The 115343-nt window shown below is 67.6% G+C and carries 87 protein-coding genes, 3 tRNA genes and 10 pseudogenes (2 of these 100 cut by a window edge); 44 read left to right on the top strand and 56 right to left on the bottom strand.

Going from position 1 to position 115343, the window contains the following annotated elements; translation table 11 throughout:
• From nuoF to OG225_RS15680, 7 genes are all read right to left on the bottom strand, one after another.
• Nucleotides 1–503: the 5' portion of an NADH-quinone oxidoreductase subunit NuoF gene (gene nuoF / locus OG225_RS15710; protein ID WP_405182322.1), read on the bottom strand. It extends 847 nt beyond the left edge of the window; 503 of the gene's 1350 nt are visible here — the first part of the coding sequence; it begins with the start codon at nucleotides 501–503; its stop codon lies beyond the left edge, outside the window.
• Entirely contained in the window at nucleotides 500–1219 is a 720-nt protein-coding gene (nuoE, locus tag OG225_RS15705) for an NADH-quinone oxidoreductase subunit NuoE (protein ID WP_405182321.1), read from the bottom strand. The genes nuoF and nuoE overlap by 4 nt, the downstream gene beginning before the upstream one ends.
• A complete protein-coding gene (locus OG225_RS15700) occupies nucleotides 1216–2547 on the bottom strand; it encodes an NADH-quinone oxidoreductase subunit D (protein WP_405182320.1) in 1332 nt (443 codons plus the stop codon). Before OG225_RS15700 ends, nuoE begins: the two co-directional genes overlap by 4 nt.
• A complete protein-coding gene (locus tag OG225_RS15695) occupies nucleotides 2547–3323 on the bottom strand; it encodes an NADH-quinone oxidoreductase subunit C (RefSeq protein ID WP_405182319.1) in 777 nt (258 codons plus the stop codon). The genes OG225_RS15700 and OG225_RS15695 overlap by 1 nt, the downstream gene beginning before the upstream one ends.
• A complete protein-coding gene (locus OG225_RS15690) occupies nucleotides 3320–3874 on the bottom strand; it encodes an NADH-quinone oxidoreductase subunit B family protein (RefSeq protein ID WP_109530183.1) in 555 nt (184 codons plus the stop codon). Before OG225_RS15690 ends, OG225_RS15695 begins: the two co-directional genes overlap by 4 nt.
• Before the next feature lie 57 nt (nucleotides 3875–3931).
• Nucleotides 3932–4306: an NADH-quinone oxidoreductase subunit A gene (locus OG225_RS15685; RefSeq protein ID WP_405183280.1), complete on the bottom strand. Its 375-nt coding sequence runs from the start codon at nucleotides 4304–4306 to the stop codon at nucleotides 3932–3934.
• Nucleotides 4307–4826: 520 nt separating this feature from the next.
• Nucleotides 4827–5276, bottom strand: coding sequence for a hypothetical protein (locus OG225_RS15680; protein WP_405183279.1), 450 nt, complete (start codon nucleotides 5274–5276; stop codon nucleotides 4827–4829).
• Between the two features lie 89 nt (nucleotides 5277–5365).
• Here OG225_RS15680 and OG225_RS15675 point away from each other — a divergent pair, with 89 nt between their 5' ends.
• The 3 genes from OG225_RS15675 to OG225_RS15665 are packed head-to-tail and all read left to right on the top strand — an operon-like array spanning nucleotide 5366 to nucleotide 8650.
• Nucleotides 5366–6907 (top strand): hypothetical protein, encoded by a 1542-nt coding sequence (locus OG225_RS15675; protein WP_405182318.1) that lies wholly within the window; start codon nucleotides 5366–5368, stop codon nucleotides 6905–6907.
• 3 nt (nucleotides 6908–6910) lie between these two features.
• Entirely contained in the window at nucleotides 6911–7354 is a 444-nt protein-coding gene (locus OG225_RS15670) for a hypothetical protein (protein ID WP_405182317.1), read from the top strand.
• 54 nt (nucleotides 7355–7408) lie between these two features.
• Complete coding sequence (locus OG225_RS15665; protein WP_405182316.1) at nucleotides 7409–8650, top strand: FHA domain-containing protein; 1242 nt, start codon at nucleotides 7409–7411, stop codon at nucleotides 8648–8650.
• 72 nt (nucleotides 8651–8722) lie between these two features.
• On the opposite strand, the gene OG225_RS15660 is transcribed toward OG225_RS15665, so the two are convergent.
• Nucleotides 8723–9598, bottom strand: a complete 876-nt coding sequence (locus tag OG225_RS15660) for a LysR family transcriptional regulator (protein WP_405182315.1) — start codon at nucleotides 9596–9598, stop codon at nucleotides 8723–8725.
• Nucleotides 9599–9732: 134 nt separating this feature from the next.
• On the opposite strand from OG225_RS15660, the gene OG225_RS15655 reads away from it, so the two are divergent.
• The 5 genes from OG225_RS15655 to OG225_RS15635 are packed head-to-tail and all read left to right on the top strand — an operon-like array spanning nucleotide 9733 to nucleotide 14632.
• The gene (locus tag OG225_RS15655; RefSeq protein WP_109530174.1) at nucleotides 9733–11175 is read left to right on the top strand and encodes a form I ribulose bisphosphate carboxylase large subunit; all 1443 of its coding nucleotides are present in this window, start codon (nucleotides 9733–9735) and stop codon (nucleotides 11173–11175) included.
• An 11-nt stretch (nucleotides 11176–11186) separates the two neighbouring features.
• Entirely contained in the window at nucleotides 11187–11609 is a 423-nt protein-coding gene (locus tag OG225_RS15650; RefSeq protein WP_405182314.1) for a ribulose bisphosphate carboxylase small subunit, read from the top strand.
• A complete protein-coding gene (locus OG225_RS15645) occupies nucleotides 11599–12621 on the top strand; it encodes an AAA family ATPase (protein ID WP_405182313.1) in 1023 nt (340 codons plus the stop codon). Before OG225_RS15650 ends, OG225_RS15645 begins: the two co-directional genes overlap by 11 nt.
• A gap of 15 nt (nucleotides 12622–12636) precedes the next feature.
• On the top strand, nucleotides 12637–13713 hold the full coding sequence (locus OG225_RS15640; protein ID WP_405182312.1) for a class 1 fructose-bisphosphatase: 1077 nt from the start codon (nucleotides 12637–12639) through the stop codon (nucleotides 13711–13713).
• Between the two features lie 40 nt (nucleotides 13714–13753).
• Nucleotides 13754–14632, top strand: coding sequence for a phosphoribulokinase (locus OG225_RS15635; RefSeq protein ID WP_405182311.1), 879 nt, complete (start codon nucleotides 13754–13756; stop codon nucleotides 14630–14632).
• 84 nt (nucleotides 14633–14716) lie between these two features.
• On the opposite strand, the gene OG225_RS15630 is transcribed toward OG225_RS15635, so the two are convergent.
• Nucleotides 14717–15931, bottom strand: coding sequence for an IS110 family transposase (locus tag OG225_RS15630; RefSeq protein WP_405179552.1), 1215 nt, complete (start codon nucleotides 15929–15931; stop codon nucleotides 14717–14719).
• 228 nt (nucleotides 15932–16159) lie between these two features.
• Between OG225_RS15630 and OG225_RS15625 the strand changes: the two genes are divergently transcribed.
• Nucleotides 16160–17326, top strand: coding sequence for a thiolase family protein (locus OG225_RS15625; RefSeq protein ID WP_405182310.1), 1167 nt, complete (start codon nucleotides 16160–16162; stop codon nucleotides 17324–17326).
• Between the two features lie 8 nt (nucleotides 17327–17334).
• Here the strand turns inward: OG225_RS15625 and dinB are convergent, their stop codons facing one another.
• Nucleotides 17335–18636: a DNA polymerase IV gene (gene dinB / locus OG225_RS15620; protein ID WP_405182309.1), complete on the bottom strand. Its 1302-nt coding sequence runs from the start codon at nucleotides 18634–18636 to the stop codon at nucleotides 17335–17337.
• 128 nt (nucleotides 18637–18764) lie between these two features.
• Between dinB and OG225_RS15615 the strand changes: the two genes are divergently transcribed.
• The 4 genes from OG225_RS15615 to OG225_RS15600 all read left to right on the top strand — a co-directional run bounded on the left by OG225_RS15615 (nucleotide 18765) and on the right by OG225_RS15600 (nucleotide 22696).
• Nucleotides 18765–19145: a BlaI/MecI/CopY family transcriptional regulator gene (locus OG225_RS15615; protein WP_109530167.1), complete on the top strand. Its 381-nt coding sequence runs from the start codon at nucleotides 18765–18767 to the stop codon at nucleotides 19143–19145.
• Nucleotides 19142–20092, top strand: coding sequence for a M48 family metalloprotease (locus OG225_RS15610; RefSeq protein ID WP_405182308.1), 951 nt, complete (start codon nucleotides 19142–19144; stop codon nucleotides 20090–20092). The genes OG225_RS15615 and OG225_RS15610 overlap by 4 nt, the downstream gene beginning before the upstream one ends.
• A 16-nt stretch (nucleotides 20093–20108) precedes the next feature.
• Nucleotides 20109–21218, top strand: coding sequence for a winged helix DNA-binding domain-containing protein (locus tag OG225_RS15605; RefSeq protein WP_405182307.1), 1110 nt, complete (start codon nucleotides 20109–20111; stop codon nucleotides 21216–21218).
• Nucleotides 21219–21343: 125 nt separating this feature from the next.
• The gene (locus tag OG225_RS15600; protein ID WP_405182306.1) at nucleotides 21344–22696 is read left to right on the top strand and encodes an MATE family efflux transporter; all 1353 of its coding nucleotides are present in this window, start codon (nucleotides 21344–21346) and stop codon (nucleotides 22694–22696) included.
• A gap of 64 nt (nucleotides 22697–22760) precedes the next feature.
• On the opposite strand, the gene OG225_RS15595 is transcribed toward OG225_RS15600, so the two are convergent.
• Both OG225_RS15595 and OG225_RS15590 read right to left on the bottom strand, forming a co-directional pair.
• Nucleotides 22761–24179: an MFS transporter gene (locus tag OG225_RS15595; protein WP_405182305.1), complete on the bottom strand. Its 1419-nt coding sequence runs from the start codon at nucleotides 24177–24179 to the stop codon at nucleotides 22761–22763.
• A gap of 8 nt (nucleotides 24180–24187) precedes the next feature.
• The gene (locus OG225_RS15590) at nucleotides 24188–24991 is read right to left on the bottom strand and encodes an acyl-CoA thioesterase (RefSeq protein WP_405182304.1); all 804 of its coding nucleotides are present in this window, start codon (nucleotides 24989–24991) and stop codon (nucleotides 24188–24190) included.
• 54 nt (nucleotides 24992–25045) lie between these two features.
• Here OG225_RS15590 and OG225_RS15585 point away from each other — a divergent pair, with 54 nt between their 5' ends.
• The 3 genes from OG225_RS15585 to OG225_RS15575 are packed head-to-tail and all read left to right on the top strand — an operon-like array spanning nucleotide 25046 to nucleotide 26519.
• Nucleotides 25046–25540: a winged helix-turn-helix transcriptional regulator gene (locus OG225_RS15585; RefSeq protein WP_405182303.1), complete on the top strand. Its 495-nt coding sequence runs from the start codon at nucleotides 25046–25048 to the stop codon at nucleotides 25538–25540.
• Nucleotides 25541–25549: 9 nt separating this feature from the next.
• Entirely contained in the window at nucleotides 25550–25975 is a 426-nt protein-coding gene (locus OG225_RS15580) for an NUDIX domain-containing protein (RefSeq protein WP_405182302.1), read from the top strand.
• A 46-nt stretch (nucleotides 25976–26021) separates the two neighbouring features.
• Nucleotides 26022–26519, top strand: coding sequence for a hypothetical protein (locus OG225_RS15575; RefSeq protein WP_405182301.1), 498 nt, complete (start codon nucleotides 26022–26024; stop codon nucleotides 26517–26519).
• Nucleotides 26520–26604: 85 nt separating this feature from the next.
• Here OG225_RS15575 and OG225_RS15570 read toward each other — a convergent pair whose 3' ends face one another.
• The 10 genes and pseudogenes from OG225_RS15570 to OG225_RS15525 all read right to left on the bottom strand — a co-directional run bounded on the left by OG225_RS15570 (nucleotide 26605) and on the right by OG225_RS15525 (nucleotide 36429).
• Complete coding sequence (locus OG225_RS15570) at nucleotides 26605–27219, bottom strand: ATP/GTP-binding protein (protein ID WP_109530158.1); 615 nt, start codon at nucleotides 27217–27219, stop codon at nucleotides 26605–26607.
• The gene (locus tag OG225_RS15565) at nucleotides 27200–27574 is read right to left on the bottom strand and encodes a DUF742 domain-containing protein (protein ID WP_109530157.1); all 375 of its coding nucleotides are present in this window, start codon (nucleotides 27572–27574) and stop codon (nucleotides 27200–27202) included. Before OG225_RS15565 ends, OG225_RS15570 begins: the two co-directional genes overlap by 20 nt.
• Nucleotides 27571–27966: a roadblock/LC7 domain-containing protein gene (locus tag OG225_RS15560; protein WP_109530156.1), complete on the bottom strand. Its 396-nt coding sequence runs from the start codon at nucleotides 27964–27966 to the stop codon at nucleotides 27571–27573. Before OG225_RS15560 ends, OG225_RS15565 begins: the two co-directional genes overlap by 4 nt.
• On the bottom strand, nucleotides 27944–30487 hold the full coding sequence (locus OG225_RS15555) for a nitrate- and nitrite sensing domain-containing protein (RefSeq protein WP_405182300.1): 2544 nt from the start codon (nucleotides 30485–30487) through the stop codon (nucleotides 27944–27946). The genes OG225_RS15560 and OG225_RS15555 overlap by 23 nt, the downstream gene beginning before the upstream one ends.
• A 476-nt stretch (nucleotides 30488–30963) precedes the next feature.
• Entirely contained in the window at nucleotides 30964–31263 is a 300-nt protein-coding gene (locus OG225_RS15550) for a DUF779 domain-containing protein (protein WP_405182299.1), read from the bottom strand.
• Nucleotides 31263–32694: pseudogene (locus tag OG225_RS15545) on the bottom strand (aldehyde dehydrogenase family protein); the annotation flags it as partial. The gene OG225_RS15550 and the pseudogene OG225_RS15545, both read right to left, overlap by 1 nt.
• Nucleotides 32695–33761: 1067 nt before the next feature.
• Nucleotides 33762–34076, bottom strand: coding sequence for a hypothetical protein (locus OG225_RS15540; RefSeq protein WP_109530152.1), 315 nt, complete (start codon nucleotides 34074–34076; stop codon nucleotides 33762–33764).
• Between the two features lie 126 nt (nucleotides 34077–34202).
• Nucleotides 34203–35345, bottom strand: coding sequence for an alkaline phosphatase family protein (locus tag OG225_RS15535; RefSeq protein ID WP_405182298.1), 1143 nt, complete (start codon nucleotides 35343–35345; stop codon nucleotides 34203–34205).
• Nucleotides 35346–35397: 52 nt separating this feature from the next.
• Entirely contained in the window at nucleotides 35398–35709 is a 312-nt protein-coding gene (locus OG225_RS15530; RefSeq protein WP_109530359.1) for a nuclear transport factor 2 family protein, read from the bottom strand.
• Nucleotides 35710–35808: 99 nt separating this feature from the next.
• Nucleotides 35809–36429 carry a TetR/AcrR family transcriptional regulator gene (locus OG225_RS15525; RefSeq protein WP_405182297.1) on the bottom strand — a complete coding sequence of 207 codons (621 nt, stop codon included), beginning with the start codon at nucleotides 36427–36429 and terminating at the stop codon, nucleotides 35809–35811.
• Between the two features lie 129 nt (nucleotides 36430–36558).
• Between OG225_RS15525 and OG225_RS15520 the strand changes: the two genes are divergently transcribed.
• The 3 genes from OG225_RS15520 (at nucleotide 36559) to OG225_RS15510 (ending at nucleotide 38858) form a co-directional block, all read left to right on the top strand.
• Nucleotides 36559–37632 (top strand): SDR family oxidoreductase, encoded by a 1074-nt coding sequence (locus OG225_RS15520; protein WP_405182296.1) that lies wholly within the window; start codon nucleotides 36559–36561, stop codon nucleotides 37630–37632.
• A gap of 8 nt (nucleotides 37633–37640) precedes the next feature.
• A complete protein-coding gene (locus OG225_RS15515; protein ID WP_405182295.1) occupies nucleotides 37641–37889 on the top strand; it encodes a hypothetical protein in 249 nt (82 codons plus the stop codon).
• Between the two features lie 78 nt (nucleotides 37890–37967).
• Nucleotides 37968–38858, top strand: coding sequence for a TIGR03621 family F420-dependent LLM class oxidoreductase (locus OG225_RS15510; protein ID WP_405182294.1), 891 nt, complete (start codon nucleotides 37968–37970; stop codon nucleotides 38856–38858).
• A gap of 9 nt (nucleotides 38859–38867) precedes the next feature.
• Here OG225_RS15510 and OG225_RS15505 read toward each other — a convergent pair whose 3' ends face one another.
• Nucleotides 38868–39452: a class I SAM-dependent methyltransferase gene (locus OG225_RS15505; protein WP_405182293.1), complete on the bottom strand. Its 585-nt coding sequence runs from the start codon at nucleotides 39450–39452 to the stop codon at nucleotides 38868–38870.
• A 157-nt stretch (nucleotides 39453–39609) separates the two neighbouring features.
• Between OG225_RS15505 and OG225_RS15500 the strand changes: the two genes are divergently transcribed.
• Nucleotides 39610–41919 carry an ATP-binding cassette domain-containing protein gene (locus OG225_RS15500; protein ID WP_405182292.1) on the top strand — a complete coding sequence of 770 codons (2310 nt, stop codon included), beginning with the start codon at nucleotides 39610–39612 and terminating at the stop codon, nucleotides 41917–41919.
• 60 nt (nucleotides 41920–41979) lie between these two features.
• Here the strand turns inward: OG225_RS15500 and fabG are convergent.
• From fabG to OG225_RS15485, 3 genes and pseudogenes are all read right to left on the bottom strand, one after another.
• Nucleotides 41980–42733 (bottom strand): annotated as a pseudogene (gene fabG / locus OG225_RS15495) (3-oxoacyl-ACP reductase FabG).
• 38 nt (nucleotides 42734–42771) lie between these two features.
• Nucleotides 42772–43476 carry an acyl-CoA dehydrogenase family protein gene (locus OG225_RS15490; RefSeq protein ID WP_405182291.1) on the bottom strand — a complete coding sequence of 235 codons (705 nt, stop codon included), beginning with the start codon at nucleotides 43474–43476 and terminating at the stop codon, nucleotides 42772–42774.
• A 154-nt stretch (nucleotides 43477–43630) separates the two neighbouring features.
• A pseudogene (locus OG225_RS15485) lies at nucleotides 43631–43921 on the bottom strand (acyl-CoA dehydrogenase family protein); the annotation flags it as partial.
• A gap of 109 nt (nucleotides 43922–44030) precedes the next feature.
• Here OG225_RS15485 and OG225_RS15480 point away from each other — a divergent pair.
• The gene (locus OG225_RS15480; RefSeq protein ID WP_405182290.1) at nucleotides 44031–44672 is read left to right on the top strand and encodes a TetR/AcrR family transcriptional regulator; all 642 of its coding nucleotides are present in this window, start codon (nucleotides 44031–44033) and stop codon (nucleotides 44670–44672) included.
• 76 nt (nucleotides 44673–44748) lie between these two features.
• Here OG225_RS15480 and OG225_RS15475 read toward each other — a convergent pair whose 3' ends face one another.
• The 3 genes from OG225_RS15475 to OG225_RS15465 all read right to left on the bottom strand — a co-directional run bounded on the left by OG225_RS15475 (nucleotide 44749) and on the right by OG225_RS15465 (nucleotide 47307).
• A complete protein-coding gene (locus OG225_RS15475) occupies nucleotides 44749–45354 on the bottom strand; it encodes an HAD family hydrolase (RefSeq protein WP_405182289.1) in 606 nt (201 codons plus the stop codon).
• Between the two features lie 49 nt (nucleotides 45355–45403).
• The gene (locus tag OG225_RS15470; protein ID WP_405182288.1) at nucleotides 45404–47050 is read right to left on the bottom strand and encodes an alkaline phosphatase D family protein; all 1647 of its coding nucleotides are present in this window, start codon (nucleotides 47048–47050) and stop codon (nucleotides 45404–45406) included.
• A gap of 83 nt (nucleotides 47051–47133) precedes the next feature.
• A complete protein-coding gene (locus tag OG225_RS15465) occupies nucleotides 47134–47307 on the bottom strand; it encodes a hypothetical protein (RefSeq protein ID WP_405182287.1) in 174 nt (57 codons plus the stop codon).
• A 356-nt stretch (nucleotides 47308–47663) separates the two neighbouring features.
• Between OG225_RS15465 and OG225_RS15460 the strand changes: the two genes are divergently transcribed.
• Entirely contained in the window at nucleotides 47664–48671 is a 1008-nt protein-coding gene (locus tag OG225_RS15460) for a serine/threonine protein phosphatase (protein WP_405182286.1), read from the top strand.
• Nucleotides 48672–48690: 19 nt separating this feature from the next.
• On the opposite strand, the gene OG225_RS15455 is transcribed toward OG225_RS15460, so the two are convergent.
• The 3 genes from OG225_RS15455 to OG225_RS15445 form a co-directional block, all read right to left on the bottom strand.
• Entirely contained in the window at nucleotides 48691–49002 is a 312-nt protein-coding gene (locus tag OG225_RS15455; protein ID WP_405182285.1) for a hypothetical protein, read from the bottom strand.
• On the bottom strand, nucleotides 48999–49610 hold the full coding sequence (locus OG225_RS15450; protein WP_405182284.1) for a TetR/AcrR family transcriptional regulator: 612 nt from the start codon (nucleotides 49608–49610) through the stop codon (nucleotides 48999–49001). Before OG225_RS15450 ends, OG225_RS15455 begins: the two co-directional genes overlap by 4 nt.
• Before the next feature lie 301 nt (nucleotides 49611–49911).
• Complete coding sequence (locus tag OG225_RS15445; protein ID WP_405182283.1) at nucleotides 49912–50826, bottom strand: aminoglycoside phosphotransferase family protein; 915 nt, start codon at nucleotides 50824–50826, stop codon at nucleotides 49912–49914.
• Between the two features lie 247 nt (nucleotides 50827–51073).
• Between OG225_RS15445 and OG225_RS15440 the strand changes: the two genes are divergently transcribed.
• The 8 genes and pseudogenes from OG225_RS15440 to OG225_RS15405 all read left to right on the top strand — a co-directional run bounded on the left by OG225_RS15440 (nucleotide 51074) and on the right by OG225_RS15405 (nucleotide 58239).
• Nucleotides 51074–51805 (top strand): alpha/beta hydrolase, encoded by a 732-nt coding sequence (locus tag OG225_RS15440; protein ID WP_405182282.1) that lies wholly within the window; start codon nucleotides 51074–51076, stop codon nucleotides 51803–51805.
• Nucleotides 51806–52158: 353 nt separating this feature from the next.
• Complete coding sequence (locus tag OG225_RS15435) at nucleotides 52159–52623, top strand: hypothetical protein (RefSeq protein ID WP_405182281.1); 465 nt, start codon at nucleotides 52159–52161, stop codon at nucleotides 52621–52623.
• Nucleotides 52620–52901 (top strand): annotated as a pseudogene (locus OG225_RS15430) (transcriptional regulator); the annotation flags it as partial. The gene OG225_RS15435 and the pseudogene OG225_RS15430, both read left to right, overlap by 4 nt.
• A gap of 458 nt (nucleotides 52902–53359) precedes the next feature.
• Nucleotides 53360–54163: an LLM class flavin-dependent oxidoreductase gene (locus OG225_RS15425; RefSeq protein WP_405182280.1), complete on the top strand. Its 804-nt coding sequence runs from the start codon at nucleotides 53360–53362 to the stop codon at nucleotides 54161–54163.
• Between the two features lie 185 nt (nucleotides 54164–54348).
• Entirely contained in the window at nucleotides 54349–54786 is a 438-nt protein-coding gene (locus OG225_RS15420) for a VOC family protein (protein WP_405182279.1), read from the top strand.
• 179 nt (nucleotides 54787–54965) lie between these two features.
• Complete coding sequence (locus OG225_RS15415; protein ID WP_405182278.1) at nucleotides 54966–56225, top strand: FAD-dependent monooxygenase; 1260 nt, start codon at nucleotides 54966–54968, stop codon at nucleotides 56223–56225.
• Between the two features lie 66 nt (nucleotides 56226–56291).
• Entirely contained in the window at nucleotides 56292–56717 is a 426-nt protein-coding gene (locus OG225_RS15410; protein ID WP_405182277.1) for a pyridoxamine 5'-phosphate oxidase family protein, read from the top strand.
• A gap of 136 nt (nucleotides 56718–56853) precedes the next feature.
• Entirely contained in the window at nucleotides 56854–58239 is a 1386-nt protein-coding gene (locus tag OG225_RS15405) for a phenylacetate--CoA ligase family protein (protein WP_405182276.1), read from the top strand.
• Nucleotides 58240–58444: 205 nt separating this feature from the next.
• Here the strand turns inward: OG225_RS15405 and OG225_RS15400 are convergent, their stop codons facing one another.
• The 3 genes from OG225_RS15400 to OG225_RS15390 form a co-directional block, all read right to left on the bottom strand.
• The gene (locus OG225_RS15400) at nucleotides 58445–58852 is read right to left on the bottom strand and encodes a YybH family protein (RefSeq protein ID WP_405182275.1); all 408 of its coding nucleotides are present in this window, start codon (nucleotides 58850–58852) and stop codon (nucleotides 58445–58447) included.
• A gap of 144 nt (nucleotides 58853–58996) precedes the next feature.
• Nucleotides 58997–60139, bottom strand: a complete 1143-nt coding sequence (locus OG225_RS15395; RefSeq protein ID WP_405182274.1) for an LLM class flavin-dependent oxidoreductase — start codon at nucleotides 60137–60139, stop codon at nucleotides 58997–58999.
• 255 nt (nucleotides 60140–60394) lie between these two features.
• Complete coding sequence (locus tag OG225_RS15390; RefSeq protein WP_405182273.1) at nucleotides 60395–61009, bottom strand: TetR/AcrR family transcriptional regulator; 615 nt, start codon at nucleotides 61007–61009, stop codon at nucleotides 60395–60397.
• 49 nt (nucleotides 61010–61058) lie between these two features.
• Here OG225_RS15390 and OG225_RS15385 point away from each other — a divergent pair, with 49 nt between their 5' ends.
• On the top strand, nucleotides 61059–64301 hold the full coding sequence (locus OG225_RS15385) for a carboxyl transferase domain-containing protein (RefSeq protein WP_405182272.1): 3243 nt from the start codon (nucleotides 61059–61061) through the stop codon (nucleotides 64299–64301).
• A gap of 217 nt (nucleotides 64302–64518) precedes the next feature.
• Nucleotides 64519–65772: a threonine--tRNA ligase gene (thrS, locus tag OG225_RS15380; RefSeq protein WP_405182271.1), complete on the top strand. Its 1254-nt coding sequence runs from the start codon at nucleotides 64519–64521 to the stop codon at nucleotides 65770–65772.
• 230 nt (nucleotides 65773–66002) lie between these two features.
• Here thrS and OG225_RS15375 read toward each other — a convergent pair whose 3' ends face one another.
• The 4 genes from OG225_RS15375 to OG225_RS15360 all read right to left on the bottom strand — a co-directional run bounded on the left by OG225_RS15375 (nucleotide 66003) and on the right by OG225_RS15360 (nucleotide 67844).
• Nucleotides 66003–66146 (bottom strand): hypothetical protein, encoded by a 144-nt coding sequence (locus OG225_RS15375; RefSeq protein ID WP_405182270.1) that lies wholly within the window; start codon nucleotides 66144–66146, stop codon nucleotides 66003–66005.
• Nucleotides 66147–66396: 250 nt separating this feature from the next.
• A tRNA-Lys gene (locus OG225_RS15370) sits at nucleotides 66397–66472 on the bottom strand.
• Between the two features lie 4 nt (nucleotides 66473–66476).
• A tRNA-Glu gene (locus OG225_RS15365) sits at nucleotides 66477–66552 on the bottom strand.
• A 296-nt stretch (nucleotides 66553–66848) separates the two neighbouring features.
• Nucleotides 66849–67844, bottom strand: a complete 996-nt coding sequence (locus tag OG225_RS15360; protein ID WP_405182269.1) for a helix-turn-helix transcriptional regulator — start codon at nucleotides 67842–67844, stop codon at nucleotides 66849–66851.
• A 61-nt stretch (nucleotides 67845–67905) separates the two neighbouring features.
• Between OG225_RS15360 and OG225_RS15355 the strand changes: the two genes are divergently transcribed.
• Together OG225_RS15355 and OG225_RS15350 are read left to right on the top strand one after the other, a co-directional pair.
• Complete coding sequence (locus OG225_RS15355; protein WP_405182268.1) at nucleotides 67906–68490, top strand: DinB family protein; 585 nt, start codon at nucleotides 67906–67908, stop codon at nucleotides 68488–68490.
• Nucleotides 68487–68948, top strand: coding sequence for a VOC family protein (locus tag OG225_RS15350; RefSeq protein ID WP_405182267.1), 462 nt, complete (start codon nucleotides 68487–68489; stop codon nucleotides 68946–68948). Before OG225_RS15355 ends, OG225_RS15350 begins: the two co-directional genes overlap by 4 nt.
• Before the next feature lie 11 nt (nucleotides 68949–68959).
• On the opposite strand, the gene OG225_RS15345 is transcribed toward OG225_RS15350, so the two are convergent.
• Nucleotides 68960–69430, bottom strand: coding sequence for a hypothetical protein (locus tag OG225_RS15345; protein WP_405183545.1), 471 nt, complete (start codon nucleotides 69428–69430; stop codon nucleotides 68960–68962).
• Here OG225_RS15345 and OG225_RS15340 point away from each other — a divergent pair.
• A pseudogene (locus tag OG225_RS15340) lies at nucleotides 69312–70542 on the top strand (ABC transporter substrate-binding protein). The gene OG225_RS15345 and the pseudogene OG225_RS15340 sit on opposite strands and share 119 nt — an antisense overlap.
• Here OG225_RS15340 and OG225_RS15335 read toward each other — a convergent pair.
• The 6 genes from OG225_RS15335 to OG225_RS15310 form a co-directional block, all read right to left on the bottom strand.
• On the bottom strand, nucleotides 70479–70733 hold the full coding sequence (locus OG225_RS15335; RefSeq protein ID WP_405182266.1) for a hypothetical protein: 255 nt from the start codon (nucleotides 70731–70733) through the stop codon (nucleotides 70479–70481). The pseudogene OG225_RS15340 and the gene OG225_RS15335 sit on opposite strands and share 64 nt — an antisense overlap.
• 334 nt (nucleotides 70734–71067) lie before the next feature.
• Nucleotides 71068–71379: a hypothetical protein gene (locus OG225_RS15330; RefSeq protein ID WP_405182265.1), complete on the bottom strand. Its 312-nt coding sequence runs from the start codon at nucleotides 71377–71379 to the stop codon at nucleotides 71068–71070.
• A 480-nt stretch (nucleotides 71380–71859) separates the two neighbouring features.
• Nucleotides 71860–71951: transfer RNA gene (locus OG225_RS15325), tRNA-Ala, on the bottom strand.
• Nucleotides 71952–72407: 456 nt separating this feature from the next.
• Entirely contained in the window at nucleotides 72408–76559 is a 4152-nt protein-coding gene (locus OG225_RS15320) for a cation-translocating P-type ATPase (protein ID WP_405182264.1), read from the bottom strand.
• Nucleotides 76559–76816 (bottom strand): DUF1918 domain-containing protein, encoded by a 258-nt coding sequence (locus OG225_RS15315; RefSeq protein WP_405182263.1) that lies wholly within the window; start codon nucleotides 76814–76816, stop codon nucleotides 76559–76561. Before OG225_RS15315 ends, OG225_RS15320 begins: the two co-directional genes overlap by 1 nt.
• A gap of 3 nt (nucleotides 76817–76819) precedes the next feature.
• Nucleotides 76820–78142: a phosphoribosyltransferase family protein gene (locus tag OG225_RS15310; protein ID WP_405182262.1), complete on the bottom strand. Its 1323-nt coding sequence runs from the start codon at nucleotides 78140–78142 to the stop codon at nucleotides 76820–76822.
• A 378-nt stretch (nucleotides 78143–78520) separates the two neighbouring features.
• Between OG225_RS15310 and OG225_RS15305 the strand changes: the two genes are divergently transcribed.
• The 3 genes and pseudogenes from OG225_RS15305 (at nucleotide 78521) to OG225_RS15295 (ending at nucleotide 83296) form a co-directional block, all read left to right on the top strand.
• Nucleotides 78521–79519: an alpha/beta fold hydrolase gene (locus OG225_RS15305; protein ID WP_405182261.1), complete on the top strand. Its 999-nt coding sequence runs from the start codon at nucleotides 78521–78523 to the stop codon at nucleotides 79517–79519.
• An 800-nt stretch (nucleotides 79520–80319) separates the two neighbouring features.
• Nucleotides 80320–81684, top strand: coding sequence for a group II intron reverse transcriptase/maturase (gene ltrA / locus OG225_RS15300; RefSeq protein WP_405182260.1), 1365 nt, complete (start codon nucleotides 80320–80322; stop codon nucleotides 81682–81684).
• Nucleotides 81685–81955: 271 nt separating this feature from the next.
• Nucleotides 81956–83296 (top strand): annotated as a pseudogene (locus OG225_RS15295) (IS1380 family transposase).
• Between the two features lie 219 nt (nucleotides 83297–83515).
• Here the strand turns inward: OG225_RS15295 and OG225_RS15290 are convergent.
• The 6 genes from OG225_RS15290 to OG225_RS15265 form a co-directional block, all read right to left on the bottom strand.
• A complete protein-coding gene (locus tag OG225_RS15290) occupies nucleotides 83516–84112 on the bottom strand; it encodes a hypothetical protein (RefSeq protein WP_405182259.1) in 597 nt (198 codons plus the stop codon).
• Nucleotides 84113–84168: 56 nt separating this feature from the next.
• Complete coding sequence (locus OG225_RS15285; RefSeq protein WP_405182258.1) at nucleotides 84169–84462, bottom strand: protease inhibitor I42 family protein; 294 nt, start codon at nucleotides 84460–84462, stop codon at nucleotides 84169–84171.
• 178 nt (nucleotides 84463–84640) lie between these two features.
• Nucleotides 84641–84877 carry a protease inhibitor I42 family protein gene (locus OG225_RS15280; RefSeq protein ID WP_405183278.1) on the bottom strand — a complete coding sequence of 79 codons (237 nt, stop codon included), beginning with the start codon at nucleotides 84875–84877 and terminating at the stop codon, nucleotides 84641–84643.
• A gap of 482 nt (nucleotides 84878–85359) precedes the next feature.
• Complete coding sequence (locus tag OG225_RS15275; RefSeq protein WP_405182257.1) at nucleotides 85360–85878, bottom strand: transposase; 519 nt, start codon at nucleotides 85876–85878, stop codon at nucleotides 85360–85362.
• Nucleotides 85879–85880: 2 nt separating this feature from the next.
• Complete coding sequence (locus OG225_RS15270; RefSeq protein WP_331758801.1) at nucleotides 85881–86726, bottom strand: transposase family protein; 846 nt, start codon at nucleotides 86724–86726, stop codon at nucleotides 85881–85883.
• A gap of 115 nt (nucleotides 86727–86841) precedes the next feature.
• Nucleotides 86842–87669, bottom strand: a complete 828-nt coding sequence (locus tag OG225_RS15265) for a transposase domain-containing protein (protein ID WP_405182256.1) — start codon at nucleotides 87667–87669, stop codon at nucleotides 86842–86844.
• Nucleotides 87670–87839: 170 nt separating this feature from the next.
• On the opposite strand from OG225_RS15265, the gene OG225_RS15260 reads away from it, so the two are divergent.
• From OG225_RS15260 to OG225_RS15250, 3 genes and pseudogenes are all read left to right on the top strand, one after another.
• On the top strand, nucleotides 87840–89351 hold the full coding sequence (locus OG225_RS15260; RefSeq protein WP_405182255.1) for a transposase domain-containing protein: 1512 nt from the start codon (nucleotides 87840–87842) through the stop codon (nucleotides 89349–89351).
• A 40-nt stretch (nucleotides 89352–89391) separates the two neighbouring features.
• Nucleotides 89392–89674 (top strand): annotated as a pseudogene (locus OG225_RS15255) (transposase); the annotation flags it as partial.
• An 82-nt stretch (nucleotides 89675–89756) separates the two neighbouring features.
• Nucleotides 89757–90110 carry a transposase gene (locus OG225_RS15250; RefSeq protein ID WP_405182254.1) on the top strand — a complete coding sequence of 118 codons (354 nt, stop codon included), beginning with the start codon at nucleotides 89757–89759 and terminating at the stop codon, nucleotides 90108–90110.
• On the opposite strand, the gene OG225_RS15245 is transcribed toward OG225_RS15250, so the two are convergent.
• The 4 genes and pseudogenes from OG225_RS15245 to OG225_RS15230 form a co-directional block, all read right to left on the bottom strand.
• The gene (locus tag OG225_RS15245; protein WP_405182253.1) at nucleotides 90043–90660 is read right to left on the bottom strand and encodes a transposase; all 618 of its coding nucleotides are present in this window, start codon (nucleotides 90658–90660) and stop codon (nucleotides 90043–90045) included. The genes OG225_RS15250 and OG225_RS15245 overlap by 68 nt on opposite strands.
• Nucleotides 90661–90731: 71 nt before the next feature.
• Nucleotides 90732–90890 (bottom strand): annotated as a pseudogene (locus OG225_RS15240) (transposase); the annotation flags it as partial.
• A 756-nt stretch (nucleotides 90891–91646) separates the two neighbouring features.
• A complete protein-coding gene (locus OG225_RS15235) occupies nucleotides 91647–92738 on the bottom strand; it encodes a hypothetical protein (protein WP_405182252.1) in 1092 nt (363 codons plus the stop codon).
• The gene (locus tag OG225_RS15230; RefSeq protein ID WP_405182251.1) at nucleotides 92735–93697 is read right to left on the bottom strand and encodes an ACP S-malonyltransferase; all 963 of its coding nucleotides are present in this window, start codon (nucleotides 93695–93697) and stop codon (nucleotides 92735–92737) included. Before OG225_RS15230 ends, OG225_RS15235 begins: the two co-directional genes overlap by 4 nt.
• Nucleotides 93698–93981: 284 nt before the next feature.
• Here OG225_RS15230 and OG225_RS15225 point away from each other — a divergent pair.
• The 3 genes and pseudogenes from OG225_RS15225 to OG225_RS15215 all read left to right on the top strand — a co-directional run.
• Nucleotides 93982–102444, top strand: a pseudogene (locus tag OG225_RS15225) (type I polyketide synthase); the annotation flags it as partial.
• A 125-nt stretch (nucleotides 102445–102569) separates the two neighbouring features.
• Nucleotides 102570–108011, top strand: a pseudogene (locus OG225_RS15220) (SDR family NAD(P)-dependent oxidoreductase); the annotation flags it as partial.
• Nucleotides 108008–115343: the 5' portion of a type I polyketide synthase gene (locus OG225_RS15215; RefSeq protein WP_405182250.1), read on the top strand. 6656 nt of this gene lie beyond the right edge of the window; 7336 of the gene's 13992 nt are visible here — the first part of the coding sequence; its start codon is at nucleotides 108008–108010; its stop codon lies off the right edge, out of view. The pseudogene OG225_RS15220 and the gene OG225_RS15215, both read left to right, overlap by 4 nt.

Below are 115343 nucleotides of genomic sequence, written 5' to 3'. Positions count from 1 at the left end.
TGCACGATGAGTTCGAGGTCGTAACCGGAGCCGAGGATGTCGCGGCCGAGCAGTCCGGCCTGGTACGCCTGCGCGACGGCCGCGTGCAGCCTGCGCAGCACCGGGACGACCTCGCCGCGCAGGTAGATGAACGCGGTGTTCGCGCGGATCGCGTACGCCGCGATGATGACGCCCTCGATGAGGGTGTGCGGGCTGGCCATCATCAGCGGAATGTCTTTGCAGGTACCGGGTTCGGACTCGTCGGCATTGACGACCAGGTAGTGCGGTTTGGCGCTGCCGCCCTGGCCGGGGCCCTGCGGGATGAAACCCCATTTCAGGCCGGTCGGGAATCCCGCGCCGCCACGGCCGCGCAGGCCCGCGTCCTTGACGGTCTGGATGACCTGGTCCGGTTCCATGCCCAGCGCGGTGCGCAATGCCTGGTATCCGCTGTTGCGGCGGTAGGTGTCGATGGTCCAGGAATTGGGGTCGTCCCAGTGTTCGGTGAGGACCGGGGTCAGGATCATCGGGCGCCCTCCGACTTGCCGGTATTCGGTTCGGGGGCCTGCATGTTCTGTTCGCGCGCGACGCGCAGTCCGGCCAGTGACGCTTCGCCCGCCGCGCCGTCGAGCACGCCGGGGCGCTCGTCCGGGAATCCGGCGAGGATGCGCGCGGTCTCCTTGAAGGTGCACAGCGGCGCGCCTCGGGTCGGGCGTACGCGTTGACCCGCGCGCAGCGCGTCCATCAGCGCGCGCGCCGATTCCGGGGTCTGGTTGTCGAAGAACTCCCAGTTGATCATCATCACCGGTGCGAAATCGCAGGCGGCGTTGCATTCGACGTGTTCGAGGGTGATCGCGCCGTCCTCGGTGGTCTCACCGTGTTCGATGCCGAGATGTTCTTCGAGCGCGGCGAGGATTGCGTCACCGCCGAGGACCGCGCACAGCGTGTTGGTGCAGACCCCGACGTGGTATTCGCCGGTGGGGGTGTGCCGGTACATGGAGTAGAACGTCGCGACGGCGGTGACCTCCGCGCCGGTCAATCCCAGTTGTTCGGCGCAGAATTCGATACCCGTTCCGGTGACGTAGCCCTCCTCGGCCTGCACCAGGTGCAGCAGCGGGAGCAGCGCCGAACGCGGGTGCGGGTAGCGGGCGATGATCGCCTCGGCGTCGCCGCGCAGCCGATCGTGCACGTACGGGGGATACGGTTCGGGCCTGGTGCTGAGTTTGAGCAGGATCTCGGTCATCGGTCGACACCACCCATCACCGGGTCGATGCTGGCGACGGAGGCGATGACGTCGGCGAGCATGCCACCTTCGCACATCGCCGCCACCGCTTGTAGATTCGTGAACGAGGGGTCGCGATAGTGCACCCGGAACGGCCGGGTGCCGCCGTCGCTGACCATGTGGACGCCGAGTTCGCCGCGTGGCGACTCCACCGCCGTGTACACCTGTCCCGCCGGGACCCGGATACCTTCGGTGACCAGCTTGAAATGGTGGATGAGACCCTCCATGGACGTGCCCATGATGCGGCCGATGTGGCGCGGGGAATTGCCGAGTCCGTCCGGGCCGAGTTCGAGATCGGCGGGCCAGGCGATCTTCTTGTCGTCCACCATGACCGGCCCCGACGGCAGGGCGTCGAGGCACTGTTCGACGATCTTGAGCGATTCCTTCATCTCCTCCACGCGGATCCAGTAGCGGCCGTAGCAGTCGCAGCCGGTGGTGGTGGGGATGTCGAATTCGTAGTTCTCGTAACCGCAGTAGGGCTGGGATTTGCGCAGATCGTGCGGAAGGCCGGTGGCGCGCAACACCGGACCGGTGATGCCAAGTGCCATGCAGCCGGTGAGGTCGAGGTAGCCGACGTCCTGTGTCCGCGCTTTCCAGATGGGGTTCTGACTGAGCAGTTGTTCCATGTCGCGCAACCGCTTCGGCATGAGGGCGAGCAGTTCGCGGACCTTTCTGACGCCGTCGTCGGGCAGATCCTGCGCGAGGCCGCCGGGGCGAACGTAGGCGTGGTTCATGCGCAATCCGGTGATCGTCTCGAAGACGTCGAGGATCAGTTCGCGTTCTCGGAAGCCGAACAGCATGGGCGTCAGCGCGCCCATTTCCATGCCGCCGGTGGCCAGGGCCACCAGATGCGAGGAGATGCGGTTGAGTTCCATCAGCATGACCCGGATGACGGTGGCGCGCTCGGGAATCTGCTCGGTGATGTCGAGCAGTTTCTCGACGCCGAGGCAGTAGGCGGTCTCGTTGAAGAACGGCGACAGGTAGTCCATCCGGGTGACGAAGGTGACGCCCTGTGTCCAGTTGCGGAATTCGAGATTCTTCTCGATGCCGGTGTGCAGATAGCCGATGCCGCACCTGGCCTCGGTGACGGTCTCGCCCTCGATCTCGAGGATCAGTCGCAGCACGCCGTGCGTCGACGGATGCTGTGGACCCATGTTGACGACGATGCGTTCTTCGCCCGCCCCGTCGATGATCTCGGTGACCTGGTCCCAGTCCTGGCCGGCGACGGTGACCACGGTCGGTTCGGACCCGGCGTCGCGCGCACCGGGCCTGGTATCGATGTCGTTCACTAGCTGTACGCCCTCCGCTCGTCGGGCGGCGGGATGCGCGCGCCCTTGTATTCGACCGGGATCCCGCCGAGCGGGTAGTCCTTGCGCTGGGGGTGGCCACGCCAGTCGTCCGGCATCGTGATCCGGGTCAGCGAGGGGTGGCCGTCGAAGAGGATGCCGAAGAAGTCGTAGGTCTCCCGTTCGTGCCAATCGGTGGTGGGGTAGACCTCGTACAGCGACGGGATATGCGGGTCGGCGTCGGGCGCCGACACCTCGACGCGCAGCCTGCGGTTGTGGGTGATCGACATCAGCGGATACACCGCGTGCAATTCGCGGCCCGCGTCGTCGGGGTAGTGCACGCCGCTGACGCCCAGGCACAGTTCGAATCGCAACGCGGGGTCGTCTCGCAGCGCGCGGGCCACCCGGACCAGATGTGCGCGCCGGACGTGCAGGGTGAATTCGCCGCGGAAGACGACGATCTTCTCGATCGCGGTCTCGAGCGGGATGTTCGCGGCCGCGAGCGCGACGCGCAGCGAATCCACCACCTCGTCGAAGTAGCCGCCGAACGGGGCGGGGGTACTCCCGGGCAGGGTGACCGGCCGGACGAGGCGTCCGTAGCCGGAGGTGTCGCCGGTGCCGGAGATGCCGAACATGCCGCGCCGCACACCGATGACCTCGTCGCCCTCGGGCTGCGGATCCTGCGGGGGCAGGGTGCCTTCGGGCCCGGCGGTGGCGGCGGCATCGGTGTCGGCGTGGGTCGATCGGATCTCGGTGTTGTCGGGGGTGTCGAAGGTCATCGCAGCAGACCTTCCATCCGGATGGTCGGCGTCGAGGCCAGGGCCGCCTGTTCGGCCGCCCGCACCGCGTCCTCCCGATTCACCCCGAGCGGCATCTCCTGGATCTTCGCGTGCAGCGCGAGGATCGCGTTGAGCAGCATCTCCGGGCGCGGCGGGCAACCGGGCAGGTAGATGTCGACGGGGACCACGTGGTCGACGCCCTGCACGATGGCGTAGTTGTTGAACATGCCGCCGGAGGAGGCGCAGACGCCCATGGCGAGCACCCATTTCGGCTCGGTCATCTGGTCGTAGACCTGGCGCAGCACCGGCGCCATCTTCTGGCTGACCCGCCCGGCCACGATCATCAGATCGGCTTGGCGCGGCGAGGCGCGGAACGCCTCCATGCCGAAGCGGGCGATATCGAATCGGCCCGCGCCGGTCGCCATCATCTCGATGGCGCAGCAGGCGAGGCCGAAGGTCGCGGGCCACAGCGAACCCTTGCGGAGGTATCCGGCGAAATCTTCCACTGTGCTGAGCAGGAATCCGCTCGGCAGTTTTTCTTCGAGACCCATATCCGACTACTTCTCACTCTCGAAACGTGGGGCTGGGGGAACCGGGATTCGGCGAGGTCAGTCCCAGCTGAGCCCGCCGCGGCGCCATTCGTAGGCGTAGGCGACGGACACGTTGAAGATGAACAACGCCATCGCGGCGAAACCGAAGAGACCGAGTGCGTCGAAGTGGACGGCCCACGGGTAGAGGAACACGATCTCGATGTCGAAGATGATGAACAGCATCGCGGTGAGGTAGTACTTCACCGGAAAGCGTTGTCCGGTAATGTTTCCCGGCCCACCCGCCATGGCGTGCGGGGTGGGTTCGATACCGCACTCGTAGGGCTCGAGTTTGGCCCGGTTGTAACGTTTGGGACCGACCAGCGACGCCATCAGGACCGAGAAGATCCCGAACGCGGCGGCGATCGCGCCGAGGACGAGTGTGGGGAACTCCATGTTCACGACTGCGTGTGCCCTCCTTGCGAGCGGGCCCCGGGTTTCGTGAGCTGGGGCTCGTGACGGCTGGTGACAGCTTCCGAGGCGGCTGACGTCGTTGTCCGCCCGGCCAGACTCGCCCCATGGCCTCGCTCGACGCGGCGCGAGCCGGACGAATCCTGGCACCGAATTCATACCGGTCTCGCAACTATGTGAGCTACGGCACAGACTACAACCGACGCCGGACGTCGCGATCTTCTTTCGGCCGGATGTTTGATCGCATTCGGAACTGCGATTCATGACTGAAACGGGGGTAATCGCCCTCGACCGTCACGTGACGGACTGGTGCCAGGTTCCGGGGCGGCTGGTTACCGGCGAGTATTCGGGTGGTCGACGGGCGTGGTCATACCGGCCGCGACCACGGTGGCGTGGCGTCGACCCGGAAGGAAAGGAAGCTGTCGATTCGTGACGATCACTCATCGGTCATGGTCGAGCGCGCGAGAACGATGCGCGCGGCGCGGTGATAGTCGGAGGGAATCGATCAGGCGGCGATACGGCTCAGCAACAGCGCGACGACGGCTTCGGTCAACCGGATCGGATCGATCGGATGCGCCACCGCGGCCTCGGCCCGCGACCAGTTCGCCAACCAAGCGTCGTCCGGACGGCCGGTGAGTACCAGCACGGGCGGGCATTGGGCGATCTCGTCCTTGAGCTGCTTGGCGATGCCGAGTCCACCGGCGGGCGTCGACTCACCGTCGAGGATCGCGAGATCGATGCCGCCCGCGTCCATCCGCTCGATCACCACCGGGGCGGTGGCGACCTCGAGGTACTCCAGGATCGGTAGATCGGGATGTGGATGCTTGCCCAGGGCGAGCATCACCTGACGACGAGTGTCGGCGTCGTTGCTGTAGACCAGCACCCGCAGCGGGGTGGAACGATTCGAATCGGCCACGCACGGATGGTACGTCCGCGGGGGCACGGCCCGTGGCATGTTGACGCAGAACGATTCGCGCGTCGGCTCCCGCACCTGCAAGACCATCACCCGGTGGACGACAAGAATCTGTCGGTAGAGTCCGGGAAATGCGGGGAGATATCACGACCGGTCTCGTCGAAACCGACGTGTGGACCGACGAAATGCTCGGGGCCGCCGGAATTCCGGTGATCGACGTACCTTTCGTCACGGTGGGCAGCGGGATCGGTTCCTTCGTCACCTACGACACCCTGCGGATATACGGGGTCCCGGCGGCGGCGATGGCGGTACTCGGCCCGCAACGTCATCCGTGGTCGTCCTACGAGTATCTGACCAGGGTTTCCCAGATCCCCCGAACCGAACGCCTGCGCAGTGATTCGGCCTCGATGCCGGACAATATCTGGGGTTTCCCGTCCTATGCCGTGCGCGAGGCCTTCGCGGACAAGAAGTTCGGACCGCTGTGGAACGTGCTGGTCGAACCCATCTTCGCCAACTACTACACCCCGAGGGCCGGACAGGCCTTCGCCGGGATGGAGCGGGAGTTCCATCGCATCGGATACGCGAACTCGTTGCGCAACGGGCAGGTTCGCATGGTGCGCAAACGTCACGGCGGTGGCTACTTCACCATCCTCACCCCGCCCGCGGGCACGACGCCGACCAAACGGCTCGCCTTCCGCAGCACCTACGTGCATATCGCGGTCGGCTATCCGGGCCTGAAACTGCTGCCGGATCTACAGGAATACCGGGAACGCCATCGCGACCCGACCCGCGTGGTCAACGCCTACGAACCGCACGAACACGTCTATCAGGCACTGCAACGCAGACCGGGCACGGTACTGATCAGGGGCAGCGGCATCGTCGCGAGCCGGGTGCTGCAACGCCTCGTCGACGACCGCGACAAATTCCACCTCGACACCAGGATCGTGCACCTGTTCCGCACCTATGTGGCGGGCGCGCACGGCAAGAATCTGTTCAACCGCCGCAAGGGCGGCGACGGTTGGGCCTACCAGGGTTTCAACTATCCGAAATCGGTGTGGGGCGGGCAGCTCAAGCAGAAAGTGCGTGGACTGCAAGGTGAGCAGCGCGCGCAGGCCTACCGGGAATTCGCGGGCACCAACACCCCGATCCGGCGGCTGTGGCAGCGGCAGTTGCGGCGCGGGCGCAGCCAGGGCTGGTACCAGGTGATGGCGGGAACGATGCGCGCGCCACGTCCGGCGCACGGCAATCAGGGCGTGGTCGCGACCATCGTCCCCGATCCGACCGCGCCACTGCCGTTTCCGCCGCCGACGCAGCCCTTCGACGTGACCGTCGACTACGTCATCGACTGCACCGGCCTCGAGGCCGATATCCGTGAACACCGGTTGCTCGCGGATCTGCTCGATCACACCGGCGCGGGCCGCAATCCGGTCGGACGACTCGACGTCGACACCACCTTCGAACTCATCGGCACCCGCAGCGGCAACGGACGCGTGTACGCCTCCGGCAGCGCGACGCTGGGCGGACCGTTCGTCGGGGTCGACACCTTCCTCGGATTGCAGATCGCCGCGCAGGAGATCACCGACGACCTGGCCGCGATCGGTTTCTGTCCCAGGATGGGACCGATCCGATCGACGTGGCAGTGGTGGCTCTGGATGACCGACAAGAAGATCTGAACAATGCTTCCCACACTCAACGGACGTCTCCAGACTCGCCTGCTGGTACTCGGCGCGGTCGGATTCCTCGTCGCCCTGCTGATCACACCGCTGCTGCCGACCGGCTCGCTGAACCTGGGCCAGGCCTACCGGGTGACCCTGTCGGTCCTGCTCGCTACCATCCTCGTCGGCCTGCTGTGGGAGCTGCTCTACCACTTCCTACAGCAATTCCGCTGGGAGAAGGATTGGCCGACCATGTTCGGGCTGCTCACCATCCTCAACGAGGGGCTGTTGATCTGGGTGCTGCTGCGCGGCACGACAGTGATCGTGCCAGCGCAGTTGCGGCCGTCGGCGACGGCGTTCGTGATCCAGTTCGCGATCACCTGGTTACTCTTTTGGATACTCGTCAACGGGCCGATACGGTTGGTTTTCCATCGGTGGCGATACAACGGAGGCAGATTTCTGTAGGTGTGCCACGGCGACGGATATTCCGCCGCCGCAGCCTGGACAGGGAGGGTGGCCGTGCCGGATCCGCAGGTCGAGGTGCTGGCCGGAACACATCTGGTGGCCCGCAGCGACGGTGTGCTGATCGTGGTCGCCAACCGTGACGACGTCGTGCCCACCCCCGAATCGGCCGTCGGGTCGACATTGCTCGCGATCCAGGGATTGATCGCCGACGCCGCGCGCCAAGAGCAGCCGCGCAGCGGTCGCACGTTCGCGCGGCTGGCGACGACGTGGCTGATGGGACAGGACGACGAGAGCGCGGTCGAATTCGGGGTCGTCACCTCTTCCGACACCGGGATCGCGGTCTTCCTGCACGGCGCGGTCACCGCGGTACTGATGAGCGGCGATCAGCACCGGGAGGTGCTGCGCGGTCGGGACGCGGGATTCACCGTCGACCGCGTCGTGATCCCCGCACCCGACATCGGCGCGGGGATCTTCGTCGACGAGGGCGACCAGCCCGCCGATCTGCCCCACGCGCGCGGTGTGTGCACATTGGCAGCGGGTGCCGTTCCGGGATCGGGAGCCGTGCTCTGGTACGGCGAACCCGCCGCGCGACCGAGCCGGGCCCGCAAGTCCGCGACACCCGATGTCGCGCCACCGCCCGACGACGAACTCGAGTTGACACTCGCGCCCGGCGTGCCCGAGACCGGACAGACCCCGCCCGTGCCGGTCCGGGACCGACTACGCAAGAGCGATCCACCGCCCGCCCCGCGCCACGAGGCCGACCCCCCCTTGTCCGACCCGCGCCGAGCGCGAACCGCACCGAGGAATCCGCCCGGCGCGGGCGAGGTGATCGTCGCGGGCTACCGCTGCGCCCGCAGGCACCACAACGATCCGCGGGTCTCGTTCTGCACGGTGTGCGGCATCCGGATGGACCAGCTCACCTGCGTCCTGTCCGACGGCGTCCGTCCACCGCTCGGTCTGCTGATGCTCGACGACGCGACCTCGATCATCCTCGACGGCGACTGCGTACTCGGTCGCGAGCCCGAGCCGTCCGACGCGGCCCGCCGGGGTGCGAAACCGGTACGGCTCGACGACATGTCCGGCGGGATGTCGCGAACCCATGCCGAGATCCGCCTGGTCGACTGGGATGTCACCGTGGTCGATTGCGCCTCGGCGAACGGTACCCACATCCGGCAGCCGGGATATCAGGAATGGCAGCGCGCGATCCCCGGCCATCCGATCGTCCTGCAACCCGGCGCGCAGATCCAACTCGGCGGCCGCACATTGACCTTCGATTCCCAACGCGGCCAGCTCTAGTCCGCGGTCGTCGAGCCCGACGGGATGCGTGGAAAGCCGCCCGTCGCGTCATCGAGGACGATCACCGGCGGATCAGCCCGGTTCGAAGGCGGCGGGCCCCACTTCGGCCGGATCGAGGATGTGGGAGATGAACAGGCGGGTGGTCGGGGTCGGGGTGCGGGTGGTGATGGCGTGCCAGGGGCGGTCCAGCGGGGTGCCGTCGATCGGGATGATCCGGAGCGCACCGGATTCCAGATCGGCTTCGATGGCGTCGCTGTGGATGAGGGTGACGCCGAGGCCTTCGCGGGCGGCGGCGAGGACGGTGCCGTGCGAGCCGAGGGTGAGCGTGGGCGGGGAGATCTGGAGTTGGTCGAGTAGGCCGAGGGTGGCGTCGCGGGTGCCGGAGCCGCGCCCGCGCAGCAGCCAGGTGGCGCGCAACGGGTCGGCACGGTGGTCGGGCGCGCCGACGACGACGAGTTGACTGGGGCGGCGGGCGCGGGTGACCAGTCCGGCGTCGCGGGGCGGGCGGCCCGCGATGACGAGATCGGTTTCGTGGTGGTGCAGTTCGAGGAACAGCACGTCACGGGGGTTCACGGAGAGACTGAGTTCGATGTCGGGGTAGCGGTTGCGGAACGCGGCGAGCGGGCGCAGCAGCACGTATTCGCCCGCGGTGGCGACGACACCGATGCGTAGGCGCCCGGTCTCGGCGTGCCGCACGGCTGCCTGCGCCTCGTTCATGAGGCCCAGGATGCTGCGGCAGTACTCGGCGTAGATCCGTCCGGCTTCGGTGAGGGTGATGCCGCGTCCGGCTTTGGCGATCAGCTTCGCGCCGAGCTGTTTCTCGATGTGGGCGACCGCGGCCGAGACCGCGGCTTCGGTGACGTGGAGCTGGGTGGCGGCGCGGCGGATGCTGCTGTGGCGAGCGACCACCAGGAATGTTTCCATCCGCGTCGTGCTCACCCTACCCATACTCGACGGTAACAAACTCGCCGAAATGGTTGAGCTTTATCAGAAACAATCAAATTGTCCGTGATCGGACCTGCCGTCATCCTGGAAATCCCAAGGCGCACAACAGCCCCCGGTGTTCTATTCCAGGAGGAACGATGGCCGAAGAGTCCGAACACGATCGCTGGGATCCGGGCGTACGATCATACGCCTCGATGGGGTACTGGGCGCCGGACTACGAACCGTCGGCGACCGACGTGCTCGCCGTGTTCCGGGTGACCCCGCAGCGCGGGGTGGATCCGATCGAGGCCGCGGCGGCGGTGGCGGGCGAATCGTCCACGGCGACATGGACGGTGGTGTGGACCGACCGGCTCACCGCCCACTCGCAGTACCAGGCCAAGTGTTACCGGGTCGACGAGGTGCCGGGCAGGCCGGGGGAGTACTTCGCCTACATCGCCTACGATCTCGACCTGTTCGAGGAAGGGTCGATCACCAATCTGACCTCGTCGGTGATCGGCAATGTCTTCGGCTTCAAACCGCTGCTCGCGCTGCGGCTGGAGGATATGCGGATCCCGGTCGCCTACGTGAAGACCTTCCAGGGCCCACCGCACGGCACCGTCATGGAACGGGAGTACCTCAACAAATACGGCAGGCCGCTGCTGGGTGCGACGGTCAAACCCAAACTGGGTCTGTCCGCGCGCAACTACGGCCGCGTCGTCTACGAGGCGTGCAAGGGCGGACTGGATTTCACCAAGGACGACGAGAACATCAACTCCCAGCCGTTCATGCGCTGGCGCGACCGGTATCTGTTCGCGATGGAGGGCGTCAACCGGGCGATGGCCGAGACCGGCGAGATCAAGGGCCACTACCTCAACGTCACCGCCGCGACGATGGAGGACATGTACGAGCGGGCCGAATTCGCCAAGGAACTCGGCAGCGTCGTCATCATGATGGACCTCACCGTCGGCTACACCGCGATGCAGTCGATGTCGCACTGGGCCAGGCGCAACGGGGTGCTGCTGCATCTGCACCGGGCCGGTCATTCCACGTTCACGCGTCAGAAGACCCACGGCGTGAGTTTTCGGGTACTGGCCAAATGGTGTCGCCTGATCGGGGTCGACCATCTGCACGCGGGCACGGTGGTCGGCAAACTGGAGGGCGATCCGGCGACCACGCGCGGCTTCTACGACACGCTGCGCGACAACCACATTCCCACCGACCTCGGCAACGGCATCTTCTTCGACCAGGACTGGGCGAGTCTGCCCGGTGTGATGCCGGTGGCCTCCGGCGGAATCCACGCCGGTCAGATGCATCAGTTGCTCGACCTGTTCGGCGACGACGTGATCCTGCAATTCGGCGGTGGCACCATCGGGCACCCGCTGGGTATCGCGGCGGGCGCCGAGGCGAATCGGGTGGCTCTGGAAGCGGTCGTGAAGGCGCGCAACGAGGGCCGCGATCTGCTGAAGGAGGGGCCCGAGGTGTTGCGGCAGGCGGCGCAGTGGTGCCGTCCCCTCGATGTCGCGCTCGCGACCTGGGGTGATGTCACCTTCGACTACACCTCCACCGACGCACCCGACGCGGTGCCGACCGCGAGCCTCTGAGGAGCCAACTCATGTATCTGCGTCACGGAACCTTCTCCTACCTGCCGGATCTCACCGACGCCGAGATATCGGCCCAGGTGCGATACGCACTGCTCAACAGCTGGCCGGTCTCGATCGAATACACCGACGATCCGCATCCGCGCAACGCCTACTGGGAGATGTGGGGGCTGCCGCTGTTCGATCTCGACGAACCGGACGGTGTGCTGGCCGAGATCGACGCCTGCCGCGCCACTTTCCCGCGCCACTACGTGCGGGTGCTGGCCTACGACGCCCGTTACGGCAGGCAGACCACCGCGCTGAGTTTCCTGGTGCAGCGCCCGGCCGACGAACCGGGATTCCTGCTCGTCCGCACCGAGGCGTCGGACCGGCGCCAGCGGTACGGCCTGCACTCCTATGCCACCGGCAGCCGTCAGGGACAGCGGTATGGCGGCTGAGGGCAACGGATTCCGCCTGCACCGGCCGGGTGGCGACGCCCGGCCGGTGCGCCCGCAGGTCGAGGAGGCGCCACCGATTCTCGATGACGACGCACTGCTCGATCTGTCCGCCGACGCCGCGGGCACCGATGTCGCCGAGACACTGAGCAGACTCGACGCCGAACTGATCGGACTGGCCAATATCAAACTGCGGGTGCGCGAGATCGCGGCGCTGCTGCTGATCGACCGCGCCAGGCAACGTTTCGGGCTGACCTCCTCGCGCCCGACCATGCACATGAGCTTCACCGGCGGTCCCGGCACCGGCAAGACGACCGTCGCGTTGCGCATGGCGCAGATGTTGCACGCGCTCGGCCATATTCGAAAACCGGCGGTGCACAGCGTGACCAGGGACGATCTGGTCGGCCAGTTCATCGGCCACACCGCGCCCAAGACCAAGGAGGCGATCGCGCGCGCCGCCGGGGGTGTGCTGTTCATCGACGAGGCCTACTACCTGTTCCGGCCGGACAACGAACGCGACTACGGCCAGGAGGTGATCGAGATCCTGTTGCAGGAGATGGAGAACGAACGCGCGGGCCTGGTGGTGATCTTCGCCGGCTATCCGGATCGGATGGAGCGGTTCTTCTCCGCCAATCCCGGCCTGTCCTCCCGGGTCGCGCACCATCTCGAATTCGCCGACTACACCCACGCGGAATTGCTCGCGATCGCCGAACTCATGGTGGTCGCCGAGAATTTCCGCTTCGACGACGCCGCCTACGCGGCGTTCGCGGACTATCTGTCACGTCGGATGACCCGACCGCGTTTCTCCAACGCGCGCAGTGTGCGCAACGCGATCGACCGGTGCCGGTTGCGGCAGGCCAAACGGCTGCTCGAGCTGCGCAGGCCGCTCTCGCGCGGTGATCTGATGACGCTGACCGATCGGGATGTGCTGGCCAGCAGCGTTTTTGTCGACGACACAGCCGCCGATGACACCGACACACCGGACAGTCACGGCACGAGGGTCGCGCCCGCGTGAGGAGAGCCAGGGATCATGCCAGAAGGACTCAAAACCCTCACCCGCTACACGATCGAGGAAGAACATCGCCATCCCGGTTCCTCCGGTGAGTTCTCCGCCCTGGTGAACGTGCTCGCGACCGCGACCAAGATCATCGCGAATCAGGTCACCCGCGGCGCGATCGTGGGATCGCTCGGCGCGGCCGGACCCGGGAACCCGCCGCCGCTGCACCGTGAACTCGACGCCGTCGCCAACGACATCATGGTGTCGCAAACCCAATGGACCGGCCATCTCTCGGCGCTGCTGTCCGAGCAGATGGCCGGGGTTCATCCGGTGCCGGGCACCCATCGGCGCGGAAAGTATCTGCTCGCGTTCGACCCGCTGGACGGATCGAGCAATATCGACGTGAATCTGCCGGTCGGCACCATCTTCAGCGTGCTGCGCGCGCACGGTCCCGACGGTGGCGAACCGTCGGACTCGGATTTCCTCCGTCCGGGCGCCGAACAGGTCTGCGCCGGCTTCACCCTCTACGGACCGGCGACCATGCTGGTGCTGACCACCGGGAGCGGCGTCGACGGTTTCACCCTCGATCGTGAGATCGGCGCGTTCGTCCTGACCCACCCGCGTATGCGGATCCCCGACGACACCTCCGGTTTCGCGATCAACGCCGCCAACGACCGTTTCTGGGAACGTCCGGTGCGGCGCTACGTGCACGAATGCCTGGACGGGGCACAGGGGCCGCGCGGGCGGTATTTCAACATGCGCTGGGTCGCGTCGCTGGTCGCCGACACCTTCCACATCCTCACCCGCGGCGGGGTGTATCTGTACCCGTCCGACAATCGGCCGCAGGCGGGCCCCGGTCGGGTCGCGCTGCTCTACGGCGCGAACCCCGTCGCGTTCATCGTCGAGCAGGCGGGCGGCGCGGCGACCACCGGCACCGAACGGGTGCTCGAGGTGGTCCCGGATTCGGTACATCAGCGGGTGCCGCTGATCTTCGGTTCCCGCAACGAGGTCGAACGGATCGAGCGGTATCACCGCGAACCCGACGAAGGGCCCAGTTTCGACCGGTCGTTGTTCGGCAGCCGCTCGCTGTTCCGGCCGGCGGGGCGGTGACGTCGGCGAATTCCCTTGTCCGGCAATCGAGGAGGTGCCCATGTCGGTGAAACATCCCGTCGTCGCGATCACCGGTTCATCCGGTGCGGGGACGACCAGTGTCACCCGGACGTTCCAGGAGATCTTTCGCAGGGAGGAGATCAACGCGGCCATCGTGGAGGGCGATTCGTTCCACCGCTACGACCGCAACGAGATGAAAGTGGCGATGGCCGAAGCCGAACAGCGGGACAACAGGACGTTCTCGCATTTCGGCGAGGAGGCGAATCTGCTGAAGGAACTGGAGAACCTGTTCCGCGACTACGGCGAGACCGGTGTGGGTTCGGTGCGGAAATACCTGCACGACGAATCGGAGGCGAAACCCCACGGACTGCCCGCTGGCACGTTCACCCCCTGGGAGGATCTGGCGCCGGGCAGCGATCTGCTGTTCTACGAAGGGTTACACGGCGCCGCCGTCACCGAGACGGTCGACGTGGCGCGCCACGCGGATCTGCTGGTCGGTGTGGTGCCGATCGTGAATCTCGAGTGGACCCAGAAGGTGATCAGGGACAAGACCGAACGCGGCTATTCCAGCGAAGCGGTCATCGACACCATCCTGCGGCGGATGCCCGACTACGTGAAATACATCTGCCCGCAGTTCTCCCACACCTACGTCAATTTCCAGCGGGTGCCGACCGTCGACACCTCCAATCCCTTCATCGCCCGATCGATTCCGACCGCCGACGAGAGTTTCGTGGTCATCCGGTTCGCCGACCCGAAGGTGATCGACTTCCCCTATCTGCTGTCGATGCTGCACGACTCCTTCATGTCGCGGCCGAACTGCATCGTGGTCCCCGGCGGGAAGATGGATCTGGCGATGCAGCTCATCTTCACGCCGCTGATCCTGCGCCTGATGGACAAGCGGCCCCAGCGTTCCCGCTGAGCCGAGCCCGGGCGTACAGTGACATAAGTTAATCACCATTCGCACGGTGATCATCGGTACGAAGAAGGACTCTCAATGACCGTGTCAAGCCGCAGCGGCCACCGGAGCCGGGTTGCCGACGCTGAATTCACGACCGTCACGCAGCAACGCCCACAACACATCGACCAGCCGCCGGGCCAGAGCTAGAAGGGCCTGGGTATGTATCTGCCGTTCACCGCGTTTTCGGTCGTAGAACCGCCGCGACGGCCCGTTCTCGTAGCGCAAGCTCGACAGGGCGGCCATGTAGAAGACACGCCGCATGCGCCGGTTGTAGCGCTTCGGACGGTGCAGGTTGCCCGAAACTCGACCGGAATCGCGCGGGACCGGGACCAAACCGGCGTAGGACGCCAAACGTCCGGCGCTGGCGAAATTGGCCAGGTCACCACCGGTGCCAACGAGGAACTCAGCACCCAAACCCGGTCCCATCCCGGGCAGCGACTCGATGATGTGCGCCCACGGGTGTTCCCGGAAACGTGCGGTGATGAGCTTGTCGGTGTCCTTGATCTCGCGATCGAGGTCCAGCAGCTTTCGGGCGATACGTTTGACCAGCATCGCGGTATCGGCCTCGCCCGGCAGGGCCAGGCTTTGGCGCCCGGCGGCATCGACCGCAGCGGCCGCGGCCTTGACGATGCCGGGCTTCCATGCCCCGTTGTCGGTCAAATATGTTGTGACACCGTCGATTCCGGCGGCGCAAATCTCCGCAGGCGTGCACATTCCGGCGACCAGTATCAACGGGGTCCGGTTCGAGAAATCGAACGCTGCCTCCAACGTCGGGAAGATCGACCCGAGCAGAGCCCGCAATCGGTTGATCCCGGCGACCCAGTCGCTCATGAGGTCGGTGCGGTAGCTGGTCAGCTGGGTCAACCCGACCACCAGCTCGTCGGGCATCGTGACCTGCCCCAGATCGCGGCGCATGCGGGCGGTCTCGGCGATCACCTTCGCGTCCTTGGCGTCGGTTTTCCCTTCGCCGCGGAATCCGTGGGCCATCGTATTGACCACCCGGCCCGGCACATACGTCACCGCTTGATCAGCGGCCAACAAGACCGTGATCAGCAGCAACGCCATCGGACTGGTCAGATCGATCGCCCACCGCACCTGTTGCGCGGCCTGGCCGGCGCGGGCGATCAACGTCTCGATCGAGGCTTGGTCGTTGCCGAATTTCTGGCTGAACACCGTCTTGCCGGTCTCGTCGACCGCGCACGCGTGATGCGCTTGCTTGCCGACGTCGATCCCGACCCACATCTGAGGGCGAGTAGTCACCCGCGTGCTCCTGACTCGAAAACGGTTACGCCCGTGGACAACCCCGCCGACAGATCCCTAAACAGCGACGACCCGCAACAAGCTCTCAATCAGCGGTCGGAGTGTCCAGCGCGGTGGGGCAGCCAGTCCTTTGAAGCCAAACCAACGGCAAGCAACCATCAGCTACACCCCACCGCTCTGGGCATCCAGGGCACCAACCCCAGACACCTACAAACTTAGGGAGCTCCCATGATTTCCGCGGTCATCGTCGACGCCGTTCGCACACCATCGGGCAAAGGCAAAACCGGTGGTGGACTCTCGGAGGTGCACCCCGCCACGCTGCTGTCCTCGGTGCTGGGCGCGCTGATCGAACGCAACGACCTCGATCCGGCGCTCGTCGACGATGTGATCGGCGGTTGCGTCACCCAGAGCGGTGAGCAGGCGCTCAATATCTCGCGAACCGCGGTGCTGGCGGCCGGATTCCCGGATTCGGTTCCGGCGACCACCGTGGACCGGCAGTGCGGTTCGAGCCAGCAGGCCGCGCATTTTGCGGCCCAGGGCGTACTGGCGGGCGCCTACGACATCGCCATCGCCTGCGGTGTCGAATCGATGAGCCGCGCGCCGATGTTCTCCAACGCCCAGGACAAGGACCCCAACCGCGCACCGCTGGCACACCGCTTCCCGGACGGCCTGATCGGGCAAGGCGTCGCGGCCGAGATCATCGCGGCGCGTTGGAAACTGGACCGGGGCACGCTCGACGCGTTCGCCGCCCGTTCGCATCGCCTCGCCGCGGAAACCGCGGCGGCGGGCGGATTCGACAACGAACTGGTGGCCGCGGGAACCCTCACGGCCGACGAGACCATTCGCCCGTCCACGACCGGGGAGGGGCTCGCCGGTCTGCGTCCGGCCTTCGCCGACGACGCGTTGCGGGCGCGGTTCCCCGAGATCGAATGGTCGATCACCCCGGGCAATTCCTCGCCGCTCACCGATGGCGCCTCGGCGGTGCTGATCATGAGCGAGGAGAAGGCGAATCAGCTCGGCCTGCGTCCCCGCGCGCGGTTCCACTCCTTCGCCGTCACCGGTGACGATCCGCTGCTGATGCTCACCGCCGTCATCCCGGCCACCCGCAAGGCCCTGGCCAAGGGTGGACTGTCGATCGAGGATATCGACGCCTACGAAGTGAACGAGGCTTTCGCTCCGGTCCCGCTGGTGTGGCAGCACGATCTCGAGGCCGATCCGGCCAGGGTCAACCCGCGCGGCGGCGCGATCGCCCTCGGACATCCCCTCGGTGCCTCCGGTACCCGCATCCTCGCCACGATGCTCAACCATCTGGAGCAGACCGGCGGACGCTACGGCTTGCAGACCATGTGCGAGGCGGGCGGACTGGCCAACGCCACGATCATCGAACGGCTCTGAGTACCGGTTCAGTCCGGGAGCAGCGGCACCGAGAGACCCTCGCCGCGGGTGATCAACGCGGCGCGGGTGACGGCGGTGGACCCGAAGCGGCGGCGCAGATCGTCCAGGGTCGCGTCGAGGGTGGCGGTGGCGCGCGGTTCCAGCGGCAGGGTGAGTTGGACGGCATCGGCGTCGTCCAGGTTGGTCAGGGCCAGGCCGACCAGGGTGAGGCCGCGCTCCTGGATCATCGGCATCGCCGTGGCGAGCAGGACGCGGGCCGCGCGCAGGATGGTCTCGGTGTGATCGGACGCCTCGGGCATGGTGTGCGAGCGGGTCGCGCGGCTGAAATCGTCGAAGCGCATGCGCAGCACCACCGTTCGACACACCCGTTCGGCATCGCGCAGCCTGCGCCCGAGACGGTCGGTGAGGCCGTGCAGGTAGGCCTCGATCTCCTCGGGTTCGCGCGAACGTCGTCCGAGGGCGCGCTGGGCGCCGATGGAACGGCGACGTTTACCGGTTTCGACGCGGCGTGGATCGCGCGCCATCGACAGGGCGAACAGGTGCCGCGCGGCGGCGGGGCCGAGAATCGGACGTAATCCGGCTTCGCCGTGCTGGGCGAGCTGACCTATGCGGGTGATGCCGCGTTCGCGCAATTTCGCGGCGGTGACCTCACCGACGCCCCACAATCTCTCGACCGCGAGCGGGTGCAGGAAATCCAGTTCGCCCTCCGGCGGTACCAGACGAAGTCCGTCGGGTTTGGCGACCGCGCTGGCCACCTTCGCCAGGAATTTGGTGCGCGCGATGCCGACCGAGATCGGCAGCCCGACCTGTTCGCGGACCGCGGCGCGCAGGGCGTGCGCGATATCGACGGGTCCGCCCGCGATCCGGCGCAGTCCGCCGACATCGAGAAACGCCTCGTCGATGGAGATGCCCTCCACCACCGGCGTGGTGTCGCGGAAAACCTCGAACACCGCCTTGCTGGCCTCGGCGTAGGCCGACATGCGCGGCGGCACGACGACGGCGTCCGGGCACAGGCGAAGGGCGCGCGCGCCGTTCATCGGCGTCCGCACGCCGCGGGCCTTGGCCTCGTAGCTGGCGGCCAGCACGACCCCGCCACCGACGATTACGGGACGCCCGCGTAGCCGTGGATCGTCGCGCTGTTCGACCGAGGCGTAGAAGGAATCCAGGTCGGCGTGCAGGATCGACGCTTCGGCCCGTGCGACGATCCTGGTCCGCCCGGATCGCGCCGAGTCCGGCCCCGAAGACCGCGTGCCACCCGGCTCGCCGGTCGGCTCGGCAGCGGGTTCGCGGCGATGATCGGACACGAACATATGTTCGCATGGCGGGGTGACAGGTGGGAGGCGGACCACAAAATCTACGATTCCGCTACGTAGCAATACCGCCTGACCGGTACGCTGAATCGCCAGAAAGTGCGACCAGTGGTGAGGGAGTCGGTTCGGTGCGTGGATTCGGAGATCTGGAAGCGGTCATCATGGACCGCATCTGGGATCGAGACGCGGAGACCACGACGGTCCGCGAGATTTTCGAGGAACTGTCGAATGAACGCGATATCGCCTACACGACCGTCATGTCCACCATGGACAACCTGCATCGCAAGGGCTGGCTGGCGCGCGAACGCGCGGGCAAGGCGTACCGGTACTGGCCGACGCTGACCCGCGAGGAACACAGCGCCAGGCTGATGCTGGAGGCGCTGGGATCGGGCGGTCGTTCGGATCTGGTCCTCAGCCATTTCGTCGACAGGATCAGCGACGACGAATCGGCAGGGTTACGGGCCGCACTACGCAGACTGACCTCGCGCAAGACCCCCGAGGCACCGTGAACCTCGCCCTCGGCCTACTGCTCTACGGCACGGCGGTCGCGCTGTTCGGTCCGCCGATCCTGCGCAGACTGACCCGCCGCGGCGTGGCGCCGCGCCTCGGGGTGACCGCGTGGCTGGTCGCCATCGGCGGCGCGTTGGGCTCGTGGGCGCTGGCGGCGGGGGTGCTCGTCGTCGAATTCGCCGCCATCTGGCGCCACCCCGGCGAAGCCTTGCAGGCGTGCTACGCGGTGCTGTCGACGCCCGCGCACCCGCATACCGCCACCGCGGCGAAAGTGGTGACCTTCGTGGTGTCGGCACTGGTCATCGCCGGTGTGACGGCCATCGTCGCGCACGTGGCGACGGTGGCGGTGCGGCTGCGCAGGCACACCCATCGACACGGCAGGGCCGTTCGCATGGTCGGCCGCAGGATGCCGGACCTGGGCGCGGTGGTGCTGGATTCGCCGGAACCGCAGGCCTACTGCGTCGCGGGACGCCCGGACACGATCGTCGTCACCACCGCGGCCGTCGACGCGCTGACGGGCGAACAACTCGCCGCGGTACTGGCCCACGAGCGCGCCCACCTGCGCGGCCGTCACGCCGCGCTGACCGGAATACTGCGCAGCACCGCCGCCGCGCTACCCGCGGTGCGGGTCGTCACCGAAGGCTCGGCCGAGATCGGCCGTCTGCTGGAGATGTGCGCCGACGACCGCGCCGCGCACTCCCACGGTCCCGCCTCGCTGCTCGGCGGACTGCTCGCCCTGCTCGACGCGGCCGCACCGGCCCCGGCCGGGGCATTGCACGCGGCCGGAACGGCGGTGCTCGCGCGCGCCGAACGTCTCGTCGCACCGGTGGGCGTGGTGGCGCGGGCGCGCAATCGGACCGCGCTGCTCGGGGTGATCGCCACCACGGTGATCGGATTGTCGGAGATCACCGTCGGCGTGCTCTTCTGTAGCGCGCTGATGAACTGAGCGGAGGGGAGACCGGGTGCGGGTCGGCTGGGATCAAGTCTTCGCGTGGCGGCTGCGACGTCAGTATGTGAGCGAGCCCGCGACATCGTCGGTGCCGGAGATCGTCGGCAGGCTGTGCGGGGTCCAGGCGCAGGTGACCTCGTCGGCGGAAACCGCTGTCGCGTTGCGCGGCCGTACCCACGAGCCGGGGGCGCTGACCCGTGAACTGGCGGCGGGCACCCTGGTGAAGACCTGGTCGATGCGCGGCACCCTGCACGCGCTCACCCCGGCCGCCGCCTCGGCGTTGCTTCCACTCATCGCCTCGGCGCGCACCTGGGAGAAACCGGTCTGGCAACGCAATTTCGGCGCGACCCCCGCCGAAGTGATCGCACTCACCGAAGCCGTGTCGACGCATCTGGCGGACACGGTGCTCACCCGTGAGGAATTGGTCGACGCGCTGCTCACCGACAAGGCATTTCATCGGATGGGCGAACAGTTGCGGTCCGGGTGGGGCGCGCTGCTCAAACCACTGGCCTGGCAGGGCGCGCTGTGTCACGGTCCCGCACGGGGCAATCGGGCGACATTCACCAGCCCTGCCCATCTCGTCGCCGAATGGCGGGGCCTGCTCGATCCCGACGCCGCCGCCCCGCTCTCCATCAACGCCTACCTCGACGCCTACGGCCCGGCGACACCGGAATCCTTCGACGGCTGGCTGAGCCGTAACAGCCTGCGCAAGACCACGGTGCGCCGCTGGTTCGCCGACCTCGGCGACGCACTCACCGAAGTCGACATCGACGGCCGCAGCGCCTACATCACGACCGAACACGCCGACGAGTTGGCCGCGACGAAAGCGAAACGCTCGGTACATCTGCTGGGCGCGTTCGACCAGTACGTCCTGGGCCCCGGCACCTCCGATACCGCGTTGCTGCCCGCCGCGCACCGGGCGAAGGTCAGCCGGGCCGCCGGATGGATCGCGCCGCTGGTCCTGGTCGACGGTCGCATCGGCGGTACCTGGGAGATCGAGGACACCCGGGTGACCGTGTCGCCGTTCGACGGCGCGAAGATCACGGCGAAACGCCTCGACATCGCGGTCGCCCGGCTCGCGACGGCCCTCGGTCTCGACAAGCTCACGGTACGCATCGGCTGAATCATCTTGCGCCGCGGCGGACCCGACAGCGAACGGGCCGCACCGTTCGCGCGGGGCAGCGGGAGTCGTTGCGGAGGAACGCATTAGAGTCTCGTCATGACGGAGTACACGCCGGAATCCGGTCGTTGACCGCCACACGCCCACCGCTGGTGCCCGATCTCGGTTTCGGTGGGCGGATGCGGCAGGTCGCCGCGATCGCCGTACCGATCATCCTCACCTCGGCCACGACCGTGGTGGTGGGTGCGACCGATACCGCCCTGCTCGGGCACTACTCGAGCGAAGCGCTCGGTGTCGCCGCGCTGGTGATTCCGCTCTGGATCTTCTCCACCGCGCTCGTCATGCCGTGGGGCTCGGCCACCCAGGTGTTCGTCGCCCGCTGGCACGGTGCGCGCGAGGAGGAATCCATCCGGGGGTTGGCCAGGGCCGGGTTGGTGGGCGCCGTGGTCATCGGCGCGGGTTTCGCGGTGCTGGGCGCGATCGTCACGCCGGTGATCATCGCGTGGACGGCGCCGGTCGGTCTCGACCGCGGCGAGGCGACGGCGATGATGTGGGTTCTGTTGTGCGCGTTGCCGTTCACGGCGGCGACGGGCCACCTCCGTGGGCTGCTCGCGGGTGTGGGGGATACCCGTGCCGCGGCACGGGTCGCGTTGTCGGTGGCGGTGGTGAATCTGTCGGTGTCCTCGGTGCTGATCTTCGGAGCCGACCTCGGGGCCGTCGGGTCGGGAATCGGATCGAGTATCGCGATCGCGATCGGCGCCGCCGTGCTGTACGCGCGTGCTCGTTCGGTCTTCGGGCGTGGCACGCGGAGTCGGCGCGGATCGGATCGGGCGTTGCTGCGTTCCTGGGTCGGGGTCGCGGTGCCCGATGTCGTCTTCGGTGTGGTCAGTTACGGCTCGGAGGTCGCGCTGGCGGCGGTGGCGGCGAGTCTGGGAACGGTGAGCCTGGCGGCGCATCGGATGATGAGCATCTCGATCTCGCTGGTCTGGATGTTCGTCTACGGGACGGCCGCGGCGATGGCGATACTCATCGGGCAGCGGATCGGTGCCGGTGACCGGGACGGCCGCCTGGCGTTCATGCGAGCCGGAACGGTGCTGATGCTGAGTTGGGCCGGGACGACGGCGGTCCTGCTCGCGGTGGCGGCGAAGCCGTTCTTCGGCGTCTTCACCACCGATTCCGCCATGATCGCGGCGGCGGTGGCCGTCGTGTGGTCACTGCCGGTGCTGGCGCCGATCATGGCGATCGGGATGGTGTACGCCGCGCGATTGCGTGCCGCCGCCGACACCAGAGGTGTCATGTACGCGTCGTTGTTCTCGACCCTGTGCGTCACCCTGCCGGTGGTGTGGATGCTCACCGAGGTCTGCCACCTCGGACTCGTCGGCGTCTACTACGGGCTGATCGCGGGCTGGGTGGCGCGCACCGCCGCCACCTACCTGCGCTACCGGCAGATGACAGCGGGCGAAGTCGACTGTTCGACATGACGACAGCACGTCGGGACACCACGCCGACCGAGCCCGATCGAGATGGTGTCCCGACGAGTGCGATTCAGGCGAGTTTCGGGTCCGGCTGAGCGGCGACCGGACGCGGCGCACGCGTACCGAGTCCGATCAATCCCGCCAGCACCGCGATCGCCGCCGTCACATACCAGGTGCGTTGGAAGGCATCGAGGGTTTCGTGCGGACCGGCGGGGGAGCCGAGAGTGGCGACCACCACCGCGACACCGACGGCGAGCCCGATCTGGCGTGACGCGCTGAGCACCGCCGAGCCGGTGGCGAAACGCTGCGGCGGCAGACCCGCCGTGCCCGCGGCGAACGCGGTCGGCAGGGTGAGTCCGACGCCGAGACCGGTGACGAGCATGCCGCCCAATATCCCGCCCGCGTAGTCCGGTTCGAGCGTGATCGAGGACGCCCACCACAGCAGTCCCGCCGCGAAAGCCACCCCGCCCGCCGCGATGACCGGGCCCGCGCCGACCCTGGCGATGAGCCGTCCGGCCAGGATCGCGACGATCGGCACGACCAGTGGTCCGGGCGCGATGGCGAGGCCGGTGCGCAGCGCCGACCACTCCCAGACGTTCTGTGCCCACAGCACGATCGTCAGCAGCATGCCCGCGAACGCCACCTGGAAGAACACCCCGTTGGTCGCCATCAGCGTGAAATTGGGCGCGCGTAGCAACGCGGGGTCGAGTATCGGGCTGTGGTGGCGCGCCGAGGAGACGACGAATCCGATACCGAAGACCACCGCCGCCGCGAACGCGAGCAGCACTCCCAGCGACGTCCAGCCCCAGTCGTGGCCTTTGACCAGCGCCAGAATCATCGCCGCGATGGCGCCGATGAGTAGCAGCGCCCCGAACATATCGGGCAGCGGACCGCCGTCACCGCGCGAATCGGGCAGCTTGCGCAGACCGAGCACGATCGCGGCCAGCCCGATCGGCACGTTCACCAGAAATACCCAGCGCCAATCGATCTCGACGAGGAGTCCGCCGATCACCGGGCCGAGCGCGGCGCCGAGGCCGCCGAAGGCGACCCACAGCCTGACCGCGGTCGCCCGCGACGCGGCGGGTGTCGTCGCGAGCACCAGACCGAGCGAGGACGGGGTGAGCATGGCCGCGCCCACCGCCTGCGCCACCCGGAACCCGACCAGCGACGGCACATTCCCCGCCAGCGCGCACAGACCCGAGCCCAGGACGAAAAGGCCCAGGCCGAGCAGGAATACGGTGCGATTGCTACCCCTGTCGCCGAGCCGTCCGGCCGGAACCAGCAGCGCGGCGAAGACGATGGCGTAGGCGTTGAGCACCCACGAGAGGCCCGACAGGTAGGCCGCGCCGAGATCGCGGGCCATGTCGGGAAGCGCGACGTTGACGATGAACAGATCCAGGCTCGACAGCAGTACACCGATCGAGACGATGGCGAGGACCACCCGGTGGTCGGTCGCCGGGCGCGACGCGACGGAGGTCTGCACGGTCATATTCCGGATCACCCCAGCACTCGTCGGCTCTGGCGGGCGGTGGCGAGCAGGCGACCGCGTTCGTCCCAGATATCGGTGTCGTCCACCGACCATCCGCCGCCGGTGCCGGAATTGGCGGCGTGCACCAGGACCGTCGGCGCGGCGGGCTCGGCGAAATCGGTGTGCAGGTACAGCGACAGCGCGACGGTCGGCACGGCGAGCGGCGCGGTCAGCGTGGGGAAGATCGCGGGCGGCAACGCGTCGGCGAGGATCGCCAGTGCTGCGGCGTCGGTCGTCATCGCGGGCGTCAGCGCGATCCAGGCCGTCATCCACGCGTCGTCCGCGCCGGTCAGCGGCAGCGGCCCGGCCGCGGGCCTGATATCGAAATGCGCGCCGACCGCGACGATCTCGGCCGGTATCCGGAACCGCGCGCACGCTTCGGGTTGCGGCACCCGCGGCGCCGCGCGGCCGGGCCGGTCGGGAACCCGGCTCGTCCCGGTCCTGCCGAAGGTGATCGAGGCCGACGCCACCGACGCGCCCTGCTGCTCGGCGATCACCTCGACTATCTCGGTGCTGCGCCCCAGCGGTCGGGCGACCGCGCGGAAGGTCAGCGCTCCGTCGTCGGGCCGGCCGAGGAAGCGCAGGTCGAGGGTGCGCACGGGGAGATCGAGGCCGCAGGCTCGGCGCGCGACCTCGATCGTCAGCGCGGCGATCACGCCACCGTGCGGACCGGTCCATCCGCGCCAGGTCTCGTCCACATGGGCCCGCCAGCGCTGATCGCCCGCCTCGGCGAGTTCGAACACCGCCGAGGGCGACGTAGTGAGTTGCATCATGCAACGAACTGTAGGGTAGTGAGTTCCTTCAAGCAACCGACTACTCTCGGGTATATGCGAAGGACGAGCTTCGAGGACATGAACTGCTCCCTCGCCCAATGCCTGGAGGTGGTGGGTGAGTGGTGGACGCTGCTGATCGTGCGCGACGCGATCTTCGGGATCACCCGCTTCGACGACTTCCGCGCCCGGCTCGGCATCGCCCGCAATGTGCTCACCCAGCGTCTGGAACATCTTGTCGCCCAGGGCATCATGACCAAGAAGCCCTACCAGTCGAATCCGGTCCGCTACGACTATCGACTCACACCGAAGGGGCGCTCCCTGTGGCTGGTCGTCACCGCCATGCGTCAATGGGGCGACGAGTGGGCCGCCCCGGACGGCCCCCCGGTGGAAACCCTGCACGTGACCTGCGGTCACACCGCTCGGATCGAACCGATGTGTTCGGAATGCGGTGAGCGGGTGCACGGGCGCGAACTGCGGGCGGTCCACGGTCCCGGAGCGAAGGACGACCAGCTGATTCCCGCCGCCGCGCTGCCCAAACCGCCGCGATAGGCTGCGCCGATGGCGGAGCGACGCGTGTCACGGCTGATCGATACCGTGGCCTGGGTGCGTATCGAGGACGGCCGGATCCTGTGCGCGCGTCCGCGCGGCAAGGACATCTTCTACATCCCCGGCGGCAAACGCGAAGGCGCGGAAACCGATCTACAGACATTGCTGCGCGAGATCGACGAGGAACTCACCGTCGCGCTGCGCCCGGAGACCGTCACCCATGTCGGCACCTACGAGGCGGCGATACACGATTCCGCCGACCCGGGCGACGATGTCGTGGTGCGGATGAGTTGCTACACCGCCGAGTACTCCGGAACCCTGGCCGCGAGCAGTGAGATCGAAGAGGTCGCGTGGTTCAGCTACGCCGACCGCGCGCTGGTGCCCCCGGTCGACCAGTTGCTCTTCGACGATCTGTCCGCGGCGGGCAGTCTGTCCTAGACCTGCGCGGCTCACGACATCGGGGCAAGCACGATACGGTCGTCCCATGAAGTCGGTTCGCTACCTGTCGCGCTGGGCCGCGTACGGTCTGGCGGCGCTACCGATCTCACTGGCCCGGGTTCCGGTGCGATTGCGGGTGCCGCGGCGTCTGCTCGGGGCGCGGATCACCCCGCGCGGACTCAGCTGGACACGGGTTCGCCTGCACAGCACCCTCGGCGCGGCCGCCGGGCTCGTCGCGTGGTTCGCCGCGCTACTGGCGACGATCGCCCTGGTGCGGGGCGTGGCCTATCCGCTCGTCGCCGCGCACGATCACGAGAATTCTTGGGGCGGACCGACACTGGGCGGAGCCTGGGCGGTGCACGCCGCGCTGGGCATCGGCCTGCTGCCGCTGTGGGGCGTGCTGCTGGCCGGACTCGGCGCGGTCCAGGTCGGACTCGCCAACCGCTTGCTCGGCCGAACCGGCCCGTGGTGGCCGGTACCGGTTTCGCTGGCCCTCGCGGCGGGCGGCGTGCCGCTGTTCGTTTCGTGGCTGCACCAGATCTGACCCCGGACACGACGAAGCGCACGAACTCACCGATACCGGCGAGATCGTGCGCACGTACGTCGAGGCCCCACGAAAGGTGAGGGACTCAGGTCGAGACGGGTTCGCGTCCCGCGAGCTCGATCAGATGCTGTAGCAGCACGAGGAGCACGTTCTTGGTCGACTCCCGGTTACGGGCGTCGCACAACAACACCGGGGTGCGCGGATCGATGTCGAGCGCGTCGCGCACCTCGTCGATCGTGTAGCGCGGAGCACCGTCGAAGCAGTTGACGCCCACGATGAACGGGAGCCCCCTGCGCTCGAAGAAGTCGACCGCGGCGAAGGAGTTGCTCAATCGCCGAGTGTCGGCCAGTACGACCGCACCGAGTGCGCCACGGGCCAATTCGTCCCACAGGAACCAGAATCGGTCCTGGCCCGGGGTGCCGAAGAGGTACAGAACGAGATCCCGGTCGATGGTGATTCGACCGAAATCCAGCGCCACCGTTGTGGTGTGCTTCTGTTCTACTCCGGACAGATCGTCGACCCCGCTGCTCACCTCGGTGATGAGTTCTTCGGTGCGCAGTGGGGCGATCTCGCTGATCGCGGAGACCATAGTCGTTTTGCCGACGCCGAAGCCGCCGGCGATGAGGATCTTGACCGATGCTGCCAAGTGTGGAGCCGGTCCCGGATTCTGCCGGGACGGGTCATAGTTTTCGGATGCCATCCAGAACCGCTCGCAATACGTTGAGATCACTGGTTCCGGTCTCCGAAACCAATGGGGACCGGAAAATCAATTGGCCCTCGCCGATGAGGTCACCGACGAGGATCTTGGTCACTGCCAAGGGGAGTTTCAGAGTAGCGGCTACCTCGGCAACCGCTTGGGGCACATGGCACAACCGAATGATCTGCGCGTACTCGGGTTCGGTACGGCGCAGGATCGGCGCGTGGTCGGCGAGCATCACCAGGGTGAGGATGTCGAGTTCATACCCGGCGCCCATGGTGCGGCCCCGCGTCACGGCGTACGGCCGGACCAGAGGGCCGGCCGCGTCATCGAACCATTGGTCCCCCGGGCGTGTCATGTCAGACGCGCGGGGGTGGAGAGATAGGTGCCGACGCGTTGAACCGTGACGTTCATTTCATACGCGACCATGCCGAGGTTGGCGGTTTCCGATGCCTGCAACGCGAGGCAGGCATTGGCGCCCGCCGACGTCACGAACAGCACGGCGTGATCGAGTTCGATCACCGCCTGACGCACGCCGCCACCCTCGAATCGGGCGCCGGCGCTGCGCGCCAATCCGTACAGCGTGCAGGACATCGCAGCGAAATGTTCGGCGTCGTCACGGCTCATCCTGGTCGAGCGGCCGAGTAGCAGGCCGTCCGTGGACAACACCACGGCGTGGCGCACCCCGGCAAGCCGGTCCACCAGGTCGTCCAGTAGCCAGTTGAGATCACCGGTTTTGGGAGCGGTCATCGCCTTCCTGTTCCTGATCGTCGGCGAGCTGCGCTCGGCGGCCCTGCCGTGTTCCATTCTCGATGGCAGACATCAAATCTCGTGCCTGTTCGGCGGAACGTTCACGTTCCACCACCTGATGGGTGGCGGTGGGGGTCGGATCTTTCGCCAGCTCGGGGTTGAGACTGGCCTGCCTGCTACGGCGCGGCAGTGCCGGCCTTCCGTCCGGTCCGAGTGGTTGCGCCTGCGGCTGCGCGGGCTGTTCCTGCGGTTGCGCGGGCGGCGCGTACGGCTGGGACTGCGGCACGTACGACGGTGGCGCGTAGGGCTGCTGCACCTGCGGAGGCTGTGCGACCGGTGGCGGTGGCGCCTGGGGTGGCGCCTGCGGCGTGTAGGACTGCGGCGTGTAGGACTGCGGCACATAGGAAGGCGGCACGTACGACGGCGGTGCGGCGGGTTCCGGTACGGGCGCGGGCAGCGCGACGGGTGGAGCCGCCGTGAGTACCGTGGATTCCGATTCGACTGGTCGGCCCGCGGAATCCGCGGCGGAAGTGATGTGGCGCTGCCTGCGCGGATCGAGCTGGCCCGCGGACGGCGTGCTCAGTCCCGGAGCCCCGCCCGACGCCAGCAGCGTGGTCGGAAGCAGGACGATCGCGCGGATGCCGCCGTAGTCGGATTCGGACAGCCGCACCGAGACGTCGTTGCGCAGTGCCAGCTGGGCGACCACGAACAGACCGAGCCGCGAATCCGCCGACAGCGTGGCGACACCGAAATCCGGTGGGTTGCGCAGCATGTCGTTGACCCTGGTCAGCTCGGCCTCGGGCATACCCATGCCCTGGTCGCTGATCTCGAGGACGACACCCTTGCCGACGACGTTGCCCGCGATCTCCACCTTGGACTGCGGCGGCGAGAAGGTGGTGGCGTTGTCGACGAGTTCGGCCAGCAGGTGGATGAGGTCGGCGACGACGGTGCCGACGATATACGCCTCGGGCAGCCGCGCCACGCGAACCCGCGCGTAGTCCAGGGTTTCACCGACCGAGGATCGCACCAGGTCCATCAGTGGGACCGGGTTGCGCCACTGCCTTCCCGGCTGGCCACCGCCGAGGATGATCAGGTTCTCGGCGTTACGACGTTCGCGGGTGGCGAGATGGTCGAGCCGGAACAGGGTTTCCAGCAGCGCGGGATCCTCCTGCTGGTTCTCGGCCTCGTCGAGGATCTCCAACTGCCGGTGCACCACGATCTGGCTGCGGTGGGCGATGTTGAGGAAGACCAGTTTGACACCCTCGCGGGTCCGCGCCTCGTTGACGGCGCCTTCGACCGCGGCGTTGTGCGCCTGTTCGAATGCCGTGGCCACTTCGCCGATTTCGTCGGTGCCGAAGTCGAGGTTGCCGGATTCGGTCGCCGGATCGACCGTTTCGCCGTTGCGCAGCCTGCGCAGCAGGTCGGGCAGACGCTCGTTGGCCAGGGTCAGCGTCTCGTTGCGGAGTCGCTTGAGCCTGCGGATGACCCGGTTGGCGAGCAGCAGCGCGATGAGGAAAGCCAGGATGCTGACGAGAAGTACGCCCGCGCCCGCCCACGCGGAGTTGGACGCGTTGTTCTTGCCGACGTCCACGGCGAGGCCGTGCGCGTTGTGGAACTGGACGTTGTAGACGTCGAGGATCTCGTTGTTGAGCTGTGTGGCCGCCGCCTGCCACTCCGGTATCGACATCGGCAGTGGTTGCAGGCTGGTGGTCCTGGCGCCGCTGGCCACGGCCGCGCTGCGCTGCACGAGCGCGTTCTCCATGAGCGTCACCTGTTGCCAGGCCGGGCTCTGCATCAGCTTCTGCAGGCGCTCGCGCTGGCTGAAGTCGGTGTCGGAGGCCAGGTTGGTGATCTGGGTGTGGTATAGACCCATCTCGTACTGGAAATCTTCCAGCGGAACCGCGAAAGGTTCCTCGCTCAGGGCGATCGCCGCGCCGACGGCGCTGGCGCGGGCGAGCGATTCGCTCGTGTAGAGCACCGCCCTGGAGTCGGACAGCAGGCTCGAGATCTCGGCGTCCGGGGCACTGCCCATGGTCAACCTGGTGCCGCTGGTGACGATATTGCCCAGTTGGTTGTACATGCGGTAGACGTCCAGGGCGGACATGACCCCGGCGTCGATGCCGACCCGCGCCTTGGCGATGTTCTCGAGCAGGCCCGTGTTCGTCTCGAAGTCGCCTTCGGACTGGACCTCGACGAGGCCGAGCTCGACCAGCGCGGCGGATGCTTTGAAGAGGGTGCGGATCGAGGAGTCGAGTTGTGAGCGCGCCGCGGCGAGGGCCGGTGTGACGGACCCGTCGCCGGCGAAGCGGGCGATCGTGAGCTGTCGCTCCAGTTGGAGGGCGCGCACGAAATCGATAGAGGGAACAGACGTTGCCTGCATCGCGGCCGCCCACTCCTCCGCGTGCCTGCCTCGTTCGACGAGGTAGCCGGAGGCACCCACACCAATAACAAGCAGAACCAAGCTCGGGACCAACGCGATCGCGAGTATTCGGGCACGGACACCGGGCCTCGCATTGAACATTGCAACAAAATAACCCACGTCGGCCGTAATTGCTGCATGGTTTCAACCGATTCGATCCGAATTGACAACGCGCGGAAGGATATGTAGGGGGCTCGCCGGAAGCGGTTCGCGGGAGAGGATTGTTTCCTGTGCCGAGAGGTTACCGATAGTTAGATGGTAAGGACGTTCTCATGAGATGTGGGATTTTCGCAGCACCTCGTGCCGCCGGCCTCATCCGACGATCCGCTAAAGGCGCACGTGAAACGATCGCCGAAACGGCCGGTCGAGAGTGTACCGGTAACACCGGCGGCGGGCGGCGGGTCGAAGGTTGCTGTGGCGCAGGCACGCCCGGACACGGATCTCCACATGGAATGCTACTCGCGGGTAACACGTTTGTTCGCAGAGCCCCCGGGGCCGACCGACTCGGTCTGCGTCGAGCCGGCCGGCGCGGCGGACGGCGAATCCGGAAACGCAGCGATCCGGAAACACCGCCGGGTTCAGGTGAGCCGTTCGGCTCCGGTCGGCGGCGGCGGTCCCGCGTCGAGAATCGCTCGCTCCTCGTCGGTCAGCAGCCGAGAGGTATGCCACGGGAGACGGCCGAGCAGTACGTCGGCACCGCCGACCCGGAATTCTCTGGTCGGAAAGCACATCGGCGAGCTGCCGTCACAGCACCCACCGGACAGGTGGAACAAGACCGGCCCGTGCTGTTCGATCAGGCGCCGCAACATGACTTGCGCCGCTTCGGTCAGTTGTACACGATGGACTCGTTTGTGCATCAGCAGGATCCGATTCCGCATCAGAAGAATCCGAGTTCGGTGGGGAAATAGCTGACGAGAAGATTCTTCGTGTGCTGGTAATGGTCCAACATCATCTTGTGGTTCTCGCGGCCGACTCCCGATTTCTTGTACCCGCCGAACGCGGCGTGCGCCGGATAGGCGTGGTAGCAGTTGGTCCAGACCCGGCCCGCCTTGATCGCCCGTCTCATGCGATAGGCGCTGTCGGCGTGCCGTGTCCACACCTCGGCGCCGAGGCCGTAGAGGGTGTCGTTGGCGATCCGGACGGCCTGATCGACGGTATCGAAACAAGTCACCGAGACCACCGGTCCGAAGATCTCCTCCTGGAAGATGCGCATCGTATTGGTGCCCTCCAGGATCGTCGGGGCGATGTAGTACCCGCCAGGCAGGCCGTCGACCTCGCGTGCTTCCCCTCCGGTGAGCACGCGCGCCCCTTCCTGCCTGCCGATATCGATGTAGGGCAGTATCTTCTGGTATTGGTCGTTGCTCGCCTGTGCTCCGATCATGGTGGTGTCGTCGAGCGGATGGCCGCCCTTGATGGCCCTGGTCCGATCGACGCAGCGGGCCAGGAACTCGTCGTAGATCGAGGAATGGATCAGCGCCCGTGACGGGCAGGTGCACACCTCGCCCTGGTTGAGGGCGAACATGACGAAACCTTCGACGGCCTTGCCGAGGAAGTCGTCGCCGTGCGCCATCACATCGGGCAGAAAGATGTCGGGGCTCTTGCCGCCGAGTTCCAGGCTCACCGGAACGATGTTCTCGCTGGCATATTGGAGGATCAGCCGTCCGGTGGTCGTTTCCCCGGTAGAAGCGATCTTCGCGATCCTCGGGCTCGACGCCAGCGGTTTGCCCGCCTCCACACCGAAACCGTTGACCACGTTCAGCACCCCGGGCGGCAACAGATCGGCGATCAGTTCGACGACGAGCAGGATCGATGCCGGAGTCTGTTCCGCGGGTTTGAGTACGACGCAATTTCCGGCGGCCAGCGCGGGCGCGAGTTTCCACCCCGCCACCAGGATCGGGAAATTCCAGGGAATGATCTGTCCGACGACGCCGAGAGGTTCGTGGAAGTGATAGGCGACGGTGTCGGCGTCTATTTCGGAGATTCCGCCCTCCTGGGCGCGGATGGCGCCCGCGAAATAACGGAAGTGGTCGACGGCGAGCGGGAGATCCGCGGCGAGTGTCTCCCGGACGGGTTTGCCGTTGTCCCACGTCTCGGCGACGGCGAGCGGTTCGAGGCTGTTCTCGATCCGGTCGGCGATCTTGTTCAGAATGACCGCGCGTTGGGTGGTCGGGGTGGCCGCCCAGGAATCGGTGGCCCGGTGCGCGGCCTCCAACGCCATGTCGACGTCGGCGGCGGTGGAACGGGCCACCGCGCAGAAGGTCACGCCGTCGACCGGTGCGGGATTCGTCGAAGTATCGACCCTCCACCGGGGTGGCGCGGCGCAGGTGGGAGACATCGGCTTTGAGGGTGCTCGCCGACACGGCCGATCGCCGTAGACGGCGGCGTGCAATTGCTCGGGGGCATACCCCTGGGGTTCGAGCGCGAGCAGGGCGAGTATCTCCAGCTGACGTGGTGGCAACGGGACGGGCCTGCCGTCGCGCAGCAGCCGTGCGGTGCCGAGACATTCGAGCCGGATTCCCGGTTCGGGTCCTGGCCCCGCGGTGCGCAGCAGGGTTTCGGCCGCGACGACGAGGGCGCGTACCGAGGTCATCATGGCCGGATGGGATCGCTCCCAGCGACTGGACAGGTCGAGGACGCCCAACTGGCGGCCGTCCGTTCCGTGGACCGGCGCGGAGTAGCAGACCCAGCCGTGCAGGGCCGCCACCAGGTGTTCGGCCGAGAACACCGTCACCGGGCGGTCGGTCTTCAGCGCGAGCGACAAACCGTTGGTGCTCATCTGTGTTTCGTTCCAGCAGCCGCCCGGCGCGAAGTTCACCGATTCGCCCTGTTTCCTGATGGCCCTGTCGCCGCAGGTCCACACGATGGTGCCGTCGTTGTCGGTGACGGCGGCGACGAATCCGGCGTCCTCGGCGATACCGCGCAGCTGATCGCCGAGCTGGGTGATGGGCGCGCGCAACGGCGATCGCGCCCATCGATCCGAGACGTCGTCCAGTCCCGGCGCGACCGTGCGGCCCGGATCGACCGTCCGCAGGGAACGCTGCCAGGACTGTGCGACCTCGGTGCGCAGCAGCGGGGTGCGCGGGGTCGATCGGGCCGCGGCGTGCGACGCGGTCGCCCACCGGACCCACTCCTTTTCCAGTTCCGCCCGCTGTCGGTTGAGGGTGCTGTGCGGTGCCACCTCGCGAACCCCATCGTCAGTGCTGTCCGGTCGACATTCGTATGCCCCGCACCCGCCCCGAGGGGCGGCCTCCGGCACTTCGCTGAGCCGACTCACGAATTCGTGCACCCATCATTGCGTACGCACGGACGTTCGTGGAAGGTTTCGCGAGTCGACCGCGCCGCGTCATCGTGATCAGCGGCCTTGACGCCGACAGTCCTACTTCACGACGAAAATTCCTGCAACATCGGCATTCTTGATCGGCGTCTGGGCGTTGCGCTGGCCGGCGCACATCACATCGACGGTCACGATGGTCGCGTCCACCACGGTGCCCGAGGGCTCCTGTTCGGTACCTGTCTGCTGTTTGACGAATTTGGTGATCGTCATCCGCTTGGTGTCGGCATCCTGGGTGACGTATTCGCTGCACGGGGTGTCGCCCCCCTGATTGAGTGCCCGTTCGATATCGGTACACCCGGTGAGCAGCAGCGCCGTCGCCGCCATCGTGAATCCGGTTCGTGCCACCGTGGCGTTCATTGTCGAGCTCCTCTGTTCCTCTGGCATCGTCGAGCGGTGGGCCGCCGCGATTGCCACGAGAGTATGGGCACACGACGCTCGCGTGCACGCGCGGGCGACGTCGGCGACCCCGGTCCCCGCGCGGTGTCAGCGGGCGAAGGTGCGCAGCGGCACGTTCAGTTCGGCGGGGGTGAGTGAGCCGTGATGTCCGATCAGCGCCGACTGCAACGGTTCCGCACCGGATCGCACGACCGCGCGCGGACCCCGCGCGGCGACCACGAGATCGCCTATCCGGTCCGCGATCTCGGATGTGACGACCGGACCGAACCAGCCGCGACCGATGACGTCCTCGCGTGTGCGGACCTCGAAGTCCGCGCCCAGGTGGGCCAGCCAGGCGTCGGCGACATCGGCGGCGGCGCCGTCGGCGGTGTAGACGTGCCGGGCCCGGGGCTCGCCGCCGAGTTGTACTACACCGTCGCGCAATTCGGCGACGGTGTCGAAGTCGACGGTGGATTCCAGTTCGACCATGCCGTGGTCGGCGGTCACCAGCAGGGCGGCGTCGGGAGGCAGATGTGCCGCGATGGTGTCGACGAGACGGTCGACGTGGGCGAGTTCGTAGGACCACGCGTCCGAGGACGGCCCTCGCACGTGTCCGGTCGTGTCGAGATCGCCGTGGTAGGCGTAGACCAGTGCGCGGTCATTCGCGCGCAGGGCGGTGACGACGCCGTCGACCAGATCGCCGAAGGACAGGCTCGGCCGAAATGCGCAGCCGCGCAACACCGCCCGGGTCAGACCGGATGTCGCCTGATAGCCGGGGGCGACCTGGGTGACGGTGACGCCGTCGGTGGCCGCCCGTTCGAAAACGGTGGCCGTCGGCTGGAATCGTTCGGGGACGAGTTCGCGTAGCAGGTCGACCGTCGGGCCTTCGCCGTTGAGCCGCCAGCGTAGTGAATTCACCAGTCGGTCGTGACCGGGTACGCGCATGAGATAGCCGACGATGCCGTGGCTGCCCGGCGGTACTCCCACTCCGAGCGAGGCGATACTCGTCGCGGTGGTGCTGGGGAATCCGGCGGTGAGAGTGACGGGGTCGCCGCCGCTCAGGAATGGCGCGGCAGCGGCGCGCTGTGCCAGCGCCTCGGCCCCGAGACCGTCGATCAGCAGGACGCACACGCGTCGTGCGGTCAGGCCGAGGCCGAGGCGGTCCACCTCATCGGGCACCCCGAGGCAGGCGAGCACGGACGGGAACAGATCTGACAGGGAACCCGAACCGTAGCGGGGCGCGTCTAACACGGTATTCAGCGTGCCAAGGCCGACGCGTCCCGAGCAAGGGATATCGGGAATATCAGGCCTGCCCGGTTTCGAACCGGAAGATCTTGTCGTCGCGGACCATGAATCGCCAGTTGGTCCGCATCGACCCCCAGCGCGTGTTGGTGTAGTCGGCCACCAGTTCGGTACCGCCGTCGACGACGTCCTCGATCCGCATGCGGCCGTTGCTGTCGAAGACTTCCGAGTCGGTCCACTGGGCGAGATTGCGTTCGACGCCGTCGTCGGACATGGTGGCGTCCTCGGTGAGCAGGCCGTAGAAGCGATCGCGGTCGTGTTCGTTGAGTGCGGTCACGAACTTCTCGACCACCGGATTCAGCGGTGCGGTCATCTCGGTCATCCTCTCGTGATCGGTGTGCGAGTAACGAGAAGCAAATATCCCGCATCCCACTCTAGGGTCAGTCGGCGTCGCGCGTCGGCCGCGACGCGGTCAGCGCGGGCCGGAGATCAGATCGGTGAGCGTGCGGAGTATGTCATCGACCAGTTCGGGAGCGGTGGTGCCGAGTTCGGCACTGCGCTTCTCCAGGTGTCCGTCGGTCCAGAGCGAGGCGAGACCGTGTCCGATTCCCCACCAGGTCAGGCCGAGTATCTCGGCTTTGGCGGCCGGTAGCAATCCGGCGGCGACCGAGTCGGCTATGGCGTCGGTGAGGAGCGCGAACGCGGCATCGGCCGCGACGATCGTGTCCGGATGTTTTTCGGGCTGGGACAGTTCGGGGCGGAACATGAGGCGGAAGTGTGCCGGATGTTCGCGGGCGAATCGCACATAGGCGGCAGCCAACGCCGCCAGCGTGTCCATCGGATCGCCGGTCGCGGCGGCGCGGGTCGCGGTGAGTTCGGCGGCGAGCAGTTCGAATCCCCGGGTGGACAGCGCCGCGAGCAGTGCCGCGCGGTCGGCGAAGTGGTGGTAGGGCGCGCCCGTGCTGACGCCCGCCTCCCGGGCGACCCGGCGCAGACTCACCGCGGCGATGCCCTCGGTGTCGATCAGGCGCAGGCAGGCGTCCATCAGCGTGTCGCGCAGTGCGCCGTGGTGGTAGCTGGTCCGCTTCACCATCCGAGCGTATGCGAATGACCCCGGGACGACCCCGAGCTGACCCTGGACAGATAATCTATGCAGTGCTTAGATTATCTGAGCGGCGCTCAGTTCAAGTGTCGCACCGACACCTCCGAAATGGACAGGCATATGAGCACACGGGTACTCGTCACCGGCGCTACGGGGTTCGTCGCGGGCCATTGCATCGCCGAACTGCTCGAACACGGCTATGCCGTACGGGCCACGGTTCGCGACCTCGGCAAGGTCGACCGACGCGCACATCTGATCACCCTGGCCGAACGTCTGGGCGGCGAACTGGAATTCGTCGCCACCGACCTCGACCACGACACCGGCTGGGCCGACGCGGTCGCGGGCTGCGACTACGTCATGCACGTGGCCTCGCCGTTCCCGACCGCGCCACCGGCCGACGACGACGACCTCGTACGGCCCGCCGTGCAGGGAACGTTGCGGGTCCTGCGCGCGGCGGCGGCCGATCCCGGCGTGCGCCGGGTGGTCCTGACCTCCTCGGTTGCCGCCGTCGCCTACGGCCACGACGTCGACGAGCTCAGGACCGAGGCGGATTGGTCGGTGGTCGACCGGGTTCCGGCCTACCAGAAGAGCAAGACCCTGGCCGAACGGGCCGCGTGGGAGTTCATCGAGAACCGAACCGCCGGGCGCGAACTGGAATTGGCGGTGGTGAATCCGGGCATGGTCCTCGGACCCGTGCAGAGCGCGACGGTCACCAGTACCTCGCACGAACCGGTGCGCAGGCTGCTGGTCAGGGACGCGCCGGGTTCGCCGCGCGTCGCGTGGGCTCCGGTGGACGTGCGTGATCTCGCGGTCGCGCACCGGCTCGCGATGGAGACCCCCGAGGCGGCCGGTAATCGCTACATCTGCGCGGGCGAACCGATGTGGATGGCCGACATGGCCCGGATACTCGCCGACGAATACAACCCGCGCGGATTCCGCGTGACCACCAGGGTCCTCCCGGACTGGCTGATCCGCACGGTCGCGTTGGCCGACAAAGGCATTCGCCTGGTCGTGCCGACCCTCGGCCGCGCCGAACACGTGCGTGCCGACAAGGCGCGAGCCGAACTCGGGTGGACGATGCGGCCGGTGCGGGATTCCCTGCTCGACACCGCCGAAAGCCTGATCGAATCGGGCGTGGTTCCGGTGCCTCGGGGCGCGGTCGCCGCGCGTGAGGCGAAACCGGCGAGCGTGTAGGGGGCGAGATGCTGATCGCGACACTGATCGTCACCGTCACCGTCACCGTCATCGGGATCGTGCGCCGGGTGCGCGGCCGGGCCGCCAAGTCCGGCGACTCCGCACGGACGCGAATATTGCGCGCCCGCCTGGCGCGCGTGTCCGGGCGGGCTCGAAACGCCGCGAAGAACGCCCTGCGCCGACCCGTTCCCGCGATGGCGACAGTGGCGGCATTGTTCTCGGTCGCCCTGGCCGCCGGAGCGTTGGCTCCGTGCTGAACCTCCGCGTGCCGAACCTTTCGGTGGCGGACCGCGTGGCCGATGGCGGAATGGAAGCGGGCCCGGTAGACAGGAACCGTGACTGCGCAGCGTAAATTCCGGTTCGGCGTCAATATGGTGGTCCCGAAATCTAGGACCGCCTGGGTCGAGAAATGCAGGCGGGCAGAGGAACTCGGCTACGACGTGATCGGGATCGCCGATCATCTCGGCGTGCCTGCTCCCTTTCCCGCGATGATCCTGGCGGCCGAGGCCACTCGACGGGTGCGGCTGAACACCTTCGTCCTCAACACGCCGTTCTACAACCCGACTCTGCTGGCCCGTGACGTCGCGACCGCGGATCTCTTCACCGACGGCCGGATCGAACTAGGCCTCGGGGCGGGCTACGTGAAGGCGGAATTCGAGGCGGCGGGTATCCCGTTCGAGAGTGGCGGCGCACGAGTCGACCATCTGGAGCGGACGGTCACCACACTGCGGAAATTGTTCGCCGACCCCGAGTACCTGCCCCGTCCCGTGCAGCAGCCCGGTCCGCCGCTTCTCGTGGCGGGCTGGGGCGATCGACTGCTGTCGGTAGCCGCCGAACACGCCGATATCGTGGCGTTGACCGGGGCAGCGACCACGGCGGCCGGAACCCTGCGGGTCGCCGGACCCGCCGAGATGGCCGATCGGGTGGCCTTCGCACGCGAGCGGCTCGGGGAGCGCGCGGACGAGGTGGAATTCAATCTGCTGATCCAGTGGGTGCTGCCCCGCAGTGAGGTGCCCGCCCTGGTCGCGGACTTCGGCGCGGTCCTGCCCGCCGAAGTCGACGGACAGCCCGAGCGGTTGCCCATCGTCCTCGTCGGTTCCCCCGAGGAGATCGCCGAGCGCGTGATCGACCTGCGGGAAACCTACGGATTCGGCTACTTCACCGTGCTCGAGCCCAGCATGGAAACCTTCGCTCCCGCCATGGAGATCCTGCGCTCGCTCGACTGAACTTCGTGGCTACTCCGACGGTGTCCTGTTGTGCCAGAGCAGGGAATATCGCCACATCAGTCTGCGGCGCAGGCGAGCGCCCGGCATCGCTTCGTGGGCGGCCGTCCTGATCTCGCGCAGGGTTTCGCGCGGTTGCGCCAGCGGCGCGGGATCGGTGACGGTCGGGTGCAGCAGATCTACGAGCCGGATGACCGGGATCAGCGGCAGGTACAGCGGGTCGCGGAGCGGGCTCATCTTCCACAGTCCGATCACCGCGAGCGTGCCGCCAGGTGCGACCAGTCGGCGCAGCGCGGCGAGTCCTTCCCGCAACGGCACATGGTGCAGGCTCGCCACCGCCGTGACGAAGTCGAAACTGCCCTCGAGGTCACGGAAGTCGGTGCGGCGGTATGTGACTCCGGCGGCGGGGATCGTCCGGGTGAGCACTTCCGTGTCGAGGTCGACCCCGAGTACCGATTCGCATCGGCGGGCTATTTTTCCGGCGAGTAATCCGTCGCCATAGCCGATATCGAGCGCGGTGCGCGCGGTCGCCGGAATCCGGTCGAGCAGCCAGCGGTGGTAGTGGGTGTTGTGGTTCCAGTACGGGTCGGCGCTCACGTCTCGATATTACCGAGCCGGTGATGGTTCGGAATCGAAAACACTTGCCGATCAACATGATTCGTTCGGTATGCACATTCATACATATTAGACACTATTGTGATTTACATCACATCATACGGGGCATTTTGTCGGTGTCGCCTGGCATGTTGTACCCATGCCTTCTTCCGCTTCCGTCGCTTCCGCCTATCCCGCACTCCTCGAGCGCGGTGACGAGACCATCCGGGTGATCGGTGCTCGCGAGCACAATCTGCGCAATGTGTCGCTGGAGATTCCGAAGAACAACATCACGGTGTTCACCGGGGTGTCGGGGTCGGGGAAATCCTCGATCGTCTTCGACACCATCGCGGTGGAATCCCAGCGTCAGCTCTACGCCACGTTCCCCGCCTTCATCCTGAATTTCCTGCCGCGCTACGAGCGCCCGCACGCCGAGGCGATCGAGGGCCTCAACGCGCCGGTCATCATCGATCAGCAGCCGGTCGGCGGCGGACCTCGCTCGACGGTGGGCACCATGACCGACATCTACTCGATGGTGCGCGCCATGTTCGCGCGTTTCGGCAGCCCTTCGGCCGGATTCGTCTACCACTACTCCTTCAACGTGCCCCAGGGCATGTGTCCCGATTGCGACGGACTCGGCTACACCGTGCGCGCCGATCCGGACCGCATGCTCGATCGGAGCCGATCACTCAACGAGGGCGCGATCCTGTTGCCCGGCTACGCGGTCGGCAGCGGAGACTGGCAGCTCTACGGCAAATCGGGGCGTTTCGACCCGAACAAGAAACTGTCGGATTACAGCGAGGAGGAATTCCACGACTTCCTCTACGGCACGGGCGGCAAGGTCGAGGTGTCCTTCGCCAAGGGCACCTGGGAAGCGAATTACGAAGGGCTCGCGGCCAAATTCACCCGCACCCGGCTCCAGCGCGACACCTCGACGCTGAGCGAGCGCACCCGCGAACAGATGCAGAAATACCTCACCGACGGTGTCTGCCCGACGTGCCACGGCGCCCGGCTCAACGCCGCCGCGCTCGCGACGAAGATCGACCGACGCACCATCGCCGACTGGTCGGCCATGCAGATCACCGACCTGATGACGGTGCTCGACGAGATCAGCGACCCCGCGGCGCTCGGCCTGGCCGACGCCATCCGCACCGCCCTGCGCCGGGTCGCCGATATCGGTCTCGGTTACCTCAGCCTCGATCGCGCGACCTCGACCCTGTCCGGCGGCGAGGGGCAGCGGCTGAAGATGATCAAACACCTGGCGAGCACCCTGGTCGGATTGACCTACATCTTCGACGAACCCAGCGTCGGCCTGCACCCGCGCGATGTCGGGCGGCTGAACTCGCTGCTGTGCGCACTGCGCGACAAGGGCAATACCGTGCTCGTCGTCGAACACGATCCCGATGTCATCCGGATCGCCGACCATATCGTCGATGTCGGTCCGCGTGCGGGCGTGCACGGCGGCAATGTGGTCTTCGAGGGCACCTTCGAGGAGTTGCGCGTCGCCGACACCCCCACCGGCGCGGGTCTGCGGCGGCCGTTCCGGGTCAAGCAGACATTCCGGAAATCCGACGGAGCGTTGCGCATCGAACACGCCGACGTGCACAACCTCAAGGATGTCTCGGTCGATATCCCGACCGGGATCCTCACCGCGATCACGGGCGTGGCGGGTTCGGGCAAGAGCAGTCTCATCCGCGACGTCTTCGTGCGCACCCATCCCGACGCCATATTCGTCGACCAGTCGGCCATCGCGGCCTCCTCGCGATCCACCCCGGCGACCTATCTCGGCCTCATGGACCCCATTCGCAAACTCTTCGCCAAGGCGACGGGGGAGTCGCCGGGACTGTTCAGCTTCAACTCCGACGGCGCGTGCGGGCAGTGCGAGGGGCGCGGGGTGATCATCACCGAGATCGCCTACATGGATCCGGTGACCACCCACTGCGACGCCTGCGACGGACGTCGATTCTCCGACGCGGTACTCGTGCACACCCTTCGCGGCAAATCCATCGCCGACGTGCTGGCGATGTCGGCGGAGGAAGCGCTGGAATTCTTCGCCGAGAAGGCATTGCACGCCAAGTTGCGCACGATGAACGAAGTGGGCCTGGACTATCTGAGTCTCGGCCAGGCCATGAGCACGCTGTCCGGCGGTGAGCGTCAGCGCATCAAACTCGCCACCCAATTGCAGAACACCGGAACCGTCTACGTCCTCGATGAGCCGACCACCGGCCTGCACATGTCCGACGTCGACACACTGCTCGCGCTGATGGACGGCCTCGTCGACCGGGGCAACACGGTCATCGTCATCGAACACAATCTCGACGTGGTCGCGCACTGCGACTGGGTGATCGATCTTGGCCCCGACGGCGGCAAGGACGGCGGCGAGATCGTGTTCACCGGAACCCCGGCCGCCTTGCTCGACCATCCGCGCTCACTGACCGGGGAGTACCTGCGCCGATACAAGGCGGGCTGACCGGATCGTGGCAGTGCGCCGACCCGACGGTCGGCGCACATCACGCGCCGGAGGGCGAACTCAGCGGGCGCCGCCGTTGACATAGAGGGTCTGACCGCTGACGTAGGAGGCGTCGTCGCTGGTGAGGAAGGCGATCACCGCGGCGACCTCCTCCGGTCGGCCGACGCGCCCGAGCGGGGTTCGCGCGGCGGCGCTCTCGCGGTGCTCGTCGGCCGACATGCCGACCCGTTCCGCGGTGGCAGCCGTCATGGCGGTGGCGATATGGCCGGGGGCGACCGCGTTCACCGTGATGTCGTACGCGCCGAGTTCGAGCGCCGGGGTCGCGGTGAGTCCCTGTATTCCGGCCTTGGCTGCGGGCGTAGTTCGCCTGGCCCCGATTACCCAGTGCCGAACGGCTGGACAGGGAGACGATCCTGCCGTAGCGCTGGGCGACCATGTACTTCTGCGCCGCCTGGGTGCAGTGGAAGACGCCGGTGAGGTTCACCGAGAGCACCGACTCCCAATCATCCTGGGACAGCCGGAAGAACAGGTTGTCGCGGGTGATCCCGGCATTGTTGACCAGGATGTGCGGACCGCCGAGCTCCTGCGCGATCGTCGCGAAGACCTCGCGCACCGTGGCACGGTCGGTGACATCGCAGACGTAGGCCGTCGCCTGCCCGCCCGCCGCGACGATCCGCTCGACCGTGTCCTCGGGCGGTTCACGATCGAGGACCGCGACCCGCGCACCCTCGGCGGCCAGACGTAACGCGGTGGCCGCGCCGATGCCTTGGGCCGCTCCGGTGACCACGGCGGTGCGGTCGGTGAATCTGTTCATTCTCTTCACTCCTCGAGGGATTTCGGTGTGCACCGGTGTCAGAACGCGCTCACGCCGGTCAGCGCACGCCCGATCAACAGTTTCTGGATCTGACTCGTGCCCTCGTAGAGGGTCATCACCTTCGCGTCGCGCAGGTATTTGCCGACGGGGAATTCGTCGATGAATCCGTAGCCGCCGAAGACCTGGAGTGCTCGGTCGGCGGAACGGACGGCGGCTTCGCTGGCGAACAGTTTGGCCTTGGACGATTCGACGGCGAATTCCCGGCCGCGATCGATCAGATCGGCCACCCGCCACACCAGCAGCCGGGCGGCGTCCACATCGAGCGCGATATCGGCCAGCAATTCCTGGACGAGTTGGTGTCCGGCGATGGGTTTGCCGAATTGTTCACGCTGCGTCGAGTATTCGACCGCCGCCTCGACGCAGGCCCTGGCCAGTCCGACGCAGCCCGCGGCCACCGACATCCGGCCTTTGGCCAGCGCCGCCATCGCGACACCGAAACCCTTGCCGACACTGTGCAAGCGGGCGCTGTCGGGTACCCGCACCCCGTCGATGACCAGTTCGGCGGTGGCTTGGCCGCGCAGCCCGAGTTTGCCGTGGATCGGGCGGGCGGTGAAGCCGGGGGAGTCGGTGGGCACGAGGAACGCGGTGATCCCCCGGTGCCCTTCGCCGCCGGTGCGGGCGAAGACCAGGGCGATATCGGCCCAGGTGCCGTTGGTGATGAAGATCTTGGTGCCCGACAGCACCCCAGTCGTCGCCGTCGCGGACGGCGGTGGTGCGCAACCGCGCGGCGTCGGAGCCGGTGCCCGGTTCGGTGAGCGCGAAACAGCCGAGTGCGGTTCCCGCGGTCAGCCGCGGGAGCCAGTCGCGTTTCTGCTCGTCGGTGCCGAAGGAGCGGATCGATTTGGCGACCAGGCCGAGCGACACCGAGACGATGCCGCGCACCGCCGAGTCTCCGCGGCCGAGTTCTTCCAGGACCAGGCAGTAGGTCAGGTGATCACCGCCGCTGCCGCCGGATTCCTCGGGGATGGTGAGACCGAGGAATCCGACGTCGCCGAGCGCGCGCACGATCGCGGTGTCGACCGACTCCGCTCGATCCCACGCCGCAGCGTGCGGTGCGATCTCCCGATCGACGAAATCGGACGCCAGCGCCTGGGCGGCGGACTGCTCGTCGGAGAGTTCGAGATTCATGCGACTCCCAAAAACTAACGGTGCAAGTTAGCGTCGAGGCTAGCCGCCGTAAACTTACGGTGCAAGTTTCGATTAGATTGGGATATCCCCACGTCGACGAGAGGTGAGAATGGGCCGTCCGCGCACCCCGCTGCTCAGTCGTGACCGCATCGTCGCGGCCGCGCTAGAGCTCGCGGATACCGAAGGGCTCGACGCGGTATCGATACGTCGCCTCGCCACCGCGCTCGGCGTGCGCGGGCCCTCGCTGTACAACCACGTGGCCACCAAGGACGCGCTGCTCGACGCCATGGTCGACACCGTCCTGGGCACCGTCGACCTGTCGATGTTCGACGGCGGACCTGATTGGTACACGGCGCTGCGCACCTGGGCCAGGTCCTATCGGACGGCACTGTCGCACCATCCGAATCTCGTTCCGGCACTGAACCAGGGCATGGGCCGTCGTCCGAACGCACTACGTCAGGCCGACGCGGTCTTCGGCGGACTGGTCGCGGCCGGATGGCCACGACGTGAGGCCACCCAGGTCGGCGCGCTCATGCGCTTCTTCGTCACCGGATCGACCCTCGGATCGTTCGCGGGCGGATTCCCCGACGACGCCACGGTCTACCGGGGTTCGTATCCGCACCTGGGCGAGGCGCATCTGCTCGCCGGAAAACAGCGCGATATCGATGACGCCGCCTTCGAAACGGGACTGGCGGCCCTGCTCGACGGACTCACGCTGAAGTTCGAGGTGCTGCGCGCCTCGACGCCGTGAGCGCGCGGCCGAGAACGACGTGGGCGCTGTCGGGGTCCGGTCCGGTAGTCCTCCCGATGGAACAGCGGGTGGTGCTTCAGGACGCGCGCGCGGTCAGCCAGTCCGGGAATTCGGTGAGGTCGCCCAGGATCACGTCGGCGCCCGCGTCGCGCAGTTCCTCGGCGTCGCACGGGCCCGTGGTCACGCCGACCGCGAAAACCTCCGCGGTCCGCGCGCCGACCATATCGCCCGCGTGGTCGCCGACGAAAATGCTCGCACCGTAGGTGCGCAGCACCTCGGCCTTGCCCGCCGACCACAGATCGCCCGCCAGATGGTGGACGTCCCAGCCGAGTTCGTCCAGGTGCAGTTGCGCCAGCGGCTGGTGTTTGCCGGTGACCACGAGAACCCGTCCACCGCGCTCGCGCACCGCGGCCATCGCCGCCTCCGCGCCCGGCAGTGCCGGAACATGCGGCACGATCGAGGGATACAGCTCGCGATATCGGGTGACCAGCGCCGGAATCAGCGCTTCCGGCGCGCCCGCCTCGGCGAGCAGCAGCGCCAGCGGCGGACCGAGCCGGTTCGAGAATTCCTCCCCGTCCAAGGCCAGTTCGAATTCCGCACCGACCCGGTCGATGGCCTTCGCGACGCCGGGGCGCGAATCGATCAACGTCATATCCAGGTCGAAGCCCACCGTGAACGTCACCGCACGACTCTATCGCCGATATGCAACCGGTAAGGGTGAGCTTCGCTACTCATCGCGGTGGCGGCTCGGCCAGTGCCGAGTTGTCCTCGGGTGCGTCGACCGGATCGTCGGGCCGCCATGCCTGACGCACGCCGGGCACGCCTGCCTCGACCACGAATCCGGCGCGGGTGCTGATCGGCGCACCGGGCGTGCGAATGTAGGGAACGACCCGGAAATCGTTGCGCCACAAACGATGATCCAGTTCGACGCGGACGTACCCGCGTTGCGCGTTGAAGAATTTCACGTCCGGGTTCGCGTCGAGCAGCAGGCGCCCGGTGTCGTTCATGTCGGCTCCGTCGCGGCCGGTGCTGATCGAAGTCCCGATGAATTCCGAGGCGACGACGGGGGATCGCGGATCGGAGTAGTCGCCGCGTAGATCGACCGCGCAGTTCTGATGACGGTCACCGGTGATGACGACCATATTGTCCACCTCGCGCCGGGCGGCGGCGCCCAGCACGGCGTCGCGGTCGGCGACGTAGCCGTCCCATCCGTCGGTGCCGACGGCGATATCGGGTCCGGGATCGTAATCGGACTGTCCCATCGCGACCTGATTCCCGATGATCTGCCATCGCGCGGTCGACCGGGTGAAACCGTCGATCAGCCAATCCCGTTGAGCCGCGCCGAGAATTGTGCGGTCGGCGGCGAAGCGGTCCTCGCAGTCCTCGACCAGGCCGCCGTCACCGCATGCCTGTGCCGTGCGGTACTGGCGGGTGTCGAGCATGGTCAGGTCGGCGAGATCGCCGAAGGTGTAGCGGCGGTGCAGGCGCAGGGACGGGCCGGACGGCATCTGCGCGAGCCGCAGCGGTTGGTGTTCGTACATCGCCTGGAAGGCGGCGGCGCGGCGGCGACGGTACAGCCACCGCAACCGATGGATGTCGAGTCCGGTTCCGGGAGATTCGCCCGCCCAGTTGTTGTCGACCTCGTGATCGTCCATGGTGACCACCCAGGGGAACGCCGCGTGCGCGGCCCGGAGCGCGCCCTCGGACTTGCCCTGGGCGTAGAGCAGTCGGTATCCGGCCAAATCGACCGCTTCTTCGCGGGGAAACGGCGCGAGCGGCGCGTCGGCGCGTCCCCTGGTGAAGGTCTTCTCGTAGATGTAGTCGCCCAGATGGACGACGAGATCGAGATCCTCCGCAGCCATGTGCTCGTAGGCGGTGAAATGCCCGGAACTCCAGGACTGACAGGAGGCGAAGGCGAATCGCATCCGTTCGACGGCCTGTCCCTGCGCGGGCGCGGTGCGGGTCCGTCCGGCCGGGGAGATCGCGGAACCCGCGCGGAATCGGTAGAAGTACCAGCGGTCGGGTGTGAGCCCGTGCACCTCCGGGTGCACGCTGTGGCCGAGTTCGCGGGTGGCCACCGCACTGCCGCGCGCGGCGATCAGGCGGAACTGCGCGTCGTGGGCCATCTCGTAGTCGACGGTGACGGGCGCGCGTGCCATCCCGGCGAGCCCGTCGGGAGCCAACGGGTCGGGGGCGAGCCGCGTCCACAGCACCGCCCCGTCCGGGGTGGGATCGCCCGAGGCGACACCGAGCGAGAAGGGGTGACCGAGCAGACGCGGTGCGGCGAATCGCGCACTGGAGGCATTCGCCGCACCGGCCAGTAGCGCCGCCGATCCGGCAGCGCCCATCTGTATCAATCGCCTGCGGGACAGGGCCATATCTCAGGGTAGATCAAATGGAGACGGCCTCTCCGATTCCGGTGCTGCCCCGTCGACGACGCGGTTGTGGTTCGGCGAGCGGGTCAGAAGCAGACTTCGACACTTCCCAGTGGGAAGCAGAGGACGACCGATCCGGTCTGGGTGACGCCGGGGGAGGTGGATGAGGGCGTCGCGGCCGAAGCGATCGGAGCCGCGATGACGCCCAGAGACAATGTGATGGCGGTGGCAGCAAACACCCGTCTGGCTTTCGAAGACATATCGTGACTTCCTTTGCTCGTACCGGTTGAATTCCTCTAGCGGGTCGCCCCCCAGTGTTCGCCGGGAACGCGAGAGTTACCAGACACGAAAACATCAAGATGAGCGCGGGGAAATACCGATGCGAACACGGGTGAGCTATCGAGGAGTAACCCCGTAACGGTTCGCGAATAATACCGACGGGCGGTCAATTCGTGCGTAAACCTGCCGTGACCATCATTTTCCCCCGCTTCGGTAACCGTGACGGTTCGGTGACCAGACAACAACGCGCAGGCGTGCCGGTTTTCGAGCGCTGCGCGTCGGCGATCACAGCGAATCGGATATCGCCGCGCGTCGTCGTCGGTGGCAGAATCGCGCGGTGACAGCTGCGAGGAGTGCCCGCCACCGGAGACTCGCGGCTTCCCTGACTGCCCGCAGCGACATTCAGCTCGCGGAACTCGTTGCCACGGGTGCGTCCGAAAACGTGGGGGTGGGCGGCGGCTCGACAGTCCTCGACGTCGACGGCACACCGGTGTTCACCAAGCGCATCCCGCTGACCGATCGAGAACTCGCGCGTCCGGGCGGCACCGCGAACCAGTTCGACCTGCCCGTGTTCTGCCAGTACGGCGTCGGTGGTCCGAGCTTCAACGCATGGCGTGAGCTGGCCGCCAACGTCATCGTGACCGACGGTGTGCTCGCCGGTGCGACGCGGGCGTTCCCGATGCTCCACCACTGGCGGGTGCTTCCCGGCCGGTCGCCGATCGCCGACGAACACGCCGACATCGACACGGTGGTCGCCGCCTTCGGTGGCAGCCCCGCCGTGCGTGCCCGCCTCGAAGCGCAGGCCGTCGCGTCGTGCAGCCTCGTGCTGTTCTGCGAATACATCCCGCACCCGATCCTGGACCTGCTGCGCGAGGACCCGGTCGGCACCGCCCCTGCGGTTGAGCGGCAGTTGTCGGAAATCGTCACGTTCCTCGATGACCGGGGACTGCTGCACATGGACGGCCACTTCGGCAATATGCGCAGCGACGGGCAGCGGATCTATCTCAGCGATTTCGGGCTGGCTACTTCCCCGCATTTCGACCTGTCGCCCGCTGAACGCGCCTTCGCCGAACGCCACGTCACCCATGACGCCGACTACGCCGCCATGCGGTTGGTCAACTGGCTGGTGACCGATGTGTGCCGAATACCGATGCCGACCAACGGCGGCCCGGTCGACCGCAACGAGTACGTGCTTCGATGCGCCTCCGGTGACATACCGGACGACGTATCGCCGGTCGTGGCCGCGATCCTGCTCGAGCACGCGCCCGCCGCCGCGAGAACGAACGCCTTCTACCGGAAAGTGTTCGGCGGCGACATCCACGCCGAATACCGACCGCGGCGATAGTTGCCGCAGTGTTCCACGGTCATGATGACTCGGTGGATAAACTCCTGGTGCTGGTCAACGGTCTTCCCGGCTCGGTCGTCTCGAGGAGGCCGGTCTTGCCACCCCCGGCGACGGCGAGTACCGCGTCGATGGACCCACGCTCGGCCACCTGGTCGATCAGCGCTTGCCTGCCCTCGGGCGTGGACAGGTCTGCCTCGATATCGGCATCGCCGAGGTCGCAGCCGATGACCTCGGCGCCGCGCTCGCGCAGCATCGTCGCGGTCACGGCACCGATGCCCGATGCGGAGCCGGTCACGACATACGCACGCCCGGCAACCTCTGTATACGTCATTCGGTTCCTTCCCCTTGCGGGCCCCTATAGGGGCGTGCACTCGTCGCGCGGTCGAAGAGTTCGACCAGTTCGTTTCCGCAGAGAACGGGATCGATTCCAGCGGAAAGGAGTGGGACCACACTGTCGATGGAGGCCCGCAGCACCGCTGCCATGACCTGCGTATCGAACGGGCGGAAGGCTCCGGTGCGTTGGCCCTCCGTGAACAGTTGGGCCAGGCGATTCAGCGATTCGACGTGGTGACGCTCCCAGGCACCGTGACCGCCGTTGAGAAGGATCTGCTGGAGTGCCAGCACCTGCGGCAGGTGATCGGCGATGAACGCCACGTTCGCCCGGATGACGGTGGCGAGCAGTTCACGCGCCCCGGTCGCGGCCTCCAGGGCGGCCCGCATGTGGGTTTCGGCGTTGTCGACGATCTGATCGGCGACGGCCGCGAACAATTCGTCCTTGCTGGAGAAGTGGTAGGTGATCAGCCGCTTGCTGCTGAGCCCGGCCCTGTTGCAGATGGCCTCGAAGGTGGTGGCCTGGTAGCCGAGTTCTCCCAGCAGGGCGACGGCGGCACCGGCGATCTGGTGCCTGCGGGCCGCGGTCGCCGCCTGATGGGCAGTCATCACCACCGCACCCACTTACCCGCCCCGGCGCACCTATCGCCCCGCCGCTCGACATGGAAGAGGATTTCGTTATCCATGCGAATAACATATCCGTGTGGATAACATCAGGGCAACCGGGAGGAACCCGGCCGGTGGCCTCCCGGAACCGAGCGCCTGACGAGTTCGACACCAGTACAAGATGATTGCGGTAGATGACGCGATCCTTGCGCCCAATCCTCGGCAGTCACCGCGACTTGCAGCCGGTGAGGCGATCCTTGACGGCACTCCTGCAACGCGGGCAACGACATTCGGGTAGCGATGGTCAGTGGTGGGTCGCGATCAGTCGTCGCAGTGCGGCGTGGGCGGGTGGGCCCCAGGTCGGCTTACCACCCGCTCGGCCGTGGACTCCGGCGTCTCCGATGAGAATGCCGGCGAAGGACCGCAGCACCGCGTATCCGCGAGCGCGGCGCAGGGTCGCGGCGTCCGGTGTCGGCCGGTAGGCGTCATGGAAGCGGTCGGTGGCACCGTCGGGCAGCAGAATCCACGCGGCGGCGAGATCGAACGCGGGGTCGCCCGCGAAGAGATCGCCGAAGTCGATCACGCCGCAGATCGTGCCGTTCGCGGTGAGGACATTGGCCGGATGCAGGTCGCCGTGCAGCCATATCGCCGGGCCGGTCCAGGCGGGCGCGGTGACCGCGTCGCCCCAGACCGCGCGGACGGCGTCCGGATCGGGGATCAGCCCCAGTTCGGTGGCCGAGGCGAGCTGGTCGGCGAACATTCCGGCACAGTCGACCAGCGGTGCGCCACGGTTGCGGCCGGTGGGCGCGTGTTCGGGCGCGGGTCGGTGAAGGGCTGTCAAGAAGGCGGCCAAGGTGGTCGCCGCGTCCGTAGCGCGCGTGACGGGAGCGCGGTCGGCAGGCTCGCCCGGCACCCAGGTGGTGACGATCCACGGTCGCGGAAACCGCTCGGAGGGTTCACCGAAGCGCTGCGGAACCGGAACCGGCAGCGGAAGCCCCGGAGCGAGGGCAGGCAGCCAGCTGTACTCCTTGTGCAGCAACTCATCCGCCGATTCCGTTGCCCAGGGCAATCGAACGGCCAGGTCGTCGCCGAGGCGCCACAGCTGGTTGTCCCAGCCGCGCGCGCCGAGCCGCACAGGATGATCGGCCAGGTCGGGATGCTGGTCACGCAGCAGGTCCCGCACCAACTCCGCGGTCATCTCGATCTCGGTGTGCGTCATGCGGATCGACGGTAGTCGGTACCACGACGGTGAGCGCGTCCGATACACCAGGCGGCGCGATCGAGGGCCCGGATAACCCGTGGCGGACCACGGCCCGCCACTGCTAACCTCCCGGAGACCGTGCGAGAGAACGAGGAGGTGGTACCCGTGAACGCAGTATCGACGTGGGTGCTCCTCTCCGGGGTCACGGTCGGGCGATAGGTCGTCCGGGAGCGCCTCTTCCAGTGCACTCCCGAAAGGCACGACTATGCAATTCACTTCTGAACAGCGCCTCGACGACGGCGTCTTCGAGCGCGAATTCACTCTCGGCGAGATCCCCGGTGTCCTGTGGACGCCCGGATCCGTCTCCGCACCGTGGCCGCTGATTCTGATGGGCCATCCCGGCGGACTCCGGATGATGCACCCCCGGCTGGTGGCCCGGGCCCGGCAAGCCGCGGCGGAGGGTTTCGCCGCCGCCACCATCGAACTGCCCGGAAGCGGTGATCGACCCCGTTCTGCCGCCGCCGAGCAGGCCCGGGCGGACCTGCGCCGGGCGATCGGCGCCGGTGAGCCGGTCGACGACGAGATCGTCGACCGGCTGGTCCTCCCGTTGGTCGACCAGGCCGTCCCGGAATGGCGGTCCGCTCTGGATGCCCTCCTGTCGCTGCCGGAGATCGGTGGTCCGATCGGATATTCGGGTGGGGTGATCTCCATCGGCGTCCGGTTGGCGGTGGTCGAGCCGCGTATTTCGGCCGCGGTTCTGTTCGCGGGGAGTTTCGTGCCGCGCATCATGTTCGAGGAGGCCCGGCAGGTCACCATTCCGCTGCATGTCCTGCTGCAATGGGACGACGAAGGAAACGACCGGCGAATGGCACTGGACCTGTTCGACGCTCTGGGCTCCAAGGAGAAGACACTGCACGCCAACATGGGCGGGCACACCGGTGTTCCGCAGTTCGCGGGCGAGGAGGCGAACCGGTTCTTCGCGCGGCACCTGAAGTGAGGCAGGGCCGTCGGGCCGCCTGCACACGATAGAAATCCTCTGCCGGACGCCGCCGTCGAGACCCGGACTTCCCTCGATGGCGGCACCCGACAGATGCGCAATGCCCGATCGCGGCGGTACCGGCCATCGGTGGTACCGCTACGTTCGGGCGTCCGAACGCACCCTCGTCCCGCTGCGCGAGTCCGGCGACATCATCGGATGCCTGCTCCCCTGCGACCCCGTCTCGAGATCGAACAGGGACTGCCCGGTTCACCGGTCTGCACGTTCCGACACGAGTATCAATTCGCGCAGCCCTTGACTTTCCTACTCGGAAAGTGGACTCTTACTTTCCAGGTAGGAAAGTGAGGTCACCCATGGAGAACATCGCTCCGGATCAGGCACGCGCCGCGCTGGACTCTGTCGAGCACGCGCGCCGCCGAGTGGCCGAGGAGGTCGGGCTGCCGCGCGGATACTGGTGGGCGATGGCCGCGGGCTGGGTCGTGCTCGGCCTGATCGGGGACATCGGGCCGCAGTGGCTGATCATCGCCGCGACGCCGATCTTCGGCGCCGGGCACGCTTTCGCTGCCTCACGGCTGCTCGACGGGCGTCGCCGCACCGATCAGGTGCGGGTCAGCGCGGCCGTGGCCGGACGTCGCACCCCGATCGTGGTGGTGGGCATGCTGCTCGCGCTCGTCGTCGTCACCATCGGTGTGGGGATGGCCCTGGACGCGGACGGTGACCGCAACCCCGGAATCTGGGCGGGCGTACTCGTCGCGGCGATCATCGGTTTCGGCGGTCCGGAAATCCTTCGCGTCCTACGGCGTTGGTTCCGCGCGTGACGCAGGCCCGTTTCGACGAACTCATCCATCCCAGCACCCGGCTCTCACTGGTCGCGACCCTGGCGGCCGCCGACTGGGCGGAGTTCGCCTTCCTCAAAGACCGCCTGGGACTGTCGGATTCGGCCCTCTCCAAGCAGCTCGCGACCCTGGAGAGGGCCGACTACGTCACCACCGAACGTCGCCTGGACGGCAACCGCCACAAGGTCCGCGCCCGCCTGACCGACCGCGGGCGAGACGCCTTCACCGGCCATATCGCCGCCCTACAGGAAATCGTCGCCGCCGCGACCTCCACGGCCCCGACCACAACACTTTCGTCACCCCTCGGCGCGGGGTCCGCCGACGATCGCCTCGATCCGCCCGACCGAACAGGAGCCCGACATGGGAATCTTCCGCAAGACCACACGTGACCCCGAAAAGCCGACCGAGCAACAGCCCGCAGCCGAACAGCCTCGGTCCGAGCAGGTAGCCGCGCGCCGCCGTCGACGTCGCTTCCTTGGCGGCGCGTACACGGGCGGCGGAAGTGGAAGCTGACCACGTCGGCCCGGATCCGCCGACTCGGCACCGATGAAAATCCGCGTGCCGGATCACATCTCCGGATGACGAGATGTCTGGATCGAACGCACTCGTCCGCCGAGTCCGGAGCGTTCGCAGGAGCATGTGCGCGATTTCGGCACCGATGACTTTCGGACGGGTCCGCCGTCGATGCTCTGGATGACCGAACGACAGGAGACGAGACATGACGAGACCGTTTCGATTCGGGGTGGTTGCCCCGCTCATGACGGACGTGGTGACGTGGCGAGATCGCGCGCGCCGCATCGCCGACAGCGGCTACTCGACGCTGCTGGTGCCCGACTTCCCGCTGACGCAACCGGCGCCCGGTCCCATGCTGGCCACCGTCGCGGCCATGACCGACCTGCGAGTGGGCACCTGGGTGTATGCCTCTCCGCTGCGCTCGGCCTGGATGACGGCGTGGGAAGCGCATTCGCTGTCGCTTCTCACCGATGGCCGCTTCGAGATGGGCATCGGCACCGGCAGACCGGGAATCCAGGACGAGCTCCTGGCCAAGGGCCTGCCCGTCGTTCCACCGAACGAGCGGCTGACACAGGTGCGCGAGACCGTCGAGGCGTTGCGAGATCTGGACGGCTCCGACCTGCACACGCCGGTGGCGATGGCCGTGCTCGGTCCGAAGGCGCGGGCGCTGGCGGCCGAAGTCGCGGACACGGTCACCTTCGCGCTGGGGGATCAGCCCCGCGCCGACGTCGAGCGGCTGGCACGTGACTTCCGGACCGTCGGGGACGTCGAGCTCGCGCTGGCCGTGCCGGTCATCGGTGACGCTGTCGCGCCGCACATGGCGCCGCCCGACACCGATCCCGCTGCGCTTCGCGCGGCGGACGCACTGACCGTGCTGCCGGACGACCCGGCGGCCGCCGTCGAGGAGATCCAGCGGCGACGCGAGGAGATCGGCTTCTCCTACTTCGTCTTCGGCGCCGACTTCGCCGAGAGGTTCGCCCCGGTCGTCGCCGAGCTCGCCGGACGTTAGTCCCGCGGTGTGGGACCGGGTTGGAAAAAGATCCGTAATTTCGTGTGCCGCGGATGTCGAGAACTCTCGACCGGCTCCGTCCCAGGGGTACGAACAGCACGACGGGCTCGACGACACACCGAACGTCAGCGCGCCCGAACCGAATCCGGCCGGAATCGGCCGCGACGAACCGAAGGAGAATTTCCATGACGATCCGCCGGATGGATCATGTCGGCATCGTGGTCGAGGATCTCGCGGCCGCTGTCGCGTTCTTCCTCGAACTGGGTCTGGAACCGGAGGGTGAAGCGACCGTCGGGGGACCGTGGGCCGACGATCTCCTCGGCTTGGAGGGAGTCCGAGCCGATATCGTCGTCGTTCGGACTCCGGACGGTCATACCCGGGTCGAGCTCTCGACCTTCCACTCGCCGGTGACCACCGGTACCGCGCCGAACGCGCCGGTGAACACCCCGGGGGTCCTTCGCCTGACATTCGTCGTCGACGACGTCGAAAACGTCCTCGGCCGCCTGCGTACCCACGGCGCCGAACTCGTGGGCACGGTCGCCCAATACGAAGACATCTACCGCTACTGCTACCTCCGCGGCCCCGACGGCACCCTGATCGGACTGGTCGAGGAACTCCGCTGAACGACACACCTCCCGCGCCGGGCCGAACGCGTGCTCACGCAGAATTCCGTGTGTGTGCCCGATCTCGACCGCACCGATGAATTCGGCGCGGACACGCCGTCGATACCGCTGAATACACCGACAGCGGTGACCCCGTGACTGGACCGTTCCAGCGCGGGAGCAAACACATGGAGGCAACGATGAGCGTCGACAACCCCGCGCACGAGCAAACGATCCGGACGGCTAACGCTCCCACCGTGTTGGTGGCGGGCGCGAGCATCGCGGGACCCGCGCTGGCACACTGGCTGCACCGGCGCGGGGCCGCGGTGACCGTGGTGGAGCGGGCCGCCGAGCTGCGTCCCGGCGGGCAGGCGGTGGACGCGCGCGGGGTGACCAAGGAGGTCATCCGCCGGATGGGGCTGGACGCAGCGGTACGCGCGGCCTGCACCGACACCGCGGGCGCGCACACCATGGACGTGGACGGGAACGTGCTCGAGACCTTCCGCGCGGAGGACGACGGCGGCGACGGGTACATCTCCGACATCGAGATCCTGCGCGGAGACCTGTCCCAGGTGCTCTACGACGACACCCGCGACGGTGTCGAATACATCTTCGGTGACCGGATCGCCGAGCTCACCCAGAACGCGGACGGGGTCGACGTGGTCTTCGCCGGTGGTGACCGGCGGCGCTTCGACCTGGTGATCGGCGCGGACGGGCTGCACTCGGCGCTGCGGGCGATGGTCTTCGGACCGCGCGAGCGGTTCATCCGCCATCTCGGGCTCGTGCTGGCTTTCTACAGTGTGCCCAACGAGTTCGGGCTGGACCGCTGGCTGCTCGACTACCAGGAGTCCGGTCGCTCGGCCGGGCTGCGGCCCATCGGTGACGCCGCCCGGGCGATGGCCATGTTCTCCTTCGCCTCGGAGGACTTCGATGTCGACTACCGCGACGTCGCGGCCCAGAAGCGCCTGCTGCGCGAGCGGATGGCCGGGATGGGGTGGTCGACCCCGCGCATCCTCGCGCACCTGGACGACACCCATGACTTCTACCTCGACCAGGTTGCCCAGGTGGTGATGGACCGCTGGTCGAGCGGACGGGTGGGACTGCTGGGGGACGCGGCGTTCAGCTCGTCGCCGATGTCCGGGCAGGGCACCGGACTCGCCCTGGTCGGCGCGTACCTGCTGGCCGGAGAGCTGGCAGCCGCCGGATGGGATCCGGAGGCGGGGTTCGCCGCGTTCGAGGCGCGGATGCGCCCGTTCGTCGAGGCCAACCAGGAGATCGGCCGGTTGCACGCTCACAGCCTCGCCGTTCCCGCGCCGGAGGCCGAGTCGAAAACGCAGCCCGACATCGAATGGGACCTCGACCTGATCGATCGCGCGATCAACGGCATCGAGTTGCCCGACTACGCGGGGGTACCGGACTCCGGGGCCGAATCGCTGATCAGCACGTCGACCGAGTCCTAGGCGGCGAGTCGGGCGCGGGACGCGGGGTAGGATTCGAATGTATGTTCGAATCCTACGGGGGTTTGTATGCGTCCACTACGCCCGGCGGAGATCGCGGAACTCTTGGCCGATGAGGTATCGGCGCACCTGGCGACCGTCGACGAGTCCGGATACCCCCACGTCACACCCGTCCGCTTCGTGTGGGACGGCGACTGCTTCCGGTTGACCGATGTCGCCGATCGTCCGCATCTGCGTCGTATGCGATCCGACCCGCGCGTGGGCTTCGTCGTTCATCGGGAGGTCGGAGCGCGCAGCGGGGGCAGGCAGGTGTCGCGTGAGATCCGCGTGACGGGGGAAGCGCGGCTGACCGACGATGTCGATGGATCGTGGACCTCGCGAATTCGGGAGAAGTACGCCAGGAGATCGGGCGACGACGGGCATTGTGAGGAAACGGCCGATCGGGTGCTCGTCACCATCACTCCGTCGCGATTCTGCGCGGTGGCGGTCGGCTGAGAGAAGTGTGCGCAGGGTCTGCGCCGGCGGGACCGACCGAACCGGGCCCCTGCGCGGTCCGCCCGCGGGCTACGTTGCCTGTCAGAATCGCAGGCGACGTCCACCGAGCACACTTCTTCGGAAAGGCCCCGCGCGCATGGCATCCGATCCACACACCCGTCTACTGGCGTTGTTCCGGCAGACCGCCGCCACCGTGCCCGCCTACCGGGATTTCCTGGACGAGCACGGGATCGACGCGGCGACCATCACCGACGCGGCGGGTTTCGCCGCCCTGCCCCTGATGACGAAGGCGAACTACCACCAGCGTTTCGCGCTGCCGCTGCGGTGCCGGGAAGGGAGGTTGACCGGCTGCGATGTGATCGCGGTGTCGTCGGGTTCGACAGGAACGCCGACCTTCTGGCCGCGCTCGACGACCGACGAAGCCGCAGCGGCGCTCCGGTTCCGCCAGGTTCTCGTCGACGGGTTCGACGCCGCCGAGCGCCGCACCCTGGCCGTGGTGTGCTTCCCGCTGGGAACGTGGGTCGGCGGTCTGTACACCGCGAACTGTTTGCAGGTGCTGGGCGCGCGGTTGCCGCTGACCACGATCGCGCCGGGCAACAACAAGGCCGAGATCTTGCGCGTCGTCCCCGAACTCGGCGAATATTTCGACCAAGTGGTGCTTTTCGGGTATCCGCCGTTCCTCAAGGACGTCATCGATTCGGGCCTGCGCGCCGGTGTCGAATGGTCGCGCTATTCGGTGAAAATGGTGCTCGCGGGCGAGGTGATCAGCGAGCAGTGGCGCGACCTGATGGGAGTGCGTGCCGGGCTCGATCCGGAACGCGACATCGCGGCGCTCTACGGGACCGCCGACGCGGGAGTCCTCGCCAACGAGACGCCCGCGAGCGTGCGGATCAGACGATTCCTGGCCGACCGTCCCGACGCGGCGCTGGAACTGTTCGGCCGCGACCGGCTGCCGACCCTACTGCAATACGACCCGGAACAGCGCTACTTCGAAAGTGTCGACGGCACACTGGTGTTCACCGCCGACACCGGCGTGCCGCTGATCCGCTACCACCTCGCCGACGACGGCGGCGTGCTCACCCGCGAGCAACTCGAGCAGTTCTGCCTGGCGCGTGGATTCGACCCGGGCGAGATGCCCGACCTTCCTTTCGTGTACGTGTTCGGGCGCGCGTTGCACGCGGTTTCGGTGTTCGGCGCCAACGTGTTTCCGGAAACGGTCACGATCGGTCTGGAGCGGGCGGGGATCAGCGAGTGGGTGACCGGCAAATTCGTGCTGGAGGCGTGGGAGGACGCCGATCGGGATGTCCTGCTGAAGGTAACCGTCGAACTCGTGCCGGGAGAAACGAACACCGCGGAACGGGCGGCCGCGGTCGCGAATTCCGTGTGTGAGGAATTGGTTCGGCGTAACAGCGAATACGCGAATTATGTTCCGGCCGAGCGCAGATTACCTCTGGTCGAATTGCGGGACGCGGGTGATCCGGAGTATTTCCCCGTCGGCGTGAAACATCGCTATACGAGGTGAAATCCGGGCCGTGGAGACCCGCGTCATCCCACGGGCGGGAACGCCGGATAGTGTGAATCACCGCCACCGCTCGTGGGCGGCGGTGATTCACGTGGAACCCCGGATGCATCGGGTGCCGACTCCGAGGAACATCTCGAAAATGTCATGTGACCTGGTATTTCGCGAGTAGTTGCAGTCGGTGCCGATGCGCGCTCGACGCAGTTCGTCAGCTCGTCTCGATCTCGAGGGGGAACGAGTGGTGTTCGTGGGAGACCACCCAGCGCCCCTGTTGTCGGCGCAGGCCCAGTGTCAGGCGTAGCCGTTTGGCCGGGTCTCGCGCGAAATCCTCCGCGGTGCCGCACAACAGCAACGCGTATGCGAAGGCGATATCGCCGCCGACTTCGATATCGAGTGAGACGATTTCGAAATTCGCCCCCTGGGCCTGCCAATCGAAAAAGGCGGGCCAGGACTCGCGATAGGCATCGATACCCCGCACACCCTCCTGCGGAGGCGGCACATCGAACATCACGATGTCTTCGGCGTGGTCGGCGAGGGATCCCGCGAGATCGCCCGCGTGCACCGCCGCCGCCCATCGCTCGATCAGGATTCGGATCTGCTTCTCGTCATCGGACATATCGATTCGTCGTCCCTTTCCGTCCGGCCGCTGAGGATGCGCGTGCCGACGCCTTCCGCAAAGCGTGCCGAAAACCGCACGGCGGCGCAATGAATCACGCGTGACGAAACATGTTCGGAATACGGCGGGGGGTCGACGAGTCGATCAACTGGTGGGGGAAGCGGCGAACGGTGTCGATGCCGTGACGGTGGCACGCCCGTTCGGGTGGCGCCACAATCCCTTGCGCTCGAGGATCGGCAGCACGCCTTCCCCGAACCAGTACGCCTCTTCGAGGTGCGGGTAACCGGACAGAATGAAATGGCTGATGCCGACCTCGGAGTATTCGATGAGCCGTTCGGCTACTTCCTCGTGGGAGCCGACGAGGGCGGTGCCCGCGCCGCCACGGACCAGGCCGACACCCGCCCACAGGTTCGGGGCGATCTCGAGACGGTCGGTCCTGCCGCCGTGCAGGTCGAGCATCCGGCGCTGACCTTCGGATTCGCTGCGTGCCAGACCGGCTTGGACACGTTCGATATCGGCGGGATCGATACCGGCCAGCAGGCGGTCCGCCTCGGCCCACGCCTGGCCGGAGGTGTCGCGGCTGATGACGTGGACGCGCAGTCCGTAGTCCAGGACCCGGCCTTCCAGGTCGGCCTGATGGCGCACGGCCTCCAGTTTGCTGCCGACGGCGGCCAGCGGCTCGCCCCAGGTGAGGTAGGTGTCGGCGTACCGCGCCGCGACCGGAAGCGCGGCTGCGGAGGAACCGCCGAAGAAGACCGGCGGCAGCGGATCGGGCCGGTTGCTCAGCAACGCGTCGACGACCCGGATGTGTTCACCCTCGAAGCTGATCGGCTCATGGGATTGCCAGAGTTCGCGCACCACCCGCAGGAATTCGCCGGTGCGGGCATAACGCTGTCCCTTGTCGAGGAAATCGCCGTATGCCTGCTGTTCGTGCGGCTCGCCCCCGGTGACCACGTTCAGCAGCAGTCTGCCGCGCGAATGCCGCTGGAAGGTCGCCGACATCTGCGCGGCCAGGGTGGGGCTGACCAGGCCCGGCCGGAAGGCCACCAGGAATTTCAACGCCTCGGTGGAATCGACCATCATGGCGGTGGTGAGCCAGGCGTCCTCGCACCACGCGCCGGTCGGGGTCAGCACCGCCTCGAAACCGTTGTCCTCGGCGGCGGCGCCGATCTGGTTCAGATAGCGCAGCGACGCGGGCCGGTCACCGGACATGAAGGTGCCGTGCCCGCCCGCGATCAAACCGCGGGAATCGCCGTAGGTGGGCAGGAACCAGTGGAACGACAGCATCGAAGCCACTCCCTTCGCGAAGCCGGAGGACAGGGTCGTTGCGATCGGCGGCGCGCGGCACCGCATCGGCGGCATCGCGGGTCGCTTCCGGATGGACCGCAATTATCCATGATTGGTGTGACGTCGGAGGTTGTCACGGGTTCGAACCAGCATGATCGGAATGCCGTGACGGGAATTCCGACGAGCGCCTGGTGCGGCGGGGCCTCCTCTGCCCGGGGCGGTGAGTGATGGCGGAAACGGGGCTGAACTGCGAGATCAGGATCGCAGACCGAGCAGCGACTCGGCCACGATGCCGATCTGTTCGCGATATTCGGACCGGGCCGCCGCAGAGGCGTTCCCGCGATCCAGCGTGCCCCGGGTGAGGGTGTAGCCGATGGTCTCGGCGATCACCCGCGGCGGCACGACCGGGGTCAGCGTGCCCGCGTCGAATTGGCGCTCCAGGTAGCGGGTGAACCGCCGGATCGGGCGTTCGGCGATCTCCTCGGCCAGCGGCGCGAGCGTCGGGTCCACCGCGCCACGCTCGTCGATGAGGCGCAGCAGCGGTCCGGCGGCCTCGACGGCGGCGGCGAAGGTGTCGATGGTGGCGCGCAACATGACTCGCGGATCGTCGGATTCGAGATCGGGCTCCTGCGCGGCGAGGAAGCCGTCGCGAACCCGGATCGCCAGCGCGTGGAAGATCTCTTCCTTCGAGGCGAAATAGACGTACATCGTCGCGCGGGCGACGCCCGCCTCGGCGGTGATGGCGGCGACGGTGGTGTTCGCGTATCCGCGTGCGGCGAAGACGCGCGCGGCGGCGTCGAGCAGTGCGCGATGCCGATCGGTATGCGAACGTTCGCGCGCCCCTCTGACCGCCCAGGTGGAGTGGGTCACGCCCCCATGGTGGTTGACGTTGACGTCAATGTCAACGAGACTTGCTGGTATGCGCGTCGCTGTGGTGAACCGAGGTGAGATCGCGGTCCGGGTACTTCGAGCCGCCCGCGAGTACGGATACGAGACTCTCGCGGTCTACACAGAGGACGAATCCGACGCCGCACACCTACGGCTCGCCGATGACACCGTGCTGCTGCCAGGCCGGGGCGCCGCCGCGTACCTCGACGTACAGGCGGTGGTCAGGGCCGCGCGTAAAGCGGGCCAGGGCGCCCTGGTCCACCCAGGATACGGATTCCTCAGCGAGAGCGCAGATCTCGCGGCGGCGTGCACGGCCGCCGACCTCACCTTCGTCGGACCGACCCCCGATGTGCTGCGGATATTCGGCGACAAGGTCGCCGCGCGGGCTGCCGCCAAACTGGCGGGCGCACCGGTGCTGCCCGCGACGGCCGCGGGCGGCGGGCTCCCCGAGATCGCCGCGCTGCTGCAACGTTATCCGGAGGGCGTCATGGTCAAGGCGGCCGCCGGTGGCGGCGGGCGCGGGATGCGCGTCGTCCGCGATCCGGCCCGGCTTCAAGCCGCCTACGAGCGGTGCCGCGCCGAGGCGTTGGCCGGATTCGGTGACGACACTGTCTACGCCGAGGCGCTGGTGCCCGCCGCCCGTCATATCGAGGTGCAGATCGTCGCCGACGGCAGGAACGCGGTGGCGGTGGGTGACCGCGATTGCAGTGTGCAGCGCCGTCAGCAGAAATTTCTCGAGATCGCGCCCGCACCCGGCCTCGGCGAGGCGCTGCGGACCCAGTTGCACCACGACGCGGTCGAGATCGCGGAATCGGTGCGCTGTCGCGGCGTGATCACCGTGGAATTCCTGGTCAGCGGCGACAAGGCATGGTTCCTCGAGGTCAACCCGCGACTTCAAGTCGAACACACCGTCACCGAGGAGGTCACCGGACTCGATCTGGTCGCCATCCAGCTCGGTCTGGCGCAGGGGCGCGGCGTGGCAGAACTCGGGGTGCGCTTCCCCTACGAAGACCTGGGCGCGGAGACCTCGCCCCCGGTCGACATCGCCCCGACACGCTACGCCGTGCAGGCCAGGGTGAACGCCGAAATCCTCACCGCCGGTGGGGAAGTGCTGCCCGGTAGCGGCACCATCGGCCGCTTCACCACCCCGACCGGCGCGGGCGTGCGGGTCGACACCGCCGTGTATCCCGGGATGCGGCAGGGCACACATTTCGATTCGCTGCTGGCCAAGATCGTCGTCCGCGGGGCGACCTATCCCGCCGCGCTGCGCCGTTGCGCCGACGCGCTGACCGAAACCGTCATCGGGGGCGTCGACACCAATCTCACCCTGTTACGCGCCGTCGTCGCCGAACTGTCGGAGCTCGCCGGCCGTTCCGACGAGGCCGTCACCACCTCGTGGTTCGAGTCGCGGTTGCACGACCTGCTGACCAGGGCGGCCGAATTCGGCGACGAGTTCGAGATCTCCGATCCCGACGAGCCCACCCGCCCGTCGGTGCAGACCACGCTGGACGAGGACGAGCGGGCCCTGCGCTCGCCGATGGGTGGGACCGTGGTCGCGCTCGCCGAACCGGGAACGGTGGTGGCCGCTGGTGCGGAGATCGCGGTCCTGGAGGCGATGAAGATGCATCATGTGCTGCGCGCCGACGAACCGCTGCGGGTGCTGCGCCACGTCGTCGCTCCCGGCGACACCGTCGATCCGCACACACCGCTGCTGGTGTGGGAGCGTGCCGACCACACCGGCGACGACGACATCGCCGTGGCAACCGACCTGGACGCGATCCGGCCCGATCTCGCCGAAGTACACGAACGGCACCGCTACACCCTCGACGAGGCCAGGCCCGAAGCGGTCGCCAAACGGCATCGTCTCGGGCGCCGCACGGCACGGGAGAACATCGCCGACCTCGTCGACGATGACAGTTTCGTCGAATACGGCGGACTCGCCGTCGCCGCGCAGCGGGCGCGACGCAGCCACGACGACCTGATCGCCAACACCCCCGCCGACGGCCTGATCGCCGGCCTCGCCACGATCAACGCCGACCGATTCGGCGCCGACGCCACACGCGCGGTGGTGCTGTCCTACGACTATTCGGTCCTCGCGGGCACCCAGGGCATGCGCAATCACGTCAAGACCGACCGCATGCTGGAAATGGCGCACGAGCGTCGACTTCCGGTCGTGTTCTTCACCGAGGGCGGCGGCGGCAGGCCCGGCGATACCGACTACGCGGGCATCTCCGGATTGGATGTCACGACATTCCGGGCAATGGGCGCGCTGTCCGGGCGGGTGCCCCTGATCGGCATCGTGTCCGGGCGATGTTTCGCCGGAAACGCCGCGCTGCTCGGTATGTGCGATGTCGTCATCGCCACCCCCGACGCCAATATCGGCATGGGCGGCCCGGCGATGATCGAGGGCGGCGGGCTCGGCGTCTACCGGCCGGAGGACATCGGCCCGATCGATGTGCAGCGACGTAACGGCGTGGTGCATATCGTGGCCGCCGACGAAGCCGAAGCCGTCGATATCGCCCGCCGCTATCTCACGTATTTCCAGGGGGCGAGCGACACGTGGGAAGCGCCCGATCCCCGCTTCGCACGCCACGTGGTTCCGGAGAACCGTCTGCGGGCCTTCGATATTCGCGAGGCGATCACCTCGGTCGCCGATATCGGTTCGGTTCTCGAATTGCGCCGGGACTGGGGGCTCGGGGTGGTGACCGCGCTGGTGCGGGTCGAGGGCAGGCCGTTCGGACTCGTCGCCAACAACTGCCACCACCTCGGCGGTGCCATCGACGCACCGGCGGCGGACAAACTCAGCATGTTCCTGCGCCTGTGCGACGCCCACGGTCTGCCGATCGTCTCCCTGTGCGACACGCCGGGTTTCATGGTCGGTCCGGAGGCCGAAACCCACGCGACCGTCACCAAGTTCAGCCGCCTGTTCATCGACGCCGCCGCCCTGTCGGTGCCGTGGGGCACGGTCATCCTGCGCAAGGGTTACGGACTCGGCGCGCAGGCCATGGCGGCGGGCTCGTTCCGCGCACCGCGTTTCGTGATCGCCTGGCCCACCGGCGAAATCGGTGGAATGGGCCTCGAGGGCGCGGTCCGCCTGGGCTTCGCCAAGGAACTCGCCACGATAGCGGACGCCGACCAACGCCAGGAGGCATTCGACAATCTCGTACGCGCCGCCTACGACCACGGCAAGGCGCTCACCGTCGCCACCGTTCTGGAATTGGACGACGTCATCGACCCCGCCGACACCCGACGCTGGCTGTCCACCCTGCGCTGAGATCGGAACCGATCGTGGCGTAACACGATGTGGCCTGCGAAAACCTGCCTCGATCTCGATGAACCCAGACGTTCTCGATAAATCGAGTATCGCTTTCATCGTGTTGCGGAGTATCGTGCCCGACATGCAGCGCGCTTCCTTCACCACGACGCCGGACGACGTCCCGGCGCGCTGACTCTTTCCTGATCAAGCCCCGGGCAGATGCCCGGGCTTTCGCGTGCGGTCATCTGCCCTCGACTACGAGGAGACCCACGTGCACGACCACCGAAAACTGGGCCGGGAACTCGGCCTGTTCGACACCGACCCACTGATCGGGGCCGGATTGCCCTACTGGCTACCCGACGGCGCGATCGTGCGCCACAGTCTCGAGGAATACATCCGGACCGCGGAGCGAGCGGCGGGCTACCAGCACGTCTACTCACCGGTGCTCGGCAAACGAGAACTGTACGAAATCTCCGGCCACTGGGCACATTACAACGACGATATGTATCCGCCGATGGACATCGGTGGTGAGCAGGTGGTGCTGCGTCCCAGCCTCTGCCCGCACCACGCGGTGATGTACCGGTCCCGCTCCCATAGCTACCGCGAACTACCCCTGCGGATGGCCGAACTCGGCGCGATGTACCGCTCGGAACTGTCCGGTGTCCTGGGCGGTTTGACCCGTGTGCGAGGCATCCAACTCAACGACGCGCACATCTTCTGCACCCTCGACCAGGTCGCCGACGAAGCTACCGCCGCGCTGGCACTGATCGGTTCCGCCTACCGCGCCATGGGGATCACCGGTGCGCGGTACCGGCTTTCACTGCCGGGGGCGGGCAAGAAATACGTGGCAGCGCCGGACATGTGGCAGCGGGCGACCGAGATTCTGCGGCAGGTGCTCGACCGGTCCGGCACTCCGTACGACGCCGTCGAGGGCGAAGCCGCGTTCTACGGACCGAAGATAGACATCCAGGTCCGCGACCATGTCGGCCGCGAATCGACCCTGTCCACCGTGCAGGTCGACTTTCATCAACCGGAGCAGTTCGACCTGCACTACATCGGTGCCGACGGAGCCGAACATCGGCCGATCATGGTGCACCGCAGCATCATCGGAAGCGTCGAGCGCACGGTCGCGCACCTCGTCGAACATCACGGCGGGGCCTTCCCTGCCTGGCTGGCCCCGGTCCAGGTAGTGGTGCTGCCGGTTTCCGGCGCACAGGAACTCGACGCCGATGAACTTCTCGAGCGCTGCCTGGGCGCGGGTCTGCGCGCACGCGTGGACCACAGCGAGGCAGGAAGTCTCGGGGCGCGGGTGCGCGAGAACCGGCTGGTTCCCTATCAGTTCATCGTCGGCGAGACCGAAGCCGTCAGTGGGGAAGTGGCGGTGCGGTTGCGCGACGGGCGTCGCTTGGCCGCCCGATCATCCGGCGAGGTCATAGCCCGAATCCATGCCCTGATCGAGGCGCACGACACTCGTTTGTGGATCGATTGATCCTCGGCTGCGACAGGTATTTCGTTGCGTGGTCGGCGTCCCGCGTTCGCATGACAGCGGGGACTCCGACCATGCAGCCGGAAAGTCGTCCGGTCCGTGAAGCACCGCCACATACGGCTGAAATCCATTTTCAGCCGTATCCTGTCAGCGGAATACGGGCGACGACCTGCCACAGGTACAAGTTTCCACCTGTCGCAGGTAAGGGTCGCCGAACGCCTCGACAGGTAGGCTCACCGAGCAGTCCACAATCCGAAGAACTCACGTACTTCTGCGACCGCCGTGTGCCGACGTAACTTCTCGGCGATCTCGGTCAGTGTCGTTTGCAGTCGAGTCGAGGCCACCTTGCTGACGCCCTGGAAGTTCTCGATGAGCACCCCGCAACCATCGGCAATCGCCCGGCCTGAACGTAGTTCTGAGCCAGTCGGACCTGCCAGGCAATCTGTTCGCGCGGGTATGCCGACTGTTGGGTGCACTTGCAGGTGGCGGTGAAACTGCTGCCGCCGGAGTGAATGTGGACGCCGAGAGCCGACCGCTGCTACCCGACGCAGAATCTCACACCCGAAAGAATTGCGGTCGACGTTGGTTGCGGTCTTCTGCCGAGTGCTGGCGAAGAAGGGGTAATTCTGGTGCTCCCAGTAGGAATCGAACCCACGACCCGCCGATTAAAAGTCGGCTGCTCTACCGATTGAGCTATAGGAGCGTCGTGACGCAGATCGGAATCGAACCGACGAAAGTCCTGAATGAAAGTCAGGCTGCCCATGCCATCAGAGCGACTGCGCCGAATCCACGGCGGGGTCGCCGAGGTTTGCGGGTAGCGGAACCGAGGCCCCGACTGGACGTCAGGCGGGGGATCGCCGCGAGCATCGGGGCGGGAACGGTTTCGCGCACACGATTTTCGTGACGGTCTCGAACTCGTGTGGTTCGCGTTTCGCGAATTCGGTCATCGTGTGCTCCTTCCTCGATGTCGTGAATTCGACGGTAGCATCGGCGTGCCGCGCTTCGAAACCTATTTATTTCGAGGCGCACTCGCTGATCGGTGGGCGCGTGCCAGGCACCTCGATAGCCGTTGCGGCGGGTTATGAATCCTCGGCGGGTGGCGGAGATATGGTCTTGCCCGCCGCCAGAAGTCGTTGCGCGAGTACGTGACAGCGCTTCACCAGTTCGGGAGGATCGAGTACTTCGAAGGTGTGGCCGAGCAGGAGTACGTGGGCGAGGACGAAATCGAGTTCGGCACCGCCGCTGAGTACCTCGCAGTACCCGTTGTCACGTTGTCGAACGACGGCGGCCGATGCCGGGATCTGCGCCCGGACGGTCTCGGCTGGGGCGTGCACCAGGAAGCGTGCCCGGTGCGGGTAGACGCGGCTGGCCACGCCTTCCTGGACGTAGGTGGCCGCGTCGGGTGCGGGGCGCGGGTGGAAGCGCCAGGTCCGCGCGGACACCTCGGTGATGCGGTCGACGCGGAAGCTGCGCCAGTCGTCGCGATCGAGGTCGTAGGCGAGTAGATACCAGCGTCGGTCGGAGGCGACCAGGCGGTAGGGCTCGACTCGGCGTCGTCGACGCACATCGCCGGATGGGTAGTCGAAACCGGCTTCGACTTCGTCACGGCAGGCTCTGGCCAATGTCATGAGCGTTTCCGGATCGACCGGCGTGCGGCCGCCGCCGAAGGATTCCACCGCGTCGGACAGGGCGCGCACCTCGTGGCGCAGTCGGGTGGGCAGCACCCGGTCGAGTTTGGTCAGGGCCCGCAGTGCGGCGTCGTCGGCGCCCGCGACCGCGCCGCCCGCACCCGCGAGCAACGAGACCGCGGTGGCGATGGCTTCCTCGTCGTCGAACAGCAGTGGCGGCAGATCCTGGCCGGGACCCAACTGGTAGCCGCCGCCCACGCCTTGACCCGCGCGCACCTGATAGCCGAGCGTGCGTAGCCGTTCGACGTCGCGCCGGACCGTGCGCGAGGTGACCCCGAGTCGGTCGGCGAGTTCCGGGCCCGACCACACCCGCCGCTGCTGCAAAAGACCGAGCAGGGTGAGCACTCGTTCGGTGGTGCCCCGCTCGTCACCGCCCGCGATATCCATAACGACACACTGCCAGAGATAGCGGACCGATTCTGTCCTCCAGTGGTGTCATGGTGGCGATATGGACACAGACGAACTCGAGTGGAATCGGACGCTGCGCGAGCAGTGGGAGTTCCACTGGAACCACCAGGTGCGTGCCAGGCTCGACGGTCTCACCGACGAGGAGTACTTCTGGTCGCCGGTGCACGACGCCTGGAGTGTGCGACCGCGCGGCACGTCGACCGCGCCCATCCAGGCGGGCGTCGGCGACTTCACGATCGACTTCGCCTTCCCCGAACCCGTCCCGCCCGCGTTCACCACGATCGCGTGGCAACTCGGTCACGTCATCGTCGGCATACTCGCCGCCCGCAACGCCTCCCATTTCGGCGCGCCCGCCGCCTCCTACGAGACCTGGGAGTACGCGGGGGACGCGACCACAGCACTGGCACAACTCGAATCCCAGCTCGACACGTGGCTGGCCGGACTGCGCGGGCTCGGGGAAGCCGGACTGCGGACGAAGGTCGGCCCGAAGGAGCCCTATCCCGAAGCGTCCATGGCCGATCTGGTGCTACACATCCATCGTGAACTGATCCATCACCTGTCCGAAGTCTGCTTGCTGCGCGATCTCTACTCCCACACGCGCGCCACGAACGGAGCAATTCGATGAGCCGCGACATCCAGGTCACTTTCGACGCCCACGATCCACGGGCACTGTCCACCTTCTGGCGCGACGTACTCGGCTATATCCATCCCGGCCCGCCCGGAGTCGACCTGCCCGCCGACGCCGACCCGCTGGCCGCCTGGGACGAGTTCCTTGCCCGAATCGGAGTGCCGCCCGAACAGCGCAACTCCAGATCGGCGATCGAGGATCCGCAGGGGCGCGGTCCACGAGTGTTCTTCCAGCAGGTGCCCGAGGACAAGGTCGCCAAGAACCGCGTCCACCTCGACGTCCGTGCCGCTCCCGGGCTGGAGGGGCAGGACAGGATGGCGGCGCTGGAGGCCGAAAGCGATCGGCTCGTCGGCCTCGGGGCGACACGGCTGCGCCGCCAGGAACCGGCGCCTCCGATGGAGGCCGGTTTCATCGTGATGACCGATCCCGAGGGCAACGAGTTCTGCCTCGACTGAGTTCGAACATGTCAGTGATCCAAAAAGATTCGATTCCGCGCGGCTTGCCGGTTGTCGTCGTCCTCGGTCGGATCCTCGGCGATCCGGCCGAGGCGCTCACGCACCTCACGGATCGACAGGTCGGCGTGGGTGATCCCGACGAGCCGTGTCCCGGATTCGCAATCGTCGAGACATTCGATCGCCCGTTCGCGCGCGAAGGCCGGGCTCAACCTGCTTGTCGTCACCGCGCATCGTTCACGGAGATACGAGTAGACGGTGGAATCGAACATCGCCTCGACCGTCTCGACACAGGGGGTGTGGCCGAGGCGGTCGAGGGCGTCGACGAGGCCGCATTGCGCACCGATACGGTCGGTGCCCCCGGCGGTGGTCGCGGTCAGGTATACGAGCAGTCGCGGACCGTCGGACGGTTCGGCGAGTCCGGCCGCCGAAGCCGCCACCCAGTACGTGAACAACAATCTCGGCGGTGTCGCGGGACGTCCCATCGAACTGATCGTCTGCAAGGAGAAGGAAGACCCGGTCAGCGCGCGCGACTGCGCGAATCAGCTGGTCGCGGCCGGGGTCAGCGCGGTGGTCACCCCCGCCAGCGGCCAGGGCGACGCGATCGTGCCGGTGGTCACCGCGGCGGGCATTCCCTACGTCACCTCGGTCGGACCGACCGCGAGCGAGATGACCACCGACAAATCATTCGTGCTCAGCGGCGGTATCCCCGCGACCTTCGCCGGTGCGGCGAAATTCGCGGCAAAACGCGGCTACCGACAGGTTCTGATGTTCGTGGTCGACGCGGGCACGGTGGTCACCGGTGTGAAGATCCTCGCCGATCCCGCCTTCCAGGGCGCGGGCGTCGGACTCACCATCGTCGGAATACCTGTCGCGACCCCCGGATACGACGGCCCGGGTCAGCACAGCACTCGGGCAGAATCCGGACGCGGTCGACATCGTCGGCGACTCGACCCTGTGCACCTCGGTCCTGGGCGTGATGGGCGCGCTCGACGCGACAGCCGACAAACTGGTCACCTCCACCTGCGCGGATCAGGACGTCATCGAGGCGGCGGGCCCAGCGGTCGAGGGCGCCTACATCTTCTCCACCAACGACGTGACATCCAACGACCCCGATACCGTCACCTTCCGCACCGTGATGGCCCAGTACGCGCCCGGCACCGACATCTACGGCTTCGCGTTCTCCGGCTACCAGCCCGTCCTCGGACTCGTCCGGGCGATGCAGAGCGTGCCGGGTGATTTCACGCCCGACTCGGTATTGCATTCACTGCGCGCGGCCAAGGACGTGCCGATTCCTCGGGTCCGGACTGACATTCACCTGCGACGGCACCCAGGTCTTCATCCTGCCCTCGGTATGCGGTCGCGGCGTCATCGTGTCCACGGTGAAGAACGGCAAGCCCTCCGACGCGCAGGTCATCGAATAGTTTCTGCGGAACGGCTCGAGGTTGCGACCGTGGGCCTCGCCCATGCCGCGTACGTCGAGAAGGCGCGTTCGGTCAGGCTGTTCGCTGAATGCCGTTGCGCGACCGATGGTTACGGGCTGGGCTGCGGGGCGTCGACGTTGCAGTCCTCGACCTTGGGATTCATGCCGAGGTAGTTGAGCGGCCCGGCGATGATGGTGACCGCGATGGTCCCGGTGCTGGCGCAGTTGGTCGGCGCGCTGTCGTAGTAGTCGCGTTGGGCACCGGCGATGACGCCGATGATGAGCCACACGAATACGATGACACCGACCAGGCTTGTCCCGCGCGAGCCGCGAATTCTTCGGGTGTTGCTGGCGTAGGTTCTCATTTCGACTCCTGCGGTTCGTTTCGGCGGGTTGGATTGTGGCGCCCACCGACGTAATGCCCGGTTCGGCCTGCGACAAACGGGGCCGAACCAATTCGACACAGCGGCAGCGGAATCCACCCCGGCGGATTTCTCCCGGAGCGGGATCCAGCCAGGTCGGTGCCCGGTGGTGGAAGATTTTCGGCGGGCATGTCCGAGAATGGTCGACGGCTCCGACGTTCGTGATGAGAGACGCCACCGGGGCGTCGACGATCCCGGGGAGTTCGAGATGAAGTACATGTTCTGACACGCAAATCGCAGCGAATACGCGAGGAATGCGCGTTCATGGGGGCATAGCCTACCGTTCGGCGCCCGTGACCGGTGGTTTCGGCTCTCCTGACAGCGGGTGTAGATCGGTGGCCGCCTTCGGATGGGGCTCGCCGGTCAGCGTCGAGAGTGCGTGAGCTACTTCCGGGAGACCGGCCCGGACGTAGGTCAGCGTCGCTCCGGTGGCCGTGTTCGGCGCGGTGGAGTGTCCGGCGTAGGCGCGGGCGACGGCGTAGCTGTATTCGCGCTCGACCCAGGTGAGTGTGGTGTGGCGTAGCCAGTGGATGCTGAACTGCAGGGACGCGGCCCAGGGCAGGTGCGGCGGGATGGTTGGCGCGATCATCGCTGATCACCCCCGTCAGCAAACTCTTCGCAGTGTCGGCACAGCTGTCGCAAGTTGGCAGATGCGGCAAGAGTTGCCGCAGTTCGGATGGTGTTTTCGCTGGTCGACGCCATGTATGCGAGACGGGGCTCGATCGCCTGGAGGCAACCAGATTGGTGCGAAAGTGTGTACGAGTACATGTACTGGTTATGCTGGGCGCTAGCGTAGGTTGATTCGGGTCCCGAAGTTGCTCTGTATATCATTGTGTGTGAATGCTTTTGGCATGTTGACGGCGAGTAGCTGGACGGGGGCTGGATGCTGACGGCGCTCACTGAACTTCGGCGAGCGCCGTCAGGGTCGCAATGACGGCCATCGTGGTCCTTTCGCACCGCGTCGGTCAGCGCTTCCAGATCGCTCAGCAGCTTGTTCCATTCGGACAGCAGCCAGCCGCAACAGTTGACCACGATGCGAGGTAACGCGAACTGCGCGATGACATATCTTGGGGGCCGCAGGGTATCCGAGGCACGCAGAGGACTCGAACCCCGAACCCCTGCCTTGCAAAGGCAGTGCTCTGCCAATTGAGCTGAGGCCCCGCGTCCCCCGAGAGGGCTGTTCAGCGAGAAGTGACCTTGTGCCACAGATCCGTGTCTGCACGCTTGCGCAGTTTGGTGATTCCCACGAGAACCAGGACCGCGACACCGATCGTGAGAAGAATTTTCATACGTCCCACCCTACTGTGATGTTCATACCCAGCTTCCGCTGCTCATCACTGTTTCGTGACCGTGCGTGTCATTTCCTGTCCAAAAAATAGCGGGTGAGTGGTTACGGCGTCAAAAACCACAGGTCGCGACCGACTCTCAGGCTGTCACGCCGCCGGCCGCGGCCCCGGTTTACGACAGCTGCTCCGCCGAACAGGTGCGGTGGATCCTCTCCGACCCCGGGCGATATCCATCGTGCTCGGCGAGCGGCTCGGCCACTCACCGTCGACGAGGCCAACGGATACATCACCCCCCTCGTTGAACTCGAACGCCTTATCGTCGCGACGGAAGTCAGCGCGTGAGCGTGGCCGAAGCCGTGCCGGACGATGTTCGTGTATCGAGAGCCGGCCGCCGGTGGGATGACGGCACGGCGGTGTGCAGCAGTGTGCCGACGGTAGCCGCAGTGGCGGCGGTCGCGGCGATGAGCAGGCCGCCGGGACCTACGGGTCGGCATCCGAACAATTGACTCGCGCCCGGGATCTCGACGATGCCGAGCAGCGCCGCCGCGGATATGACGGCCGCGCCTGTGACGACCGGGTCGGTAGGCCGCAGCACCGCGGTCTCACCCAACTGCGCGCCGACGATGCTCAACAGGGTGACGGTCCGAGCCCGCTCGATGGACCCGGTGAGGCGGGCGGCCACATAGCCGCCCGCGCCCGCCAAGCCGGTGGCTATGCCGTTCACGATAATCCGTTCGGTGAGCATCGGGCCGATCGAGCGGTCGGGTCCCTCCGCGAGCAGCCGCGCCGGATCGAGGTCCGGCACCGGCCGCATGGCGATGGCCAGCGCCGGGATCGTGTCGGTGAACAGATTGCAGAGCAACACTTGGCGGGCGGTGAGCGGGGTCCTACCGGTCAGCAGACTGATACCGGCGATCACCGCGATCTCGCCGTAGTTGTGACCGATCAGGTTCGCGACCGCGTCGCGGACCGCCACCCACAGGGCACGGCCCTCGATGAGCGCGTCGACGATGCTGCCGATGTGGTCTTCGACGAGCACCACGTCGGCGGCGTGGCGGGCCGCTTCGGTGCCACGCCCGCCGCCGAGGGCGATGCCGACGTCGGCGAGGCGGATCGCGGCCGCGTCGTTGACACCGTCGCCCGTCATCGCGACGCAGTGCCCGGCCCTGCGGTATGCGGCCACCAACCGGACCTTGTGGGCAGGCGTGACCCGGGCACAGACGGAAACTCCGGGCAGCATCGTGTCGAGGGCGTCGTCATCGAGGCGATCGAGCTCGGGGCCGGTCACGACGCCGGTGCTGCCGTCGGACGCTGGCAGCACTCCGACCTCGGTGGCGAGCCAACGGGCGGTCGCAGGGTGATCGCCGCTGATCAACACGGGCCGCACACCGGCGAGGGTGATCCGTTTCAGGGCAGCCGCGGCGTGCGCGCGAGGTGGGTCGGACAGGACGAGGAAACCGGCCAAGACGAGGCCCGTGATGTCGTCTTCGGACAACTCATCGTCCGGTGACTCGGACAGTGGGCGGAATGCGACGGCGAGTACCCGGCCGCCGTCTCCGGCAAGTTCCTCCACCACTCCGTCGAGCCGACCCCGGCGGCCGCGATCCATCTCGACGGGCCCCGAGACGGGGTGTTCGTAGGAGGCGCAGCAGCTCAGAATCGTCTCGGGAGCGCCGACGACATTCAGTCGTACTCCGCCCTCGTCCTGGACCGAGACCGCGTGGTAGGCCCGGCCCGACTCGTAGGTCAGCTCGCTCAGCGCCACTGGGGGCTCCGCCAGCTTCGCGGCGGTCGCGGCGGTGACGATCGCGTCGTCGGTGCTGCCCTGGCGTCGTCGCCGCGGCAGGGTCGCCGCCGCCACGGCATGGGCGGTGGCGAGAATTCGCCGGTGCCTGTCGGAGAGCTGGTCCGGGGCACACTCTTCGCGTCCGTCATGCACGATGGTCACGCGCAGGATGCCATGGGTGAGGGTGCCGGTCTTGTCCACACCCAGCACATCGACCCGGCCGAGCGCCTCGACGGCTCGCTTGTTGTGGACCAGCACACCCCGTCCGGCCAAGCGTCGGGCCCCGGCCAGCTGGGCAGCGGTGGCAAGAATCGGCAGGCTCTCCGGAACGGCCGCGACCGCGAGGCTCACTCCGGTCGCCAACGTCTCGGCCAGCGGGCGGTCGCCCCGGGCGAGGTTGGCGGCGATGGTGACGATCCCGGCCCCGAGCGCGATCGGGGTGGCTTGCGCCGCCAACGCCTCCAGACGGGTCTCCACCCCGGTGCGCGGCGATGTGACGCCGCGGGCGGCCTGTCCGGCGGCGGTGTCAGCCCCGACAGCAACCACGACCGCCCCCGCGCGGCCCGCCGCGACGGCGGTGCCGGCGAACAACATGCATCTCTGGTCGGCCAGCGCCTGCGCGTCGATGGGCGTCGGGACTTTGGCCACCGGCAGTGACTCGCCGGTCAGCGCGGACTCATCGATCTCCAGGCCATCGGCCTCGACCAGGCGGCAGTCGGCGGGCACCCCTTCGCCGGGACCGAGTCGGATGATGTCGCCGATAACCAGTTCTCGAGCGTGAACGCGCCGCTCGGTCCCGTCTCGGCGGACACGCACCCGCTGGGCGGCGACCTGATCGAGCGCGGCGATGGCCCGGTCGGCCTCGAATTGTTGCAGCGCCCCGATACCGGCGTCGGCGAATACGACCGCGGCCACCATGGCCCCGTCCAGTACCGAACCAACGGCCACCGACAGCGCGGCACCGGCCGCGAGCACCGGCGTGAGCGGGTTGCGCAGCTCGGCGACGACATGTTCCAGCAACAACCTCCGAGGCGTACTCGGCCCGGTGACAGGCGGCGGGCGGCGGGAGTCGGCCTCGGCCGCGGTCAGACCCTCGGCGCTGCTACCCAACCGGGTGAGCACCTCGGTGGCCGGAACGCGGTGCCAATCGTTGCTCGCCCGCGCCTTCGATGTCGGCGCTACGAGTCGTGACGCGCTCAACCGTCCGTGCGCCAACGCGACCAGCGCAGCCGCGTCGACGCCGAGGGAGACGTGCGGCACCTTTCGACGCCACCTCGGCGCCGGGACGCCGAGCATGATGAGCGCATTCGCCGCCGACCCGGCCAGCGCCAGCAGCACGCTGTGCCGACTGATGTTCCGGGCCAGCCGACAGGCGTCGAGTAAGGCCGCGGCGCCGACCGCCCCGTCGACCGCGATGAGGTCGGCATGCCACGGCACCGGATGCTCGGGGTGTGCCTCGACGGCGAGGCCGCAGTCCGCGGCGGCGAGCGCGGCCTCGCCGCCGTCCGCGACCACGGCGACGACGTGGCCTTCCCGCTGCAGCCGGGCGACCAGCCCAGCGAGCTCCTCGTCACCCTGCTCGGCCGCGGACTTGGGCTCGTACCGGACGACCTCGATGTCCTCATCCGTCGCAAACTGCGGCAGTGACGTGTCGCCGAGCAGGTCCATATCGATCACCAGGCGGTCGACCTGGTCGAGCAATCGCAAGGGTTGCGTACGCACCACGAGCACCTCGCAGCGGCCCAGATATTCCGTGACTCCGGCGGCGAACGCCTCGCGACCGAGCCTGGCGGCCTTCGCGACCCCCGCGCTGAGCACCTCGATCGCCTCCCGCCTCCGATGGGAAAGCGGAAGGGTGGTCAGCACCGCGGCCATCGTCGCGATCAGATCTCGCTCGTCGTAGCGTTCGATCGGGCCCGGCGGCAGCGGAACAGGTCGCGGCCCTGGGTGCTCCGGCAATGAACGTGGCGGTGGCGCGGTCGCGTACAGCACCGGCTCTACCTGCGCGAAAGTCTGTGCGCGGGAGTGTTCCTGCCGCAGCAGCAGCACGCGGTGGACGAGATCGACGGCGGGGCTGAGCAGTTGTCGTTCCATGGCAGCGGCCGTGGTAGCGGCGAAACCCAGCAACAAATCCACCTCGACCGCACCGAACCGTCGCTCCAGCGGGCCGCGCAGCCGCTCCTGGTTCTGCACGAACGCGATAACGGGCGCGAGCTCGATCGGCGCCGAACGCCCCGGGAGACGCAGCAGGGAGCGGACAGCCCCGACGCCGATCGCGGCCACATCGGCGACCACCGCCACGCTGTACCAGGCCACCGCGGCCCTGTCGGTGGGATGCGCGGTGACAGCGGCGGTGAACGGGCCCTCGGCACCGACCGCGGCCTCCGCCACCTCCACGGCTGCGACGATGGCTGCCTCGTCCAGCTCATCCGAAGACTCTCCGGCGACTACGAGACGCCCGCACCCGGTATCGAGGCATGCCCAGGCCACCCCGGACACGCGGCCGACCCGCTCGGCCAACTCCGCGGCGAACGCCTCGATCCGCTCCGGCGCCGGTCCGCGCACCGCGACGTGCACGCGCCCGCCACCGGACCACACCGCGCGGGGACGGCCCGCGGCGTCCGACAGCACAGTGTGCAGCGCGTCCGCAGCGGCCATCGGGATACGCAGTGCCTTTTCGAGATAGCCGCCCAGCATCAAGGCCGCCTTTGTCGGTCGACCGGTTCCGATAGGCCGATCTTCCGGTAGTGACAGCCGGATTCGTGGGCTCGCAGTTCCTCGGCGCTCAGAACGTACGCCTCCGGTCCCGGGAAGATCAGCGCGCGGTGTCCGTTATCCAACCAGTGTACGAAGAACGGCGGGCCGCCGTCCGCACCGTGGACCTCCTCGATCAACCCGCGACGCACGGTCGCGCGTCCCTCCACGACCAACCAGTCCCCTGGATTCGCGTGCATGATTCAACCTCCTGCTCCGGCGGGCGCCATTCGACTCATGAACCAGTCACGGGCGAGTTCGCCCGCGTGTCGCAGCGCGCCCGGTTCCTCGAACAGATGCGTCGCACCAGACACAACGGCCAGCGTGTTCTCGCATGACATCGCCTTGGCAGCCTGGCGGTTGAGCTCCAGGACGAGGTGGTCGTGGCCGCCGACGATGAGCAGTGTCGGCGCCCGGACATGCGCCAGCGCGGTACCGGCCAGATCCGGTCGCCCGCCGCGCGAGACGACCGCGGCGATCCGCACTCGCGGGTCGGCCGCGGCCCGCAGCGCTGCCGCGGCGCCGGTGCTGGCCCCGAAGTAGCCGATGCGCAGGCCCTCGATCTGGTCCTGGCCGGTGAGCCAGCCGGTGACGTCGACCAGCCGCTGGGACAGCAGATCGATATCGAAGACGTTGGCGCGGTGCAATTCTTCGGCGGGGGTGAGCAGATCGAACAGCAGGGTGCCGAGTCCCGCTCGCTCCAGAATCTTGGCGACGTAACGGTTGCGAGGGCTGTGACGGCTGCTGCCGCTGCCATGGACGAACACAACCACCCCGATCGGATTCTCCGGGATGGTGAGATGCCCCACGAGTTCGACGCCCGCCGCGACCACGCGCACCTCGTCATCGCGCAGCGGCGGATCATCGCCCGCAGCCGCCTGCCGCGCCGCCACCCCGACCGCGGCACGCCGGAGTAGGTCTGCCACCTCGTCGTCGGTGGTCTGGTCGAAATTCACGTAGCACTGGCCGACCGCGGAGAACCACACCGATGTCTCCAGACAAATCACCTCATCGGCGTCCTTCGCCAATGCCGCGAGCGTGTCACGCGCGCCGACCGGAACGGCCAGCACGACCCGCGCCGCGCCGTGCGCCCGTGCGACCCGGCAGGCCGCGCGGGCGGTGGCGCCGGTGGCGACGCCGTCATCGATGATCACCGCGGTGCGGCCCGTGAGCGAAATCCGTGGCCGTGCGCCCCGGAACCGGTCGACTCGCCGCGAGAGCTCTTCGCGCTGCTGTCGTTGGACCGGGGCCATCTCCTGCTCGGTGAGCCCGGCTCGCCGCACAACGACGTCGTTGATCACCCGGACGTCATCCTCGCCGATCGCGCCGAACGCCAACTCGGGCTGGTGCGGCACACCGAGTTTGCGCACCACGATCACATCCAGCGGCGCCTCCAGCGCCCGCGCCACATCAAAGGCGAGCGGCACGCCACCGCGGGGAAGTCCGAGCACGACCACGTCCTCGCCGCGCAACGGCCGCAGCCGCGCCGCCAACCGGCGGCCCGCGTCACCGCGATCATCGAACATCGAACACCTCCTGACGACTTCTTCTGTCAGGTTCGCTGACGTCCCGCGTCGGCAACAGATCCGATCGTCGCCGGGACGCGTGCCATTGGTCCCCGGCCTCGTCCGGGCGGCAGCGGCGGGTCGCGATCAGGTGCGGATGCCGAAAGTCCCGAGATCGACAGACCCGTGACCCGGGCATTGCGGACGTTGCGCCCTACCTGCGGGAGAGGGCGATCAGCGATTCTCGATACAGACCAGCGCGCTTCCTGTGGTGCCCGCGAACGCGGAATCGTCGGTAATTTCGCGTTCGCGAACATGAACCACGGCGCGGTCGAGACGACGTCAGGAGTTCCGATGCCCCAGCGGCGAGATTCTCTTCAGCGTTTCCAACCTGCCGCAGTGCCCGACGCGGCGAAGGCAGAGGAGGAGCGGCAGCCTGAGCGCCGCTCTCCTCGGCTGCGGTGGCGGTCGATCCGCGTCGATGGCCGCACCGCTCGCTACGCGGTCGGCGGACGGGGTCCTGGTGTGCTCTTCCTGCACGGCTGGGGACTCGGCGGACATGCCTATGCCCGCCCACTCGAACAGCTCATCCGAATGGGAATGCGCGTGTACAGCCCGGCGCTTCCCGGGTTGGGCGGCACCGCCAGCTTGCCCGTCGAGCACCGAACCCTCGCCGGATACGCCCGGTGGGTCGACCATTTCGCCGACACGATCGGGCTGCCCCGACCGATAACCGTGGTCGGTCACTCCTTCGGCGGCGGCGTCGCGATCAAAGCCGCCCACGACCTGCCCGACCTCGCCGAGCGGCTCGTCCTCGTCAACTCCATCGGCGGTTCGGCCTGGACCGACGGCCGTGGCGTGGTACGCGCGATGCGCGAACGTCCGCTGTGGGACTGGGGCCTGCACTTGCAGGCCGACTTGTTCCCCGGCCGCCAAGTGACCCGGGTCCTACCGGTGATCTTGCGCGATGCGGTGCCGAACCTGCTGCGGAACCCGACCGCGGTGTGGGAAGTCGCCCACCTCGCCCGAACCGCGAACCTGGCCGCTGAACTCACCGCGCTCGCCGAACGTCGGCTCCCGATCTTCGTGGTGTGGAGCAAGCGAGACACGGTCATACCGGAATCCGCCTTCATGTCGCTGCACACCGCTCTCGGTGACCCGCGCACCATCACCGTGCCCGGCGGGCACACCTGGCTCATGTACCACCCGCGCGCCTTCGGCGAGCTCATCACCAACGTGATCCGTGAACCGGTAACCGGCCCACCACCGTCCCCGGATCCGCGGCGCGACGAAGTCGGGCAGCGCGCTGTCGGCACCGAGGTCCCCGGCACGTCGGCATCCGAGAACACCGGAAGCGAATACCACCCACCTTCCTGGGGCGAAGCCTTCGGCTCCTAGTTCTTCCGCCTCGCCCTCATCCGGGGCGAACAGCGGGGAGCAATCGGCGTCGTGTCTTTCAGGTGGCCGGTGGCCTGCTTGTTCCCGTCGGCGGACCTGCCCCCGAGACCGTCCCGAGGACCCTCGTCCTCGCGGAAAAGGGCCCTCGGCCCTACTACCGCGACATGGTGATCGAGTCCAATCGAAGGGTTAGCCTCAATCTTTCGTGCGTCCAGCTGAACAGGAGGTCGCCTCTGATGGGTGATTGGTTCGTAAGCTCGTCGTCGCTTGCCGGTGGAAGTCCGGTCCGGGTAGCTGCCAGGTGGCCCGGTAGCAGACTGGCGGCTTCGCCTGGAAACGGGTGGGGTCGGAGCCCAGTGTCGAAAGCCCTTGAAGGGGAAGCGAAGATGCGGTCCGCAGCATGAAGCGAAGCCTGCGGCGTCGTTAGAGGTCTGCCCCGGTGAGGGGTGGGTGAAGAGAGTGCCGAGCCGCCGAAATCACGGTGAAGGCTATGGAAGGCACCGAAGACCTGGAGATGCAGGTGCTGAAGAACTCTCCGGCGTATGGGGCGTGGAACGTATCGAAAGTGGCGGCGGGAACTGGAGAGACCCTCCCCGGCCCGGTGACCTGCGGAAACATGTCACCGGAGGGTGGTGTCCGATAACCGATGATCTCGGGAAACGGGTGGCCTGTCGGAAGGGAGTCGGAGGCGGTCGTAGTACCGATTGAGCCGAGCGGACAACAGAACCGTCGGTGAGGGAAGGACCGCTGCTTCGTCGATGCGTCATGACTGATGGAGAGGGGCCTGGTGAGCGCCTTCTATGGCTAGCTCCGCCACGGTGGGGTCCGATTCGGATCCGGTTCGAGCTTTGCAGCATGCGCTGTACCGGGCGGCCAAGGTCGATCCCCGGCGACGGTTTCATGCGTTGCGGGACAAGGTCTTCCGCAGGGATGTCCTGTGGCGTGCGTGGGTCGCGGTGCGTGCGAACAACGGTGCACCGGGTGTCGACAAGACCACCTTGGCCGAGATCGAGCAGTACGGCATCGACCGGTTGCTCGATGAGCTGGCCAGCGAGTTGCGGGAGGGAACGTACCGGCCGTTGCCGTTGCGCCGGGTGTGGATTCCCAAGCCTGGAGTGAAAGAGCGACGGCCGCTATCGATTCCCGCGGTTCGTGACCGAATCGTGCAGTCGGCGACCAAGATCGTGCTCGAGCCGATCTTCGAGGCCGACATGGCGGATTGTTCGTTCGGGTTCCGCCCGAAACGCAGCCCGCACGATGCCTTGCAGGTCCTGGTGGACGAGGCATGGCGGGGACGACGGTGGGTGGTGGAAACGGATATCGCCAACTGCTTCTCGGCGATTCCGCATGAGGAGTTGATGCAGGCAGTCGAGGAACGCGTCAGCGACCACGCCATGCTCGGACTGCTGCGCGCGATGCTGCGTGCCGGGGTGTTGAGCGATGGGGTGGTGCGGCGCGAGGTGAGCGGAACTCCGCAAGGCGGGCCGATTTCACCGTTGTTGTGCAACGTGTATCTGCACCGGATCGACCGGGCGTGGGATGTGCGTGTGCATGGTGTGTTGGTCCGGTTCGCCGATGATGCCGTGGTGATGTGTCGTTCCCGGCAGCAGGCCGAAGCCGCGCTTGCGCGGCTGAGGCAGTTGCTGTCGGAGCTGGGTTTGGAAGCGAAGGCCGCCAAGACCCGGATCGTGCATGTGACCGAGGGCGGTGAGGGCCTGGATTTTCTGGGTTTTCATCATCGGTGGGTGCGTGCGGAAGGACGCACCGGCGGTAAAGGGGTTGCCTTCCTCGCTCGTTGGCCCGCAGACAAGGCGATGCAGCATGCCCGTGACCGGATCCGGGAGATGACCGGCCGGAATCGGGCGGTGTTGCGGGTGGAACGCATCGTGGGGGAGATCAACGCTTTCCTGCGGGGGTGGGCGGGGTATTTCCGTTACGGGAACTCGTCGCAGCGTTTCGAGAAGATCAGGACCTATGCGGTGATGCGGATCGCGGGGTTTCTCGCGAAGAAGCACAAACGTCGCCGTGGGTTCGGGCGCTGGGTGATTGCCTTCGCGTCCGATAACCAGCTCGGACTGATCCGTCTTGACGGAACTGTGGTCGCGCCCAGGCCCTTTCGGGCCTGGCGGGTGACGCCGAAGGCCGGCGGTGAACGGCGTCGGTAAGCCGTGTGCGGGAGAACCGCATGCACGGATTGATGTGGCGGGAGCTGGAGACGGGATCACGGGCAGTCACGGTGATGGCGAAGAACGACCGGCGGGAAACCGCCTGGCCACCAATGGCTCCATCACCTACCGCTGTTCAGTCACCGCGCCAGCTCCCGACCCTCCATCGAGCCAGGTGGCAGTGTCCCACCGAAATGGCGAAAGGTGCTCTGACCTGCGATAATTCTTCTTGCTGAGGGAAGAAAGTATCGAGTTCGGGAGCACCTTTCTGGTGAGTGAGTCTATATCGCCCTACCCGCGGATGGTCATCGACGGCGACGGGTCAGGACTGGTGTCATACGCAGGCGCGACACTACTGCTCCGCACAGCCGAGAAAACAGGATTGACCACCAGTTTGTCCGAACAGCTGATGGGCTGGCGTGAACCGGTGACCGTTCACGACCCCGGCAAGATCGTGCTGGATCTGGCCGTCATGCTCGCGGTCGGTGGTGATTGCGTTTCGGATCTGGCGTTGCTGCGGGCAGAGCCCGCCATGTTCGGGTTGGTGGCCTCGGACCCGACAGTGTCACGAACGATCACCGCCATGGCCGCCGATGCACCGAAAGCGTTGGCCGCCATCGCATCTGCCCGCGCACGAGCACGAGCCAGGGCCTGGGAGTTGGCAGGAGCCAACGCCCCCGATCACGGCATCAGCAACCGCAATCCGTTGATCATTGATCTGGACGCGTCGCTGACCGACGCGCACTCGGAGAAGGAGAACGCGGCACCAACATTCAAGCGCGGCTTCGGATTCCACTCGTTGTGATCGTTCATCGATCACGGACCCGTCGGCACCGGCGAACCGGCCGCGCCGATGCTACGTCCGGGCAACGCAGGTTCCAATACTGCCGCCGACCACAAACACGTTCTGCGTGAGGCCCTGGCCCAGCTGCCAGGCGAGCTGTCATGGCGAGTCGGCCGGAATGTGCTGGTGGGAGCTGATTCTGGTGGCGGAACCCGTGAGTTCCTCGACTACTGCCACCGCCGCCGACTCCAGTACTCGATCGGCTTCACCCTCACCGACGACATCGTCACCGCCATGGACACCCACCTCAACGCCCGGGACTGGACTCCGGCCTACGACGCCGACGGCCAAGTGCGTGACGGGGCTTGGGTCGTCGAGGTCACCGGCATCACCGAGCTGGTCGGTTGGCCACCCCGAATGCGACTTATCGTCAGGAAAGAGCGCCCGCATCCGGGCGCTCAACTGCGGTTCACCGACTGCGACGGGTTGCGGTTGACCGCGTTCGTCACCAACACCAGCCGAGGCCAACTGCCTGACTTGGAACTGCGACACCGCCGACGGGCCCGCTGCGAGGACCGGATCCGCAACGCGAAAGACACTGGCCTGCGAAATCTTCCGTTCTACGGGTTCGACGCCAACCGGATCTGGCTTGCGTTGATCGCCCTCGCGATGGACTTGACCGCATGGTGTCAAAACCTGGGCTTTCACGATCATCACGCACGCCGTTGGGAACCGAAAACCCTTCGACTGCGGTTGTTTTCCGTTGCTGGACGTATCGCCGCCCATGCCCGCAAGACCCGCCTTCACCTGGCCCGACACGCGCCATGAACCGAGTTGCTCACCAGCGCGGCTGTGCGACTGCAACCCGGCTGAGCACCGACGAACCTATCCCTTCGACCGAGGAAGATCGCACTATCCGAGCTCGTGGAACCCGGCAGCCAGCCCGCTGCGCGGGCCGCCTGCCGCACCCATGACCGGGAAACTACGATCGAAATACCCAATCCGAAACCGCTCAGGCCAGCACGTCCGCCCCGCGAAAGATCGAGGTTAGCCAAAGATATTTCGCCACCAATTTGTGATTTCCGCCAAACAGCCCAAGAACCACTCCTCGGCCTTATTGAGCCATTCAACAACCTTTTGGGCCATATCCATTATGGCGTTGTATATCCTCCCCCATAGACCGGAGAAAAATACGCTTATATTATGGTATAGATGGGCAATTGCGGATCGCCGCTCCGGGAACCGCTCTCCCATCTGAATCAGATTATTTTTGAGGCGTTCGTGTTGTTCGTGGTAGCGGACTTCATCCTCCGCGAATTCTTCATTCAAGAGTTTTACGTATTCTTCCTGCGACATCTGGTTACTTGCACGCCTCTTGAGATCGCTTTGAGTGTCGTCGGAGTTTTTCTGAACAGAATTTTTTTCGTCTCCCACGTATGCCTCGGCCACCTGCTTCGCCTCCGGAGGTACATCAGCGGGATCGGATCCCCGAACACTCGGAGGGAGGGTGTATGTAGGAAGTTCCCAATCCAAGGAACCTGTCTTGATTGCCGCAACACGAGCATGAGTCGTTCTATCGATGGCCTCCATAACGTCTTCGAATTCTTTCATAGACATGGCGACCTGTGCTGTTGTCGTTGCCATAGTATTACTCCTCTTTTTGTTGGGCGACGAGTCGTGCAGCTAAAGGATTGTGCTGCTCACGGGAAGACCACAGTAATAATGCGCTTCTCTTCCGGTTCTCCACCTGCGCGTGAGAGAGTAGCGGTCAATTCGAAGGCTCCCGCCTCAGAAGAGCGCAAGGTGAATATATGTGTTCCACCACTACCCGCAAGGATCGGAAAATCAGGAACGTATGCATCTTTGACGAGTGTGAGCTGCCGAGGAAGACCCAAGCTCCAGGTATAGCCGGTAGTGGGATTCTCTTTAAGTGCGACTTCGGCAAGGCGGGCATAGAATCTAGTTTCGCTGGCGATATCCTGGGCAGTACTCATGGTCAACCCCTTCGATAACTTGTCGGGAGGTGGGAGAGTCCAGTTCCGGGCATACTGAGCTGTATCTTCAAGTGATCATTTTTCTCGCGATCTCACCATACAAGCCGGATTTATAGAGTCGACGAGCGCACGGATCACTTGACAGAGAACAAAAAATGCAATTTTCTCGCATCTTGGTTCATGGGTTCCCAGGGCTGTCGCAGCCTGGCTTCGAGGGTTCCCTTTCCTGGGGATGTCGCTTGAAGTCTGACATGGCGCTTCCTGGAGAGCCAAGCAGATTTGACTGCAAAGGCTCGTACTCGCTGTCGAACATCTCAAGCACTGGGGCGTTATCTAAAACCACTCCCCATCGGTAGCCCGCCGATACGAGCTCCTCCAGCTCAAGCGTCACCAAGTCGCCAAGGCGGACTTCGATTCGAGTGGCCTACCCTGATCCGACTCTGTAATCACGACTTCGTTCATGCCTGAGGTCGCACGCACAAGCTTCGAACGCCGTATGACTCGCAGCCATGGTTACCCTCCGCATCGAATGGGTTTCGGGCCCGCATGCTTGCACCAAATACGTGGCAGGGTTCGTTTGGAAGTATCTCAGATGCCTGTGGGACACATTCACTAACTTCCATACCGGTTGGTTCTCTATAAGGGTCTCAGAGTCCGATGCTATGGGCAAGGGCAAAGCTTACCGAGACTTGGCACCCCCCAACCTTGCCAGGCAGCCGGCGCGAAAAGGCCAACGATGAGCACCGGGGGACCATGTCGGTTGAGGTTCACCCAAGGCCGGGTAGTTAGTGTTTTCGCTGGTGGCGCAAGGGGTTCGGTTGACCGTGGTGGTGCCCTTCGAGCTGGTCGACGCGGTTCTAGTCGCAAGGCCGCGCAGTTTAGGTTCCTGTCCGGTTGTCAACCGGGCAGGATATGGACGCTGATCTGGGTTTTATAGATGTTGCGGTCGATGTCGCCTTTGGCGCGGTGTTTGGAGATGGCGCGTTTGACGACTCGGGGGCTGGAGCGTTGGCGTCGTGGTGGCAGCGGGCTGGACAGGACCGCGCGGCCGATGGCGCCGATCAGGTCGATCGTGGTGGTGGCGAGGACTCCGGCGGCCAGGATGAGCTGATCACGGGCGGTGTGTACGGCGATGGTGAAACTGCCGCGGTCGGGGCGCAAGCCCGGGGCGGCCAGCGCGGTGTCGGCGATGGCGGTGCGCAGTGCTTGGTAGGTGATCAGCAGGGCGTAGACCTCTTGCGTGACCCCGGCCGGGGTGCGGGCGCGCAGCACCCGCCCACCGAGAATGGTCGATTTCAGTTCGAAATAACTGGTTTCGATCTCCCAACGCTGATGATAGAGATCCACCAATTCTCGTGCGGGATAACGCTTGTCGTCGGTCAGAGTAGTGAGCCTTTCCGAGTAGCGGCGTGTCACGGTCAGACGCTGCGGCCGTGTTGAAGATGCAGCAACACCAGCGCGGCTGCGGCGATGGCACCGATCCGGCACGGGCACAAGCTGACTCGACGCAATGCCTTGAACCATTTGAGCAGTGCGTTACCGCGCTCACCGACCGCGCGAACCTGGTTGTGGGCCTTGTTCGCCGTTTTCTGTTCGTCGGTCAGCTGCCCGCCCTTGGGCTTCTTGACCGCGACCGTGATCGTTGTGGCCTCGCCCAAGTATCCGAGATCGCCCAGCACGGGCAGGTTTTCACCGGTCCAGTCCGTGAGCGCGGGCAGCATCTCGGGGTGGGCGCGCAGCGCGGTGACATCGTGCTCACGTCCCGGACGAACCTCGGAGGTCCACATCGGCCACCCGTCCGGGGCGGTAACGACCTGGATGTTCCCGCCGTGGCGGCCGTGTTTTCCCGACCACCAGAGGTCGACTTTGACCCGGCGTGGCACCGAGGTGGCTTTGGCGGTGGTGGGGCCGGCTTGGCCGACCCGGTCGGTGTGGATGAGCGTACCGTCCACGCTGATGTGCTGGTGCCCAGCGACTTTCGCGGCCAGCAGCACGTTGTGCAAGGCCGGGGCCTGGGCGGCGAGAGTATCGATCACCTCGTGGAGGCTGTCGTAGGCGGTGGTGCGGCCGATCGCGTTGTCCAGGGCGAGCTGCTCGACACGGGTGCCGTCGGTGAACCACCGCAACCCCAGCACTGCCTGTTCGAGGCAGGTCAACGCCCTCCAGCGGGTCCCCAAGGCCTGGCGGCGCGCGGCCAGCAAGCCCGCGACGTGGGCGACGGTGGACTCGGGCAACGGCAGGATGGCGATGTATGCGACACTCATGACGCGCGGAACCTCTGTGAAGTTGATCTTTAGTCGGACCTCCTTCATACGCCAGAGGTTCCGCGTTTCGCGTTCCACCCCAACATCTTTCAGCACCGCCGCAGCAACCGATCCGTCAGACCACTACTCGGAAACGTTCAGTGATCAACCGGTACCGCTCGACCCGGCGTGGCCCGCCGGCGCAGCTGACGGCGATCTCGGCGTCGATCACCCGCACCGTCACCGCGCCGGCGCGGGTCAGCCACGACCCGTCACCCAACCGCGCGATCGCGGGGACACACCGGTTGAGTTTCGCGCGGATCAGCAGCTCCGCTCCGGTGTCGGAGATCCGCTCGATCAACGCCGTGACCGCGAAGTTCCTGTCGGCCAATAACAGCATGCCGGGGCGCAGGCATCCCAGAAACCGCGGCGCGTACGCCGTTTCCGCGATCCGCAACGGCCCGAACACGACATCCACGACGGTGCGGGAGCCACACGCCACCACCGCCAACATCCGCAACATCGGGTATCCGGCTCGGGCGTGACCACCGCCGTGGCGACCGTAGGCGGCCACATTGGCAGGACTGTCGGGCACGAACACGCTGGTGCCGTCGATCGCGCACACCAGCAGCCCCCGCCACCGCACCGCCCCGGCGTCAGGACCGGCGACCAGGTCGAACAACGCGGCCAATGGTTTGACCCCGACTCGGCGCAACGCTTGGGACAACGCCGAGGAACCCGGGCACGCGAGCGATCCACTGGGCAGTCCCGCGCACAACCGCGCCCACACCTGCCGATACCCGATACCGGAGAACAACGCCCCGGCCAGCAACAGATACACCACCACCCGCGACGGCAACAACCGCACGCGCGACCCCACCGCACCGGAGGTCTCCAGCGCCGCGTCGACAAGGTCGAACGACACGATCCGGGTCAGTTCCCCCAGATGCCCCGGCGCGAACACCCCCTCCGCTACCAGCGAACAACGATCAATGACACACTGAACCGACAGCGGGACTCCTCGGACGAGCGGATTGTCTTGGCGGACAACACCTCTCTACCAGCAGTTCCGCTGTCCTCGTTCACCACCCCACCCCGCTTGACACACCGAGCCCAACCCTTAACTGCGCGGCCTTGGTTCTAGTCGAGACCCGGTCGGTGCAGCGCCGGTTGCGTGATCTCCCGTCTCGGGTCGGGGTCTACTTCCTGCTGGCGATGTGCCTGTTCCCCGAGGTGGGTTATCGGGCGGTTTGGGACAAACTCACGGCCTCGCTGACCGGGATACCCGTGCCCGCCCCGACCGCGAAAGCGTTGCGGGACTTGCGCCGTCGGGTGGGAGTCGCGCCGATGCGCAGGTTGTTCGACGTGCTGGCCGGGCCGTTGGCGCAGCCGTCGACTCCTGGGGTTCGGTTCGGTCGGTATCGGATGGTGTCCTTCGATGGCTGCACCTCCCAGAAGGTGCCCGCCACCGCCCGGAACCGGGCCTGGCTGCGTGCCACCGCCCATTACCCCTACCCGATGCTGGAATTGATGACGCTGGTGGAGACCGGAACCCGCGCGGTGATCGGGGCGGTGTTCGGCCCGACCGAGTTGGGCGAGACGGGCTATGCGCGCAAGCTGCTGCATCTACTACGCCCGGACATGCTGGTGTTGTGGGACAGAGGCTTCGACAGCAACGACTTCCTCGTCGAGGTCCGCGCGACCGGCGCCGAGGTATTGGGTCGAGCGCGCGCCAACCGGCGCATCCCGGTCCTGACCCGCCTGACCGACGACTCGTATTTGGCGGTCATCGCCGGGATCGGAGTGCGGATCATCGACGCGCAGATTACCGTGACCTGCATCGACGGCACCGTGTTCACCGCCGACTACCGTCTGGTGACAACCCTGACCGACGCCCGCCGCTACCCCGCGGCGACGCTGGTGGGCCTCTACCACCAACGGTCCGAACACGAATCCGCCTACTACGCGCTGCGCCACACGATCATGGCCGGACGAGTCCTGCGCTCGGGCGATCCGGTCGGTGTCGAGCAGGAGATGTGGGCACTGCGCAGCCTCTACCAGGTACTCCGCACGGTGATGGTCGACGCCGCCGAATCTCGTCCGGGTACCGACCCGGACCGTTGCAGCTTCGCCATCGCTTTCCACACCGCCCGTGACCAGGTCCTCACCGCGGACGGAGTCGTCCCCACCGGCACCGGAAGCGGCTTTCTCGGGCAGATCGGCGTCCGGTTCCTGGGACACCTGCTACCGCCACGCCGCCAACGGGTCAGCACCCGCAAGGTCAAATCGCCGATGTCGCGCTACCACGAGCGCCTCGCCGACCGACGCCCCGACACCAGCCGCACCGTCACCGATATCGACCTCGCCATCGTCGTGCCCGACACCGAAACACCCGCGCTGCCGACCACGTCCCGCCACGACAGCCGCACCGCCCCGGACCAGCGCCGACGCCACCGGATCCTGACTCTGCTCACCACCGACCCCACCCGCTTGTGGCGAGCCCGCGACATCGCCGCCCACTTCGGCGACATCACCCTCAACACCATGTACAGACAACTGACCCGATGGGCCGACGACGGCCTCATCCACAAACTCGGACCAGGCATCTACAGCGCCACCACCTGGTCACCCGAACCCCTTGCGTGACAAGCGAAAACACTAACTACCCGGCCTTGGGTGAACCTCAGGTCCCAGCCCAGTCGACCGGGCCAAACCCGGTTCCAAGCACCATCTGATCACCGACTCGTACGGGACACCCCTCGCGGTGAGGCTGACCGGCGGAAACCGTCACGACGTCACACAACTGATCCCGCTACCTCTACGCCGACCGCGGCTACGACTACGACAAATACCGCCGACTTCTGCGTGATTGCGGAATCGTCCCGGTCATCGCCCGCCGCGGCACCAGCTACGGATCCGGCCTCGGCGTCGTTCGCTGGCCGGTGGCACGCAGTTTCGCCTGGCTCAACGTGGCCCGTCCCCAGTAAATGAGACCGCTCGGTATTAGAGTCCTGTTGGCCCTGGTAGGGGTCGGAAGGGACGATAGGGATCATGGCTGGACGCAAGCGGCATTCCGCGGAGGAGATCGTGCGGAAGCTGCGCCGCGCCGACGAGTTGGCGGCGGCCGGTATGTCCGAGGAGGAGATCGCTGCGGAGTTGGGGATCTCGGCGGCGACGTTGTACAACTGGCGTCGCCAGTACGGTGGCGTGGATACCGAGGCGGCGAAGGAGCTCAAGGAGTTGCGGGAGCAGAACGCCCGGTTGAAGCGGTTGCTGGCGGATGCGGAGTTGGAGAAGGACGCGCTGCGGGAGATCGCGCGGGACGCTCCTATAGATGTCAAGCCGCGATTTTCTGGTAGTCGGCGCGTAAGGCGCGGAACACTTCTCGTGCGAGATAGCGTTTGAGGCAGCGAAGAATCTCGGGTGTGGTCTTTCCGTCGCGCTTTCGGCGTGCGGCGTAGACCTTGGTGTTGTCGTGGTAGCGCAGGCGGACGATGACGGCGGTGTGTAGCGCTTGGTTGGCCTGGCGGTCGCCGCCGCGGTGGATCGGCGCGACGCCGCAGAGACGGGCGAAGGCGGCCTCGGAGGTGAGCCGGTCTGGGTTGTCGCCGATCGAGATGACCAGTGCCGCAGCGGTGTCCGGGCCGAGCGCGAACACGGCCATGGTGTGCGGGGCGACCTGTTCGAGGAGCTTGGCGAGCTGCTTTTTGAGTTGATCGGCATGAATCTTGGAGTCGGTGATGCGCTGGGCGAGTGAGCGCAGTGCGAGTTTGGTCGCTTCGATCGGGTCGGACAGAGTTGCGAGGTCGGGATCGAATGCGGCGCAGGTGGCGATCAGCCGGGCGCGCGAGAGCGAGCGTAGCTGGCTGCGTAGTTCTTCTGAGCTGGTGCTGATCAGTGCGCGTAGCGCGTTGATCGCGATGGACTGGGCTTTGACGGCGTTATTTCGGGCCACAGGCAGGGCGCGGACGGCTTCGATCGCGCCGTCACGGTTCTTGGGGGCGGTGATCTCGGATCCGTCGAGCAGTCGGTGCGGCGCCGGATTTCCTTGTTCAATCGTTCTTGGGGGTTGTTGGACCAGATCTGTCGCCAGATCTGTTTGGGGAACGCGGTGAACGCCAGATGAAATCCCCGGGGATCTCGCCACCGCCGCAGACGAGTGTGTCCGAGCGATTTCTCATCCACCGCGGGCGCGAGTCCGAATCACTTGCGGGCATGGCCCCGCACACGGAGAGATGCGGCGGTTGTGCCTGAAGCGGCGGGCCGGCCGAGACCCGACGCGGTTCTACCTCCCTCCCGGGCTCACCTCGTCCGGCTGGTATCAGTTGCCGGTCCGTCCAGCCGGACGAGCCCGCTCGACTCCGGGGCCGGTATCCCTGCCCGGCGAATCGCCGCGCCGACCGGACCCACGACCACCCTCAGGCCGGTGCACGGTGGAATGGCTGGTGGGCACCCCGAGCCAGCAAACGCTATCCCCGCAACTGAGTTGCACGGTCGATCTGAACTGGCCGCCCAGTCGCACCTGCTGGCCGCATTGATCTTTGGCAGCCTGGAAGCATTCCTCTATCTCCCGCCTGGCACCGGCGACCGCGACGACTTGTTCACGCTCGATCTGGCGGCGTTGGTTGCGTTCCGCTCGTCCTCATCGAGAACGAACTCACCACCACGCCCAGAAACCCACGACCCACAAAACTGTAGGTAATTACAGCGAAGATTTCAGGGCCAGGACATTAGTCGTAGAGGCGAGGGCCTTTGGCACCGTCAAACCGTCGAGAGTGGCTGCCACACCCGCCGCGGCAGACTCTTTAGCAGGACATCGGCGCGGATCCGCCCGGCGTCGGTACTCACGCGGTGAGCGTAGCTGACAGCGAATATACGACCCCGTGCTACGGGTTTTGAGCTTCGCCCGAAGGGCGGGCGCCTGGTGGCTCCTCACGCATTTCAATAGAGTCCCTCCGGTGCGGTATTGGTGATCTGTAGCGGGCGGACGTTGGCGACGCCGTCGGAGGGCCAATCGGAGCCGGTGTCGTAACGGAGGGCCTGGTCGCGTTCGAGGATATTGGGGAGGAACAGGTCTTCGTGCAGGACGGTCAGGCGGACCTGGCCTGGCGCGCCGTAAGAGACTGTCGCCGACCAGTCGCCGAGGTCGACGACAGACATGGTGACCTGGGGGTAGTTGGGGACGTAGGGGAGTATTTCGCCGTCGTGTTCGGCGGGCAGGCCCGCGCCGTTGCCGAAGGTGTTGCCGTAACTGCGGCCACAGATTCCGCCGTTGAGGGCGGTGACCAGGTCGCGATACAGGTCGGGGCTGACCTGGGTGCCGCTGAGCCGGGCGCCGCGCAGATCCGCGACCAGGTCCGGGTAGCGGCGCGCGAGTACCTGTAGCAGCGCGGGGGTGGTGTTGACATAGTCGACACGGCCGTGGCGCAGAACGTCCGCGATCTGCTCCGCCAAGTGGACGCTGTACTCGTTGGCTTCGACCAAGCGGCCTTCCCGGATGAGACGTTTCACCCACCGCGGGTCCATATCGATGGTATAGACCAGTCCGGCGTGCAGTTCGCTCGCTTCCCAGGTGCCGTTTCCGATCAGATGCGGCCCGGTCGGGGTCGCCTGTAGCCAGGTGCGGTGCGATTCGAAACCCTCGGTGACGAAGGACCATCGGCGCCATGCTCCGCGATGCAACAGCATGTCGGGGGTGTAGTAGACGCGGCAGGGGGTGCCGGTGGTGCCGCCGGTGTCCCACATCCGGCCGATGAGTGGTCGGGGCACGGCCAGTGGTACGAGTTCGGTGGGGTCCAGGGAGCGCAGCGTGTCCAGCGGGAACGGTCCGAAGGCTGTGAGCTGATCGTGGCGGGTGATGTCGCGGGGGTCGAAGTCGAGCTCGCGTGCGCGGCGCAACCAGTAGGGAGCGCCGGTCGCCGGGTCGAATGTCCGCCGCACCACCTGGCGGGTCCACTCGTCGAGGCCGGTGTCGAGCCAGCGCTGGATCAGGGCGTCGCATTCTGCGGTGCGCGGATCGGAGACGGCGGTCATCGCGTCACCCGCGGTGCGAAGACGTCGATTCCGAGTTCGAAGACCGTGGTCAGCGCCTGTTCTATGTGTTCGGGGCGGTCGACGTGCACGACCGGGAACGGGAACCGCAGTACTCCGTCTGGGATGGACCCGCCCATGATCAGGCCGAGGCGCACACCCTCGTCTTTCATGGCCTCGTAGATGTAGGGCAGGCTGACGGGGGTGGTGGGGTTGCGATGGAAGGTGTCGCGGACATCGGCCCCGGTCATCAGCACTTTGCGGTCCAGGCACGAGATCAACGGCAATTCCGGATCCGTGAACGGCATGGCGTTGATATAGCCAGCCATGAAGGTGCGGAAACCGCCGCGCAGGGGTGAGTGGATGGCCATCGAGCGGCCGGGCAGCGGGATCACGGTGCCCTCCGGCAGTTCCGCGCCGACCCGGTCCAGGGCCGCGCGCTCGCCGGAGAGCATGAGGATGCGGGTGGTGCCGTCGGTGGTCGGACCGAACTGTCCGGCCAGGTAGACGCCGGGACACCCCTCGCCGCGATAGCGGCCGGTATCGTCGCCGATCGGTTCGAATGCCAGGGCGAGTCCCTGCTCGGGGGTGCCGGACGGCTGGTTCGGGGTGTCGCGGGCGTGGGCCAGCATCTCGAACAGTGCCCGGCGGCTGATCGACCCGGCCAGGCAGGCGGCCGACATGCCACCGAGGCTCAGGCCGCCCAGCGCCGCCGGTCGAAGGCCCTTCTCGGCGAGCACATCGTGCACCGCGACGGCGTGTACCGACTCGCGGATGGTGGCCACACTCTGTCGCGCCTCTGGCGCTTCGGGAAGGTCATCATTCAGGATCTGGCCGACCGTCAGACCGGTCCACTCCGCGACCTGCCGGTAGAGATTTCGAACGCCGGTATAGGCGCGGTGCAGGTCGACGCCGCGTGGCTCGCTTCCGACGCCACCGCCGAACAGATAACCCAAGGTCATTATTTTTCTCCCGCTGCGTATTTCTTCTCGAATTGATCGGCCGGAATCGGGCGTCCGCGCTCGGCCGATCTATTTTCTTTCCAGCTATCGACGGATCGGTCGACTCCGCCGCGACAAGGGGTCTCGCCGGACGATATCGGGACGATATCGGGACCGGGAATGATCATGTTCCAGCGGCGGAAAAAGCACCGACTGTCTTTGTCATGGTAAAAGGAAGTCGATATCGGCATTGCCGAGGAATTCGAGGCATCGGTTTCATGAATTCCATCGTTCCCATTGCAGTGGTCGGATATTCGTGCAGGCTCCCCGGAGCCGAGGATCCGGCAGCGTTCTGGCGACTGCTCGCGGCAGGCCTTGATGCGATCGGCGAGGTCCCGGCGGACCGCTGGGGCCTCGCCGCGGCCCCGGGGGCGGGGGCGGCACGGTGGGGCGCGTTCCTCGATGATCCGGGCATGTTCGATGCGGGCTTCTTCGGCATCTCACCGCGCGAGGCCGCCGCGATGGACCCGCAGCAACGTCTGATGCTCGAATTGGGCTGGGAGGCAGTGGAACACGCCGGAGTGCTACCGGCTGTGCTATCCGGCAGCCGGACCGGGGTATTCATCGGCGCGGCACTCGACGACTACGCCGTGCTCCGCGGCCGGTCGGGTCCGGCGGGCGTCACCACCCACACGACCACCGGCACCCTGCGCAGCATGATCGCGAACCGATTGTCCTATCTGCTCGGCGTGCGCGGGCCCAGTCAGATCATCGACTCCGGACAGTCGTCCGCACTCGTCGCGGTCCATCAGGCATGCGAGAGTCTGCGCGCGGGCGAATGCACCGCGGCGCTGGCGGGCGGGGTCAACCTCAATCTCGCCGCCGACACCGCGCTGGCCCTGGCCGCCGCGGGGGCACTGTCCCCGGACGGGCGCAGTTACACCTTCGACGAACGGGCCAACGGATACGTCCGTGGTGAGGGCGGTGCGCTGGTACTGCTCGAGCCGCTCGATCGGGCACGTGCCGAGGGGCATCGGGTGCGCTGTGTCATCAGGGGCGGGGCTGTCAACAACGGCGCGGCCGCGGCCGGGCTCACCATTCCGGCGTCGGAAGTCCAGCGGGAGGTCATCGAGCTCGCGCACCGGCGGTCCGGTGTGACTCCGCGGGATGTGCAGTACGTCGAACTGCACGGGACCGGAACAGCGGTCGGTGACCCGGTGGAGGCGGCCGCGCTCGGTGCGGTGATCGGCGCCTTTCGACCTGCCGACCGGCCGCTTCGGGTCGGGTCGGTCAAAACTAATATCGGTCACCTCGAGAGCGCCGCGGGTGTCGCAGGATTGCTCAAAGTGATTCTGTCGCTGGAGAACGAGGCACTGCCCGCCAGCCTCAACTACGACACACCCAACCCGGCGATCCCGCTGGATCGGCTCAATCTGCGCGTACAGCGCGAACTGGAACCGTGGCCCGCTACCGGCGGCATCCGCCGGGCGGGAGTGAGCGCCTTCGGGCTCGGCGGCACCAATGTCCACCTGATCGTGGAGGAAGCGTCCAGGGAAACCGCTGCCGAGCGTACCGAGCCGATACCCGCGGCGGGGGCAGTCCCGGTGCTGTGGCCGTTGTCCGGACGCAGCGCCGAGGCGGTCCGCGATCAAGCGATCCGGCTGCACGCGTACCTGATCGACCATCACGGATGCACCCCGGCCGATATCGGCTGGTCGCTGCTCACCGCCCGTACCGCCTTCGAATTCCGCGCCGTGGTCGCCGGGCGCGACCGCGCGACGCTGCTCGGAGGCCTGGCGGCGCTGGCGGCGGGCCGGTCGGACGACGGTCTGGTCGAAGGTGTGGCCGGGTCGGCCACGGGGCCGGTGTTCGTCTTCCCGGGCAGGCTGTCGCAGTGGAACGGGACGGCGGCTCGGTTACTCGACGAGGCGCCAGCGTTCGCGGCACGAATAGCGGAGTGCGAGAGCGTGATCGGCCGGTATGTGGACTGGTCGCTCACCGCCGTGCTGCGGGGTGCGCCGGACGCGCCGCGGCTCGACCTGGTCGATGTGGCGCAGCCGGTGCTGTTCGCGGTCTCGGTGTCGCTGGCGGAGCTCTGGCGCTCGTACGGCGTCGTGCCCGCCGCTGTCGTCGGCCACGGTCCGGGTGAGATCGCCGCGGCCTGCGTGGCCGGCGCGATATCGCTGGACGATGGCGCGCGCGTCGTGGTGCTGGGAAGCCGGTCGCTGAGTGGGCTCGTCGGCGGCGGCGCGTTGCTGGCCGTGACCGCACCGCTCGCCGAGACGGCACGCCGGTTGGCGTCGCTGGACGGGCTCTCGGTCGCGGAGGTCGACGCGCCGGGAGAGGTCGTCATCTCGGGTGATCCGGAGACGCTGGATCGGTTCGGCGCCGAGCTGGCTCGCGACGGGATCCTGTCGTGGCGTGTTCCCGGTGTGGCCTTCGCGGGCCATTCGGCCCAGGTGGAGCGGTTTCGTACCGAGCTACGGGATGCCTTCGCGGAGGTGGCGCCGCTGCCCACCGGGATCCGGTTCTATTCGACGGTCACCGGTGGTCTGGTCGATCCCACGGTCCTGAACGGCGAGTACTGGTTCCGGAATCTGCGCGAGCCGGTGGAATTCGCGGCCGCCGTCTCGACCGTGCTTCATAACGGTCACGCCGACTTCGTCGAGATCTGCCCCGAACCGGTGCTGGCGGGCCGTGTGCGGGAAGCGGTGCGCCGGACGGGCGGAAACGGTTGTGTGGCAGGTATTCCCGGCGGCGATCGGGTTGGGATCGACGGGTTCGTGATGGCGCTCGCGACGGCGCACGCGAACGGCATCACGATCGACGGTGACGAGGTTTTCGCGGGTACGGGTGCGCGCCGGATCGACCTGCCGACCTATGCCTTCCAACGCCGCCGCCACTGGCTCACCGAGTCACCCATCGACAGAATGACTGGATCGCATACCGCCGCGGGTGTTCCGGGGCCGGACATGATGATCGCGAACTCCGGCGAGCCGGGGTCGACGCGGGACGAAGCCGTTGCGAGGGAGCCGGAACCGGTGTCGGCGGGTGAGTCCGTGTCGCAGGCGGTAGGGGATGTCGCAGGACTGGTCCGATCACAGTTGGCGCTGGTGCTCGGCCACGACGACGCGGCAGGCGTCGCGACCGGCAGCACCTTCAAGGAGCTCGGGCTCGACTCCCGGATGGGGGCGGAGCTGAGTGCGGCGCTCGTCCGTCGGACGGGTGTACGCCTTTCCGGCACAGTAATTTTCGACTATCCGACGCCCGATGCCTTGATCGCACACGTGCGTCGCATGCTGATCGCTGCGGCCGGGCTGCGGACGTCGGGCGCCGAGACGTCGGGCGCGATTGCCGCGTGGGCCGGGACCGCATCGGAGTCCGAGCCGGTCGAGGAGGACGATCCCGTCGTCATCGTCGGCATGGCGTGCCGGTTTCCGTCCGGCATCACCTCACCGCAGCGATTGTGGCAGGCGGTCGCCGACGGTGTGGACGCCATCTCCGACTATCCCGACGATCGAGACTGGGAACTCGCGTCGCCGGGCGACAGCGACCGGATGGGCGCGGCGCGGCGCGGCGGATTCCTCGACGGTGCGGCGGATTTCGACGCCGAGTTCTTCGGGATCAGCCCCCGCGAGGCCACCGCAATGGACCCGCAGCAGCGGCTGCTGCTCGAAACCGCTTGGGAAGCACTGGAGCACGCAGGAATTCGGCCCGACAGCCTGCGGGGCGACCGGGCCGGGGTGTACATCGGCGGGACCGCCATGGAGTACGGGCCTCGGTTGCACGAGCCGGTCGCGGATTTCGAGGGCTTCCGGTTGACCGGCACGACCGCCAGCGTCATGTCCGGGCGTATCGCGTACGCGCTCGGACTGGAAGGCCCCGCGGTGACGGTGGATACGGCGTGCTCGTCGTCGTTGGTCGCCCTGCATCTGGCGGTCCGGTCCCTACGCGACGGTGAGTGCTCGCTCGCCGTCGCGGGTGGCGTCGCGGTGATGTCCACCCTCGGCATGTTCGTCGAGTTCGGGCGTCAGCAGGGGCTGGCGGCGGACGGACGATGCAAGTCCTTCTCCGATGCCGCCGACGGGACGAGCTGGTCCGAGGGGGTGGGACTGCTCGTGGTGCAACGACTGTCGGAGGCGCGGCGCGCGGGGCGCCCGGTGCTGGCGGTGGTGCGCGGTTCGGCGGTCAACCAGGACGGTGCGTCGAACGGTCTGACCGCGCCGAACGGTCCGGCACAGCAGCGAGTCATCCGGGCGGCGCTGGCTGATGCCCGGTTGACCACCGCGGATGTCGATGTGGTCGAGGCGCACGGGACGGGCACTCGATTGGGCGACCCGATCGAAGCCCAGGCGCTGTTGGCGACCTACGGCCGCGACCGGCCCGCGCGGCGGCCGTTGTGGCTGGGCTCGTTGAAGTCGAATATCGGGCACACCCAGGCGGCCGCGGGAGTCGGCGGAGTGATCAAGATGGTGCTGGCTATGCGGCACGGTGTGCTGCCACGGACATTGCACGCGAATATGCCGTCGCGGCAGGTGGATTGGTCGTCGGGTGCGGTCCGGTTGCTGACCGAATCCCAGCCGTGGCCGGAGGTGGACCGGCCGCGCCGGGCGGCTGTGTCGTCGTTCGGGATCAGCGGGACCAACGCGCACGTCATCCTCGAATATCCCGGACAGAACAGCGAGACAGCCGTTCCGGCGCGCCGTGAGCGCGGCGACGATCCGATGCCGTGGGTGCTGTCGGCCGGTAGCGAGTCGGCGCTGGCCGCGCTGGCCGTTGACCTGGCGGACGCTGCCGCGGATCTGGATCCTGTCGACGTCGGCTGGTCGCTGGTGAGCACACGGGCCGCTCTCGGTCACCGGGGTGTGGTGCTCGGCCACGATCGGGACGAACTCATCGACGGCCTGCGTGCGATATCGGAGGGCCGGTCGATCGCGGGTGGCATACGTGGCCGGGTCGTGTCCGGCGAACCTGTCTTCGTCTTCTCCGGCGAGGGGACGCAGTGGACCGGTATGGCCGCGCGCCTCCTGGACATCTCGCCGGTCTTCGCGGCGAAGATGGCGGAATGCGCGAAAGCGCTCGCGCCGCATACGAACTGGTCACTATTCGAGGTGATCCGAGGCGCGGATGGCGCGCCGTCGGCGGACCGTGTCGATATCGGCCAGCCCGTCCTCTTCGCGGTGAGTGTGTCGCTGGCCGCGATGTGGGAGTCGCACGGCGTGCGCCCCGCCGCCGTCATCGGGCATTCCCGAGGTGAGATCGCCGCGGCGTATGTGGCGGGCATGCTCTCGCTGAGCGACGCGGCCCGGCTCATCGCGACCCGCGGACGCGTACTCGCCGCGTCCGGGCTGTGCGGTCAGGGGGCGATGGTCTGGGTTGCGCTGAGTGCTGGGGAAGTGCGCGATCGGCTCACCGACGGGCTCGGGATCGCCGCGGTGAACGCGTCGGCTTCGGTCGTCGTCTCGGGTGATCCGGTCGAGATCGCCGCGTTCACCCGTGCGTGCGCAGCCGACGGTATTCGTACCCGCGGCAGTGTCTCGGACTTCGCCTTCCACTCCCCGCAGATGAAGACCGTGGCCGATGATCTCGCCGATGCGGTCGCGTCCGTCGTTCCCACGGCGGCGGCGGTGCCCTTCTTCTCCACCGTGGCCGGCGCGCAGGTCGACGCCACCGCGCTCGACGCGGACTACTGGGGGCGAAATCTGCGTGACACGGTGCGATTCGACAGCGCGGTGCGCGCGTTGCTCACCGGCGGCCATCAGCTCTTCATCGAGGTCAGCCCGCACCCGGTCCTGATCACCGCGATCGAGGAAACCGCGGAAGAGCTCGGCGTGCCGATCGCGACCGTCCCGACGCTGACTCGTGGCGCGGACGATCACCGGCGGCTGCTCACCAGTCTCGCCACCGCGTACGTGCACGGTGCCCCGGTGGATTGGACCGGTGTGTTCGCTGCGTCGGGTGCGCGCGTCATCGAACTGCCGACATATCCCTTTCAGCGGCAACGGTATTGGCTGGGCGCTGATTCCGCGTCGACTACCCGTTTCGGTGATCCGCGCGCGGCCGGGCTGCGTGCCGCGGCGCATCCGCTGCTGGCTGTTGCGGTGGATATCGCGGACGGCGACGCCGCGGTCGTCCTGACCGGGCGGCTCTCGCGCGCGACGCACCCGTGGCTCGCCGACCATGCGATCGACGGCACCGTCTTGCTCCCCGGCACCGCGCTGATCGAATTCGCCCTGCGCGCCGGTCAGGAGATCGGCTTGGGCATGATCGAGGAACTGGTTCTGTCCGCGCCGCTGATGCTGCCCGCCGTGGGAGCGGTCGACGTGCAGGTGGTGCTCGGGGACGTTGTCGAAGGCAGGCGCCGGATCGGCGTCTTCTCCCGCGCGGACGACCGGTCGGCGGCCGGGTGGATCCGGCACGCAAGCGGGACGCTCGGAATCGACGATTCGGCCCGCCCGCAGCGCGATTCGACGGCGTGGCCACCCGAGGACGGCGAGATGGTCGCCGTCGACACCTGCTATTACTGGCTCGCCGACCGCGGATACGACTACGGTCCGGCGTTCCAGGGATTGCGGGCCGTCTGGCGGGCCGATGGCGACCTGTTCGCGGAGGTGGAGCTGCCCGTCGCGGCGACGACCGGCGAATATTCCGGGGTGCATCCGGCCCTGCTGGACGCCGCCGTACAAGCGGTGCTGCTGCTCGATGGCGATGGCGATGACGGCGGCGAGGAGAGAACCGTCCTGCCTTTCGCGTGGGCGGGTGTCCGGCGGTACGCGACCGGCGGATCCGTGCTGCGCGTGCGGATGAAACGGGTAGCGGTCGACACCGTGATGCTGATCGTCACCGATCAGCACGGCGAACCCGTCTTGACGATCGATTCTCTGACCATGCGCCCCGTTGAGCGGGGGCAGTTGACCGCCGACTACGGGCTGTACGAAGTGCGTTGGTTCCCTGCGGAATCGGGTACCGGTGTGCCCTGGACGGAATGGACCGGTGAAGCTACCTCGGAGGTGACCGGCGGCGCGGCGGTGCTCGACACGCGCGCGATCGGAAGCGAGCCGGCCGCTCGGACCGGTGTGCCCGCGACTGTCGGGTCGCCGAGCGCGCCAGCCGCGTCCGTCGCCGCCGACACCGTCCAGGTCGTCGCCAGGACGCCAGCCGACGCCGCTCTGCGCGCGGTCGGGCAGGTGCTGGATGTGGTGCGGCAGTGGGTGAACGCGGAGGGTTTCGACGGCTCCCGGCTGGTGGTGCTGACCACGGGCGCGGTGGGGGCGGCGGTATCGGATGTCGTCGGATCGGCGGTGTGGGGCCTGGTGCGTTCGGCACAGGTGGAATTCCCCGGGCGGTTCGTCCTGGTCGATATCGACGGCGTGCAGGGGTCTGCCGATGGGGGCGGGTCTGCCGGGCTGCCGGGTCTGTTGCACGGGCACGGACTGCTGGACGGGCGAGGTCGGCTGCGGCTACCGGATTCCGAGGATCAGTTGCTGGTGCGTGCAGGTCGGGTCTCGGTTCCTCGGCTGGATCATGTTGCGGCATATGAGGGTTCGACCGGTCCCGGACTGGGGAGCGGCGCGGTAGTCGTCACCGGCGGCACGGGGATGTTGGGCGGGCTGCTCGCGCGGCACCTGGTGCGACATCGAGGCGTGCGGCATCTGGTGCTGATGTCTCGCCGGGGACTGTCGGCGCCGGGCGCGCCGGATCTGGTGGGCGAGTTGGAGAGTATGGGCGCGCGCGTCGATGTGGTGGCGTGCGACGTCGCGGACCGGACGGCGCTCGCGGGCGCGTGGGCCGCGCTTGCGCCGGTATCGGCGGTGGTGCATGCGGCGGGAGTGCTCCGCGATGTGACGCTCACGGGCATGTCGGCCGACGAGGTCGACGAGGTCTTCCGGGCGAAGGCACTGTCGGCATGGCATCTGCACGAGTTGACCGCGACGGCGAATCTCTCGGCATTCGTGCTGTTTTCGTCGATCATGGGTGTGCTGGGTGGCGCGGGCCAGGGCAATTACGCGGCGGCGAATGCCTTCCTGGACGGTGTGGCGTCGTCGCGCCGGGCCTCCGGGTTGCCTGCGGTGTCGATGGCATGGGGGCTGTGGGCCTCGGCGAGCGGGATGACCGGCGACCTGTCGGCGGCCGACCGGTGGCGGATGGCGCAGCGCGGTCTGGTTCCGATGCCCGATGAGAAGGCGCTGGCGTTGTTCGATGCCGCTCTCGCGGCGGGGCGCGCCACGGTCGTCCCCGCGGGCATGGATCTGACCGCCCTGCGTCGCGGTGCGGCGGAACCGCCCCCGATGTGGCGGGATCTGGCAGGCCGCGCCCGGTCGAGCGCGGACGCGCCCGCCGCGCCGTCCGGGCTACGGCGACGGCTCGCCGAACTACCGGCGGCTGAGGACCGGGAACGGCTGGTGGCCGATATCGTGCGCGCCGAGGTCGCGGCCGTTCTCGGGCAGTCGCGTCCCGAATCCATCGACCTGCGAAGAGCTTTCAAGGAACTCGGATTCGACTCGCTGATCGCGATCGATCTGCGCAATCGCCTCGTCCTGGCGACCGGTTCGAGACTGCCGTCCACTCTCGTGTTCGACCATCCGCGGCCGGCCGCGATCATCTCGTATCTGCTCGGCGCGCTGGTCGATATCGATAGCGCCGAGATCGGCGCCGAGAACACCACAGCGCGACGGACTTCGGCTCCGTCCGGCCCGGACGACGACGTGATCGATGGCATGGGAATTGCGGAATTGATTTCTCTGGCACGTGAAGGGGCGCAGTCGTGAAGGGTTCCGAAGGGGGCGGTGGTGTGTCGGCGGGCTCGGCCGAGGAGCTGGTGGGCGCGCTCCGTGACGCGGTGAAAGAGACTGTGCGCCTGCGCAAGCAGGTGGCCGCGGCCCGGGAGCCGATCGCCGTCATCGGTATGGCCTGCCGACTGCCCGGTGGGGTGACCTCACCGGAGGACCTCTGGGATCTGGTGTCTTCCGGCACGGATGGGGTATCGGGTTTTCCGGCCGACCGTGGCTGGGATCTGAAGGACTTGTTCGATCCTGATCCGGATCGCGCGGGACGGTCGTATGTGCGCGAGGGTGGATTTCTGCACGATGCGGCGGAATTCGACGCGGAGTTCTTCGGCATCTCGCCGCGCGAGGCACTGGCGATGGATCCGCAGCAGCGGTTGCTACTCGAAACTGCCTGGGAAGCAGTGGAATACGCCCGAATCGATCCGCTGTCGCTGCGAGGTTCGCGGACCGGCGTCTACGCGGGGGCCATGTACCACGACTACGAACCCGCGCTGCTGGCACGGCTCCCCGCTGTCGAGGGGCAGCGCATCGCCGCTGCCACGAGTGTGATGTCGGGTCGGGTGTCGTTCGTGCTCGGGCTGGAAGGTCCGGCGGTCACGGTGGATACGGCGTGTTCGTCGTCGCTGGTGGCGCTGCACCTGGCGGCGCAGGCATTGCGCCGGGGCGAATGCGATCTCGCGCTGGCAGGCGGCGCCACCGTGATGGCCAGGCCCGCGGTCTTCGTCGACTTCAGCCGTCAGCGCGCGCTGGCCGCCGACGGCCGCTGCAAGGCGTTCGCGGCGGCGGCGGACGGCACCGGCTGGTCGGAGGGCGTCGGCGTGCTGCTGGTAGAGCGGCTGTCGGACGCGGTGGCCAACGGACATCGGGTGCTGGCGGTGCTGCGGGGTTCGGCGGTGAATCAGGACGGCGCGTCCAATGGCCTGACCGCGCCGAACGGCCCAGCGCAGCAACGGGTCATCCTGGCGGCGCTGGCCGACGCGGGGTTGACCGCCGCCGATGTGGACGCCGTGGAGGCGCACGGGACCGGCACCAAACTCGGTGATCCGATCGAGGCGCACGCGCTGCTGGCCACTTACGGTCAGGACCGGCCGGGGCGGCGGCCCTTGCGATTGGGGTCGCTGAAATCGAATATCGGGCACGCGCAGGCGGCGGCGGGTGTGGCCGGTGTGATCAAGATGATCCAGGCGATGCGGCACAGTGTGCTGCCGAGGACGCTGCACGTGGATGAGCCGTCACCGTTCGTGGACTGGGACTCCGGCGCTGTCACCCTGCTGCGGGAAGCGGTGGAATGGCCGCGCGGCGAGCGACCGCGGCGTGCGAGCGTGTCGTCCTTCGGGATCAGCGGGACCAACGCGCATGTCGTACTGGAGGAACCGGCGGTCCCGGCCTCCGCTGGTGACGACGGGTCAGCGAGCGCGCGAGTACCCGGTGGTGTGCTGTGGCCGATCTCTGCCAGCACGGAACCGGCCCTGCGCACTCAGGCGCGGCGCCTGCGCGCGCACCTGCTGGACCAGCCGCAGTGGCGTTCCGACGATATCGGCTTCTCACTCGCGACCACGCGCGCGGCGTTGCGGCATCGCGCTGTCGTCGTCGGCGACGATCACGAATCCCTGCTGGAGCAGCTGGCGATGCTGGCCGACGGGGGGACAGGTACCCGGGTCGTGCGTGGCACGCCGGTGGAGGGCGATCTCGCCTTTTTGTTCACCGGGCAGGGGGCGCAGCGACCCGGCATGGGGCGTGGACTCGCCGCCCGGTTCCCGGTCTTCGCGCAGTCGATGGACGAGATCTGCGCGGTGTTCGGTGACCGTCTCGGGCGACCGCTGCGCGAGGTACTCGATGCCGACGAGCCGGAGGCGCTCGACCGGACGATCTTCACGCAGGCGGGCCTGTTCGCCGTGGCGGTCGCGCTGTACCGATTGTTGCGGCACATAGGAATTCGGCCCGACCGCGTGGCCGGGCACTCGATCGGTGAGATCGCCGCCGCCCACGTGGCAGGCGTCTTCTCTCTCGAAGACGCGGTCACCCTCGTCGCCGCGCGGGGCAGGCTCATGCAGGACCTGCCCGAGGGCGGTGCGATGGTCGCGGCCAGCGCCGGCGAGGACGAGGTGGCGGAAATGCTGGCCGGGCAGGAGGATCGGGCCGGGATCGCGGCGGTGAACGGGCCACGGTCGGTGGTGATCTCCGGCGACGACGCGGTGGTGACCGGGATCGCGGCGCGGCTCTCGGCGCGCGGGCACCGGACCCGCAGGCTCCGGGCGGGTCAGGCTTTCCATTCCCCGCTCGTAGAGCCCATGCTGCACGAATTCGCGGCCGTGGCGACGACTCTCGGCTATCGCGCACCGACCCTTCCGGTGGTGTCGAATATGACCGGGGCCTCGGCGGGGCAGGACATCTGCACGCCCGGCTACTGGGTGCGCCACGCTCGTGCGGCGGTGCGGTTCGGGGACGGTATCCGTCACCTGCGCGGTCGTGGCGTCACCACCTATCTCGAAATCGGCCCCGACGCGGTTCTCACGGCCATGGCTCCGGAGTGTCTCACCGAGGAGGAGGCGCGGTCCTGCGAATTCGTCGCGGCACTGCGCAAGAACCTGCCGGAGGAACGGGCGTTCCACACCGCCCTGGCACGGTTGCAGGTCCGCGGCTTCGAGCCGGATTGGACCGCCATGTACACCGGCGCGCGACGGGTCGGCCTGCCCACCTACCCGTTCGAGCACAAGCGCTATTGGCCGGGCCCCCCCTCCTCCGCCGGCGGTGTGGGCGTGGGCGGGCTCGGACTCGATGTCACCGGTCACCCCTTGCTGGGGGCGGCCCTGCGCCCCGCCGATACCGACTCGCTGCTGCTGACCGGGCGGCTCTCGCCCGGCACGCATCCGTGGCTGGACGACCACCGGGTATGGGACCGGGTCGTGTTCCCCGGAGCCGGACTGGTCGAACTGGCGCTGGAGGCGGCCGACCGGGTGGGGGCCGACAGCCTCGCGGACCTGACCCTGACCGCGGCTCTCACGCTCCCCGAGAACGGCGCGGCCGACGTCCAGGTATTCGTCGCGGAGGCCGACGACGACGGGCGGCGGTCCGTGACCGTGCACGCCCGGCCCGCGCGCGTGGACACGAGCGACGACTGGACGCCGATCGCGACCGGCACGGCGGCGAGCGGCGTGACCGCCGATATCGACTTCCCGGCCGAGTGGCCTCCCACGGATGCCGAGATGGTCGATCTGACCGATCGATACGACGTGCTCACCGCGAGCGGACTGGAATACGGTCCCGCGTTCCGGGGGCTTCGTGCGGCCTGGCGCCGGGACGACGAGATCTTCGCCGAAATCGGTCTCTCCGACGACGAACTGAAGCAGGCGGATTCCTACGGGCTGCATCCGATCCTGCTCGACGCGGCGCTGCACGCCATCGGACTGGGAGTGCCGCCGGTCGACGACACGGCGCGGGTGCCGTTCGCGTGGACCGGCGTGCGCCGCTGGTCCACCGGCCCCTCGGCGGTGCGAGTCCGCATCGCGCCGGTCGGCCCGGACTCGGTCACGCTCGCCCTGACCGATCTCGCCGGACGGCCGGTCGCCTCCGTGGCATCCCTGCGTGTGCGGCCGATGACCGCGGATCAGCTGGGGCCCGCCCATGATTCGCTGTTCGACCTGCGGTGGATACCGGTCGCGACCGAACCGGTCGCGACGCCCGTCGGCGTGACCGTGGTCGGTGACGGCCTCGGGCTGGCGCGGGAGCTGATCCGCGCCGGGCATACCGTCGACGCCTATCGCGATCTCGACGCGCTCGCCGCCGCCATCGCCGCGGGAACCACCGCACCGGACGCCGTACTCGTCCCGTTCGACGGCGGTGCGGGCGAATCGGGCAATCCGGCGGCGGCCCACGCGGCTTGCCACAGGGCTCTGGCACTGGCCCGAAACTGGTTGTCGGACAATAGGTTCAGCACCGCTCGCATGATCTTCGCGACTCGCGGCGCGGTCGCCGCCCAACCGGGTGAGACCATCACCGACCTAGCGGCGGCTGGCGCCCGCGGGCTGCTGTTGTCCGCGTATACGGAGAATCCGGACCGCTTCGCCCTGGTCGACATCGACACCGAGCCGGCATCGTACCGAGCCCTGTCCGAAGTAGCGGAGGCCGATGAGCCGCAATGCGCGCTGCGGGCCGGGACGTTGCTCGGTGCGCGGCTGGAAGCCGTGTCACCGCAGGCTGCTTCGGCGTCGGCTGAGGGGAATTTCAGCGCGGTACAGACAGTTCCGATGCCGGCCTCCGTTGGCCGGTTCGCGCGCGGCACCGTCCTGGTCACCGGCGCGACCGGCGCGCTGGGACGGCTCTTCGCCCGTCACCTCGCGGCGGAGCACGGTGCCCGGCGGCTGCTGCTGGTCAGCCGCCGCGGCGGACAGGCCCCTGGGATGGGGGAGTTGTGCGCCGAGCTGTCCGAACTGGGGGCCGAGGTCGTCGTGGCGGCCTGCGATGTCGCCGATCGGGATGCGCTGGCCCGGACGCTGGACGATATTCCGGCGGCGCATCCGTTGATCGCAGTGGTCCACGCGGCCGGAATCCTCGATGACGGAATCGTCGGCGCGCTCACCGACGAGCGGATCGACGCCGTGTTGCGGCCCAAGGTGGATGCCGCGTGGAATCTGCACGAACTGACCGGTGCCGCCGATCTTTCCGCGTTCGTACTGTTCTCTTCTGTCGCAGGTGTTTTCGGCACGGCGGGCCAGGGCAGTTATGCGGCGGCGAATGCCTTCGTCGACGCGCTCGCGCGGCTACGCAGGGAACAGGGACTGGCCGCTACCGCACTCGGCTGGGGTGCGTGGGCGGAGCGCGGAATGGCGGCGACGCTGGGCGCGTCCGATCGCGCCCGCACCGCGCGCGCCGGGATCGGTGCGCTCTCCGATGCCGACGGGTTGCACCTGTTCGATACGGCCCTGCGACTCGACGCGCCGTACCTCGCGCCGATGCTGCTGGATCGGGCCTCCGTCGCGGGTGCGGCACCGCCGTTGCTGCGCGGCCTGATTCGCCACCGCCGGGCGCGGCGGGTCCGCGCGACGGCCGGCGACAGCGATTTCCTGCGTCGCCTCGCGGCTCGCACTCCGGCCAGGCAGGAGCAGGCGCTACTGGATCTGATTCGGACGGAAGTGGTTGCCGTACTGGACTATTCCGCCGTCGGCCGGGTACCGGACGGGCGAACCTTCACCGAACTCGGCGCGGATTCGCTCACCGCGCTCGAATTGCGCAACAGGCTCACCGAGGTGACCGGGCTGCGGCTGCCGCCGACCGTCCTCTTCGACTATCCGACACCGGGTGAGCTGGCCCGCGCGATGCGTGACGAGTTGTTCCCGCAGACACCGGAGGACGACGGTTTCGACGAGGCGCGTTTCCGCCGCGAGTTCGCGGCGGTGCCGATCGGCAGGCTCCGCGCGGCCGGGCTGCTGGAAGGACTGCTGGCCGTGCTCGACGCCGACCCCGGCATACCGGTGGTGGACGAGGACGCGATCGACGGTTTGGGCGTGGCGGCGCTGATTTCGCTGGCGCGTGAAGGGGTCGAGTCGTGAAGAGGTCCGAAAGGGGCGATGTCGTGCCGGGTGGTTCTTCCGAGGAGCTGGTGGGCGCGCTTCGTGAGGCGGTGAAGGAGACCGTGCGGCTGCGCAAGCAGAACCGCGAACTCGTCGACGCGGCGCGGGAGCCCATCGCGATCGTGGGGATGGGGTGCCGACTGCCCGGCGGGGTGACCTCGCCCGACGAACTCTGGGATCTGGTGGCTACCGGCGGGGACGGGATATCGGCTTTCCCCGCGGACCGGGGCTGGGATCTGGATGGTCTGTACGACGCGGATCCCGATCGTGCGGGACGGTCGTATGTGCGTGCGGGCGGATTCGTGCACGATGCGGCGGAATTCGACGCCGAGTTCTTCGGTATCTCGCCACGCGAGGCGCTGGCAATGGATCCGCAGCAGCGGCTCCTGCTCGAAACAGCCTGGGAGACAGTGGAGAACGCCGGAATCGAGCCGCGCTCGCTGCGGGGTTCACGCACCGGCGTCTACGCGGGCGCCATGTTCTACGACCAGGGGCTCGCGCTCGCGGGCGGCCTGTCGGCCATCGACGGCCAGCGGCTGGTCGGAAGTTCGGGCAGCGTCGTCTCGGGGCGGGTGTCGTTTGTGCTCGGGCTGGAGGGCCCGGCGCTGACGCTGGATACAGCGTGCTCGTCGTCGCTGGTGGCCCTGCATCTGGCGGCGCAGGCACTGCGTCGGGGCGAATGCGATCTCGCGCTGGCGGGCGGCGTCACCGTCATGTCGAGTCCCGCCGAATTCGTCGGCTTCAGTCGCCAGCGCGCGCTGGCACCCGATGCCCGGTGCAAAGCGTTCGCCGCCGCGGCCGACGGCACCAGCTGGGGTGAGGGCGCCGCACTGCTACTGGTGGAGCGTTTGTCGGACGCGGTGGCCAACGGCCGTCGGGTGCTGGCGGTGATCCGCGGGTCGGCCGTCAACCAGGACGGGACCAGCAACGGGCTCACGGCGCCGAATGGTCCTGCTCAGCAACGGGTCATCCGGGCGGCATTGGCCGATGCGGGATTGACCACGGCGGATGTGGACGCCGTTGAGGCGCACGGGACCGGCACCCGGTTGGGTGATCCGATCGAGGCGCAGGCATTGCTGGCGACCTACGGGCGGGCACGATCCGGCGAGCGGCCGTTGTGGCTGGGGTCGCTGAAGTCGAATATCGGGCATACCCAGGCGGCCGCCGGTGTGGCCGGGGTGATCAAGATGGTGCAGGCGATGCGGCACGGAATGCTGCCGCGGACACTGCATGTCGACGAGCCGTCACCGTTCGTGGATTGGGAATCGGGCGCCGTCTCCCTGTTGCGGGCGCCGGTGCGGTGGTCGCGTGCGGAGCGGCCACGTCGCGCGGGTGTGTCGTCGTTCGGGATCAGCGGGACCAACGCGCATATCGTGCTGGAGGAACCGGCGATCGGAACAACACCGGCCGGCCTGCCTGCTCCGCCGGCCGGTCCGGTTCCGCTCGTGCTGTCGGCCCGCACCCCGCGGGCACTGCGCGAGCAGGCGCGGCAACTCCTGCCGCTGGTCGGTGCCGATGCCGTGTCACCGCACGATCTCGCGCACGCCCTGGTCACCACCCGCACCGCCTTCGAACACCGGGCCGTCGTGGTCGGCGACCGGGCGCAGCTCACGGAATTGTTCCCCGCTGTCGTCGCGGGGGAGATCGGGCCGGGTTTCACCGAGGGATCAGCGGCCGACGCCGGACCCGTGGTCTTCGTGTTCCCCGGTCAGGGTTCGCAGTGGGTGGGGATGGCGCGGGAGTTGCTGGTGGAGTCGCCGGTGTTCGCGGCGCGGATGGCGGAGTGTGAGTTGGCGCTGGCTCCGTTCGTGGAGTGGTCGTTGACGGGGTTGCTGGGTTCGTCGGGTTCGTTGGATCGAGTGGATGTTGTTCAGCCGGTGTTGTTTTCGGTGATGGTGTCGTTGGCCGCGGTGTGGCGGTCCTTCGGTGTGGAGCCTGGGGCGGTGGTGGGTCATTCGCAGGGTGAGGTGGCTGCCGCGGTGGTGGCGGGTGGGCTCTCACTCGCCGACGGTGCGCGCATCGTCGCCTTGCGGAGCCGTGCGATCGCGAGGCTGGCGGGTCGCGGCGGTATGGTCTCGATCGCCCGATCCTCGGCGGACACCACCGATCTCATCGCCCCCTGGTCCGGTCGGATCGCCGTGGCGGCGCTCAACGGCCCGGCGTCGACCGTGGTGTCCGGTGACTCGGGTGCGCTGACGGAACTGCTCGACCGGTGTACCGCCGACGGCATCCGTGCACGGCGCATCGATGTCGACTACGCCTCGCACTCGGCCGACGTCGAGGAGATCCGCGCGGAGCTGTTCGCGGCGCTCGCCGGTATCGCGCCCGTCACCGCCGAGGTGCCCTTCTACTCCACGGTGGACAGCGACTGGATCGACGCGGCCGGGCTGGACGCCGGCTACTGGTACCGCAATCTGCGACAGCCGGTCGCCTTCGCACCCGCGATCCTGGCGCTGGCCGAACTCGGACATACCGCGTTCCTCGAGATCAGCGCGCATCCTGTCCTCGCCGCGAACATCGAGGACATCGCGGCCACCGTCGGAACTCCGATCGCCGCGCTGCACAGCCTGCGCCGGGGCGAGGGCGGTGTACACCGCCTGCTGAACGCGCTGGGCGAAGCCTGGGTGCGCGGCTTGCCCGTCGACTGGACCATGGCACTTGACGGCGCCGCGGCCCATCCGGTCGCCCTGCCCACCTACCCCTTTCAGCGTCGACGGTATTGGTCGGATCCGGAAATCCGCACCACCCCAGTCGATTCCGACGACTTCTGGCGTGAGCTGGAGAGTCGTTCGGTGCCGGAACTGGCGCAGGCTCTCGATATCGATGCCGAGGCGCTCGGACGGGTCCTGCCCGCACTGTCGTCGTGGCGGGCCGGGCGCGCCGCGGCGTGGCGCTATCGGATTGCCTGGCAACCGTTGTCGCTGTCGCGGGCCGCGACGGTGGGGGGGCCGGTGCTGCTCGTCGAGCCGGAGACCGGTGACGACGAGGTGGCGGCGGCGCTGACCGCCGCTGGGCTGGAACCGATTCGGCTCACCGTCGCAGGCCCCGGTCACGACCGGGCGGCCATGGCCACGCTCGTGCGCGCCGCGGTCGCGGACCGGCCTGTCACCGCCGTGCTGTCCCTGCTCGCCGACGAATCGCGCGCGCATCCGGAGCATCATGGGCTGCCGGGTGGCGTGGCGCTGACCCTGGCGCTGGCCCAGGGTTTGGGCGATGCCGGAGTCGCGGCCCCGCTGTGGTGCGTGACCCGTGGCGTCGCGACCATCGGTTCCGGTGAGGTGCCCGGCGCGCCCGCGCACGGTGCCGTCGCCGGACTGGGTCGCGTTCTCGCACTGGAACATCCGGACCGCTGGGGTGGCCTGATCGATCTGCCGCCGGTACTCGACGAACAGGTAGCGGGCCGCTTGCGCACCGTTCTGGCCGTCGTGCGCGACGAGGATCAGGTGGCGGTGCGCGCCAGCGGTGTGTACGGCCGCCGCCTGCGGCCCGTCGTGGACGGGCCGGGGGCCGGGGAGCGCTGGCCGAGCACGGGGACCGTACTGGTTACCGGCGGCACGGGCGGGCTCGGCGCTCATATCGCCCGGCGGCTGGCCGCGAGCGGAGTTCCGCATCTGCTGCTGCTCAGCCGGCGCGGGCCGCAGGCTCCCGGCGCGCAAGCGCTTCGGGAGGAATTGGGCCGTGCGGGCGCGGCCGTCACCTTCGGCGCGTGCGATGTCGCCGACCGGGCGCAGCTCGCCAGCGCGCTGGCCGGGGTTCCCGCGCGCTGGCCGCTCACCGCGGTGTTCCACGCGGCCGGAATTCTCGATGACGGCATGGCCGACGCCATGACCCCGGCCCGGCTCGACAGCCAGCTGCGGATCAAGCTCACCGCCGCCACTCACCTGCACGAGCTCACCGCCGGTCATGACCTGTCCGCCTTCGTGCTGTTCTCGTCGCTGATGGGCACGATCGGCGGTCTCGGCCAGGCGAATTACGCTGCCGCCAATGCCGCACTCGACACCTTCGCCGCCGCGCGCCGGGCCGATGGCCTGCCGACGACCTGCGTCGCGTGGGGGATGTGGGCCGGCGCGGGCATGGTCGATCAGCGCGACGCCGATCGATTGGGCAACATCGGGGTCCGTGCCATGGACCCGGACGCCGCGCTACGCGCGCTGGGACGAATCCTGGCCGACGACGATGCGGAGACGATCGTCGCCGATGTGGACTGGTCCCGCCTCGCCACCTCGGGAAGGACGCGGGGCCTCGCGCTGTTCGGTCAGCTGCCCGGCGCCGCGCCCGCGCCCGCCGATTCCGCCGATTCGCCGCTGGCACACCTCGGCTCGCTGCCTGCGGCGGAACGGACCCGCCAGCTCACCGGTCTGATCGGTGAACTCGCCGCGCGGGTGCTCGGACACGACGCCGCGGATACCATCGACGCTCGAAAAGCCTTCGTGGAACTGGGGTTCGACTCGCTCAGCGCGGTCGACATGCGCAACCGGCTCGCCCGCGCCACCGGACTGAGACTGCCCACCACGATCCTGTTCGACCATGCCACCCCGCAGGCGCTCGCCGCCCACCTGGCCGCCGAATTCGGCGAACCGGATGCGGCGGTGCGACCGGAGGCGGCGGTGGCCGGGGCGGTGACCGTCACGGACGAGCCGATCGCCATCGTGGGAATCGGTTGCCGGTTCCCCGGCGGCGCGCACGGACCCGATGCGTTCTGGCGAGTGCTCGCCGAAGGCCGCGACGCTATATCGGACTGGCCGGAGGATCGCGGCTGGGATATCGGTCGGCTCTACGATCCGCGTCGCGAGCGGCCGGGAACCACCTACAGCACGCTCGGCGGCTTCCTGCCCGACGCCGCAGGCTTCGACGCGGCCTTCTTCGGCATCTCGCCGCGTGAAGCACTGGCCATGGACCCGCAACAGCGCATCCTGCTCGAAACCTGCTGGGAGGCTGTCGAACACGCCGGTATCGAACCGGGCACGCTGCGCGGCGGCTCGGTCGGTGTCTTCATCGGCACCAACGGCGGCGACTACTCGGCCCGTATCTCGGGCTCCCCGGACGACACCGAGGGACATTTCCTGACCGGCAATACCGCCAGCGTGCTGTCCGGTCGCCTCTCGTACACGTTCGGGCTCGAAGGTCCCGCGCTGACCGTCGACACCGCCTGTTCCGCCTCGCTGGTGGCGTTGCACCTCGCCGTGCAGGCTCTGCGCCGCGGCGAGTGCGAGCGCGCGCTGACCGGCGGCGTCACGGTCATGAGCACGCCGTCGCTGTTCCTCGAGTTCAGCAGGCAGGGCGCACTGGCCAGGGACGGCCGGTGCAAGGCGTTCTCGGCCGACGCCGACGGCACCTCCTGGTCGGAGGGCGCTGGTGTGCTCATGCTCGAACGGCTGTCCGACGCCCGACGCCTCGGCCACCGGGTGCTCGCGCTCGTCACCGGCACGGCGATCAACCAGGACGGTGCGAGCAACGGTCTCACCGCCCCGAACGGCCTCGCCCAGCAACGGGTGATCCGCGCCGCCCTCGCCGACGCCGGCATCTCCGCCGCCGAGGTCGACGCGGTCGAGGCGCACGGCACCGGCACCAGACTCGGCGATCCGATCGAAGCGCGAGCGCTCCAGGCTGTCTACGGTGACCGGCACAGCGAAACCCGGCCGCTGTGGCTCGGATCGGTGAAATCCGCGATCGGCCACACGCAGGCCGCCGCCGGTGTCGCGGGCGTGATCAAGATGGTGCTCGCACTGCGGCACGCCGAACTACCGCCGACCCTGCACGCGCGGGTGCCGAGTCCGCATATCGACTGGAGCACCTCGGGGCTGCGATTGCTGACCGAGCCCACCGCGTGGTCGCGGACGCAAGGCCCGCTGCGGGCGGGTGTGTCCGCCTTCGGCATCAGCGGCACCAATGCCCACGTGATCCTCCAGGAAGCCCCGGGGGACGGGGACACGGAACTGCCGGGGATCGAGGGCGAACCCGCCGCGCTGCCCCTGGTGCTATCGGCGGCCACTCCGGAAGCACTGCATGCCATGGCTTCCCGCCTCGGCGCGCATATCGGCGGTCATCCCGATCTCGCCGTCGCGGATATCGCGCACACGCTCGCCACCGCGCGTGCCGGGCTCCGCCACCGTGCGGCGATCCTGCAGGCGGGCGACCGGGCGGTGCGGGAGGCACTCGCGGGACTCGGCGACGGCGCCCCCGCAAGTGCCGTGATCACCGGCATCGCCCCGGGGAACGGGCAGCTGGCCTTTCTCTTCCCCGGTCAGGGCAGCCAGTTCGCCGCGGCCGGTGCGGAGTTGTATCGCGCCGATCCCGTATTCGCCGAACTGCTGGACGAGGTGCTCGCGCATTTCGCACCGCACCTCGACCGTCCCCTGCGCGAGATCATGTTCGCCGCGGACGGCACCGACGCGGCCCTCCTGCTGGATCGGACCCGGTATACCCAGCCCGCGCTCTTCGCCGTGTCGGTGGCGCTCTCGCGCCTGCTGGAGCGCCGGGGCGTCCGGCCGGACCTGCTCATCGGACACTCCGTCGGCGAAATCGCCGCCGCTCATGTCGCGGGCGTACTCGCCCTGCCCGACGCGTGTGCCCTGGTCGCCGCGCGCGGACGACTCATGGACGAACTGCCCGACGGTGGCGCGATGTTCGCGGTCGAGGCGACCGAGGACGAGGTCAGCGTACTGCTCACCGACGACGTCGCGATCGCGGCTGTCAACGGGCCGAACGCGACTGTGCTGAGCGGTGGCGGCGAGGCCGTGGCGGCCGTCGCGGAACAACTGCGCGCGCGCGGCCGTCGCATCCGGCGGCTCCCCGTCAGCCATGGGTTCCATTCCGCGCGAATGGAACCCATGCTCGACGAGTTCCGCCGGATCGCGGCATCGTTCACCTACGCCCCGCCGCGACTCACGGTGATCTCGAACCTGACCGGCGCGCCCGCCGCCGCTGACGAACTGTGCACCGCCGACTACTGGATCAGGCACGCGCGCGGCACGGTGCGCTTCCGCGACGGCGTCGGCGCGCTGGTCCGCGCGGGGGCGACCACCTTCCTCGAGGTCGGGCCCGGCGGCGTCCTCTCCGCGTTGCTGGCCGAATGCCTGCCGGGAAACCCCGCCGGTGCGGTATCGACCCTGCTCCCGAAGGGGCGCGACGAGTCCCGATCGTGCACCGCCGCGCTGGCCGGACTGTATGTGCGCGGGATCCCGGTCACCTGGCCGACGGCGGGCAGGCAGGTCGACCTCCCGACCTATCCGTTCGAGCACACCCGGTTCTGGCCCGCCGCTCCGGTCACGGCGGCGGGCGGTGAGTGGGATCTGTTGCGGGACAACAATG

This window comes from Nocardia sp. NBC_01377 (assembly GCF_045040005.1).
Lineage (GTDB): Bacteria > Actinomycetota > Actinomycetes > Mycobacteriales > Mycobacteriaceae > Nocardia > Nocardia noduli.
This window is presented reverse-complemented; position numbering and strand designations above follow the sequence as displayed.

What these genes read in the sequence shown, in the direction of transcription:
- nuoE (WP_405182321.1), bottom strand. Translation starts at nt 1,219, where the DNA reads ATGACCGAGATCCTGCTCAAACTCAGCACCAGGCCCGAACCGTATCCC.
- OG225_RS15695 (WP_405182319.1), bottom strand. Translation starts at nt 3,323, where the DNA reads ATGACCTTCGACACCCCCGACAACACCGAGATCCGATCGACCCACGCC.
- OG225_RS15690 (WP_109530183.1), bottom strand. Translation starts at nt 3,874, where the DNA reads ATGGGTCTCGAAGAAAAACTGCCGAGCGGATTCCTGCTCAGCACAGTG.
- OG225_RS15685 (WP_405183280.1), bottom strand. Translation starts at nt 4,306, where the DNA reads ATGGAGTTCCCCACACTCGTCCTCGGCGCGATCGCCGCCGCGTTCGGG.
- OG225_RS15680 (WP_405183279.1), bottom strand. Translation starts at nt 5,276, where the DNA reads ATGCCACGGGCCGTGCCCCCGCGGACGTACCATCCGTGCGTGGCCGAT.
- OG225_RS15675 (WP_405182318.1), top strand. Translation starts at nt 5,366, where the DNA reads ATGCGGGGAGATATCACGACCGGTCTCGTCGAAACCGACGTGTGGACC.
- OG225_RS15670 (WP_405182317.1), top strand. Translation starts at nt 6,911, where the DNA reads ATGCTTCCCACACTCAACGGACGTCTCCAGACTCGCCTGCTGGTACTC.
- OG225_RS15660 (WP_405182315.1), bottom strand. Translation starts at nt 9,598, where the DNA reads ATGGGTAGGGTGAGCACGACGCGGATGGAAACATTCCTGGTGGTCGCT.
- OG225_RS15655 (WP_109530174.1), top strand. Translation starts at nt 9,733, where the DNA reads ATGGCCGAAGAGTCCGAACACGATCGCTGGGATCCGGGCGTACGATCA.
- OG225_RS15650 (WP_405182314.1), top strand. Translation starts at nt 11,187, where the DNA reads ATGTATCTGCGTCACGGAACCTTCTCCTACCTGCCGGATCTCACCGAC.
- OG225_RS15645 (WP_405182313.1), top strand. Translation starts at nt 11,599, where the DNA reads ATGGCGGCTGAGGGCAACGGATTCCGCCTGCACCGGCCGGGTGGCGAC.
- OG225_RS15640 (WP_405182312.1), top strand. Translation starts at nt 12,637, where the DNA reads ATGCCAGAAGGACTCAAAACCCTCACCCGCTACACGATCGAGGAAGAA.
- OG225_RS15635 (WP_405182311.1), top strand. Translation starts at nt 13,754, where the DNA reads ATGTCGGTGAAACATCCCGTCGTCGCGATCACCGGTTCATCCGGTGCG.
- OG225_RS15625 (WP_405182310.1), top strand. Translation starts at nt 16,160, where the DNA reads ATGATTTCCGCGGTCATCGTCGACGCCGTTCGCACACCATCGGGCAAA.
- dinB (WP_405182309.1), bottom strand. Translation starts at nt 18,636, where the DNA reads ATGTTCGTGTCCGATCATCGCCGCGAACCCGCTGCCGAGCCGACCGGC.
- OG225_RS15595 (WP_405182305.1), bottom strand. Translation starts at nt 24,179, where the DNA reads ATGACCGTGCAGACCTCCGTCGCGTCGCGCCCGGCGACCGACCACCGG.
- OG225_RS15590 (WP_405182304.1), bottom strand. Translation starts at nt 24,991, where the DNA reads ATGATGCAACTCACTACGTCGCCCTCGGCGGTGTTCGAACTCGCCGAG.
- OG225_RS15585 (WP_405182303.1), top strand. Translation starts at nt 25,046, where the DNA reads ATGCGAAGGACGAGCTTCGAGGACATGAACTGCTCCCTCGCCCAATGC.
- OG225_RS15580 (WP_405182302.1), top strand. Translation starts at nt 25,550, where the DNA reads ATGGCGGAGCGACGCGTGTCACGGCTGATCGATACCGTGGCCTGGGTG.
- OG225_RS15575 (WP_405182301.1), top strand. Translation starts at nt 26,022, where the DNA reads ATGAAGTCGGTTCGCTACCTGTCGCGCTGGGCCGCGTACGGTCTGGCG.
- OG225_RS15570 (WP_109530158.1), bottom strand. Translation starts at nt 27,219, where the DNA reads ATGGCATCCGAAAACTATGACCCGTCCCGGCAGAATCCGGGACCGGCT.
- OG225_RS15565 (WP_109530157.1), bottom strand. Translation starts at nt 27,574, where the DNA reads ATGACACGCCCGGGGGACCAATGGTTCGATGACGCGGCCGGCCCTCTG.
- OG225_RS15560 (WP_109530156.1), bottom strand. Translation starts at nt 27,966, where the DNA reads ATGACCGCTCCCAAAACCGGTGATCTCAACTGGCTACTGGACGACCTG.
- OG225_RS15555 (WP_405182300.1), bottom strand. Translation starts at nt 30,487, where the DNA reads ATGTTCAATGCGAGGCCCGGTGTCCGTGCCCGAATACTCGCGATCGCG.
- OG225_RS15550 (WP_405182299.1), bottom strand. Translation starts at nt 31,263, where the DNA reads ATGCGGAATCGGATCCTGCTGATGCACAAACGAGTCCATCGTGTACAA.
- OG225_RS15540 (WP_109530152.1), bottom strand. Translation starts at nt 34,076, where the DNA reads ATGAACGCCACGGTGGCACGAACCGGATTCACGATGGCGGCGACGGCG.
- OG225_RS15530 (WP_109530359.1), bottom strand. Translation starts at nt 35,709, where the DNA reads ATGACCGCACCGCTGAATCCGGTGGTCGAGAAGTTCGTGACCGCACTC.
- OG225_RS15525 (WP_405182297.1), bottom strand. Translation starts at nt 36,429, where the DNA reads ATGGTGAAGCGGACCAGCTACCACCACGGCGCACTGCGCGACACGCTG.
- OG225_RS15520 (WP_405182296.1), top strand. Translation starts at nt 36,559, where the DNA reads ATGAGCACACGGGTACTCGTCACCGGCGCTACGGGGTTCGTCGCGGGC.
- OG225_RS15515 (WP_405182295.1), top strand. Translation starts at nt 37,641, where the DNA reads ATGCTGATCGCGACACTGATCGTCACCGTCACCGTCACCGTCATCGGG.
- OG225_RS15500 (WP_405182292.1), top strand. Translation starts at nt 39,610, where the DNA reads ATGCCTTCTTCCGCTTCCGTCGCTTCCGCCTATCCCGCACTCCTCGAG.
- OG225_RS15480 (WP_405182290.1), top strand. Translation starts at nt 44,031, where the DNA reads ATGGGCCGTCCGCGCACCCCGCTGCTCAGTCGTGACCGCATCGTCGCG.
- OG225_RS15470 (WP_405182288.1), bottom strand. Translation starts at nt 47,050, where the DNA reads ATGGCCCTGTCCCGCAGGCGATTGATACAGATGGGCGCTGCCGGATCG.
- OG225_RS15465 (WP_405182287.1), bottom strand. Translation starts at nt 47,307, where the DNA reads ATGTCTTCGAAAGCCAGACGGGTGTTTGCTGCCACCGCCATCACATTG.
- OG225_RS15455 (WP_405182285.1), bottom strand. Translation starts at nt 49,002, where the DNA reads ATGACGTATACAGAGGTTGCCGGGCGTGCGTATGTCGTGACCGGCTCC.
- OG225_RS15450 (WP_405182284.1), bottom strand. Translation starts at nt 49,610, where the DNA reads ATGACTGCCCATCAGGCGGCGACCGCGGCCCGCAGGCACCAGATCGCC.
- OG225_RS15445 (WP_405182283.1), bottom strand. Translation starts at nt 50,826, where the DNA reads ATGACGCACACCGAGATCGAGATGACCGCGGAGTTGGTGCGGGACCTG.
- OG225_RS15440 (WP_405182282.1), top strand. Translation starts at nt 51,074, where the DNA reads ATGCAATTCACTTCTGAACAGCGCCTCGACGACGGCGTCTTCGAGCGC.
- OG225_RS15435 (WP_405182281.1), top strand. Translation starts at nt 52,159, where the DNA reads ATGGAGAACATCGCTCCGGATCAGGCACGCGCCGCGCTGGACTCTGTC.
- OG225_RS15425 (WP_405182280.1), top strand. Translation starts at nt 53,360, where the DNA reads ATGACGAGACCGTTTCGATTCGGGGTGGTTGCCCCGCTCATGACGGAC.
- OG225_RS15420 (WP_405182279.1), top strand. Translation starts at nt 54,349, where the DNA reads ATGACGATCCGCCGGATGGATCATGTCGGCATCGTGGTCGAGGATCTC.
- OG225_RS15415 (WP_405182278.1), top strand. Translation starts at nt 54,966, where the DNA reads ATGAGCGTCGACAACCCCGCGCACGAGCAAACGATCCGGACGGCTAAC.
- OG225_RS15410 (WP_405182277.1), top strand. Translation starts at nt 56,292, where the DNA reads ATGCGTCCACTACGCCCGGCGGAGATCGCGGAACTCTTGGCCGATGAG.
- OG225_RS15405 (WP_405182276.1), top strand. Translation starts at nt 56,854, where the DNA reads ATGGCATCCGATCCACACACCCGTCTACTGGCGTTGTTCCGGCAGACC.
- OG225_RS15400 (WP_405182275.1), bottom strand. Translation starts at nt 58,852, where the DNA reads ATGTCCGATGACGAGAAGCAGATCCGAATCCTGATCGAGCGATGGGCG.
- OG225_RS15395 (WP_405182274.1), bottom strand. Translation starts at nt 60,139, where the DNA reads ATGCTGTCGTTCCACTGGTTCCTGCCCACCTACGGCGATTCCCGCGGT.
- OG225_RS15385 (WP_405182272.1), top strand. Translation starts at nt 61,059, where the DNA reads ATGCGCGTCGCTGTGGTGAACCGAGGTGAGATCGCGGTCCGGGTACTT.
- OG225_RS15360 (WP_405182269.1), bottom strand. Translation starts at nt 67,844, where the DNA reads ATGGATATCGCGGGCGGTGACGAGCGGGGCACCACCGAACGAGTGCTC.
- OG225_RS15355 (WP_405182268.1), top strand. Translation starts at nt 67,906, where the DNA reads ATGGACACAGACGAACTCGAGTGGAATCGGACGCTGCGCGAGCAGTGG.
- OG225_RS15350 (WP_405182267.1), top strand. Translation starts at nt 68,487, where the DNA reads ATGAGCCGCGACATCCAGGTCACTTTCGACGCCCACGATCCACGGGCA.
- OG225_RS15345 (WP_405183545.1), bottom strand. Translation starts at nt 69,430, where the DNA reads ATGGGACGTCCCGCGACACCGCCGAGATTGTTGTTCACGTACTGGGTG.
- OG225_RS15335 (WP_405182266.1), bottom strand. Translation starts at nt 70,733, where the DNA reads ATGAGAACCTACGCCAGCAACACCCGAAGAATTCGCGGCTCGCGCGGG.
- OG225_RS15330 (WP_405182265.1), bottom strand. Translation starts at nt 71,379, where the DNA reads ATGATCGCGCCAACCATCCCGCCGCACCTGCCCTGGGCCGCGTCCCTG.
- OG225_RS15320 (WP_405182264.1), bottom strand. Translation starts at nt 76,559, where the DNA reads ATGCTGGGCGGCTATCTCGAAAAGGCACTGCGTATCCCGATGGCCGCT.
- OG225_RS15315 (WP_405182263.1), bottom strand. Translation starts at nt 76,816, where the DNA reads ATGCACGCGAATCCAGGGGACTGGTTGGTCGTGGAGGGACGCGCGACC.
- OG225_RS15310 (WP_405182262.1), bottom strand. Translation starts at nt 78,142, where the DNA reads ATGTTCGATGATCGCGGTGACGCGGGCCGCCGGTTGGCGGCGCGGCTG.
- ltrA (WP_405182260.1), top strand. Translation starts at nt 80,320, where the DNA reads ATGGCTAGCTCCGCCACGGTGGGGTCCGATTCGGATCCGGTTCGAGCT.
- OG225_RS15290 (WP_405182259.1), bottom strand. Translation starts at nt 84,112, where the DNA reads ATGGCAACGACAACAGCACAGGTCGCCATGTCTATGAAAGAATTCGAA.
- OG225_RS15285 (WP_405182258.1), bottom strand. Translation starts at nt 84,462, where the DNA reads ATGAGTACTGCCCAGGATATCGCCAGCGAAACTAGATTCTATGCCCGC.
- OG225_RS15270 (WP_331758801.1), bottom strand. Translation starts at nt 86,726, where the DNA reads ATGAGTGTCGCATACATCGCCATCCTGCCGTTGCCCGAGTCCACCGTC.
- OG225_RS15250 (WP_405182254.1), top strand. Translation starts at nt 89,757, where the DNA reads ATGGCTGGACGCAAGCGGCATTCCGCGGAGGAGATCGTGCGGAAGCTG.
- OG225_RS15235 (WP_405182252.1), bottom strand. Translation starts at nt 92,738, where the DNA reads ATGACCGCCGTCTCCGATCCGCGCACCGCAGAATGCGACGCCCTGATC.
- OG225_RS15230 (WP_405182251.1), bottom strand. Translation starts at nt 93,697, where the DNA reads ATGACCTTGGGTTATCTGTTCGGCGGTGGCGTCGGAAGCGAGCCACGC.